Origin of the sequence: Sinorhizobium numidicum (assembly GCF_029892045.1) — a bacterium.
In the GTDB taxonomy this organism is placed as follows: domain Bacteria; phylum Pseudomonadota; class Alphaproteobacteria; order Rhizobiales; family Rhizobiaceae; genus Sinorhizobium; species Sinorhizobium numidicum.
The window spans coordinates 461,371-574,776 of record NZ_CP120369.1; the positions used below are offsets into that span (position 1 = coordinate 461,371).

Sequence of the window (113,406 nt, forward strand, 5' to 3'; positions counted from 1 at the left end):
GCACGTCTTGGCGTGGCTTCTCGCGTGCCCCGGACCGCTAAAGGCTACGGATTTGAACAGCGCCGATAGCAGAGGTCTGTCAGAATTGGCATGATGTTCTTGCGCATGCGTTCGTCCGCCAATGCGTGGGTGGACTGCTGCACCCGACGGAGCCTTCGCCCACGACCGCTGCTTCTTAGTTGGCGCGAGTACTTGCGTCGGAACCCGCTGCCTTGGCGCGCGCGGCAAACAACACCTTCACTTGTAAAGCTTCGGATCTATGGAGAAAGAAATGGCCAATAACTCACATGCGGGCGGTCGTGATATGGTCCCGCCAAGCGGTAGCTTTGATACAGTCGGCTCGATCGCTACAAACGTTGCCGAAGGCTTTACCATGGTGGCCGTCGGCGATCTTATCGTTACGCGAGCACTGACCAAAGGGCAGGATCCTGATTTCGGCGCAGTATTGAAGATCCTCCGTGAAGCTGATGTTACGTTCGGAAATATGGAAACTTCTCTATTCGGCGTCTTGAGGTCAAGCGCTATCGAGCCTTCCACTTTCACCGTTGGTTGACGTCGTTCACGGAGCCTTGCTTCTCTTCGGGATCGGGCATTTGCCCCTCCCATTATGGGGTCAGTAGAATGAAGTTGAACAATCTAAAACGCGTCCTGGTCGGTGAAGCCGATCGGTACGAGTTCGATAGCGGACTCACTTCATCCATCGTCCCGTGAAGGACCTCTTTCCACCGGCGGTGGAATCTAGTCGTCTAAAATGGTCAGGCCTTCGCCGGTCCGGAGTCCTTTGACCACTGGAAGTCTGTACCATTACTCCACATGCGGTGCATGATCACAGCCAGTCGGCGTGCCAAGGCCACAATTGCCTTTTGATGGCCGCGACGTTTGGCAATATTCATCGCCCACGCCTTAAGCCAGGACCATTTTCTGACCACCGTCAGCATGACTTGAGCCGCTTCATAGAGCAGCGTTCGCATCATTATGTCACCACACAGGGAAATTCGGCCGACGCGATTGCTCTCACCAGATTGGTTCATCACTGGGGTCAGCCCTAACGCAGGGCCAACGGCTTTGGAATTTTTAAAGCGTCCAGGTATGTCGATCGTGCTGACAAAGCCCAAAGCGACAACGGGCCCAACGCCCGGAATGGTCATCAAGCGTCGGCAGGTCACATCATTGCGAACGATGGATAACACCTTGCGGTGCAGAACTTCGAAGCTCTCGCGAAGCTGCTGTCTGGCTGAGAGTAACGGTTCGATGATTTCTGCCAAATCGACCATACCCTCAAGAAGTTCTCTTATCCGCGCCACAAAGCCAATGCGTCCGATCAAGCCAACCTTGAGACCGAAATTACGCAGCAGTCCTCGGATATCATTCTCGATGTCCCTGATCTTATTCAATATCAGCTTGCGCGCTGTGAGCAGAGCGCGTCGCTGCTGGCTCGATATCGTCTTGACGTGCACAGGCCGAAACAGGTTAACCCGCATCATTTGCGCAATGCCACGTGCATCGTTGCGATCCGTTGTGTTCACGGTCGCCTTCAGGAAGGCCTTGGTGTGGCGGGTCTCAATGCAAACAACCGGCAAACCGGCATTTGAAAGGCCTTCGAAAAGCCACTGCGATAATGGTCCAGCTTCAAGACCGATACGCACAAGATGCCAGGCAGGATCATTCAGAACTTCGATGAGGTCATCCGGATGGCTGGAGACCTTTAGCTCTCGGCAAATCCCGCCCGCTTCATCGACGATGCACAGTGAAGTCTCTTTCACAGAGACGTCCATTCCGACATAATGCTTCATGCTGCGCTTCCTTTCAGATGCTTGTGGCTGTTGCGATACAGACCACGTTTTATCATCCCTCGAAGCGCAGCACCCCGGCTACAATCCCAAGTCACCCTGAAGATGAGGCGCCAAGCCGAATACCCCATCTAATATCTTCGATATCCGAACGTTTACCGGAAGCCCCCAAGCCGAGTACGGCGGAGCGTACCACGTCAGTTTGCCGGAGCTGGGGCCTGATCTCGAAGCGATGGGGTTCAATCTTCTTAGCTACGCGAACAACCATACGCTGGACTGGGGCGTGGAAGGGATGCGCGAGACCTGCCGAGCGCTCGATCAGAACGGCATCGTGTATGCAGGTGTAGGCGAAAACCTTTCCCAAGCAGGTGCAGCGCGCTTCCTCGAAACTGCTCGGGGCCGCGTGGCCCTGTTATCATTTGCTTCATCGTTCACGCCGCTGTCTCGGGCGTGCGATCCTGCTGGCGAAGCGCCGGGCAGACCAGGTCTCAATGGTCTTCGTCTGGCGCGAAACGTTGTGGTTTCGCCGGAAATGCTCGAAAACTTGCGGCAGATACGCGACGCGTTGCCAGATACGAAACCGGGCGGTCAATCGGCGCCCGACGCCGTGTCAGGAACGACTGAGGTCCAGGATGATCAGCATGCAGGCGGGGTCGTGGTCGCTGGCGTGGCATACAAATCCGGCGACAAGGTTGGTTATAGCTACGAAGCGGACGCCCGCGACGTCGCGGACATCCTTCGAAACGTTCGCCGGGGCAAGCAGTTTGCCGACTTCTGCGTCGTCACAAACCACGGTCACCAGCCGGGAAACTGGAGCCAAGACCCGCCTGACTACGAACAGTCGTTTGCACGTATGGTCATTGACGCCGGGGCTGATGCCTATGTCGTGCATGGACCTCATCAGTTGCGAGGTATCGAGATCTACAAGGGCCGGCCAATATTCTACAGCGTCGGGAACTTCATGATGGATGATCTTCGGACACCCGTAGGGGCTGATATGTTCGCCGCTCACGGTAAGGACCCGAGAAGCCATACGGATGCCGAGGTGACCGTTGCGGAGATGAGAAAGGGATTCACAAATCCGGTTTTCTATGAAAGCGTTATTACCGTCAGCAGATTTGAGCGGAATGAGCTTGCAGAGTTGCGACTCTATCCGATTGAACTTGGTCACACAAAGAGGTTTGCCAACCGGGGCGTTCCTCGGCTGGCCCCCGCGCCACAAGCCAGAGCCATTCTTGCGCGCCTTCAGAAACTCTCTGCGCCCTTTGGGACGGTGATCAGTATTGAAAACGATGTTGGGGTCATCAGTATGCAGACCACGGCGGCGCAGGAGGCGATCCGGACGTCCCGCTTGCCGGCTGAAGTGGAAGGGGATTGACACAGATAGCGTCAGCGGGCGGCAAAGATCAGCTGACGCTATGCTTTCCTCACCTGGCGTGCGAAATCCAGTGACCCTGTAAAGATCGCGCCACCGAGGCATGGACATCACCCCCACTTACATGTCACGCGGATCGAGGCTTTCCACGCCAACGAAATTGTACCGGTCAGAACCGCGAAGAGTGAAAAACACATCATCACGCCCGTTGAAACGGCTGGAGCCGTGCCAATCCCAGGAGGTACCAGTACGTGCCGAAGATAAACGCCGAAAGATTGCTTTCAGATCTCCGACACCTCGCCCAGTTCGGCGCCTACCGAACCGGTGTCCATCGCCCGACCTATTCGAAAGAGGACATGGACAGCCGGCGCTGGCTTGCGCAGCAGTACGAAGCGGTGGGGCTTAAGGCGCATATCGACGGGTCGGAAACGTGTTTGGTATGCCGCGGACAGAGCGGCGATCGCTGTTGATTGGCTCGCATGCAGAATCGCAGAACTATGCCGATTGGCTCGATGGGGCCCTCGGCGTGATCTACGGCCTCGAGATCGCCCGCAGCTTCGCAGAAGCGCCCGATTGCGCCAATCTCCCAATTGCCCCAGTTGCGTGGGCGGACGAAGAAGGGCACTACGTTTCGATGCTCGGAAGCCGATCGTTCTTCGGTGAACTCGACGAGGCGGAGATCGTGGTTTGGACCACGGGTCGCATCACATTAGAACCCGGCGCTCCAAACATAATCCCAGGTAAGGCTGTGATGCTGTTCCAGTTCCAGAGTTCTGAGCTTCCCGTACTCGAAGGCCTTGATGCTTTGCTAGTCTAAGCCTGACGTTGCTTTGGTCGCTTCTCACAATGCAATAATCCCGAGGCTTATTGCTTTAATCGCGGCGACGGTTCTGCTCGACGTATCTAATTTTCGCATTACGTTCTTAATATGGAAGTTAACAGTATTTTCTGAAATTCTCATAATAACACCTATGTCCCAAGAAGATTTACCTCTTGCTACCCACAAAATACACTCTTTCTCTCGTACAGAGAGGTCAGGAACGACTTTAATTAGTTTCGAATTCGTGGCGTCCGCAACTGTCAGATGGAAGTGTATCGCGGCATGTTGTAAATAGGTGATTGTTCTATTTTGGAGTTCATTGTTGCAACGCTGAGCAAAGCTCAGGATTGCGAAGCTGCCATAGGGGCCGCGCAATGGGACAGTAATGCCTGACCTTAGGCCAAACGTTGCAGCCTCGTCGAGGATGCGCCTTTCGTGTGCAGTCGTCCTTGCGTCACTGTACACCTCCCTCCATCGAATGGGGCCGGCCCGCAGCCGACTCTCCCTGAATGTCGGGGCTATCCTGTCATAACCCCGTCTGAGACATTGCTCCTGCCATTCATCAGGATAATTCAGCATCTGCTCTGCGGCGCATCGGATGGGATTCAAAACCTTGCGGTCGGCTGTAAGAGGACCATAGGCTATCCAAATGCAGCCAAAACCGAGCGCAAAATCCGACAAAAGGTCGAACAACTGTTTGGGCTGAGAGATACCATCTGTGCGGTCGAGAAACCGACTGAACTCGACCGCACCCCTGTCCCTGTCCGCATTTGGGAAATGCATCGAAGGTCCCGAGGAAATCTGATCGGAAGCTCCGATGGCAGGACTATTGCGCGCCATATTGTCACTGTGCACCACGCCGCTGCCCGTGAGACACTGCAGCTCTGGGCGCATTCGGCGGTCGGTATCGCCGCAGCCCCCACCGCACGATGCGGAGCTGACATCTTGTTTTACTCGTGCGTCCCATTGAGTGATGCATATCATCGGCCGCTCCAGTCACGTAGCCAATGTGGATCCTTCAAGAGGCGTGCCAACTTTGCAGAAAGGAGCCTAAACAAGATCTTCCTATTGCCTATCAGTTACTTAATGAGGGTGCAGCTGCGAATCAGGCAGGTGCCGCTATGTCGTGCGCTCGACAAAGCTGACAATAGTGTCGTGCTGCGGGGTTCGGAGGCTATGACTGCCCGGGGACATTCCTGGGTGCGGCAATACGCGGTCTCATCCTGATCGTCGCGCTATACTATGCCAATACGCACCGCCAAATCCCGCGTCGATGAAGCGGTTCCGCAACCAAAGCGGGAGCCGCAGCCTGTTTGCCTCGTCCCACATGGTCATTCGCTTCGGCCAAACTTACCAATCGATTAGTTTGACGAGCTTATCCAGCGAGGACGGTTTATCGCGTTCAACGACAAAGCCGAACTTTTCCTGACCAATGCGCCGACGTCGAGGCTGCGACATCACCTCACGAGGCCCGGCTTCCGGCGGCGAAATCGCCAGCGGCACGAAGACCGCTAAGAACGCCACTCCGGTATTCCCGACGCCAGGTCGTCAGCGCAGAGATCAAGCTACAACCAACCTGTCACGCACTCACCCTTGCGGTCCGCACCCGCTCATTGCCGAGGGGCGGAAACGCTCGAACGCTGGAATCTCCTTTTCATAAGCCCCTCCTTAAAACCTACGCTGCGACAGGTGCCTCGAAGTGGGTGCCGTCTTTCCACATGCGTCCCATGAGAACGGCAAGCTTCCGCGCCACCGCAACGCGGGCGCGCTTGGGCCCGACCTTCCGCATCAACTTCAGGCCACAGTCGCGCAAGGCGAAGCGCTTCTTAACCGTCGTCAGCAGCACATTGGCGGCCTCGCAGAGATAGTGCCGGGCCATCGCATCGCCCTGTTTGGAGATGCCCATGCCGACATCGGTGTCGGCCGATTGATAGCGTTTCTCGGTCAGCCCGAGGTAGGCGCCAATGTCGCTCTTGATCCGACGGCCTTTCAGCGCGTCCGCCGCGCGGCGCGCGTCCATGCAAATCATCGGATAGCCCATCGCCGCAAGCGAGCGGAATAAATGCGGCGTAAACGGGCCGCTCTCCAACCCGACCCGCGTGAGCTCGCGCGCAAAGCGCTTCAACGCGGTGTCGATCAACTCCGGATGGGTGTCGATCACCCCGCGCCACACGACCTTGTCCGCCGCGTCGACTCCGCACACTGCCGTCCGCTTCACCGACATCCAACCCTGCAAACATCGCCACCGCTGCTCTCCATTCGTTCCCTACGAATCACCAGCGAAAGGGCCACCCTTCCGCCGGGGAGCAGCAACCTCATGTACGGAATGTATTATTCCGGATTTCCCCGCGCATTGTTTCCGCGGATGAGCAGCGAACTATAGGCCGAGCGCTGTTTAATCGTTCTCGACACAAACGGTTTGGCAGTTCCAGGATACATTCGTTCGTGGATCTGGCGCGCCAGGGAAATGGCGCGCTCATAATCACCGTCCAAGTGGACACGCAACTCTGAAGAATCAAGCTCGGTCACCACGGTTTTTGATCCAAAGGAGAGCGAGCGAGTGCCCGTCTGCGCGACAAGCCGCATCGCAAAATCGACGTCGCTTATAATGCATATGCCAGCCCAGTCGTTCTCCTCCAGACAGATCGTGCTGATGTCGCATCGATCAAGAAGCGCGTGGAGGTTATCGCGCTCTGCGAGGCTGGCGCACGATAACACCGTTGCGTCGCGAGCCACTGTCACGGAATGGGCGTTCCCATGGCCTGTTACAAGCGTGCCTGTGACGGCTCCGTCGCTGGTGAGCGATTTGCAGACAATGGTGACTGCGTGCCTTTCGGCGTAATCCACCGCCCCTGTGGTGCAGTACCTTGGCGCCGTGTCGTGACATCTGTGCGATTGTCCCATAGGCAATCTCCGGAATCAGTTGTGCCCCTGGAATAAGATAAGGATCTGCCGTGTAGACGCCCGGAACATCCGAGTATATTTCGCAAGCGGGCTCTCCCAACATGGAAGCGATTACGATAGCTGTCAGATCAGAGCTGTTTCTGCCGAGCATCGTTAACCTGGCGGACTGATCAATTGCCTGGCCGCCCGCGGCAATGACAACGTCATGCTCCTGCAATGCTGCAGCAATTGGCTTGGGATCCACGCCTTCTACTGACGCTCGACCGAAGTCTGAATTCGTACGTATTCCAAGGGAATAGCCATTCAAAGACATTACGGGAATCCCTAGCCGGCTAACGGCAGCCTCCAACAGGCACGCACTGAGCATCTCCCCGGTTGCAAGTGCCGCATCGAGGCTCGATGGTAATGCTTGTTCGTTGACGTCGAGCATGACCGCTTTCAGGTTGTCGGTCGTTCCCGACATCGCGCTGACCACGGCAACGATTTTGTTTTCGCCTGCCGCCAGTCGCGCGGCTATGTGCCGAGCAACTCGACCGTAGTCGTCAGGATGCAGAAAACTGGAGCCTCCAAATTTCAGAACGGTCGCGGTCATGTTCCACCAATCACGTTGTTGGCAATTGCAAGCTGTGCGATGAGAAGTGCGTTAAGCGCGGCCCCGACCTGAAGATTGTCTGCGACCACCCAGATCCAGAGTCCGCGCGGGTTCTCGGGATTGACTCTTACCCGCCCTACGTGAACATCCGCAGGATCTTCCAGAAAGCGCGGCGTTGGATATCCTTCGTGAATTCCGTCTGCAAAGAGCCGAACACCTGGCTCTTTCACGAGGAGCTCATGAACCTGTTCGAGGCGAACCGGTTCTTCGAACTCGATGTATATCGCCTCGGAATGGCCGTTGACCACGGGAACTCGAACGCAAGTGGAAGTTAACTGGAGATGAGGCATGCCCAAGATTTTTCGAGACTCTTGAATCAGCTTGCGCTCCTCAAGGGTCACGCCCTCCGGAGCGGTCTCGCCAACCTGCGGTATTACGTTGAACGCAAGGGGGACAGGGAAACGTTCCGCGCTTGGTCCCGCGCCTCCATCCAGTGCGGTTCTGGTTCCGCTCAATAACTCATCAATCCCTATAAGGCCGCCCCCCGAGGCGGCCTGATACGTGGTCAAGATAATCTGATGAACATCAAATGCAGTTACCAGCGGCCTCAGTGCTCGGACCAGCTGAATCGTCGAGCAATTTGGGTTTGCCACGATGCCCGACCGTGGGCGAACCGCGAGTGCACTCGGATTAACTTGCGGTAGGACGAGTGGCACATCTGGGTCCATTCGAAAGGCGTTCGAGTTGTCAATCACCAGCGCGCCTTGGGCTGCGAACAGAGGTCCCCATTTGGCGCTTACTGCGCCGCCCGCGGAAAAGAATGCGATGTCGGTTTTGATATCGTCGGTCTCGCCGAGTGACTCCACGAAGCAGATTTCATCCCGAAACGTCGATTGGCGACCGATGGAATTGCTGGACGCGAGCAGCCGCAACCGATTGACCGGAATGTGGCTTGCTCCCAACAACTTGATTAGTACAGTTCCGACGGCCCCGGTGGCTCCAATGATAGAAATGTCTAGGGGTCTCATGAGATTCCTCATTCCGGACTCGTGGTAAAAACGTTCCGTCGGGGGAGCTGGTGCAAGAGCAAAGGTAACGCCGCCGCGTCCTCAAGCACGTACTCCACGCCGAGCGCAAGCAATTCCTCTCTCGTTTTGGCTGCCTGAGCTCGGGTGACGCCAAGATTCCCGCCCACTATGATGGGACAAGAAATTAAAAGATTGCTCTTCGCATCTCTTATTGCTTTCAAATCCTCATAGGCATGGCCATTTAAGCTTCCTATAACTAGTGCGTCGGCGTACGGATGTGACTGGAAGGCAGCCACGAACTCATCGACGGGTGTGCATGCGCCGAGGTTGATTACATTGAATCCGGAGAGTCTAAGCTCATATTCGATGAGCTTATTCGCAACCACATGACAATCACTCTCGGCGACGCCAAGAATAATGACCCGATCTCCAGAGAACTGTTCGGTAGCAGGTCGCGGCTTAGCGGACATCTTCACTGCTTCCTCCCGTTAAAATCGCATAAGGCTCCCTACCCGGGTATTTCCGACGATGGCCACCCACAACTATTCGAGAATGGAAATCTCAGAAACTACCAGGATCGGTAGCTGGCAGTATTGGGTGCGCTTGCCATGCCTCACGCGGAACAACATCCAGCATACCATGCGGCATGTTGGAAGTGTCTGTCACGCATGAGCCGCCGCGGCCTCTAAACTTCTGATTTCCTTGCTGGCAGGGCACTGTCGTGGGCCTACGGGGAAGCGTCACCTACCGGATGGGGAAGTATCGGTGCTGACCCGGAAACGGTAGAACTCATATTGTTTCGGTCTCTGACCAGGAGGTATTGGCATGACGTGATGATGCTGGAGGTCTCCAAGTACATCTGTGCAGCAGACGTGCTGGGGGATTACGAGCATCTTCGTGAGCTGAGGTCCGATCGGTTGCGAGCGACTGGGATCTGCCGGCGGCCATCAGAGTTCCCGGCGATCTGCGCGATAATGACGACATGTGAGGAATATCAGAATGCACGTGTTGGCCCAAACGGAGCTGGCCGCATCTTTGACCATCGGCGCCGACTTTGAATTCGACAATGAACTTACGTTTTTCTGATATCCATATGAGTCCAACGTTTGAGTATATGAGGCAGGCTCACGATCTATCGAATCGCTCAATTCTGCAAATGGAGCTTTTGGGCCAAATGGCGTCTCAGCTGCCTGATCTCCTCGTCTAGGCTTGCCACCTCCTCCAAAAGCTTTCTCGAGACGAAGAGGATTGCCCACTTTGATCGCCATTTGCGATCGCAGTGCTCTCCGAAACAATATCGGTTCCGGTTCTCTTCACGCGTCTTGGCCCCGTCGTCCACGATGTTCCCGGTTTTTTTACTTTTCCGGTTTATCGGCACCGAAGCATGCGCATCAGCGTCGGATCGAGTAACCTCATGATGAGCCTGCGCCGTGGCTCGCGTGCTTCGGGACTAGCGTTGCTTCGCCGGCTTGTTCGCCACGCTTCCTGCGACCCTTCGACATTCTTGCAGAAGTCGCAACTTCTTTAGCTGCGTTGCCCCGGCGGCTGCCTTCTGGCGCCCTGGTGCGTGACGCAGCCATCTCTGTCGACTCGGTAAAGGGGTCTGTACCGGTCTCGTTAGGCGTCATTTATCTCCCTCTGTAGACAGCGTTCTTTTTCGGCTGAGTAAGCGCTATGGCTAGCTGCATTGCGAAGCGCGGTTGCCGTCCAACAGCTTGTTTCACAACTGCCTTGGGGCCGTAACGTCAACCTCATCGAGGCACTGAGGAGTCCTGGAGCGCCGCTCTGGATGCCCCCACAGCAGCAACGCCTCCGCCGCCTCACCGCGTTAGCCTTGAGAGCAACAGCTTGTCGTCAGGTTTGGCAAAGCATAAGCAACGGTCGGGGACGTCTATTATACTTAGCGCTTTAAGATGGCACTTGCGCAGCAGGCATCTGAAAGGTTGAGATTCATGCCCATTCCCGCCCGCTCGGCCGTGTGGGCGAATTGAACTTAGGTATGGGTTTGAGAGGTCCGCCAAGGAATCGAGCCTGGTTCATCCATTGTCCAATAAATCTGAGGTCGGCAATGTCTACGAAGATGGGTCAGGATAAGCCCTGCGCAGCCATTATCAACCCAAAGACAGCTACAGTTGATTTGATGCTGGCACGGGCAGCAAACGAAACCATCCAGCTGCAGGGTGTTGGGCACATCTTGCGCCGCAAGTTCACGATCTGCATATCAGCGGGTCTCGCAGGCTGCCACGGACACGGTCATCGACACGGCCGAGTTATGGAAGGTGGAGGATTACGGCACTCTTGTATCGTTCGACGCTGTCTCAGAGCCATCCGGAAGCGACAAGCGTGTCGCGGTTGCGACAATACAGTGCGGCTTCACCTACACGGCCTCCCAACGCCCACAACAACCCCTTGAATTCAAATGTATCTGACTGGCACAGGTCTTGCCTAGAAGAGGGACGAAGCGGTTAGTTTTCAAACCGGTCCGGATACGCTTATCGAGGCTTTCGAAGGGGCAAACCATGCGCGGTACATTTCTGAACAGCTTGATGATGGCGATGGCCTTGGCTACGGTGACCACATGACGGCGTCCGCCCAGCCCAAGATGACCACCGTCGCCAAGGCGATCGATTCCAACCCCGACAAGACTCCCAAGGATGCCGCCGACCCTCGCGCTTATCTGAACGAGATCGAAAGCGATAAGGCGATGACCTGGGGCGAGGCGTCTAACCTATCGTCCGTCAATAAGCTTTCGAAAGATCCGCGCTACAGCGAACACCAGTCGGACATTCTAAAGATCCTAAAGCCACCGATCGGATTGCTTCGCCCGCCTTCGCGCATGGGGCATGATCGACAACTTCTGGCAGGACGGCACGCACGCGCAAACCCTGTGGCGGCGTACGACCTGGGACTCCTACAGGTCCGGCAAGCCGCAATGGTGCACCATTCTCGATGCGCTGTCCAAGGCCGAGGGCAAGACCTGGGTGTTCAAAGGCGGGAACTGCCTGCCGTCCGCCAACAAACTCCGGGGCTGTGTATCTCTCACGCTGTATTCTTGGGGGCATCATGAAGACATTCACCCGGCCACTTGCGCTAATCTCCCACGCTGTAGCCTCAGGCTGCACGACGATGGAAGACGCTCGGCCAGCCATGCAGGGTCTCAAGGGGCAACCTGTGCAGGCTGCCTTCGCCAAGTTAGGCTACCCTGACGAGGAGCAGAACATCGCCGGTAGGAAGATATACGTGTGGCACACCAGCAGCAGCGGGACGTACATGGTCCCCACGACCAACACAGCCACGACCTACGTCAATGGTCAGGCGATCTACAGCACCGTTGAAGGCACCCTCATGCAGTCCTACGAGGATTCCTGCAAACTCAGACTCATCGCGAGCCGGGGCGGCATCATCGAGGAGTGGGACTGGCATGACAACAACGGCTGTGAGCGCTACGCGGCCCAGCTGAAAGGCTGACCACACGCGGTGAAGGGAGCCTTTGCTCCGCGTCCCCACAGAAATGAACAGGCAGCTGGGGAAGAGGATGGCGTTCAGCGGGCGGGGCGGACAGTTCGCTGCTCGGAGCCGCTTTGCTCCGGCCCCCTTATCTGGAGGGAAAGTTATGGCGGTGTTCTTCCAAACCTTGTGAACCAGCTGCTGGCCATTCTTCCCGGCGCCTACTATCGCCAGATTGCGCCCGACCTCAAGCATGTGAAGCTTGCAAGAGGAGTCTTGGAGGCGCATCGCTTCGATGGGTTCATACTCGTGGCGCCCAAATGATAGGCGAAATACGCAGTCCACCACCCATGCTGTACGTGACGAAGCCTATCAGGCCTTGAAGCGATCGAATGCGGTGAGGCGCCTCACCGGCGGATCAGCCTCATCCCAGCGGTAGATTTCCGAGCGGAGATAGTGCAGTTCCTCCTCGAGGGCGTCCTCGGGAAGCTCGATCCACCAGGACTTCGGTCGACCGTCGCTGCCATCCGACCAGCGATAGCCGCGCGCCTTCAGGTGATCCTTCATGTCGAATGGGCTGTTTTCCGCGAAGATGCGAACACGGGATCTTTGGCTCGCTTCATAGAGCTCGGCCAACGGCGATCGCCCGGGTTCTCCCGCGCCGGCGAGAACCTCGAGCAGAGCAGTCATCGACGGCCCGATGGCCCTCATGAAAATAGCCCGCTTGCCCAATCAGGTAGCCGAGCTTGGTGCCTTCGAAGCCCCGTGCCGACCAATCGATTTCCGAAACTGAGCAGGCCCAGGCTTTCCCGGCGAAGACCGGCGAAAAGGATGGCAGAACGGTCGATCGAAACTGGCGTTGTGGGCGATCACCAGATCTGCAGGCTCGATGATTGAGCCTAGCTGATCGACATCGATCATCTGACCGGCCACCATTTCGTCGGAGATGCCGGTGAGACGCGTGATCTCCGGCGGGATTGAAACGCTCGGTTGCTGCAATCCACCATACACGTCGGTGACATCGCCGATGCTGCCGCTGTCATCGAATGTGAGGCGATCGCGCCGATCTCGATGATCTCGTCCTTGCGATGATTAAGGCCGGTCGTCTCGGTATCGAGGATCACGCCCTTCAAGGGAAATCCGGATCGCGCCGCCACGGCTACAGAACGGGGCTCGAGCTTTTTGAGGATGCGGTACCGGCCCGTCTCCTGAAGTTGGCGAACCATGTCTGCTTCGCACAACACATTCGGAGAATGGCGCTTCAACGCCCAGGAACCAGTCACCTTCGCAGGTACTGCCTCGTTCGCAACAAAGAGATCGAACTGCTGCGTCATTCGGCTATTCCGGCTCATTCCGAAGAACGACTCTTTCCTGACTGCATCGCCCCACCAAATTCGCTATAAGGCATCTGCTCGAACAAAACAGGATAAATCATGGAAACCGTGGAAATCAGCAGCCGGAGCGACTTTGTCCTGTGGACGATCCAACGGGCGCAAGAAATCGTGACGGCAGAAGGCGCAGCTTTTGCGATGGCCTCCCGTGACATGAACGAGGAAGCGCTGGCGGCGACCGCCGCTGCGCTCGGCAGGGCGATTAGTGACGCCATGCTCGAAGTTTTCGATGGCCTGATGGATGGACAATCTGACTAGGGCCACAGACTTTCAGAGGCACTCCCCTCGGAATGACCGCTTCCATATAGTCTTTGGTCTACGGGCAAGTCTCCGCGGTTTTTTGGCCCCGGCGCCAGTGATACGACGTCGCTATTCGGCACCAAATCGTTCACGCATCTTCTTGAGCCGAAGGTTCTGTGCACGAAGCTGTTGGGCCAGCAACCTCTTAAGGACGCTTGTTGTGTCTGCGTCCAGGGCGGCAAGCTCGTCGAGCGAGACCGAATGTCGACAGTCCCGGTCTGAGCCTTTCGATCATCGTGCCCAACCTTCGAGTTGAGCGAAATCGTCTGGGCGGGCGCGCTTTCGAGGAGTGCCGGTTGATATCTTCGAGGCTGGATGCCGGTTTGGCTCTCCTGCACTTGCACAACTGCTTCGGCCGGATGAACGGCCTGATGGTGCTTCGCGATTTGACCTCTGCGCCGTTGGCAAATGGCGTCGCTGCTAGTGCAACGTCGAGATCGTCGGCAGTCGGCCTATTCTCATCCGAGGCAGGCGTTCCGGGGCCTACATGTGAACAGATGCGAAGCCGAATCTTCCACTTCGCGGGCCAGAGCCTTGAGATCTGTGTCTCCCCGGATGAGTTCGTCTGGGTTTTGGCTGTCGCCGCCCCGACTTGAATTCAGCAACGAATCTCCGTTGTGGCGTCTTCATGTACTTTCGATCCCAAGCAACCGCAAAAAATGCAACACCGATTGGCGCCGCTGCATTCCTGCTGGCGCACCAATACAGACCTTCCTCACGCGCTTCAACTGCTCGTTAACCTCGCAGTTGGCGCGCCTTTCGGCAAGAGCGGAGAACAGCAAGGGCTTCGTTTGCCGCGACAATGCCAAATGGGAGCAAATATAAGCCTTCTGGCGCAATACGGAGGACGCCGAAGAACGTCGCCCCGCGCATTCCCGGTCCTGTTTAGTCCAGACCGAGCCTCTTGCGCAGTTCGGCATTTTCCGCTCGCAGTTTCTCCGCCAGTAGTTTGCGGAGCCGCTGGTTTTCCTCTTCGAGCTGGACAAGATCTGCCAGCTCATCGCCGGCCGGCAGGGGCTTGGCGCCGTTAGTGTCCTTTTGCTCGACAGGCCTCGCAGCACCTTTCCAATGATAGTAGGTTTGCTCTGATATGCCGGCGCTCTTGATAGCGTCCTTGAGGGTGTTGCCTTCGCTAAGTTGCGTCTCGATCAGCTTCAGCTTCTCGCTCTTTTCTTGCTCGGTATACCCTCTGCGCTTAGCCGCCGGTGTCTTTGATTGAGCTGGTTCGGAAGCCGCCTTCTGCGGCCGCGGCGACCTCCGCTTCTTAGCCGTTGGTACTTTCACTTCTGCGTCCGTCGCTGCAGTTGTCGCAGCAACTGGTCCCGCATTACTCTCGTCAGCCATCAGCAATTCCCTCCTTTAGCCATCGCCTGTTTTCGGCTGAGTGCTCCACAGAGTCAACACAACCATCGGAGTCCTGCTTTACGGATCGTTGATGTCTGGCTTGTGCGTGGAGCCTGGCGATCGACGTGAAAGGGCCAAGCTCTCACCCGAAAATAGGCGCCCTGCTTATCACTATCCCCCACGTCGACGATCGTGGCGACCCGTACTGGTCGGCGCAGGTTCTGCGCGGCGTGAGGAGTATCGCAGTATGATGCCACCCGGCACCACCTTTCGGAAATCACGCCCGCCGTCAAGGCCAATGCGGTCGTCATGCTTCAATGCTGGCCAGCTCTACTTGTCATTTTCGACCGACCCCCGTTTGCGCGCGCAATATAAATGCCGGGTACGAAATTCCCTTAAAAGTAATACTTGAAAATAGACTCGACCGGAACGTCGTTCTCTGGTTCTATCCTGGCGTAGAAGGTCGAGTTCCTCGCCGCGCGATCAAGCCATGTCCTCGCTTATCTGCTCGGCAACGGCCCCGGTCAATTCCGGCAGTTCAATCAATTCGAAGACGGTCATTCATCAGATCCTTTCGGCAAAGTTGCCACGTCTGTCTGACGCAAAAGCTGATCCAGCGTGAGCAGCGGCGAGCGCATCACCTTGGCATAGGCGTAGTGGAAGCAATCGAAATTGCTGAGGCGCCGCTTTCCTATGCCGTGCTGTTCGGCAACAGCGACCGCGTGGGACAGGACGCGTCGGGGCGAACCGGGCTCGCGGAGCCGAATGTTTCGTGCTTCTAGCCATTCGACGACAACCGCCTCAGCCGCTTTGTAGGCGCAATTCAACTGATCCGGGCGTGACAGGACGATTATGGCTTCCCAGGCAGCAAGTGTCGATGTGGACGGCGATGCCGCATCGAGCAGCGCCGCTTCATAGGCGTCGGCCGTGTCCTCCCCCGCCATCATCGAGACGATCGCACATGCATCGACGAACATTATTCGTCGCCACCCGTGAGATCATGGTCGAGCTCGTGATAGGCCTCCGGTGGAACCGGCTTTCGACCTGGCTGAAAAGACAGGCCGTGCTTAGCCAGGATCTTTTGCGCCGTTTCTCTCGGGCTTTCCTTGTTCATCCGGTTGCGTATGGTTTCCCGTAGGGCGACAATTACAGCATCGGTGATGCTTGTGCGGTCAATGCGCGCAAGCTCCCGAGCGAGAGTATCGGCCTCCGGATTGCGGATGTTCAGCGTCATGTGTAGCTCCAAGCGTGTAGCACACGTTACATCACTGTGTAGCTGGGAGCAAGCCGCAGTCGAGCGGGAAGGCGCCTTCGGTCGATCAGGCTGGCTCATACTTCACCGGCGGCTTGTTCATCCTGGTCTTCAAGGAGCTTGGCCGCGTGCGGAATGAGAGCAAGCCACTCCTGCCGGCGCGGGGTGATTGACATTAGAGACGACGGAGACAACAGGAGCTGACTTCCCTAGGCCGCCAGCGTGTCGCGCATGATCCTCGGTCGCCAGCGTCAAAAGGGCCGCCCGATCTCCGAGCTCGCCTGCGTCCGCTTCCAATTCCTCCTCTCGCCTGACACCGGCCTAATTAGTCGCCGCTGGTTTAAAGGTCAGGGGCACGTCAACCGGTTTGCGCCCGCCACAAGCGAGCGTAAGCGCCATCAGCTACAATCAGGTCAGCATGTCTTCCCTGCGCAACCACCCGCCCCTTGTCCATGACCACGATCTTGTCGGCCAAGCGAACGGTGCTGAGTCGATGTGAGATGACGACGATGGTCTTACCGGCCCGACGCAAATCCTCAACCACCCGCAGGACAGTGGCCTCGGCGATCGAGTCGAGAGAGGAGGTCGCCTCGTCAAGTATCAGGATCTCCGGATCCCGGTACAGAGCCCGAGCCAACCCAAGCCGCTGCTTCTCGCCGCCGGAAAGGCGTACGCCGTTCTCGCCCAGATACGCCTGGAAGCCACCCGGCCAGCGCTCGATCAACTCCCGTAGCCCTATTTGATCGCAGATTTGCAGGACCTTCTCGGTGTCCGGCTCGAACTCGCCAAGCGCAATGTTCTCGATCACCGAGCCCGAAAACACATCGATCGATTGCGGTACCGCAGCGATAACCTTGCGCAGCGATACGGCCGAGAGGTCCTGCAAGGCACAGGAACCGATCCGGATGCGTCCACCCTTTAGCGGATAGACATTCTGCAGCAGCGCGGCAAGGGTACTCTTGCCCGAACCGCTTTCCCCCACCACGGCCGTGATCTCGCCGCGGCGGAAGGTGACGCTGAGATCCTGGAACAGATCCGGCTGCGCGCCATGGCGGAACGTGACGTTCTCCAGGCGGATATCGCCAGCGGCGGACTTGCTGCCATCAATGGCGCCGCCGCTTGCCGGCTCCAGGTCGAAAATCTCGAACAGGCGATCCGCCGCGATAAATGCATCCTGAACGACCCGGTTGCTTTGGATCAGACTGGCAACTGGCCGGGTGACATAGCCGAGCAACGTATAGCATGATAGTAATTGACCGGGCGTGACGGTCTGATCGAGGGCAAGCGTCGTTCCGAACCACATCAGTACGATGGTGAAGAGGGTCGAGAGGAAAGTCGAGGCATTGTCTCCGAAGATCGAGATAAGGCCGGAGCTATAGACGGAATGCAGCATCTTGATGAAGCGGGTCTCCATCCTGAACTTGGCGAAGTTCTCTATGCCGGAGGTCTTGATCGTGGAGACGGCTCCGAGTGATTCCACTAGTTGCGCCTCCAGATCGGCGGCATTCTCCATAATGGCGCGCTGGCGCTTCCTGTTCAGCCGGTTAAGGCTCCAGTAGACTAAGAGGTATAATGGGAGACACAGCGCCACGACCAAGGCGATTTTCCACGAGTAGATGAACATCACCCCGAACGAGAACAGTATCGTTAGCACGTCGACGAACATGTTGATCAAGACGTCGTTCAGGAAGCTCCTGATTTTCACCGCGTCGTTCATGCGGGAGATGATTTCGCCCAGTCGCATGCTGTCGAAGAACTGCTGAGGCAGACTTAGAATGTGATTGTAGTAGCCGAGGACCAAATAGACATCGATCTTCTGCCCCGTTTGCAGGACGAGCCGGTGCCTGAGGAGATTGATCAGGACCTGCGTCACCAGGATCAGCAGCATGGCGACGCTCATTAGGTTGAGCAGGTTGTGGTTGCCCGCTGTGATCACATGATCGACGATCTTCTGGACGTAAATGGCCGTCGAGAGGCCGAGGATCGTCGTCACCACCGCCCCGACGAGAGCCTGCGCCATCACCGCCCGGTGTGGTGCAAGCAAACGGGCGAAGCGCGCGTGGGGTGAGGTGGTCTCGTCACTGCGCTTGAAGGTGTCTGCGGGAACCAGGAGCACCAGGACGCCAGTCCATTGCGTCTTGAATTCCTCATGCGATAGCTTGCGGATTTCGCCGTAGGCTGGATCCATGACAATGATCCACCTCGCGTCGATTGACTGGATTACGAGGAAGTGGTGCAGGACTTCGTTGACGACTACGTGCGCGATAGCGGGCTTGGGGATCTTGTAGAGGCTGTCGAACCCGCCCTTCACCCCCTTGGCGATGAAGCCCAGCTTCTGGGCCGCTTCCGTGAGGCCCATCACGGTGGTGCCGGAGCGGTCGGTCGAGGCACACTGGCGGATGCGCGATAGTGGCAGCTTGTAGCCATAGAAGGCTGCGACAGAAGCAAGGCTGGCGGCCCCGCAATCGGTGACGTCCCGTTGTTTGAACTTGATGACCTTACTCGACATGGCGGCTCGTTGGCTGTTTTGAAATGGAGGATTAGCGGCTCGCCAGGAGCGGATTGAGCCAATCGTCGACGTCATCGTAGAGGAGTTGCAGGAGAGTGCGGTCGGCCACGAGGAAGCGAGCCCGCACGGTCATACCTTTCTTCAGCTGACCGATGGCGCCGTTCTTGGCCGTGAGATAGCTGCGGGAGAGCGCGCAGCGGATCTTAAAAACCGGTTTCCCGTCGTTGAGGGTGAAGTCCTGCGCCACGTTGAGCACTGTCGCGTCAATGACACCCCATTGATTGTAATTGAAGGCAGCCACTTGGAGCCGCACCGACTGGCCCGGCCGCACGAAGCCGATGTCGTTCGGAGAGACGTAGATTTCCGCGACCAATTCGCCGTCCGGCGAGATCGAAGCGACGGTCTGCCCGGCCTGAACGTAGCTGCCGGGGGTGAGGCCGGAGAATTGCTCAAGAGCGCCCGACACCGGGGCTCGAATGCGGGTCAGATCCCGTTCATTCTCAAGCTGATGCAAGGTGGCCGTGAGTTCCTTGAGGCGTAAGTTAGTGTCGAACAGCTGCTGATTCCATTCGGCGGATTTGCGCCGCACAAGGATCTCCCCCTGAACCTCAACGCTCTGGAGGGCGAAAGCCTTTTCGTCGACGGTCTTTGCGGGCGCTGCAGCAACGGAGACCAGTCGCTTGGCGCGCTCAAGTTCCGCCGCGGCGTTACTGGCGGCATACTGGTTTTCGCGCACCCGGTTGAGAAAATGCGCCCGCTCCGCGGCGGCGGACTCAGTCAGGAACCGGATCGGGTTCATGGCCCGTGTGCCGGAGGAGATCAGGCTTTCGAGGTCACGGGCAAGATCGCTCTTCGCGCGAATGTCGGCTGTAAGCGCCCTGAGCTTTTCCTCAACAACCTGATCGTCAAGGGAGAGAATCTCCTGCCCCTGGGCAACCAGTTCGTTCTCACCGGCAAGGATACGGGAGATGCGTCCGGAGACGGGCGCGATTAGGGGCGTTTTCTCGATGGTGGGGCGAATGGTGCCGGCACTTTGGACAGAGACCGTTACGGTGATGAGTGGCAGCGACACCAATGTCGCTGCCACAGCAAGTACAACGATCTTATAGATGACCAAAGAGCGTCCTGATCGTCGGGAGAGGATGCTCTCCGCGGTGCAGCCGACAACTTCAGCAGAAAGGGGAACTGCTGATCTGTCGTCACCATGGCGCATAGCTAGCTTGCGCACCTAACCCTGTTGGATTTTACTGCGTATTACCCCTTCCCCAATAGTTGCAGCTGCAAGGCCTATCAGCCCAATAACTCCGAAAGCTATTGCGCCAAAAAGGCCCCATCCACCTGCAATTGCAGCTGCTTCTTCAGGCGTTAAGTCGGTCACACCATAGGCTGACATGTCGGTGTTCATTGTTGTCTCCTTTTTTAGCGCTCACATGAGAAGATCAGTCGGAGATGCTCGTCGGCAGCTCCGGCTGCCGCGCAAGGAGAGACACTCAAGAGTCGTGCCAACTGCGCAAAAAGGGCCTCAGAAAACTTTTCTGCAATATTATTCAGTGGCTTCACTGACCGGCAGCGGCAGGCCGGCCGAACAACACCGTGTCGCGGAATCGACAAACCGGACACTTCGTGCCGCGATGTTTGGCATCTGGACGTGGTAATGGTTTCGGTTCGCGGCCGAAAGCATCGGCTGTGGCGGGGCGTCCATACAATCCGGAGATGCAGACGGCTATTTAGCTTGTGCTTGTAGCGCTCACTCACCAGTGGCGACGTCCGGAGGAACTCTTTGATGAGTGCGTTGCAATTCGGTGGCCGCCACTACGAGGGATTGTCGCTGAGGTTGGTCGAGCCGGTCCACACCTCGGAGAACGTTCCCGCTCGCCGGAGGACGAAGAACTTATTGTGCGCGAATTGCCTGGACGGGTGCGAGCGTTGGTGATACCCGCGAACCCCGAGCCTTTCAGCGCATCGTGGTTGCCCTCGCGCTAGCTGTCACCGTCGTAAAGGACTTTGATCCTGGCGCCACGATCATGCTGCCCTGATAGCCACGTGAAATTCGCTTGTTTTCCAATTCAAAATTGGCACCATAGAGCTCATCTCCTTGACCTGGCTGACTCAGGAAGGTCTCGACCCCTCAACCAAACCGCGCGACAGCCAATCGTAGGCCGCCTGACCACCTCATTTAGCGGGAGGTTTTGGAGGTGCCGGGCATATTTCTGCGAAGCGATCGCGCCGGGGTTAAAGATGCCCTGATCGGCCTTTGGCGCAGACGTGGTGCACGGCACGAGCATCCAAAGATACTGCACGGGAACGGCGAACTATGCCGCCTTCATGCGTTCCCGCAGCGCGCCCCCTCTAGAACTATAATCATTGGATCGACCTAGACCGAGCAATAAAGTCGGCGAGCTGTTGCCGTGGTCCATGGCCCAGTCGGTCATCAAGCCCTGACCGGACGCTTACCCCAAAAAAGGCAGCTCGTTTCTGGTAGACTAGTAAGGAGTGATGAACCCTGTCCGGCCGTCTCCTCTCTTCAATTCAAATTGCGGCAAAGCCAGTGAGCCACGGAAGCAATTACAGCCTGCCGACCGAGAGACATTCCGCGACTGGCGCTAGCCTTACCGCTAGGGGATAGTCACCTGCCTAGCTCCCGCTATTTGACAAGCAGGCTCGTGTCAAACTCGCTCGTCAACGCCAATGCAACAGACAACGGTGAAAGAGTCATAACCTCTGTGTAGGCAAACTAGATGAGGGGGTGGAACTCTTTGCCGGTAGATACCCAGAGGTCTCAGGCGGATCTTCCATGCGGGCAGCCTCCTGTAACAGGATCTCCCGCATCCAGAGACTTGCTGGATCACTGTTGCAAAGGGCGGGCCACTGGACAGCCATGGCGAATGCTGGAAGTGGCAGCGCAAGTTCGACGATCCGCAGGGGTATCGTGCGTTCGAAATGCCTGACCAGTCTTAACGGCATGGTGGCTATGCGGTCGGTGCCCGATAGCAACGGCGGGATCATGCTAAAGCCCTGCACGACGACCTCGACACGTCTCTCGAGTCCATGCTCGAGCAATAACCATTCCTCGAGGGAGTGCTTCCGCGTGGTCCCATACTTGGCTGCGACATGCCCCATCGACATGTAACTCTCGAAGGAAAGCTGCGCTGTCAGCTGGTTGTTCGTTGGGCAGCCGACGCAGACGAATGTCTCGTCGAATAGTTTCGCTTTGGGGTGCGCGCTCGACATGAACAATTCAGGAAAGATTAGAAAATCGACTTCACCGCGCCTGAGGAGTTCATCGGGCTGATCGGCGCGAGGCAGCAACTCGAAGCTAACGCCGGGAGCTTCCCATGCGACACGCTCCACCACCTTTTCGAAGAACACAAGCGTCATGAAATCGGAAAGGCTGATCCTGAAACGGCGATCTGATTGAGCTGGGTTGAACGAGTCCCAGGAAATGACGGAGAGCTGAACGTGCAGCAGGGCGTCACGGACGGCGGGTGCGAGTGCTTCCGCGCGCGGAGTCGGCACAAGTTCGCGGCCCTGCATTGTAAAGAGCTCGTCCCGGAAATAGGTGCGTAGACGGGCGATTGCCGCGCTCATGGCCGGTTGACTAAGGTTGATGCTACGTGCCGCAGCCGTGAGCTTGCGCTCGGTCATCAGCGCGTCGAGCGCAACGAGTAGATTGAGATCAAGGCCCTTAAAGCGCATGGCGTCGTACATCCATATGGTCGATGCTCGCCGCCGAAACAATCAATTTTGTCGTGGAGAACATGTTCAGACACTGGTTCTGCTGACCGACAAGGCAATAGGCGCAGGCATTGCAGGGGCGGCTCGGTGAGACTGCGACGCGATCGCCGGGCGAAAGACGCGACACCCCTTCGCCCAGTGCCCTGACCGTGCCGGCGACCTCGTGCCCGAGCACCATAGGCTCGCGGACGCGGATCGCGCCGAAGCCGCCGTGATTGTAATAGTGCAGGTCCGACCCACAAATGCCTCCGGCCTCAATCGCGATCGCAACCTGGCCTGGTCCGAGCGCATCCGCTTCCCTGTCCTCGACCCGCAGGTCCTTGGCGGCGTGAATAACGACGGCTTTCATGGGAACCTCACACGACAGGAGTGATGAGCGGCTGACCGGCGAAATGCGCAGCGAGATTGTCGCGCACGAGCTGACCCATCGCCTGCCGGGTCTCAACGGTTCCCGACGCGTGATGCGGCTGCAGCACGACGTTGTCGAGGGCGAGAAAGCGGCGATCGATATTGGGTTCGCTCGCAAACACATCGAGAGCCGCGGCCTTGATGGTCCGGCGTTCCAGCGCGTCGATCAAAGCGCTCTCGTCGACGGTCGATCCGCGCGAGATGTTGACGAGGATGCCGTTTGCGCCGAGCGCTGCAAGCACCGGTGCATCGACGATCCCCCTGGTGCTCTCCCCGCCCGCAAGCGTGACGATCAGAAACTCTGAGCGGCGCGCGAGCTCGGTCAGGTCGGGCACGAAACTATAGTGCAAGTCCGCCCGCCGGTTTATGTCGAAGTAGCTGATCTCGCAGTCGAACCCCGCCAGCCGTTTGGCGACCGCCGATCCGATGCGGCCCATGCCGACGATCCCGACTTTTTTGCCGCACACACGGGTCACAAGGCCCATATTGCCCGTCGCCCAATGGCCATCGCGGACATAGGCATCGCCCTTAGGGATCTGGCGCGCGGCCGCGAGAAGCAGGGCGACGCCGAAATCGGCGACATCGGCCGTCAACACGTCCGGCGTGTTGGTTACACGGATGCCGTTCGCCTTGGCATGGGCGAGATCGATCGCATCCGTGCCGACACCATAGCAGGAGACGATTTCGAGTTTCGGGAGCGAGCGCATCAGCTCGGCGGAAGCCCCGAGTTCGCCGCGGGTGGCGATTGCCCGGATGTTCGGCGCGTGCTGCGCGAGGAACGCTTCACGGTTTGCCGCCGAATAGATCTTGTGGACCTGGTAACGCTCTTCGAGTTCGGCAAGGTCCCAGTCCGGATACGGTCCCATCAGCAGGATGTCCGGTTTCGTCATCATTTTCCTCCCGTGGTTTCTTCGGTGGTCGAGCGACCCCAGCGGATCGCCAGGTTGTTCATCGCCAGCGCGACGATGCGCTCCGGCGACTGGTCGATTTCGATCGTCACGACGTCCGCCTCGCCCGAAGGCAATTCGAGCGTGGCGAGCTGGCTGTCGAGCAGCGACAACGGCATATAATCGCCGCTCCGCTCCCCCATGCGCGCAGCGAGCGCCGCGCGGCTACCTTGCAGGAAGACAAAGGTGATCGGCCGTCCGGCGACGGCGCGCAGCCGATCGCGGTACGAACGCTTCAATGCGGAGCACGACACCACGACCGTGCGCTCGCGCGCCAGGAGCGCACCGATGTCATCGACCCAGGGCCCGCGGTCTGCGTCGTCCAGCGGAATGCCGCTTCGCATCTTGGCGACATTGGCCGGCGAATGCAGACCGTCTCCCTCGACGAAGGCTGCGCCCAGATAATCCGCAAGCCGTTTCCCAACCGTCGATTTGCCGCAACCCGAGACGCCCATGACGACGACCGGGCTGCAGTCGGCGTCAGAGGCTTGTGGTGATGCCGCCGTCGACATAGAGCGTTTGTCCGTTGACAAAGGAAGAAGCACGGCTCGCCAGGAAGACCGCCGCGCCGACCAGTTCCTCGACCTCGCCCCAGCGGGCCGCGGGCGTCCGCTTCTCGAGCCAGGACGAGAAGTCGTGGCTGTCGACCAGCGCCTGATTCAACGGCGTCTTGAAATAGCCCGGTGCGATGGCGTTCACCTGCAGCCCGTGCTTCGCCCAGTCGGTGCACATGCCGCGGGTCAGGTTCCTGACCGCGCCCTTCGTCGCCGTATAGGGGGCGATGCCCGGGCGCGAGAGTTCACTCTGAACCGAGGCGATGTTGATGATCTTACCCGCGCCGCGCGCAATCATATGCCGGGCGACCGCCTGGCCAACATAGAAGACGCTGGAGACGTTGGTCCTCAGCAATTGCTCCCAGCGCTCAGCCGGAAAATCCTCGAGCGGCGTACGAAACTGCATGCCGGCATTGTTGATCAGGATGTCGATCGGCCCGATATCCTGCTCGATCGCGTCGACGCCGCGCTTCACTGCAGCGGGGTCGGTCACGTCGAAATCCGAGACCGCAACGTCATGACCGGCATCTTTGAGAGAGCTCGCAGCCGAGGCCAGCTTCGAACGATCGCGGCCGTTGAGAACGATGGCTGCACCGTGCTCGGCCAGCCCGCGCCCCAGCGCATAGCCGATGCCTTGCGACGAGCCGGTGATGAGAGCCCGCCTGCCCGTGAGGTCAAAAAGTGGAAAAGCCATAACTTCATATTCTCCTGTGCCGTCGCGCCTGACGGCGTATGCAGCGTGCCATCTTCGAGGCGTAGCAGGCCACATGTCAGTCCTCGACGACGAGACCCTTTGCCTTCAGCACCGCTTCCAATTTGCTGACCTCGACGACCGACTTGCCGGCTTTGTATGCGGCGATGTATTCGACCTCGGCATCCTCCCTGGCCTGCGCCAGCTTCGCCACGTCGCGTGCCTCCGACCGCCGCACGACGACCAGGCCATCCGCGTCGCCGACGATGATGTCGCCCGGATGCACGATTTCGTCGCCGATCAGGATTGGCTCGTTGGTGGCGCCGAGCGTCTCCTTGACAGTGCCCTTGATGCAGACGCTCAAGGAAAAGACCGGGAAGCCAAGCTCGCGCAATTGAAGCGTGTCTCGAACGCCCGTGTCGGTTACGAGGCCGCCGATGCCCTTCGCAAGGCAGGCATTGGCGAGGACATCGCCGAAGGATCCGGCCTCCTCATACTCACCGGCGGAAACGACGATGATGTCTCCCGGCTGAGCGTAGTTGATCGCGACCTGGAGCATGATGTTGTCGCGCGGCGCGCATTTGACCGTGAAGGCAGGTCCGCAGAGTTTCATTCGGTAATCGATCGGCTTCAGTCGGGAAGACAGCGCGCCTCTGCGACCCTGCGCTTCGTGAAGGGTCGCCGGCGAAAACTTGGCGATGGCCTCGATCTCGTCCTTGCTCGGACGTTCGAACCGTTGCTTCAGTTTGATCATTTGAAGTCTCCTGGGGCCGCCGACGGCTGCCGGTATGTTTTGATCAACGCTCCGTGCAGCTTCCCGCATGCGGGCGCGCACCATTCCTCGATGACGCGGCCCGAGCTCGGGCCGCATCTTGGGAAAGCGATATTCATCGCCGTTCAGTGATTACGGGATCGGCTCGAATTTCAGTTCCGTGATCGGGACGACCTTGTCCGTGCGGGTCATCTTGTACTCGGTGTTCGGTCCGAGCCATTTGTCCCAGATCTTGTTGATCTCGCCGGACTTGTCGAGCGAGACCAGAATTTCGTTGATCTTCGCGGTCAAAGCTGGCTCGTCCTTCTTCATGCCGATGCCGATCGGCTGGTAGAGCATGGGTTCTTCGATCATGCGCATCTCGGCACCCTTGGTCTTGGACTCGTTGACGATCTTGGTCGTCGTCATCGTGTTGGCGACCAGTCCCCGAGCCTTCCCCTGCTGAACGGCGAGATATGCAGAACCGGTGTCCTGGAACGTCAGCGGCTTGGACTCGTTCTTGCGGATGGCCAGCTCGGACGTCGAGCCCTTCGTCGAGGCAAGCCGGACACCGGCAAAATCGGCCTTCTTCTGGCCGGGATCATCGGCCTTCACGATCAGCATCTCCTTGGCAAGATAATAGGGATGGCTGAACTCGATCTGCTCTGCCCGGCTCAGAGTATAGGCAAGATTGGCCACCGCGATATCGACGCGCCCAAGCTTCACCTCGGGAACGCGTGCTTCGACCGAGAGCGGCTTGATCTCAGCCTTGACACCGAGCTCGCGGGCAATCGCGTTGCAGAGATCGACGTCGAAACCCGCCATCTCGCGCGTTTTCGGATCCGGGGCCGCGAAAGGCGGCACGTCGGCAAAGGTTCCGCAACGGATCACCTTGGCCGCAGTGATGTCCCCAAGCTTGTCTGCCTTTGCCGGACCAGCGATCGCGGTCATCACGAGCGCGACGCCCAGGGTCCATGACTTCAATTTCATTGCTCGTTCTCCTCTGGAGTTAGTTTTTGGTTAATGCCGCAGATCGCTCAGGAAGCGCTGCGCTCGCGTCGTTTGGGGGCGAGAGAAGAATTCTTCGGGCGGGGCGGACTCGACGATCTGCCCCTGATCGATGAACCAGACGCGATCAGCGACATCACGGGCAAATCCCATCTCGTGCGTGACGCACATCATCGTCATGCCGTCGGCCGCCAGTCCTTTCATCACGGCGAGGACTTCGCCGACCATTTCCGGGTCGAGTGCGCTTGTCGGTTCGTCGAACAGCATCACTGGGGGCTCCATCGCCAGTGCCCGGGCGATGGCGACCCGCTGCTGCTGACCGCCCGACAATTGAGCGGGATAGGCATGGGCCTTGTCGGCCAGACCTACCCGTTCCAGAAGTTGTGCGGCCTTGGCGTAGGCAACGTCGCGCAGAACGCCTTTCACCCGGATCGGCGACATCGCGATGTTGTCGATGGCCGACAGGTGAGGAAACAGGTTGAAGCTCTGGAAAACGAACCCGATGCGGCTGCGCAACCGGTTGAGCTCCTTGGCAGGCATCGGCCGATGGATATTGTTGCCGTCGCAGATGATCGAGCCGTTTCCGATTTCCTCAAGGCGGTTGACGGTTCGGATCAATGTCGACTTGCCTGAGCCAGACGGGCCGCAGATCACGACAACTTCGCCACGAGCCACTTCGGCATCGATCCCCTTCAGAACCTCGTAGATACCGTAGTTCTTGCGGACGCCTATCAGTTGAATCATGGGAGAATTCTTCGAGGACACGGTCGTGTTCATGATGGCTGATCCGTGAGGGCTGCGAGTTTGAGGGATTTCGCGGTCGGCAGCGGCGCGGTGCCGGCGCGTTTGCGGGTGATCCGGCGCTCCGTGAGCACGGCCACCTGACTCAACGACCAGCAGATCACGTAATAGACCGCAGCGAGGATAAAGAAGACCTGGAACGGTTGGGTCAGCAGTTGATTGTTGATCTGACTGGCGGCGAAGGTCAGGTCCGGCACGTTGATCACGTAGCCGAGCGTCGTGTCCTTGATCGTCGCAACGAACACCGAAATGATGCTGGGGATCACGTTATAGAGCGCTTGAGGCAGGATGACGAAACGCATGGCACCGAGATAGCTGTGGCCAAGTGCCCGGGCCGCCTCCATCTGGCCGTGACCAAGTGCCACGATCCCCCCGCGCACCACCTCGCTCAGGAATGCTCCCTGATAGACGACGAGCGTCACCAGCATTGTCAGGAAGCTCGGGACATTGGCGCCCGTGACGAGCGGCACGAGGAAATATCCCCAGAGGATCAACATCAGCAGCGGCACGCCGCGTGTGAAGTAGACGAGCGCGGTTACGGGCCAGTTCAGGAACGGCGACTTCGAAAGCCGGGCAAGCGCGAACGCAATGCTCACCGGAAAGGCGAAGGCGATCGCGAGGACCGAAAGCATCAGTGTCGCCGCAAGTCCTCCGATGGGACCATTCGGATACTGCCCGATGAGCAGCAGCAACCAGTAGTCGCGGATGATGGCAATGATGTCGCTGATCATGCTCGTCCGCTCCTGACCGGGTCCGCTTTCCAGGCGATGTACGCGCCACCCGCCATGATCATCAGTGAGAAGACAAGGTAGAGCACGGTCACCAGCAGATAGCTCTCGAACGTGCGGAAGCTTAAGTTTTCGATCTCCTTCACCGCATAGGTGAGCTCGGCGACGCCGATCGCGACTGCGAGGCTGCTGTTCTTGAACAACGAGACGCTGTGATTGATCAGGGCGGGCAGCGCGTTTCTCACCCCTTGCGGCAGCATGACGTAGCGCATGGCCGAAACATATCCGTGGCCGAGCGCGCGGGCCGCTTCCATCTGGCCGGGGCTTACCGCCCGCATGCCGGAGCGGAGGTCTTCGCTGAAATAGGCCGCCTGGCAGAGACCCAGTCCGATCACCGCGAAGATCGCCTCGGCATTATGGTCGTTCAGCCAGAACGTGAGCCCATCCGGCATCAGCGTGAAGATGCCGAAATACCAGAGCATGAGCTGCACCAGAGTCGGAACGTTGCGGTGATAGGAAACATAAGCGGTCACGAACGCATTGCCGACCGGGCCGGGCGCGTAGCGAAGGCCAAGCAGAAGCAGTGCCAGCGTCATTGCGAGAACCCAGGATCCGACCGCTACGATGAACGTCATTTCGATGCCAAGGAGCAGCATCGACACGTATTCGGGATTGCCCAGGATCTCAGAGAGGTCGAAGCTACTCACGGCCTTGGTCCCCGGTCTTCGGAGATTGCGGTTTTGCCGTCTGCAGACCACCCATGACCTGAAGTGTCGGCGTGATCTCCATGTGACCTATGTTGACGGCGACCGGCGCAGCGATCGCGAAGGCTATGGCATCGGCAATGTCTTTTGCTTCGGGGAGCTCATAGCCGTCGATGAAGCGTTCGCGGATCTCCGGGCTGTCGCCATGGACATGCGCGAATATATCGGTTGCCACCCGCCCCGGGCAGATTTCCGTGACACGCACGCGCTTGCCGAAGGCGTCAATGCGCAATTGGTTCGAGAGCATGCGCACGGCGGCTTTCGTCGCGTGATAGGTGGAATTTCCGCCGAAATTGTAGGCGCCCGCGATCGAGGAGATGTTGATGACATGGCCGCGATCGCGTGCAACCATTTCAGGGATGACCATCCTGCAAAGGTGAAGAACCGCGCGAAGATTGACGTCGATGAGGAGATCGATGTCGCCTTCCTCTGCTTCCAGGAACTTCTTGGGGCGGTCGACGCCGGCGTTGTTGACGAGAATATCGAACTGGACGCGACTTGTGAGATCCGCGAGGGCTGCCCGGTCGGTGACGTCAATCGCATGCGCCACACAACCGGTGCGCTCCGCGAGCTTGCGCAACGGCTCCGCACTGCGCGCGATCGCGTGCACTTCGAGCCCTTCGGCGCAAAAGCGCTCGACGACTGCGGCCCCGATTCCGGAGGAAGCACCGGTGACCAGCGCGGTTCTGTAATCGGAAAATGGCATCAGCGATCCCCTTTGTTTTGGGAACAGTAGCTGACCTTTCAAGCGGGCGATAATTCCGATTATCTTTGGAGGGATAAGCCTATCTTATGAAGGCAACGACTGCCCTTTATGAAAGTGATTTAACTCGGCTAATCTGTACTGCCGCCGCTCGAAAACAAGCTTGCTGCGACCTGAACCTCCTGTTTCTCGCCCAAGTTTGGCTTGGGAAAGAAGGCGTTACAAGCTAACAGCCAGGCTGTAGTATTCGGATTGGTTGCAGCAACAGTGAGCGCAATTTCATCAATGGATATCAGGCGTTTCAAATCGTTTGTCGTGATCGTCGATACGGGCAGCATTACGAGAGCGGCGGACATCCTCCACATCGCACAGCCTGCGCTCAGCCAACAGCTCGCGGCCCTGGAGGAGCACTTCGGAACGAAGCTCCTCACAAGAAGCCAGCAGGGCGTGGTCATGACGGACGCGGGCGCCCAAGTCTATCGGCACGCGCAGATCATCCTGCGGCAGATGGAGCAAGCTCATGCCGATGTCGTGGCTGCGGGAAAACACCTTGCCGGCCGTGTTTCCGTCGGACTGACGCCATTCAGCAGCGCCGCGACCCTGTCCTTCGAGCTCCTGGCAGAAACAAGACGACGCTTCCCGGGCATCGTTCTTCACCTTACGGAGGGCGTAGGGCAGACCTACAGCCAGATGCTGATGAACAATCGACTGGAAATCGCATTGATCCATGGCGCCGGCCCGATGAAAGGTCTGCGCTTCGATCCGCTTCTCAGGGAGGATTTCTACCTCGTCGCGCACGAGAAGTTCGGTATCAAGGCCGGCGATACACCTGTTCCGATTTCGGCGCTCGAACCGCTGCCTTTTTTGATGCCGCCGGCCTACAACTTCGTGCGACGCGCGGTGGAAGCCGCTTTCGCGAGAAGCCGGGCGGATTTGACGGTGATCGGCGAGGTAGAGGTTATCCGGACGCTGACGCGAGCCGTGGGGAGTGGTCTCGGTGCGACGATCATGCCGAAGGCCGTGGCGGATCGTATTGTCTCGGAGGGGGCGGGCCCGACCATCTGCCGGAGCATCTCACCGAAAATCGAAGAGACACTCTCCCTGTGCGTATCGGAATACGCACCGCTGTCGGAGCCCGCCATAGCTGTGCAGGCGTTGCTGCACGAACTGACGGAGCGGCTGAAGCAGTAAGCGCCGGAACCGCTCAAGCTCCCGCATCTTACCTAAGATCACTGCAGAACTGCGCGATCCGATCGCAGCCGTCCGCAAGTTTCTCCATGCTGGTCGCGTAGGAAATGCGGAAGAACGGGCTCATGCCGTAGGCCGCGCCCTGCACAGTTGCCACGTGCTGCTCGTCGATGAGCGCCAGAACGAAGTCCGTGTCCGTTTCGATCTTGCGCCCCGACTTGCTCGTCTTGCCGATGAGCCTCGCAATGCTCGGGAAGAGATAGAAAGCGCCTTCCGGCTTGTGGCAGGTCAAGCCGTCGATGCCGGCGAGCCTGTCGAGCACGAAGTCTCGCCGCTTTCGATAGATCGCCGCGCGCTCCTTCAACAGATCCTGAGGCCCATCGAGCACGGCTACCGCCGCCGCTTGGGTGATCGTCGACGTGCCGCCGTTGTTTTGGCCGTTGACGTTGCTTATCCCGGAAATGAGCGCCTTCGGCCCGCCGCAGAATCCCAGCCGCCAGCCCGTCATCGCGTACGCTTTGGAGGCACCATTGACCGTGAGGACTCGGTCGAAGAGCCGCGGTTCCACCTCGGCGATCGTGCAGAACTCGAAATCGTCGTAGACGAGATGCTCGTACATGTCGTCGGTCATGATCCACACGTCGGGATGGCGCAGCATGACCTCGGCGATCGCCGCCATCTCCTTACGCGAGCAGGCTGCGCCGGTCGGGTTGTTGGGGAAATTGAGGAACAGCCACTTCGTCCGCGGAGTGATGGCCGCTTCGAGGTCTTCGGCGCTGAGCTTGAAACCGTTCTCGTGGCTGCACGTGACGGGAACCGGCACGCCGCCGGCGAAGCGAACGATATCGGCGTAGCTGATCCACGAAGGAGACGGTATGGCCACCTCGTCCCCCGGATTGCAGGTCGCAAGGACCGCGTTGAAGATCACCTGCTTGCCGCCGCCGGAGACGAGGATCTGGCTGGACTCGTAATCGAGATTGTTGTCCCGCTTGAATTTGCGCGCGATGGCCGCCTTGAGGGCCGGCGTGCCATCGAGCGGCGGATATTTGGTGTCGCCTGCCAGGGCCGCGGCATGGGCTGCCTCGATCGCATGGGGTGGCGTCGGGAAATCCGGCTCTCCCGAGGAGAGCGACACCACATCGATGCCTCGCGACGCGAGATCGCGGGCGCGCTGCGTCATTGCTGCAGACGCGGATACGGAGACGTTCTTGAGGCGATCGGCGAGAGTCGGCATGGTTTCCTGTCTTTCACGTGTGTTGCAGATCTCAAATCTTTGCGCCCTCGGCGCTATGCGAGGACTTCCCGCGCAGGCGCAATCGTCGCTCCGGCCGCCTCGATCTCGCTGCGGACGATCCGGGCCAATTCGAGCGAGCTCGGGGTGTCGCTATGGACGAGGATCGAGCGCGCGCGAACCTCGATCGTCTGGTTGTCGGTCGTCGTCACCGTTCCACTTTCGAGGAATTGCCGGACCCGAGCACGGACCGTCGCCTCCTCCTTGAGGACGGAGTTCGGCAATTTGCGCGAAACAAGCTGCCCGGCAGCATCATAGGCCCGGTCCACCAGAAAGAGCGTGAGCGTCCTCAAGCCGGCGCGTGTGGCGGCCCGCTCTATTTCGCTGTTGGGCATCGAGAAGACGATGAGTTCCGGATCCACCGATCTGATGGTCTGCATGATCAGGTCGGCAAGCGCCGGATCGCGGTTGATCATGTTGCCCATCGCTGCGTGAAACCCTATGTGGGCGACGGGTACTCCTTCCCCCTTGGCGATCGCGGTCAAGGCGCCCAATTGGTAAAGGACCTGCTGGCGCATCTCGTCCGCCTCGACGGGCATCTCCCGACGCCCGAAACCGAGCCGGTCGGGAAAGCCGGGGTGGGCACCGATGCCGACGCCGCGGGCCTTCGCCAGCCTCACCATCCGCGCCATCGTGTCCGGGTCGCCGGCGTGAAAGCCGCAGGCGATGTTCGCCGACGATACGACGTCCATGAGTGCCTCATCGTCGCAGAGCCGGTAGGGTCCGAAACCCTCCCCCATGTCCGAATTGAGATCGATTTTCATTGCTGCCTCTTCTGTCTTGGCTTTCTCAGCGCGCGAGAGCTATCGGCGCGACATCGCCGCCAGGGCCTGGCTGAGCATGGGCACCGTGCGACGAATATCGTCGAGGTAGGCCTGTACCGCCCGTTCCGCGGCGAGCGCCTCGGCGACGCTCGACTGGACGAACCGGATGCCACTGCCGATCCGCGCCTGGCCCAGCCGCCACAGGTCGACGTCGATAACGCCCGCTATCTTGGGATAGCCCCCGGCGGTGTTGGCATCGCTCATCTGAATGATCGGCTCACCCGACGGCGGCATCTGCACAACCCCGGGAACAACCCCGTGCGAACGCAGCTCAACGGGAGAAGCAAGCCTGATTGGCTCGCCCGAGAGCCGGTAGCCGGTACGGTCGCTTTGCGAGGAGATCTTCCAGGTCTGCGTCCAGAAGCGTTCAGCCTCGGCAGCGAAGAGCGCGTATTCTCCGGCAGGAATGGCTCGCACAAGAAGCGTGTCGTCCTCTGGAGCCGGAAAGTGTTCGGCAAGTGCGGCCTCCGGCGGCACGGCCCCGAAGCCGCCCGGCGGTACAGCACATGCACGCGCACTGCCAATCGCCAGTCGGTCATTCGCCGCTAGGAAACGGCCCTCGAGCCCGCCGAACCCGCCGCGAAGAGACGTGCTACGCGATCCCAAAACCGGCTCGACGTCGATTCCGCCGGCAAGGCTCAGATAAGTGCGCGCGGAACGACGTGGCGTCTCGAGTTCAAGCACCTGTCCGCTCGAAACCGGTATCGCCCACCAGGGTGGGAGCCGCCGTCCGTCCAAGCGCGCATCGCCGTCCGCGCCGGTGATCGCGATTGTCATGTCCCTGTCGAATCGCAGGCGAAACGGAAAGGTCTGAACTTCGAGAGCGGCCTCCCCTTCATCGTTGCCGACGAGCAGATTGCCCACCACCAGGGCAAGCCGGTCCATCGCGCCGCTTGAGGTCACACCGGCGTTGCGGAATCCGAAACGGCCGAGGTCCTGCACCGTGTTCAGGGGCCCGGTCTGAAGAACTTCGATCACAGTTCGATCCTCTCGGGAAGGAAGCGGACCCGATCGCCGGGAGCGAGCAGCGCTGGCGGCGTCTTCGCTGGGTCGAACATTTGCATTTCGGCGAAGCCGATCGAATTCCATCCGTTCGGTCCCGTCAGCACCGACACACCCGTCTGCATGCCGCCTATCGTCACCGTTCCCTTGAGCATCCTGAGGGACGGCACGGTCTTGCGCGGCATATAGATACGTGGATCAAGCCCGTGCAGATATCCAAAGCCGGGCGCGCTTCCGAGAGCGACAACCGTGTAGTTGCCCTGCCAGTGCAGCCGCACGACCTCTCGATCGCCCAGTCCCGAATAATCGCAAACGGCCGCGAGGTCGGTTGCATGCTCGCCGCCGTAGGTGACTGGGATTTCGACCGTCTTTCCGGTCAGGTCGATGCTGCGCGGGCAATCCCATTCGTGCTTCAGACGAGCCTGCAATTGCTCCGGTTCCTCAGGCGTCTGCTTGAGGATCACGAGCAGGTTCGTGACGCCGGGAACGATTTCCCGAACCTCGGGCCACGGTTCGACCGCGTGCGCCAAGGCCCAGATGCGCCTCTGTGTCGGGAGGTCGAACGCCCCCGGCGCCTCTATGAGGTAGGCGCCCGTACCGATCGTGGAGATCTTCGGCTCGTCGGCGGTGACCGTCGAGATGGTTGCGGGCGTCGAGAGAGCTTTGCCTTGCATGAAACTCATTGTGCGGGCTCAATCAGAAAAACGGTGTCACCATATCCGACGAGGTCGCCGGACTCGACTATGCAGGCGTCCAGTGTCCCCGCCCCTTCGGCGCAGATCGGCATGATGAGCGGCCCTACCCTGACGAAGCCGACGATTTGCTCTGGAAAGACGGAAGCACCTATGGTCGATTCTGCGGCATTGCGTGCCGGATGCATGGGGAGGAAGTGCCCTGCGATCGGTGCTTTGGCGGGCCTCACAGTGGCAGGCTCCGTCGGGACCGACGCAGCCGGACCCACGCCGGCGTCCGGCGAAGTGGCGTCCTCGCCGGCCACGATCCGTACGAGCCGGCCGTCTCCCGCCTCGATCTCGATCGAACCGACGCCGGCCTGTTCGAGCCAGAACGCGATCTTCTCCAGGGTCGCCGGATCCAGAATCTGCTCGGCGAGCGATCCGCTCTTTCGCTTACGAGCCTTCGTCATTTCTTTCGCTCGCCCAACCACTTCTCAAGATAATGGATATCGGCCTCGCCGGCGCAAAACGCAGGGTCCTCGAACAGCTCCTGGTGGAGCCGAAGGTTGGTCGAGATCCCGTCGATTCTGGTGTCCGCCAATGCGACCTGCATGCGGCGAATGGCCTGATTTCGCGTCGGCGCGTGAACGATCAGTTTGGCGATCAGAGAGTCGTAGTGCGGCGATACCTTGTAGCCTGCCGTCACATGGGTATCGACGCGGACTCCAGGCCCCCCGGGAAGCTCAGCGGCAGTGATCCGGCCGGGTGAGGCGGCGAAGGTGAACGGATCTTCAGCATTGATCCGGCATTCGAAGGAATGGCCATGCGCCCGCACATCGGCTTGTGAAATCGTCAATGGCAGCCCCTGCGCAACGCGAAGCTGCTCGCGCACGATATCAACGCCCGAGGTCATCTCCGTTACCGGGTGCTCGACCTGAAGGCGCGTGTTCATCTCGATGAAGTAGAACTCGCCGTCCTCATAGAGAAACTCGAAGGTTCCAGCCCCCCGATAACCGATCTGGCGGCACGCATTGGCGCAGCGTTCTCCCACTGCAGCGACGGTATTCGCGGGGATGCCGGGCGCAGGTGCCTCCTCGACCACTTTCTGGTGGCGTCGCTGCATCGAGCAGTCGCGGTGGCCGAGCCACACGGCATTGCCGTGCTCGTCGCAAAGCACCTGAATTTCGATGTGGCGTGGATGCTCGAGGAATTTCTCCATATAGAGTTCCGGCCTCCCGAACGCTCTTCGCGCCTCCTCGCGGGTGACGGACACGGCATCACGCAGCGTCGAGGGACTGTTGACGACGCGCATGCCCCGGCCGCCGCCGCCGCCGGCCGCCTTGACAATCACTGGATATCCTATGCGTTCGGCGATGCTTTCGATCGATGGGAAATCATCGGGAAGCGCCTCGTCCGGCCCTGGTACGCACGGGACGCGCGCTTCGATCATGGCGCGCTTTGCGGCGATCTTGTCGCCCATCGTGCGGATCGCCGAGGCGGGTGGTCCGATGAAGATAAGACCCGCGGCCTCGACGGCCTCCGCGAAGCCCGCGTTCTCAGAAAGAAACCCATATCCGGGGTGAATTGCCCCGGCGCCAGTTGCCCGTGCGGCAAGCAGGACCGCGGCCTGATTGAGGTAGCTTTGACCCGGAGCGGCAGGTCCGATGCAAGCGAACTCATCGGCCGTCATCCGATAGGGCGCGTCGCGGTCGGCGTCGGAGCAGATCATCACGGTATGCAAGCCAAGCTCCCGGCATGCCCGCTGAACGCGCAGAGCGACCTCGCCGCGATTGGCGATCAGCACCTTCTCGAAGCGGCGTGCGCTCTCATGCTCGCTTCCCATCTTAGCGGACGACATCAGCCGATCTCCATCAACGGCTGTCCCGCTTCCACTTCCTCGCCGTCGCTCACGAAAATGCGCGTGATCGGCCCGGACTTGTGCGCGGAAACGGTGTTGAACACCTTCATCGCCTCGACGATGCAGAGGCTCTGCCCTACCTCGACGGCATCTCCGACCTCGACGAAAGCGGGCGCGCCGGGATTCGGCGACCGATGCAGCACGCCAAATGCAGGCGCTTTTACCGTTTGGCCGCCGGTCGCGTCGCGCTCCGCCTCATCGACCACATCGGCTGGGGTTGGCTCGGCAATCCGCTGACTGCCCTGTGTCGAAGTTCGACCCGATGGGAGGCGCCTGGACGTAGCATTCGATATCCGAACGGTAACGCCATCCTCGCTCACCACGAGCTCGGAAACGTGCGAACGGCCGACGAATTCGATAAGTGTTCTGATTGTTTCCAGATCCATCACGTTTCACCCACTCATCGCTTCCGGGTCATCTTCCAGATGACAAGTCAGATCGGCGACCGACTGGCCCGAACAATCGGATGAAGCGATTGGAATAGTTACACGGCGGCTCTGTCGATGGGGGCAAACGAAGTTTCTATGACCGGGGTCCCTTGTGCGACTTTTGAGCACCGTACTCGGTTCTCCAGTTCCCTTCGATACATTATGCGATCTTCTGTAACGGGCTTTGCGTCAATCCCTTGTGCGCTTAATCCCTCGCCGAGGGCTTGCTTCTGTCCGCAGTCGGCGCTTTGCCGCTGCTCTATGGGGTCTGCTGAGGACCGGTTGGCCAAGCTTTAGAGGCGCAGTCACCGCGGGCTGCTGATCGCATAGCGGCCTAACCCATCCATCGTCCCGGCGAAGGGACCTTGCTGCGGAGGGCGGATGGCGGTGCCCGTCCGAAAGCCTGTCTTGTCGTCTCCTCCGATCAAGCCGCCAGGGCTGGCGCTCCCTTATGCGCAATGAAGTTGGTTGTCTGATCGCGGCTCACGAGTCAATCGCGTTTGAGTATGCGCGATGAGCTCCGAATGCCAGCGCGGCACGGATTCGGCAACGTCATATGGCGCATTCATGTTCTTAGTCGTCGCCCAGCGCTCCATTTTGACGTGAGAGCAATCGTATGTCGGGAACAGGGTTGTCTTCGCGGTCGGTACAAGCCCGCCGCATGATGGTCTTCGCAGGCAAGGTCTTCCTATGTTCTGCGCGCAGTCTCTGGGAGCTGCCGCCAACTTCACGGAATGGCCAGACCTACGTCCACGACAGGGACGCCTTGTCGCGCCAGAAAGGTGATGCGCGGAGAGTAATCGGCTGTCAGACCTTCATTAATGCGTTGGTGCCGGCTGAAGGATTGAAGGTTTCTCCCGTCTTGAGCATGGTATGCATGATAACCGCGAGTTTGCGGGCGACGGCCACAGCCGCCCGCTTAAAGCCAAGCCGCTCGCGCAGCTTAAGTCCCCAATTCTTGAGACTGCTCTCAGTTCTGGCACTGGTTCTCGTCAGCAGCGCTGTCGCCGCTTCGTAAAGCAGCCCGCGCAGCCGGTTGTCGCCTCTGCGTGAGATATGGCCGTCATAATCGACTTCGCCCGACTGATAGCGGCGGGTGGTCAGCCCGAGCCAGGCGCCAACCGAGCGCGAAGTTCGGAAGTTTTCCGGATCCTCGATGGCGGCGACGTAAGAGACCGCCGTAATGGCGCCGATACCTGGAACTGTCATCAACAACTTCGTAGCCGGGCTCTGCCGCGCCGCTGCAATGAGCTGACGGTCAAGAATGGCCGCACGCTTGCGAATATTGTGCCACGCATCAAGCAAGGGCAAAATGATCTGTGCCAGAGAAGTTTGCCTCTCCAGGAGCTCTCGAACATGGGTATCAAAAACCCGACCTGTGCCTTTGGGTACGATAAGGCCGAAGGTCTTCATGACACCGCGGATCTGATTGCCGAGTTGGGTTGAGAGATTCAGGAGCTGATTGCGGGCCGCCACCAACGCGCGGGTCAGCATAGCGTCAAACGACTTGACCCGAACCGCTTTGTAGAAGCCGGCTTCTGCGAGCTGCGCCAGACCATCGGCATCATTGGCATCGGTCTTGTTGAGTGTCTCGTTCAATACCTTTTGCGCGTGCCGCGCTTCAATGCAGATCGCCGGAGCCCCTTCGGCCGTCAGGGCATGATAGAACCACGTCGACAGCGGCCCCGTTTCGAAGACGACGCGCCTGGCGTGCGGCGCGTGCTTGCGGATAAGCTCGGCCAGAAGCGTTGGGTCCGAAGGGCACTTTCCCCGCCAGATCCGCTTGCCGTCCTCCCGAACCGAGATTGCTGTGTCTTTCAATGAAACATCAAGCCCAATATACTGGTCCATGGTTGCTCTCCATCTGATGTTGGGCCCGGTTTCCCATCGTGAGCCCGTTTCACCATCTTATCGGGAGCAACCACCCCCGGTAGCATCTGCTTGGGGCGGTCGCGCCGCGATTACCCCATGTTCTGTCCCTGAGCAGGCAATGCAACACCACCGCCAGCTTACGGGCCAGCGCCACGCGCGCCTTTCTGGGACCGGCACGTCTTGCGACCGCCAACGCCCAGCCCTTCAGATCGGAACCTTTGACCGGTCGCGTCAGGATGACGTTGGCCGCCTCGTAGAGCGCGGTGCGCACGCTGCCGTCGCCGATCTTCGAGATGCGACCGCTCTGATCGGTCTCGCCCGATTGATATTTCTTCGGCGTCAATCCGAAGTGCGGCCCCACCGCGCGTGAGGAGCGAAATCGCTCCGGCGCGTCGACGGCCGCCACAAACGTCAGCGCCACCAGGACGCCAACGCCTGGCGTCGTCATCAGCCGCTGTGCGTTATCATCCTGGCGGGCGATGGCACGCAGCTTGCGCTCAAAACCTGCAAATTCATGCACAAGCGCGTCGCGCACCTTCAGCAGTGCCGTCGCGATCGCTTCCAGGGTCGAATGGCCTGCAATCAGCGCGCGGATGCGCGCCCCACGTAAGTGCGCCGCGTCGTCGCCCCTACCTTGAGGCCGAAGCCGCGCAGGATGCCCCGGAGGCTCATCTCCGCATCCACCACGCACACACTTGCGTATTCCAGTGATACGTCGATGCCGGCATACTCTTTCATGGTCGTCTCTCCGTGCTGCTATGGAGCAGGCCACTCCTGACTCCGCGACACCATCATTGTGAGGGACGACCACCGGCCCTTCAAACCTGCCGGGCCGGGTTCCGCCCGTTACACCATCTTCTTGGCCCAGAACGTGAACATCCTCGTAACAAGCTATGGAAGGGCTCGTGAAGAACGGCTCTCTTCGACCCAATGCAGAGTCTCAAGGCAGAGTCATGGCGGCCGCTCTGCGCCCTCCTTTCGGTCGTTCAATCGCCCCATTGAGGTTTCAAAAGCGGCCTTTCGTTTGACCAGCCATAGGGCATGCCGTCTAACGTTTTTTCCAATCGCGCCGCGCAGCATGCGCCCACGACGGATCAAGCGCGGCCCGCATTTGGCTACCATTACTGAACCGCAAGTTACGCAAACACCTGAGGCGCCAGGAATGCCTTCACGGCGTTTGTTTTCGACGTTGGCGTACGGTACGACAAAAAACCATTTACAGTGGCGCATGCTTTAGCGAATGCGCGAGCGCCTGCGCGCGAACCGCTGCCGCCCTATGTCGGCAGGCCAAGTAACACTTCATCCTCATCAAAAAGACCTGACTGGATTACATGGGCCTTTATCGCTCCCGGATCGGTCGAATATGCCACGAGAGCTAGGCTAGATTTCGCACGGCTGCAGGTGACGTAAAACAATCGTCGGGTGCGATCTACTGAGGAATCCTTGCCCTCTTGCGCGCTCTTCAAATCGCTGGCGCTCAGTTCCTTGGCTCCCAGCAGTTTGTCGTAACCAAAAAGGAAACCGCGGGCGTCGCCATCGTCCATGAGAACCATAACACGATCGAATTCGAGGCCCTTGACCCCTTGATGTGTATCGAAGGAGGCCTCGTGCGCGACGTACGATGCGTACGGCGCAATCATCGTGAACGGGCAATCCAGAAGAGCTACTAGTGCGGCGACATTCTCACCAACCGGATCAGCCTCTTCGTCTGTGGAAACTGTTGGTTCGGCGCTTACCGCTGCCAGGGCGGCTTTGAGGCCGTCGGGCACTATGAAGAGATTGGTGCTCATGACATTTGCCAGAACGGCGCCACAGGTCGGTTCACCATTCGCCCAGAGCGACATCAGACTATCGATTGCCGTTTGCGCTGTGCGCAGTTGATCCAGCGGCTTTTCGGAGCCTCTCAGTATGTCCTTGCTCAACAGAGGCGACGCTTCGCGTATAAGCTTGGTCGCTAAAAACTTGTCGCCCCGCTGGGTGGCGGTGACCAGCGGAAGAACGCTGTGAGTAAAAAACCGAGTAGGCGCGAAACTGCCGTCGAGAAACGCCGTCCGGAATGTCTCGATAGGCGCAATCGCCTCGAATAGCTGCTCAAACCCCATCCGCTTCGCAGCCATGTGGTGCTCAAGCGTGAGAATCTTACATTGGTCTCGATCACTCCAGCCGGTGTCGCCGGTGAGCTCAGCCATATATGCTCGAACACGGTCCTCTATCGTGGGCTTATCGGGCGTGTCGATGGGGAATAAGAAAAGCCGCGCCCATCCTTCACTCGCATCGTCGCGAGGCACCTGAATTTGCTCGTCTGCACCTGAGCGAATCTTATTGATGAGACGTACGATACGCCCTGGGCTCCGGTGGTTCAGTGCTTTTTGAGGCGTTTTCCAACCCGGCGGCAAAGCATCTTCGATGTGCTCTTTGCCGTCGAGGTAGATGCGCTGCATCGTGTCACCGATGAGTCCCAAAGCGAAGCGATTGGCGTGCGCCTGTTGAACTGCAAGAAGGGCGTCGATCAGAACCTTGTTCGTGTCCTGACTTTCGTCGATCAGAAGGAAAGGATATTTTTCGACGAACATTCGCTGCATCAGCGACTTCTCAAGCAGGAAGGTCGAAAATATTTTGATGACTTCACTGTGATTGAGAGCGTTGCGCTCGCGGTTATCGCTGTTGGGATTGTACGTGAAAGTCTTGATTTCATCGAGACGCCCAAGGCGGCGCTGCTTTGATTCAATCGACGCCAGCCGCGCTGCGGACGCTTTCGTGCCGGCGCGGCCTTTGGCCTCCTCTGCCGTCAAATTTGCGATTTCTGCTTTCAGGTTAGCGCGCAGCCATTCCCTTATGTCGGCGTTGAACCCTTGAACTTGTGACCATGCAAAACTATGGATGGTTTTGACGACGAACAGCGGATCGTATTCTAGGCGACGTGTGATTTCGTCGCAGGCCGCGTTAGTATAGGTGATGACCGCGACATGCCTTGCCCGAAGGCGAAGCGTGTCCCGGTATTTTGCGGCAATGTGTTTGAGTGCATTGACGAGCGACCGGGTTTTACCGGAGCCAGCCCCGGCGAACAGGAAAAAGCTCGTAGGCTTTTCCAAGTCGAGGTACGAAGCGATCTCGGCCTCGACGCCATCGTCGAGCGTTACATTTGATACTATTGGATCTGTCTCGACGTTCACGCTGCAACCTCAACGGGAGCGTCGTCATCAACCTCTACTGGACCGAGCGTGACCAGCCCTAGCTCTGTCTGTTTGTGGTCGAGTTGCTCTGCCAGCCATAGCAAGCCCTCACGAATATATTTGGGCGGTTTCAAATCGGCGGGATTGTCGATCTCGAGAAGGTCGAGGGCAAACTCGGCTTTGCTACCGCCCTTCAATGCATCTTTCATTGCCACGCTCAGCTCCGCGAAATTTGCGCTCTCGGCGATAGCGGATCGGAATTTCGCGATTAGGCCGGTGCCGGGAAGCGCAGCGAACAGCTCTATGTTGGCAAAGACAATGGCGTCTTCCAGTGTGTATGCTAAGGCCTCGGTTGTAGTGCCCTTAAATTCGATCTCGATCGGACATTGATAGGCCACGCGAAGCGTGAATTTCTCTGCGTCATAGTCCTTGGCCTTTTCAGCCTCAGGCTTGTCCAGCAGCGTGTCCAATTCCTCGACTTCGGGCCACCAGGTCTTGAGCGTGTGGTTACGCGTCGTGTAGTTTGCCCCACGTATTGGCACCGCACTGGAGCCAGACGCGTCCTGAGAGTCGATGTCGGTGATGACCAACGTTGTCAGTCCGATCTTTTCAATTAAACTACGCAGCTTGTGGGCATGGCTTCCTCCGATTTCGAGCCAGGTGATGTAGCTTTCAGCGAGCTTATCAAACTCAGCATGGGAGTTCACAAAGTGCGGGACGAGTATGCGCTCAGCCGGTCCTTCGATTAGTACGGCGGCGTCGGCGAAAAACAGATCGCAGTGTGTCACCTTCAGATAGCGGGTAACGAAGCGTTTGGTTTCCTGCTCACCTCCAAAGGCTTCACCAACATTCACAACGCACGATGTGGGAATAGCATTCTCAATGGCAGGCAGGCGTCGGAAGTAGCGAAGGGAGTCAAAGTGACACTCGTGAGCGATGTGACTAGAATGGGTGCTCACGACCATCTGCGTAACGAAGTTGGAGCCGGCCCCTAATTGATCGTGATTGCGTAAGATTTTGTAGGCCTGCCGAATAAAGACCTGCTGCACTTGCGTGTGCAGATGTACTTCCGGCTCTTCAATCAGAACGAGATGTAGCGGCGGGATTATCTGCTCATCAGAAACTTTACTTTGCGCCTTTCCAACCCTCATCCAACTGTCACGAAACGCCATCAGACGGAACACCATAGATATGAGGTTTTGGTATCCAAGCCCGTTGGAATCTTCCGGCAGATACAGTTTTATGGCAGTCCCACCCGCCTGCATCGGTACGATAAACCGCACCGCGGCGTCGTGGTTGAGGCCTTCGACCGGCCGCAGGCGCGTTGAGATGTGGAGTTTGGGATCTGTGACGCCAGGATAGCCAAGGGTGTGCATTTCCTTGAGTGGGCTTTCAAAGCCGTCGCTGAGGCGAAGATTGAATGCTTCCTGGGCTTCCTCGATCGCCTTGAGTGCAAGCAGGTCTTTCGCATCCGGGCTCTCATATGGATCGAGATGGCTTTTGTAATATTGCCGAAGTTGGGCCGAGAGTTTGCGGGATGTCGATGCCGATCCGAGCGCTTCCCCTTCTTCCAGCTTACTTTCGCCGGCATGGCCAAACCCACGCTGCGCGCTGATTTCGTCAATTCGGATCAAACCCTTGAATGGATCGCCCTCGATAGGATCACTTCCATTCAACGCCTGAGGTTGAGCCCGTCCGTGCTCCGGATCGACGCATGCGGTTGGGTCCAACACGTAAGTCTGGAGCGTAAAGTAGCGCGTGACGCGGCGTTGCAGAAACTCGACCAGCGTCTGCGGCCAGATTGCGACTTGAAATAGTGCCGGATCCTGACCCCTTGCTCCGGCGAGCGCGGCGCCCGCGGCTTGCAAATCGCGCGCGTCGGCGCGAGCGGTCAGATAGTCCTTCTGGAGTTGTTCTCGATCCTTTGGTTCGTACCTGACGCGAACCCCGAGGCGACCTCCCGCCCAATCCAGCGTTGGCAAGATTTCCTGCACGTAATGCACCTCGTTCTCTTCGACGTGCATCCAAACGTCCAAGAACGGAAGAAACGCATCCCATTCCGGTTCTGGCAACGGCTGCTGGGCGACGTGTGCTGCCTCCCAGGCGGCACCCATCGTGTCGATGCCGGGCCAATGGGACAGCGTAAAATCGTTGAAGCAAAAGCTAGTGCGTTCCCGATCGACGAGGAAATACCTCAAGGCGGTAATCGCCGAGGTCTTTCCGCTGTTATTTGCGCCAACGAAAACGGTCTTGTCAGCAGATAGGCCAATTCTGGTCGAGATCAGCTTTCTAAAATTCGCAATTTCAACAAACTCTATGCGCATGGCCCCTCCGGGGCTGACTATATCGCAATCAATGCGGCCTGCAATCTGGGGTATGTTTAGGGTGGAAGTTTCTAACGTCCCTGCATGCTACGAAACAAGGCCTTTTGGAAGTGTTGTTCCGAAGATCATTGAGCCGTCCCACAGGTTGGCGCCGTTTTCCCCGTCCTCGTTGATGGCACGAGGTCCGATTCTTTGATCATTTGGCAAAAAACAGTCAGTCCGGAAACGGCCCCAGACAGGACAATCATTGTCTGGCGCTGAGCGTCGGCAGGTGGCGCTTCCCGCTGGTTCAGATCGACGGCAGCAACGTGAACTTTTCCACCCTACTGCGACGGGGAACGGCAAGATCTGCCCAGAGCAGTCCTTCTCGGAGAGCACCCGGAATTTCTGGTGCTGACCGCATTACAGACCTAGCACGCCAGCATGCTAAAGTCCGGGCCGCGCCAGGCGGGTGCTGGCGACCGGCGTCGAGCAGCGCCTGGCGTCTGGCGACCGGCCGAAGGGCGACCGCTCGCGAGGCGACTCGAGGCGTTCCAGCAACGCGTATCCGACTTTCCAGCGCCCGAAGCCACTAGCGATGTTGATGTGCCCGGCCGCGCCGAGGTGCATCAGCTCACTGCCCCAGCAGCGGGCCGTAAGACGCAATCTTTCCACCGACATATATGGATCGTTGAGACTTCCGACGACGCGGCTCGGAACCGGTAGCCGTGACCGCGGCATGCGACCGAAGTTAATTACGCCTGGATGCAGCTTCTCGGCCGTGGCGAGGTCACATGGCGCGACCAGAAGCGCCCGGCGAACACGGGATGCGAGGCGGTGGTTCGCAAGGTTTGCTGCGAGCCGCAGCCGAGACTGTGAGCGACCAGCTTGACATCGCCTGGGGAGGCTTCGATCGCGCTTACGAGGCGCTCCAGCCAGCTATGAAGGTCGGGACATGGCCAGTTGTCCTGCTCGACGACTCGGCTGTCCGACCGGTCGCGCGCCCAATGACGCTGCCAATGTCCTTCGGGCGATCCATTAAGCCCCGGAAGAATGAGGGTCTCGGTGTCCCGAACCAACGATTTCATGCGCGATCTCCTTCGGGCGGGTAGCGTTTTTCGAGGCCGGAGAGCTGCACGAGGTCGATGAGGTCGAGCGCGCGACGGCGGATCTCTGCGGCGGGCGGCCGACGGTTGGCGGGTCGTACCTTAAGCCCGAAGGAGACATTGTCGAGCACCGTCATGTGACGGAATAGGGCGTAGTGCTGGAACACGAAACCGATGTTTCGTTCCTGTACGCTCTTTTTCGATGTATCCTGATCGCCGAAGAACATCATGCCCTCGGTCGGGCTCTCAAGCCCGGCAATGAGCCGAAGCAAGGTCGTCTTTCCCGAGCCGGAGGGGCCTAGAAGGGCGATCAGTTCACCGGACCGGATGTCGAGCGAAACGTCTTCGAGCGCCGGGAAGCGGCCGAATTCCTTGCGTATGTTCTGGACGCGGACTTCCATGGAGGTCTGGCCTTTCAATGCCTGCGGCTGGCAGCGATCTCGTCGCTGTAGCGAAGTTCAAGAGCCCTCCTTGCAGGGCAGGAGGACCAGCGCCAGACGCGCGAGGACTGCCGCGGAGGTCGATGTCGTGGTGGTGCCCGGACAGGTGGGGGCGCTCTATCTCGCCGAACCAACCGACGAGCAGATCGCACGGCTGGTGGCGACGATCAGCGAGCATCCCTGGTGTGGACCGGTCTTCACACGAGCCGGAAACGAGATCGACGGGATGGCGCCCGGCAGTCTCGGCAATCATCTGGTCTTCGCCGATCACGCGCGTGCGCCGGATGTCTCGTTTTCCTTCCGGGCAGACGATGGGGTCGACCCCTTCGGCCTCATCGGGGGCACATTCTATGACAATGACCGCCGCACGGGCCTTGGGGTCCATGGTGGCCTGCATCCGAAGGAACTCGCGGCCCTCGGCATTGTCGCAGGCTCGGCTTTTCCGGCGGCGGGTTCGGTCTCGACGGCCCCCTCAGGCATTTGCGATTTCGCGCCCACCATTTTGCACCTTCTTGAGATCGGCAGACCGAACACGATGAACGGCCGCGTTCTCCATGAGTTGCTTTGGGATCCGGACAGAGCGAACGCGGCGATCCGGCATGAAAGCTTCGAGGCCAAGCTCGGCCGTTTCCGTCAGGTCCTTCGGCGTGTTCAGGTCGGAGATGCCACCTATGTTGAGAGTGGAACGGCGGAGGGCTGAGGGCTGTATCACTGCCTTCCACTGTCAAAGCGCCGGCAGCCTTTCGGACGTTCAACATACCGCTCCTGTGCTACGGCCTGCTGATGGTCAGAGCGAGGCAACTGGTTGCCGGGCAAGCAGTTGCGATTTGCACCGACGCCTGTAAGTCTTTGATTCGATCGAGACGCTGTCTTCCGTCTTCCGTTCTGATTTCGCCGCTGCTAACCGACTTACACGAGTTTCCTATGCGTGTTGGTTGCGAGGGCATGATCGCACCGAGTCTCGCACTTTACAGGCTAAATTTATCGCCATCTGAGGCGTAAGCATATTTATGGAGCGAGGAACGACAATCGCCGGGATCGACGGCATCGGCACTATCGAAGGTCCCATCATCGGTACGCTCATCTTCTTCCCTCTGCGCGAAACCATGGCCGATCTCGGTTGTCCTATCTTTTCATGCTTGGCGCTCTCGCCATCGTCATCATGCTCAAGGCGCCGAAATGCCTATGGGTCCTGACCAACGAACGAACCAGCTCCCTCTTGTGCCGATACGCCGACACGTTGTCTTCGAGCCGAACGCGCCGACAAAAGCGGAAGGTGAAAGGCACCATAGACGGGGGGGCATACTGTCCGCCGAAATACATCCTGTGCTTTCCTTTGTTTCCGGCGGCTTCCCAGTTGGGGATTGGCAACTTACATCGGGAATGAGAGGCGAAAGCGGATCATCCCCTCCTCTGGGCATGAGACATCCGCAGCGCCCGCATGCAGTCGCATGATGGCATCGACGATCGCCAATCCCAGTCCGTGCGAAGACGAGCTGCCGCTGCGCGCCGCGTCTGCCCGGTAAAAGCGGTCGAACAACCGGTCCAACTGTTCCGGCGAAAGGCTCACTCCCTCGTTCTCGACCTCGACGATCGCATTTTCACCAACACAGGCCGACCGCAGCCGGACCGTTGTACCTTCCCGACCATGACGAATGGCATTGACGACAAGATTGCCCACGGCCCGACGAAAAAGGTCAGCACTGACATTTGCAGCGCCCGCAGCCTCAATACTGAAACGCATATCGCGCTCAAGTGCCAGACCTTCGAAATAATCGGCAATCTTGTGAAGTTCACGATCCATGTCGACCGTGTCCTTATCGACTACCTGTCGTCCCTCGTCCGCCCTTGCAAGGAACAGCATATTCTCGCTCAAGCGGTTGAGATGCTCAAACTCCTCGAGGTTCGATTCCAGCACGGATTTATATTCATCTACAGACCTTGGCTGGGCAAGCGTGACCTGGGTCTGGCCGATCAAAACACCAAGAGGCGTGCGGATTTCATGCGCGAGATCAGCCGAAAACTGGGACAGACGCTGGTAACCATCGGTAAGACGGTCCAGCATCGCGTTGAAGGCACCGGCCAACGCACGCAGCTCCGTTGGAGCGTGGATGACATCCAGCCGCACATGCAGTTGCCCGGGATGAACCTCGGCAGCTTTGGTGGCCATATCCCGAACCGGCAGCAAGCCACGCCGCAAAAGCGCATAGGCGATCGCGGCGGCAACGATGACACCAGCAATGGTCGCCATCAGGAAACGGTCGCGAAATGTCGCCAGCATGGCCCGTTCGTCGGTCATCGGGTGACCGGCCAGAACCTCGATCGGCTGGTTGGTCTCCATTGCCTTGGCCTGGACTGAGGACCAGTAGACCTCGATACCGTCGCTGGTGACTGTTCTGGTAATGGATGACGCAGCGGCGGTGGACGGCGGGGGAAGAGGGATCCCGTCTGGATTGACCTCGATCACGACCTCACCCGAGGGATGGCGGAATGCAAGGACGTCGCGCTCGGCGCCCAGCATCTTGGCAATAAGCAACGGCCGCTGCTTCAGTTCGTCGATAGGATACATCTCGCTGACAAGCCGAGCGTAATAGCTGGCCCGGCCAGAGACGATCGTCTCGATGCGCTGTTCCTGTGAGGAGCGCACCGAGTGATAGAAATAGATGCCAAGCGCACCCGTCAGAACGCAAAGGACGAGGACCTGGGAGGCCATAAGCCGCAAGATGAGCGAGGATGACCTTTGACTGTTGCGGATCATGCGTCGAGGCTCAGGCTGTATCCGACACTTCGGATCGTGGAAATCAGTTTTCGTCCGAAAGGCGCATCAACCTTGGCTCTTAGCCGCTTGACTGCGACGTCCACGACATTCGTATCGCTGTCGAAATTCATGTCCCAGACTTCAGAAGCGATCTGCGTGCGTGACAAGACCTCGCCCTGCCGCTTCATCAGCAGATGGAGAAGCATGAATTCCTTGTTAGTGAGCGCAATCTCGACCCCGTCTCTCGTCACTTTGCGCCGCAGCACATCCAGCCGCAGGTCCGCTATCTCAAAGACATCGCTTTCGCGCGTGAGGCCCCGACGCAGGATCGTACGGACGCGCAGTTCCAGTTCGACGAAGGAGAAGGGCTTCACCAGATAATCATCGGCTCCGAGCCGTAAGCCACGAATGCGATCGTTCACATCGTCACGCGCAGACAGGAAGATGACGGGCAGATCGTGCTGTTCGCGAATGCGGCGGATGATCTCCCAGCCGTCGATGGCCGGAAGCATGACGTCGAGAATGATCAAGTCATAGGTCTGCTGCATCGCCAGATGCACGCCGTCGGTGCCGGTACGCGCCAGATCCACGGCATAGCCGCTCTCCCTCAGCCCCTTGCGGAGATAGTCACCGGTTTTGGGATCATCCTCGATGATCAGGATTGCCATGTTTTTCCCGCCCCATGCCCCGTCTGTCTCAAGTCATTGTGTTCTAGCAATTCACCCGGGGCAATTCAGTGAATGATGAATGACGAAATTGTCATTCTGGCGTCACCGCAGAGAGCGGGCCGCCAGTCTAGTTTTACCTCATCTCTTTCACCTTTTAGTGAGGCTTTAAAACAATGCACCAATCCATGAAATCGACGTTCCGCTCGGCAGCGCAGGCACTTACACTGCTCACCTTCCTGGCCGGCGCTGCCAGTGCGGCCGATCCGGTACGCGTTCGCGGCGCCATCACCGAAGTGACCGAGGATGCGATCCACATCAAGGCGCGAGACGGCAAGGACATTGCCGTAAAGCTTTCGGGCGGAACCATGGTCATATCGGTCGCCCTCACCGATCTGAGCGCGATCAAGCCTGACAGCTACATCGGCACGGCTGCCGCCCCTCAGCCGGATGGAACGCTGAAGGCTCTCGAGGTGCACATCTTTCCCGCCTCCATGCGTGGCGTCGGCGAGGGCTCCAGGCCATGGGACGGCGCCAAGGACAGTTCCATGACCAATGGCGCGGTCGGCAGCATTCTCGGCACGGACGGCCGCACGCTGACGGTCAAGTATAAGAACGGCGAGAAGAAGGTCTTCGTGCCTGCCGATGTTCCGATCGTCAGCCTCGAGCCGGGCGACCGTTCGCTCTTGGCAACCGGCGCGAAGCTTGTTCTGCTCGCCACGAAGGCCGAGGACGGCTCGCTGACGGCGATGTCCATCAGCGTCGGCGCTAGCGGCATAGCGCCACCGATGTGAGGCGCAGGATGCGACAAGAACGGAAGGAATTGCGGTCGGCAGGCCATCCAATTGTGGTTCGCCTCACGCACTGGATCAACGTCTTTGCGATGGTGTGTATGGTGATGAGCGGAATGGGCATTTACAATGCCCATCCCATCCTGCCCTTCCGCTTCCCGGAGGAAATGACGCTTGGCGGCTGGCTTGGCGGATCCACCGTCTGGCATTTCGCAGTGATGTGGCTCTTTGTCGGCAACGGCCTTGTCTATCTCGCCTTCGGCACGGCAAGCAATTATTTGCGTAAACGCATGCTGACATTACGTCTGGGCGATCTCCTACGCGATCTTCGACTGGCACTGGCCTTCAGGCTCCGGCATGAAGCCTACAGCTACAACGCTATCCAGAAGGCCATGTACCTTGGGGTGCTTCTTCTCGGCGTGTTGATGGTTGTGTCTGGCATGGTCCTCTGGAAGCCCATCCAGTTTGGCTTGTTGACGGCGCTTTTCGGCGGATTCGACTTCGCCCGTATCGTGCATTTTGCAGGTATGGCGGCTCTGTTGGGCTTTTTCGTCGTCCACATCGTCATGGTTGCCCTTGTTCCGAGAACACTGCTGTCCATGGGTTTTGGAGCGGGACATTTGAAGAGAAGGAAGGAAAAGAGTGATGGCGGAGCAGCCTGAGCTGGAAAGAGTGCCACCCGCCACTCTGTTGGGGAGCAAACGACAAAAGAGCGGAGTTGCGCTCGGTGACCATCGTCCTCAACTGGAGAATATCAGCCGACGCCTGTTCTTTCGCCAGGGCCTATCTTTGGGTGCAGTGACCATGCTGTCAGGTTGCAATCTCCAGGACGACACAGCTATCGACAAGGTGCTTTGGGTGATGTCCCGTTGGAACGACCGGGTGCAGGCGCTCCTGTTCGACGGCAATCGGCTCGCGCCAACCTACCGGCCAGAAGACATCACGGACCCGTTTCCATTCAATGCCTTCTATCCCGAAGACAGCGCGCCAGAAGTTGACCTCCTGGATTACAGGCTGCAAGTCTCCGGCCTCGTCGACAACAAGGCATCCTGGAGCCTTGATGATCTGCGCCGCATGCCGCAGGTCTCCCAGATCACGCAGCATATCTGTATCGAGGGCTGGAGCGCGATCGGTGAGTGGAGGGGCGTTCCCCTGAGCGTCTTCCTCCAGCATGTTGGCGCGGACATGACAGCCAAATATGTCGGCTTCAAATGCGCGGATCGCTACTATTCCAGCATCGATATGCCGACAGCACTGCATCCGCAAACCATCCTGGCGCTCGATTTCGGGAAGGATCCCTTGCCGCTGAAATATGGCTCGCCCATGAAGCTCAGGGTGCCGACCAAGCTCGGCTTCAAGAACCCCAAGCATATCCTGGAGGTGTTCGTCGCCAATGACTATCCGGGCGGCTACTGGGAAGACCAGGGCTACAACTGGTTCAGCGGACTGTGAACAGCTCCGCGCCAGCCCCCGGGTGCCCTAAACTTCCACGATCGACTGATAGGCTATTGACCCGCGGCGGGTGTACCCTCAGCGATCATGCGAAGATCGTGTGACCGTCCAAGTTCTCCCAAAAACGCAGGCATTCCATAGATGGGGCACTCGGCTGCCGCGGGTCACCGTCGACGACAGTCACACTTACTGATCTCGAATTGATTATTGAACCTCGATCTTAAGAGCAGCAGTGCTGATCTCAAGCTCCTTAACCAATGTCGAAATGAGTTTGGCCGCGGGCATGGCGCGCGCAAGCGGAGCACCCTGGCCCGCCCATTGTGCTCCAAATCCGTGCTCGTTCCTTGCTTTTGCAGCGGCGTGCAGCGCCTTTCCAGCATCGTAGGCGATCGAATAATCAGGCGGTAGCAGGTCAAACGTTTCCTGCAGCGCCGTGAAGCGGTTTGCGAGTGCGCGTGCCGGCCTTCCGGAGATCAGCCGCGTCAGTCGTGTGTGATAGGCGCCCGGCCCGGTCAGCGCCTTTCGATATGCCTCGTCAGCACTCGACTCGGGACACGCGACAAACGCCGTACCGAGCTGGGCTGCGATTGCACCAAGCCCGAGCGCCGCCGCAATTCCTGCTCCGTCCATGATGCCGCCGGCGGCGATCACGGGGAGCGTGCCTTCCCGAACCAGGAGCCTCACAAGTGCGAAAGTGCCCAAGCCGTCATCGGGCAACGACGGATCGAAAACGCCGCGATGACCGCCGGCCTCAATGCCTTGCGCAACTATCGCATCAATACCGGCCTGTTCGACCATTCGTGCCTCTTCGGGACTGGTGGCGGTCGCAAGCAGTGTCGTGCCGTTCGCTTTAAAGGCCCGAATAGCCTCATCCGGTGGCAGTCCGAAATGGAAGCTGATGACGGGCGGCCTCGTTTCAAGCAACATCGACAGCATCTCGGCATCGTCGGCGAAGCTCTTGTAGATCGTGCGCAGAGCCTTCGGAGGCTCTGCGCCGAACTCTGCGAACAGCGGTCCCAGCCACTCGAGCCACGCCGCCTCGCGCACCGGATCGGTGGTCGGCGTGCCATGCACGAATAAATTGACATTGAAGGGCCGATCGGTCCGCGAGCGCAATTCCTCGATCATCGCTCTTGCGCCTGCCGCATCGGTTGCTCCAACGCCGATCGAGCCGAGCCCTCCAGCGTTCGAAACCTCCGCCGCCAAGGCGGGAGTCGAAACACCCGCCATTGGGGCCTGAATGATCGGGACCGTGATTCCTAGCTTGTCCGACACCGTCTTCTCCTCAAGCCGCCAACACTTCGTCTGTTGGACCAAAAACTTCATAATGGATGCGATCAGTGGGAACGCCCGCTTGCGCCAACCCCGAAACAAAGAAGCGCATGAATGGACGAGGACCGCAGATGTAAAAGTCAGCTTCCTTGAAAGGCGTGTTTGCGAGTAGCCATTCGAAGGAAATGTAGCCGCTATGAACTTCCGCCTCATCCCTCGATTGATCATGCTTGCAACAAAGCCGCCAGATCTACGGTCAGGCTCCCCGGATGATCGCGCCTGCCCGTTTTGCGACGCTGTTCTTAGGCCTGCTGCAGTTGTCTTACTGGCTCGGGCCTTGTCGGCTGAGGCCGTGAATGCACCTCAGAGGCCACCGCCATGAAAGTCTGAAGTGCCGCAGAAAGATACTCGTCGCTCCGCGTCACGAAAACAGTCGGCGCCGACCGCAGATTGTCGGGAAGCTGGTGTGTGATGACCCGTCCGTCGGCTGCCGCGGCCTGAACAACCCCCCGAGGTAACATGGCCACCCCTACCCCGGCGGCGACGCAGCCGATGATCCCGTCCATTGTTCCAAGTTCCATCCAGCGGACATTTGTTACCCCACACGCCGCCAGGAACGTGTCCATGCGGCGGCGATAGGAACAGCCCGATCGAAAGGCGAGGACCTTTAGGGCCGGCGATGCGGCCAATGCCTTCAGATCCGTAAGCTCGTGAACCCGCGGCGAAGAGATGACAACGAGCTCCTCTTCGATAATCGAAAGGCTCTGCAGTTCGGGATGAGCGATGGGGCCGGAGACGAACGCGCCGTCCAGTTTGCGAGCGACGACCTCGCTGACCAGCTGTTCCGTCGGTGAAGCCTCCACCAGGACGTCGACCTCTGGATATTCTTCAGCATAGCGGATCAGGATTGGCGGAAGGCGAAGCGCTGCAGTGGTCTCCATCGAGCCGATCCTGAGTAGACCGCTCGGCGTACCGTGGTCCGTGACGACACGCTTGGCTTCGTCTAGAAGCTCTCCGACGCGCTCGGCATAAGGAACGAGCTGAATGCCGGTGGCTGTCAGTGTAACACCTCGCCTGGAGCGATGGAAAAGCGGCGCGCCGATTTCTTCTTCAAGCGATTTTATTCGTGCGGTGACGTTGGATTGGACGGTGTGCAGCACACCGGCCGCCCCTCCAATGCTGTTTGCTCTCACCACCGCCTGGAAAAACTTGAGATCGACGCTGTTCATCAGCCATCTCCTTTTCTGATGGAAAACATCTGATCTAATCGTTTGTCATTCGTCAAGCGTCACAATAGCGTCAAAGAAAAATAACGGGACATTCCGCTAACTGGGAGAAGTACGATGACGATACGAACGCGTCTGACAGAGTTTTTTAATATTGAGCACCCGATCATCCTGGCACCGATGACCCCAGCAGCGGGGGGCGCGCTTGCGTCGGCCGTCGCCGATGCCGGCGGTTTGGGTCTTTTGGGTGGCGGATATGCTGATCGCCCGTGGTACGAGGCGGAGTCATCGCTGATCACCAATGAACGCGTTGGCTGCGGGTTCATCACCTGGGCGGTTGAGCCCGACCTTGATCTGTTTGATCGTGCGCTCGCAGAGCGTCCGTCGGCGATGATGCTGTCCTTTTCAGATCCGGCCAAGCTCGCGGCACGGGTCAAGCAGGCGGGTGTCCCGCTGATTTGCATGATCCACACGCTCGAACATGCCCGGCGTGCAATCGACGTTGGCGCCGACGTGCTTATCGTTCAGGGGACCGAGGCCGGTGGCCATGGCCTGGTCGCGCGCTCGACCATGCCCTTCGTCCCCGCTGTCGTCGATCTGGTGGCAAAGATTTCGCCGTCCGTCATTGTCGTGGCCGCTGGCGGCATTGCCGACGGCAGGGGCTTGGCCGCTTCGCTGATGCTCGGAGCGGACGGGGTCCTGATGGGAACCAGGTTCTGGGCTACGCGCGAGTCGCTCATCCATCAGGCAGCCAAGGACAAGGTTGTCGCTGCCTCTGGCGACGAGACGATCCGGACTTCCGTATACGATATCGTCCGTCAGAAGGCCTGGCCCGCTGGCTATACCGGCCGGCTGCTCAAAAACGGCTTCATCGACAAGTGGCACGGCCGCGAAGACGAGCTGCGTACGCTGCATTCCGAAGAATTGACGAAGGTCGAGGCGGCATGGGCCTCTGGCGACTATGACACGGCCAACGTGACTGTCGGTGAGGCGGTGGGCCTCATCAACGATCTGCCGTCGGCGAAGGACATCGTCCGCCGAACGGTGCGCGAGGCAAGCGAAAGACTTGGCGTCTACGCATTCGATCAGCGCATCGCAAGCTGATTTACCACGGCCCGGCCGACTGCTTTCAAAACATAAAAGGGGACTGCAGCATGCAACAGCTACAGGGAAGGGACGATTCCGTCCGCAAACCAGGCATCTGGACCGTCGTTCTCGCATCAAGCGCCGGCACGGTCATCGAATGGTATGACTTCTATCTCTACGGAAGTCTGGCAATCTTTTTCTCAACGCTCTTCTACCCTGCCAATGAACCGACGGCAGCCGTTCTGATCAGCGTCGCAACCTTTGCCACAGGCTTCGTCGTGCGCCCATTGGGAGCCCTGCTGTTCGGCAGTATCGGCGATCGCGTCGGACGCAAGAGCACCTTTTTGATGACGCTTGTACTGATGGGAGTTGCGACCGCGCTCGTCGGCATCTTGCCGACCTTTGAGACCGCGGGGTATTTCGCGCCGATCGCGCTCGTAGTCCTTCGGCTGATCCAGGGACTGGCGATCGGCGGTGAATATGGTGGCGCCGCCGTTTACGTTGCAGAACATGCACCGGCGAACCGGCGCGGTTTCTTCACGAGCTTTATCCAGACAACGGCAACCGTCGGCTTTTTCCTGGCGATTGTCGTGGTACTGACGTGCCGGCTGTCGCTTGGCGAAGAGCTCTTCAAGCAATGGGGCTGGAGAATTCCCTTCCTGCTATCGTCGGTTTTGATTGTGCTGTCGCTTTATTTGCGCCTCAAGCTTAGCGAATCCCCGGTGTTCGAGGAGCTTCGCAAAGGTGGAAAGACTGCGAAGAGCCCGATCCGCGAGAGTTTCGCCACCGGTCAAGGTGCACGCTATGCAGCCTTCGCGCTTTTCGGGGCGACCGCCGGCCTGGGTTGCGTGTGGTATACAGGGCAGTTCTACGCCCTCTATTTCCTGCAGAGCGTCCTGAAGCTGGACTTCCTGACAGCGAACCTTTGCCTTGCGGCTGCTTTGGTGATCGGAACGCCGCTCATCGTTTTCTTCGGCGCCTTGTCCGACCGGATCGGCCGCCGCAAGTTGATCGTCACCGGCTTCCTTCTGGCGGCCGCGTTCTATATTCCGATCTATCAGGGCATCGCCGCCGCCGTCGCAGCCCAGAATTTTGTTCTGGTCACAGCGCTGATCGTCGCCCAACTCGTCTTCGTCGGGCTGGTCTACGGGCCGATGGCAGCTTTCCTCGTCGAGCTCTTCCCGGCGAAATTGCGCTACACCTCGCTCTCGCTGCCCTATCACCTCGGCACAGGCGTGTTTGGCGGCTTTGTTCCCCTCATCAGCCTGTCGCTGGTTGCCTACACTGGCAACATCTATGCGGGCCTCGCCTATCCCATTGCGATCGCGATCATGAGCGCGGCCGTAAATGTGCTCTGCTTCCCTCGCGCCTTGGCTCAGGAGCCCGAGCCTGCCGCAACCGGCCTGCCGGTGAAGGCAAACTGAACGTTCACGGGGGACGCCGCGTGCGCGTTCCCCGCCCCTCTTTCCTGTTTCCGAGGACGGCCATGCCGCTGATAAAAATCAACCTTCTGAAGGGCCGATCGCCCGAAGAGCACGACAAGATCCTCGACTGCATCCATGAGGCGGTGGTCCGAGCCTTCCATGTACCGCCAGCAGATCGCTATCAGATCCTGATCGAACACGAGAAATCGCATGTGCGCGCGGAGGATACCGGGCTTGGTCTTTCTCGCAGTGACAGACTGATCATCATCGAGGTGATCTCGCGGGCGCGGTCCGCTGACGACAAACAGGCCTTCTATCGTCTTGTTGCCGCTGGTCTTTCGGATGCCTGTGCAATCGACCCTGCGGATGTTGTGGTCAGTATCGTGGAAAATGGTGACTCGGATTGGTCCTTCGGCCTTGGTCGAGCTCAATTCATGACCGGCGAGCTTCGCTTAAATCACCCATCCGCGGCAGTGAAAAGACATCAACGCCTGGGCCAGTCCGGTACGGCCACCCCATCAAATTTGACCGGCCGAGCGTAATTCAAACAACAAAGAAAGAGCAGCTATGAAACAGCTACACAAAACCGTCGCCGCGTCACTGGGGGATGCTGATGACGACTTTCCTAGTTTCGGCGGATGCCAAGGAAACCATCGTCAAGCTTCAAGTCGAAGGCCAGAGTATCGTAGGTACGATGGTGACGCCGGATGATGTCGCCAATCCGCCCGTCGTCCTGATGCTTCACGGTTTCACCGGCAGCCGCAATGAATGGAGCTCGGAGGCGGTTAAGGAAGGCCTGTTTGGGCGTGCTGCGCCGGTGCTCGCAAAGAACGGTATCGCTTCGCTTCGGATCGATTTTCGCGGCAGCGGTGAGAGTGACGGCAAGTTTGAAGACATGACCGTCGAAACCGAGGTAACGGACGCACAAGCGGCGCTCGACTTCCTGTCGACGAATGAAAGTGTCGACGGCAAGCGGATTTCGCTGATGGGAATGAGCCTGGGCGGTGCGGTCACAACCGCGGTCGCCGGCCGGACGAAAACGCCTTTAAAGTCTGTCGTGCTCTGGAACCCCGGCATCAATCTTCCGGCCGCGTTCATCTCCATATTTGGCGAGAAGCAGATGGCGGAAGCTGTGACAGCGGGCGATAAAGTCTATCCGGCCACGCGCGTCGGCGATGGCAAGGAAATTCCCTTGAAAGGCCGCTTCTTCGAGAGCCTATACGCAGTGCAGACTGCCGGCGAAATCTCGCGCTACAAGGGGCCGCTGTTCCTGGCGGTCGGCACGCGCGACAGCATCGTCTTTCCCCAACCGGTTCTCGCCAAGTCGCTGCTATCTTATCACGACGGTCCGGAGGAACTGTGGGCTGAACCCGTTGATCATGGTTTCGGCGTTGAACAGAGTGCCAAGACCGTGGACAAGTTGATCTCAGCGACGGTCGCCTTCCTAAGGTCCAACGGCGAATAATCTGCGCGTCGAACGGCGCCCGCTCGCCGCCAATTCCGCCGGAATTGGCGGCATCTTTGCGACAGCGGTAACGCTTCATCGCCTGTCCGATCGCATCTGTTGGTCTTCATTCCGATGTAAGCACCTGACTGCTACCACTTTCGCATAGGAGCCTTCCCGAGAGTCAATGCCGGGCAATTTGCCCGGCCAGCCTGAACGGACTTGCGACAGCCGCGCCTGCCGCATCGAAGACGAACACGCCAACATTTCCGCTGGTTCGCGCACGCGCTTCCGCCTTGACAAGCTCGCCACCAAACCGGGCAAGCGCGGCATAGCGATCGTGACCAAGACCGTCGGATGAACTGAGGGACGATATGTCGATGACGCTGACATGTGCGGCCGCTATTTCACTCCGAACCAGGGGATCATCGATATCAAGGCGGCCGATGCGTGGGCGTTCGCCGCCAAGGAAACTGGACACCGCCAGAGCTCGGTCGGCTTTTGACACGAGCAATGTGATCGGGTTTTGCAGCAGGCCAATGTCACGCAACTGGGACCTGAACACGTCGACGTCAATGTCCGGCGCAGCGAGAATAATCTGCAACTTGCCGACGACATCGTCACGCCCTTGCAGCTTCAGCTGCCTTGCCGCCTCCATGGACAAGAAGCCGCCCATGCTATGCCCGAACAGGACGACGCGCTTGATCTTCGGATTTTCGGCCAGCGCCTTCAAGACGCTTTCGAACTCGCTTCTGGTATAGAGCGCTGCGTCTCGGTCAGTGACATACCCGGTCACGCTTGCCGCAGATGGCCAGGAAAACAGAATCGGCGGACTAAGGGTGTCGGCGTCGGCTGCCATCTGCGCAGCCCTGAACAGCGCCTCCTGATACCTGGTGTTATAGCCGTGGACGAAGACCGCCACGGTCCCGTCGAAGTTTGCCGAACGGGTCGCATCGTCTATCCAGGCTTTGCGCGTCAGTTGATCGCGTCCGGTCACGACGAACTGGCGGCGCGGATCCGGCGTTCTCGAGGGATAGATGATGGCGCTTCCCGTACGATCGCCGGGAATAGAAAAGGCGTATCGCTCGTAGGTCAGGTCGCCGGCCCATTGGCTTCCAAAACCGCCGTCTTCCTTTACCTTGTTGCGGTTGGTGACAGAAAGCAGGGTGACCTTCTCGCTTTCGACCTGCCTGATCGCCGTGGGTTGAAGCACCTCGGCTGGTGGCCGAGAAGCGCATCCGGTCAGGCAGATCATGACGGCAACAACGGCAAGGCTAAGCCGTGACCTGCACGAGTAGATCGAGAGGAAGAAGTGCATCGACGCGCCTTAAATCTGGAGAAAGAAGGGCGCTCGCAAGCGCCCTTCCTGGATCAAGCTTGTGCAGCTTCCGGGGAGATATTCGGTTCTTCGCGCGGTATCCGGAACCAGGCCACATAAAGCGCCGGAAGGAAGAGAAGCGTCAGCACCGTTCCGACGACGATCCCGCCCATCATGGCATAAGCCATTGGTCCCCAGAAGACTTCCCGGGAGATGGGGATAAGGGCGAGCGTCGCGGCCGCGGCGGTCAGCAAGATCGGGCGCATGCGGTGTTCCGTCGCCTCGACCACCGCTCGCCACGGCGGCACGCCCTCGCTGCGCAGATGCTCGATCTGGACCACGAGGATGACCGAATTGCGGATCAGGATGCCGATCAGTGCGAGCACGCCGAGGATCGCGACGAAGCCCATCGGAGCGTTGCTGAGAAGAAGTGCCGCCACGACGCCGATAAGAGCAAGGGGAGCGACTGCGAAGACTAGGAACAGGCGGCTGAAGCTCTGGAGCTGGACCATCAGGATCGTCGCCATGGCGAACAGCATGAGCGGGGCGACTGCGGCGATCGGCCCTTGCGCATCGGCGCTCGATTCCACCGAGCCCCCGACCTCGACCTTGTATCCCGCAGGAAGAGTTTTCGTGAACTTTTCGACCTCTGGCTTGAGCTGTTCCACGATAGTGGCGGGCTGTATAGACCCGGTGACCGCGGCCTCGACTGTGACGGTGGGGATGCGATCCCTTTTCGCGATCATGGGCTGTTCGAGCTCGTAGCGGAACTTGGCGACTGCCGAAAGCGGGACGGACTTGCCGTTCGATCCCGGAAGTTGGAGGTTTCTGAGCGTGTCGATCGAGCCTCGCTCAGTGTCTTGCGCCCTACCGATCACATCGATGAGGTAGATGCTGTCGCGAATTTGCGTTGCCGAGGACCCCGCGACGACGCTGTTGAGCACGTTGGCGATATCCTCTGAGGTGACGCCAAGCTGGCGAGCCTTGTCCTGGAGCACATCCACCTTCACGACGCGCGAGGGCTCGTTCCAGTCATAGGTCATGTTGGCGATGAGAGGATGCCGATTGACGATGGACCCCAGGCGATGCGACAGCTCACGTACTGTCTGGATGTCCGGACCGCTGACGCGGTACTGAACGGGCTTGCCCACCGGCGGGCCGATATCCAGGAGTTTCACGAAAGCGTCGGTACCGGGAAAGGTCTTCGCGACATGGACCTGCAAGTCTGCGCGCAGCCTGTCCCGAGCTTCCAGGTCCTTGGCGACGATGACGATCTGCCCGAACCAGACAGCCGGGGTCTGGACGTCATAAGACAGAATGAACCGCGGCGCGCCTTCCCCGACATGCGTGGTCCAGTGGTCGATGTCGGGGTTGCCGACGAGTTTCTCCTGTTCGAACTGCGTCATCTGGCGGTTCGTTTCCGCTATCGTGGTGTTTTGGGGCATGCTCCAGTCGACGATCAATTCGACGCGGTCGGATGCTGGGAAGAACTGCTGCTGCACAAGGCCAAGACCGGCGAGCGAGAGGCCGAAAACAGCAATGGTGGCGGTGATCGTAACCCAGCGCCAGCGCATGGCAACTCGCAAGAGCCAGGCAAATCCCCGCGCAGTACGTCCCTTTCGCTCATGGTGGGACTTCATTGTCTTGGGCAGGATCACCACGCCCAGCAACGGCGTGAAGAGGACGGCCACAACCCAGGACACCACGAGCGAAACCGCAATGACGACGAACAGGGTGAAGGTGAATTCGCCCGCCGCGCTGTTGTTAAGGCCGATCGGAATAAACCCGGCGACAGTGACAAGCGTGCCTGTCAGCATCGGAAAGGCAGTCGACGTGTAGACATAGGTGGCCGCTTTTCGCAGATCGTCGCCCGACTCCAGGCGCGCCACCATCATCTCAACGGCGATCATGGCGTCGTCGACGAGGAGCCCCAATGCGATGATCAAGGCTCCGAGCGAAATGCGCTGCAGCGAGATGCCCGTATATTCCATAACGACGAACGTGATCGCCAGGACAAGCGGGATCGAGATCGCGACCACCAGCCCAGCGCGCAACCCAAGGCTAATGAAGCTGATCGCCAAAACGATAGCGATTGCCTCAAACAGAGCTTTCGTAAAACCGGACACGGCTTCTTCCACGACGGCCGGCTGGTCGGAAACCCGCTCCACGCTCACGCCGATCGGGAGATCGGCCACGACGCGCTTCATTTCCTCGTCCAGAGCGTGGCCAAAGTTCGTTAGATTGGCACCCGCCGTCATGCCAATTGCCAGGCCTATTGCGGGTTGTCCGTTGAAGCGGAAGAGCGAGAACGGCGGATCGACATACCCTCGCTTGATCGTCGCGACGTCGGTTAGCGGGAAAAAGCGATCGTTCACTCTGAGATTGATGGCCCTCAAGCTCTCTTCGTTCGTAAACTGGCCACCGACGCGCAACGCGATCCGCTCCGGTCCTGCATCCACGAAGCCGGACTGCGCCACCGCGTTCTGAGCTTGAAGCGTTTCGATAACGGATTGGCGGTCGATGCCGAGCGCCGCGATCTTGCGGGTCGAAAATTCAAGATAGACGGCTTCATCCTGAGCCCCGATGATGTCGATCTTGCCGGCATTCGGAACCGTCAGAAGCTTCGCCCTGGCGTCTTCCACCAGATCGCGAAGTTGGCGCTGCGTCAGGCCGTCGGATCTGAAGGCATAGATGTTGCCGTAAACGTCGCCGAAGGTGTCATTGAAGAACGGACCGACGACGCCGCTGGGAAATTCGCCCTTGATGTCGTTGATCATGTTGCGGACGCGAAGCCAATTGCCCGTCACGTCCCTTGCTTTGGTGGTCGCAAGCAATTCAACGTAGACCGTGGTCTGGCCGGCAACCGTCTCGCTCCGCGTGACGTCGAGCGCGTCGAGCTCCTCCAGTTTCTTCTCGATCCTGTCCGTCACCTGACGGGTCATTTCTTCCGCGGACGCACCCGGCCACTGCGCGTTGATAATCATCGTCTTGATGGTAAAGGCAGGGTCTTCTTCACGGCCGAGGTTGAAATAGGAAAACGTGCCTGCAAGGATGAAGACAATCATAAAATACCAGACGAGCGAACGATGCTCGAGCGCCCAGTCTGAGAGGTTGAACGGTTTCAATTGATGGTCTCCTGATCGATGCGAACGGTCTGGCCGTTTACGAGCGTGTTGACGCCAGCGGTGACGATCCTCTCACCGGGTTTGATCCCGTCGGTCACGGTGACAAGCCCACCTTCGACGGCTTGTTCAGCAAGCGTGACCGGGCCGGAGGTGACCTCCCCGGTCGCGTCGTTGACGATCCAGACGAATGCCTGCGATCCCTCTGTCCGGATCGCTGAGGATGGCAGCCGGATTAAAGTCTTCACCTCACCCAGGGAACTGGCCGTTATGACCGAGCCGAGCCTGAGTGCCTCAGGCGGATCGATCAGCGTCAACCGTGTGCGTCGCGTGCGCGTCGCGTCGTCCGCCTCGGGCGTGATCTCGCGGACCACGCCCCTGGCGTGAATGCGGGGATCAAGTTGCAAGGCGACGTCGAAGGATGCGCCTGGCTTCAACTGGTCGCCGGCGGCTTCGGGCACGTCGACCACCGCGTCGCGCTCTTCCGGTCGCGCGACCGTAGCAACACTCTGCCCCGGCGAGACGACTTGGCCCACCTCGGCGGCGGTCGCGGTGACCACACCGTCGAATTCGGCGAGCAGGCGCGAATAGCTCAGCTGTTCGTTCGCCTTGTCCAGATTCGCCTGCGCCTTGGCGACCGCCGCTTCTGCGGTTTTGCGCTCCTGCTCCGCAGTTTCAAAGGTAGCCCTGGCGCCGGTCTGTCTCTCGAGCAGAGTTCTCTGCCGGTCTTCTGTGATGCGGGCGTTGGCAAGTTGCGCCTGGCTGTTGGCAAGATCGGACTGCGCGCTTTTGACAGCCAGCTCAAGCGCCACCGGATCGATCGCCGCCAAGACGGCGCCCTTCTTGACGAGGTCACCCACCTGAACGTTGCGGGCGATGACACGGCCCAGAATGCGGAAGCTGAACTGGGTCTCGATGCGGGCCTGGACAGTGCCCGGCAGAGTGAATGCCGCCTGCGGGACCGGTTCGGCTAACTGAGATAGGACCGGGCGAGGAGCCAGCGATGCTGCATCCTCTTCCTTCTGGCAAGCCGACAGCAGCGCGGCCGCTGCCAAAAGCGCCATCAGGCGGCAATCGATTTTCATCTGGCGGCTCCTTCATAAGACACGAGGTCGCCCTCGCTGAGAAATTTGGTGCCGTTCGAAACGACAATGTCACCGGCAGACAGGCCGGATTCGACGGAGAAGCGTCCACTGGCATAGGCTGTGACCTCCACGGGATGGAGGGAAACGGCGCTCGTCTTCGGATCGACGAGCCAGACGGCCGTCCGCCCCGCATGGGAGGCCATGGCCGACCAGGGCAACTCGATGACGGTCTCAGGCTTGTACCGCGCGGTGGCTATCACGGCGCTCCCCAGGGGAACGTCAGGCGCATTTTCGAGAGCGAGCTTCACCCGGATCGTCCCAGTCGTGGTGTCGATGGCTGGCGATACTTCGCGGACCTTTGCCCGAAACTTGTCTTCGCCCGACAGGAGTCTGACCTCGGCGACGTCCTCAAGTGCGCGTCCGAGAAGAGCGGACTCATTGGCATTGATCACGGCGTCTCGGGGACCGTCATGGGCGAGCGTGAAAATAAGTTGGGCGGCCTGCGCCACCTGACCTACTTCGGCGTTCCTCGCAGTAATGATTCCGTTGGCATCCGCCTTGAGGTCCGTCTGGCCAAGCGTATCGCGGGCCGTATCCAACTGGGCCTGTGCGGACTGAACCGTGGCCTGTGTCGTTAAAAGAGCTTCGCGCGCGTTATCGAGGGCGGCCCTTGTGGTGACGCCTGTGGTGAAAAGGCTCTGCTGCCTGTCGAATGCCTGCCGCGCCTGCGTCTGCTGCGCCTCCGCAGATTGGAGATTGGCAAGTGCCACCTGGAGGTCAGCCGTCTGCTCTTTCGTATCGAGGCGTGCGAGAACCTGCCCAGCCTCGACGTGATCGCCGACATCGACCAGCCGTGCGATAATGCGACCGCTGACGCGGAATGAAAGATCGGACTGAACCCTGGCGCTGATCTCGCCAGTCGTCGAAGTGGTTTCCGACACCGGTACGGCTTGAACAGCAACCGTCTCCACATGTCGCGCGTTTTTCTGTCGAGCGTCTTCTTGAGGAGCGCAGGCCATGAGGCATGCGATGGAAAGCCCTAGAAAAATACCTGTTGTTGAATGTGCCATAAGCCGCCTCTCAAGTCGCTTTTAAAGCCGATTATAATTGACTAACTAGAAAGTCAATGAAATTATGGTGACATGTTGAGGCCGCAGGATCTTTTAGTTAGGAATGTGAACATGAAAAAGCTGACGCGTGCTGAACAGAAGGCTCTCCGACCTGCCCAGATTCTCGATGCTGCCTTTGAGGAATTTATCGAACAAGGCTACACGGCGGCGCGCGTAGAAGATATCGCCGCGCGCATAGGAGTGACAAAGGGCACGGTCTATGTCTACTTTCCCACGAAGGAAGTTCTGTTTTCTGCCATGGCACGGCATATTGCAGTACCGTTCGAGGACGTTCTAGCCGACGCCAAGAAACTGAACGGAAGTTGCGCGGAGCGGCTGAGGTCGCTGATCCTGCTTTTCTACGAACGGGTGATGGAGGACCGCAGAACCCGGGAATTGCTGCGCTTCGCTATCTCTGAGGGTGTGCGTTTCCCCCAACTCATTGATGACCACTATGCAGAGCTCATAGAGCCGATCCTCGTCACGGGGCAGGCGCTCATCGATGAAGGTGTCCGTCAGGGTGAGTTTCGGGACGGGCCTGCGGCGCTTGCACGTGTCATACTTGCGCCTGCGTTGGCGTTGATTGTCGAAGCGCTGATCCACGACGGTCGTCGCGATCTTGAAACGCCGAGATATATCGAGGCCCATCTTGATCTGGCCTTACATGGTCTTGCTGCCGCTAGCAGTTGATCGCGCGAAACGGGTGCTTGCTTGATCTGAAAATCGGCCGCTCTACCGGAAAACGTTTCTTCTCGAAGTCACAGAAACAGCGGACGCGTCACGTAGCCGCCAATGAAAACTGTGTGACGATCAAAAACTTCCCGTTGTCGCTCCCGCTCCCGGCTGGAGGGCCAAAGACATATCTGGCTCGCCCATCAGTCGGGGATAAGAACAGGCGTGCGACGGGATAGATTCCGATGTCTTGGTTTCGAGCGATATCTGCGAAACGCGCCTCTTGCCCGGAGCAAATCGTGTTGAACCACACGACGACGTGAAGTCCCGCGGTCGTGCCGACGATGTCGATGTCGCCGGCAAAATCGCGGGTCATTGACGCAAGAAATACGGCGCGTCTTTCTGCGTTAAGTCTCCGCATTCTGCGGACGTGCCGCTCGTAACCACCAGTCTCGATCAGCGCGGCGAGAGCCTCTTGCTCGAACGTGGATGTGTGCCGGTCGGCAATCCGCTTGCAATCGATGAAGGCATCGACAAGAGGACAAGAGGATGCGGGAGCACGACGTATCCGAGCCTGAGCGTCGGCGGCAGGGTCTTTGAGACCGTTCCGACATAGATGACGCGGCCTTGCGCAGACAGATAGCGAGGCGGAATGGGGTCAACGTTGTACCGATACTCGCTGTCGTAGTCATCCTCGATGACATAAGCATTTGCCGACGCGGCCCACTCCATCAATGCTTGGCGATGCGCAGCAGGCAACACCCCTCCCAGGGGAAACTGGTGGCTGGGCGTCACATATGCCACCACGATGTCGCCAGCCTCGGGAAGCTTCGTGGTGTCTATGCCATGAGCGCCACAGGGTACGGCAACGATGTTTGCTCCGACGGCGAGCATCACGTTCTTGGCCATGGCATAGCACGGGTCTTCGACCACGACGCGGTCGCCGGGATTGACAAGGACCCGAACACAGAGATCCAGTGCCTGCTGCGATCCGTTTACAACGATGATCTGGCAGAGATCGCAGCTGATGCCCCTTGACCGCCAGACGTAGCCCTGCAATGCAAGGATCGGCTTCCTGCTGGATCATCGTATCCCAATCTGTCGCGATGCCTGAGGAAGGCGGTGTTTAGCGCCTTTCGCTTGCGTCTTTTGCGAACCGGCCCGTAAGCCTGCGGATTTATCCAGGCCGATTGGTCGTTGCGGCCGAGGGCCGTATGCTTTGCGAACACGCGGGTTATTGAACGTAGCCACCCTCAAGGTGCCGCGGACGATCTACGACTGGCGGCATTATCTTGCCGTAAACGCCAGCCCGGTGCTTTACGCAATGGCGCGCCGTTTGTGGAATTGCCGCCTGCCTTCAGGCAGTTGCAAGACCAGATGCTTCGCCGCCCCGGCGGTGATCGTGAGATGGTCGACATCCTTGGCGGCGCCCTCTCGGAGGGCTCTTCTGTTAGTTGATCGCTGCGATCCACTCGCCGGATGCCGATTTGGCGAACTTCCCCCCGTCCGCGGCGCGCAAATCCCTGGTTCTTCGACATTCCCAACGACAAGGGCGTCAAAGAGCGCTTCTGGTTCAATCTACGCACCTAGCCTTGCCTAAGAGGAAGAATCCATGCACCAGAACGCCATAATCGCGATCGCAGCCACCCTCGGTATAGCGGCTGGCGCCGGCGGCACCTACATCGCAACCTCCGAGCCGAAAGTTGAAGCTCAGGCCATCTCGAAAGCAGAACTGGTGGCGCTATCTCCGCTGATCCATCTCTTTGCCCTAACCTCCTAGACCTCCCCCAGCATGGTCTTGAACAGAGGCAAAGGGACTGACGTCTCGGGTCGGTTGTATTGGTCCGATCGTTTCGGCGGGTTGCTGGGGAACTACGTCCGGAACGTGGAAGGCCTCACAATGATCCAAAACGGAAATCTCAAACGTCGTGTACGCGCTCGCGCGGCAAAGACCGGCGAATCTTACACCGCAGCTCTTCACCACATCCGCCAGCCATCGGCCAAGCTTGCCATCCACTCAATACGGCTTGCTGTGGCGCAAACCTCTCTATTTAAAGATCCTCGCGACAAGTTTGCGCTTCGAGCGAGTGGGACGGAGCTGCGCGCCCTGATGATGGACGCTCATAGAGCAGGCGCTCGCGTAATCCATTTCCCTGAAGGCGCGACATGCTCGCCCAACAAGCGGCTTATGTCAGAGAGCGGCCCCAAGGAGATCGGCCCCTCAGACTGGGGACGGTACGACTGGGCGACTTTGCGTTCAGAATTGGCGGCCACCAGCGAGCTGGCGAAGAAATTGAAGCTATGGACGGTGCTTGGGTCCGTCCATCAGCTCACACCTCCTCATCGGCCGCATAATAGCCTCTACGTCATATCTGATTGCGGAACACTGGTGACCCGCTACGATGAGCGCATGCTATCGAATACCAAAATTTCCTTTATGTATTCGCCTGAAAAATTGCCGGTGACATTCGAAGTGTATGGCGTGCGGTTCGGCTGCGCACTCGGGATGGAATCACACTATCCAGAGTTATTCACGGAGTATGAGCGGCTTGAGGCAGATTGCGTTCTGTTCTCGACTACAGGCGAAATCCCTTCCGCCGCCCCAGCTTTCGCCGCGGAGGTGTTGGGCCACGCTGCCACCAATATGTATTGGGTCAGCTACGCAGCTCACGCGCCGCAAAGCGTAGCTATTCCTGCTGGGATAGCATCGCCAGATGGCCGCTGGGCAGCCCAATGCGCGGCAGATGGCTCAACTTCGATCTCCGTCACCGATGTTACCATTGACCGGGAGCATCCGGCGCGGCCCTGGCGGCGAAGCGCTCGCGCCTAACTCTACGCTCCTCATCAGGTGGACGGCGACGTGAGAAGCGACAGCCGCGACCAATTCTGATTAGAAATACGGTCAGGGCAGCCCCCTGGCCGCGACTTGATCCCTTCGGGCCGGCTGCCGACTTGGCCGGATCGCGCCCCTTATTGGTCATATAGGCCGCAGGTGCCTTTTCTCGAAAGCAGACGTCGAATAGGCTTTGACCTTGCCACCCAGCAATAGGCAGCGATCGTCGGCGGCTGCTGATACTCATCGCCGAGCGCCGCGACAGACGACGCGAACCTTCCGATGACGAGGTTCGCCGCGCAGCCGCACTATACCGTGAGTACTACGCCCCGAGGCCTTCCGCGTCGTCAGCGATTACGTGCTCGGCGCATCCTTCGCGCCGGACGGCAGACACCGGGCACTTCTCAAGAAGGCATCTGCGGAGCTGCACAGAACAATGAACTAGATTCATCGCTCATGCGCACCAACTATCGCGTCAACTCCATAAAGTTCCATCTTAAGCATGCTATCTATTAGATCTAGGATCTTAGCCCGCAATGGAGGGTCACCTTCGGATACCGCGTATTCCTTTTTTATTATATCTTGCAGTTGATGCAAATCCATTGATCTCCGACCTGCCGCGTTGCCATTTTTGCCGATGTCATCCATGAGAATCTTAGTGGCAGCGACCACAATATCGTCAACCTTGCATTCAGCCTGCTCAAGTGCATGGAAGAACCCATACGAGCCCCCTTCGAAGGCGGGTGAACGAATGAAGTCATGCGCAAGTTCACGATATCGGTCGAACTGGTCAGGCTTCACGTTTCTGAAAACATCGCCTGCTTGGCTCCTTACCTGCTTGTCGTCGTCATTGAAGCTGCGCCGCAAAATTGTTTCGGCTCGGTATCTGAATTCGGCATCCTCGATGGCGTGAGACGCGACGTCGGCCATCAGGCGGCGATATACCACGCCGTCCTTGGCAAGCGCATCTGCCAAAGAACAGAACACTTCAGCTTGAAAGCTCTGCCAGAATACAAGCCATGCGGCGATCGCCCGGGTGTTAGGATCGCCGTGAACGATCATGCGATACAGCAGCCGGTGTCCCGCCTCTGGTACAAAGCGCAGGATGTACGGCAGCAACCTGACACCATGATGTGTGACTAGTGGAGCCAACCAATCGCTCTCATCCGGGCTGCCCGCAAAAGCAGATCTTCGTCGAATGACTCTCTCAATGGCGTAGGCGATCCGAACGGAGGCCGCCTTTGCAAACGTCGGAAACCGCCGGGATAGGAAAGCAGCTTTCACCCACGCCGCCTGGAAGTGGGCAGGTTGGTTGAAGATTTCGGGGTGCCCCGAGATGCGCTCCAGCAGCCTCGCACAGCGCGCTTTATCCGAATTGTAGAGCGGCAGGGCGGCACGAACCAGGCAGCAGCGAACACTGACCAAAGGCTCAACGGCGGCGCGCCTTTCGGCAATCGACCAAGCCGGTTCGACAACTTCGGGTACGCGCCACAGAATGTTTCCCAACGCTTCTGCCGCCGCCCCACGAGCGCCATTCACGCCACGAACATGCAGATGCCCTTGACTAATCAGGTCTTCGACTGTTGTGACCTCTCTTTCGGTATTTGACCTGTCGACGGCATCGGTCTCGTTGGCGTCTCCGTTTTCTACATACCAGACAAGGATCTCAAAAATCAGTGGATCAGCAGCTACTTCCGGGTTCTTCTCGATCAGACGAGCAATTTCGCTCCCATACGCCCGTTCTTCCCTTTCATGAACCGTTACAATTGCGCGCTTCAAGGCTTCAAGGCTCGCTCCCTCGGACTCCGCTAACCCCCAAAGCAGGTGGCTTATGTATGCGTGATTAGCGCCGGGGGGTATCTTTTCCAGGAAAGCTGAGAATCTTTGCGGTTGTTCCTTGGCTTGGTGTTGGAGTTCGCCGGCAAGTTGCCTCGCGCCCCCTTCCACAAATGTGCGGCCTCGGCGGCGGTGGTCGTCGTTATCGTATTTCAGTATTGCTGAAAGCCAATGTTCGTCGGTCATTCTTGCAGCTTTGTCGCGCTTTAGTGGCGATTGAACCCAGTGAGCTTCAAGATGATCGGGCTCCGGCAGCTTGTCCGTGCGAAACTTCCTTCGAAGTTGAGCAAGAGTCTTCCTCGTCAATGGCGACAGAGCTTCGTCTCCGATGCTATCGAGAATGCACCAAACCTCATGACCCGACCGGTTAAGGTGGTATGTAGCTCCCGATCGGGTTCGCCACGGCTCTTCCTCCCCGTCAGCTTTGATGCGCTGCAGCAGCTTTGATGCGAAATCAAGCTCAGGCTTGTGACCGGCTATCAAGTTATCGAATTTTGCAATTCCGTCTGCCTGCAGGTGCGGCAGCGCGGCTCGCGCCGCAGATGCAAATGACTTCCAATCGGCCCCGTTCCAACCGGCGTCAAAAATATGCCTGCAACCGAGAAGTTCGACAAACAGATCTTTTAGGGCACTTCCATTGACGGCGATCGTCTCAAGCCAGATATGAGCGCAGACTTCGTGCTTGCCGGGATCGATCCTTTTTAGTATCTCGCGCGCCTTATCGGGAGACCCCAACGCAACCTTTGCCAAAGCATCACGAAACATGCTCAGGAAGGCATCTGCACCGAAATGGTTCCCAGAAGCAAAACGCATCATAAATGAGTAATCGTTGATGCCGTTCGAATTCTTCAACACGATCGAATCTACAGATCGAATGAACGTCTCGATCGTTCCGTCAATGAAGACTTCCGGCGCCTTCTTCGCCAACTCTCCAAGTGAATGTGCATCAAGGTCTCGGAACTCATCTCTTTCAAATGGATGCAGCCCCGGGTGAGCCTCGAACCAAGCTTCAAAATACGCCTTCAACACCTTTTCGGCGCCGTGAGGATTCTCGCCCGCCCACGTATGAAGCAACAAGTCTCGATTGTTTTGACCTCGGCCTTCGAACATTTCGGGAGGATTCGAACGTGTAACGCGAGCACAGAGGTCAACCAGGGTATCGTCCGGCTTCTGCCGCTTAACAAAGCCGAACCAATTGAGTAATCGCTTTGCTCGTTCGGGATCGCCTGCCCACCATTTGTCGAGGAGACCCGCGACTTCCACTGGTCGCTCAGATGCAATATTAGACATCCACCAAAGGACGGTGTCGGCCCGCTCCGTGTTCGCGCCGAGGAGCTGTTTCGGCACCCATCCGTCTGCTTGTAACCTGTCAAACCAACCAGGTGATGCGAAGAAAGCATATCTGACCAACGCTGGAATTGGTCCGCTCTTCGTATCAACCAAGACGACGATATCGCGTTCTTCCGGTGTAGGATCGATCAGCGATCCTAGCCACTGTGCTGCGGCGACCTGAATGTGATAACGGATTTTCGGATTTCCTACCACGGAGCGCAGTTCACGGAGATACCGGGCATCATCCACCTGCCGCAGATTTTCTAGTATCTGGCGGACTTGTGTCCGCCGAAAGAGATGTTGCTCGGTTTGAAGCAGTAGCGCTTCCAAGGATATGTTCCTGCCCGCAAATGTAAGGGCATAGACGTAGTCAAAAAAGCTCTCGTGAAAGAAATTGACGTTACCGCGGGACCGAACGAGCAGCCCTTCGGAAGGTAAAACGTGTAGGGCTCCGCCAAAGCTAGACAACATCGTATCCGGCGCGTCTAATCGTTGCCGTTCACTCATCCACTCTGCTAGGCGTGACAGGGGCTCCAGAACGTCCCATGATATGGTTCGATCTGTTCCAAGGGCCTTGCGTTTCTTTTCCAGCAGAAGACGAAACAACTCGTTGCGTGAGCTGAATGTGGGAGCGGAGGGATCGTATGTTTCGAAGAAAAGCGCCAAATTTAGGGGCAGCCGCAAGAGTTCGATCTGGTTGGGAGAAAACTGAGCAACAGCCACTGATTTCGACAATAAGAGTGGCTTTACTGAATTTTCCCAATCCAATAGTTGAACATCAATATGCTCGACGCCATGAGCTTCTTTAAGAGCCTTCAGTCGATCATCATTTTCGAGGTCAAAAGTACGGCACGAAATAACAATAACAACACTTCCAAAATTCCTTACATCGTCGACAAGCTTGAGTACTGCTTGCTTGATTGCGCCGTTTCGTCCAGATATCTCACTAATTGCATCAACTTGATCTACGATGAGTACAGATTTCTGCCCAATCGAGACGCCCCTCAGTGTCGCAACCGGGCTCTCCTCGCGACCAGTGATTGCCTTGCCAAAGGCCTGCGGGCTCTTGCAATCCAAATAGTGGTCGACGCGAAACGCCAGATGAGTCGTCGAAGCTAATGACAACTTTGCAATGAGCTCGCGAATGACACCGGACTTGCCTGCGCCGGCAACACCCGTGAGCAAGATAACCGGAGGGCCGTTTGGATCGGCGATTCTGTCTGCGAGTTGTTGGGCTTCTGGTCGAACGAGAGCCTCACGCCCTGCGCCAAAGGGAATGTATGTGTCAAGATATGCAGCAGTCTCGGCCTGCAACCTTTGTGCAAGCGTCGTGTCGAGGGCGTAGTCCTTAAGCTTTAGCTTTCCCTCCTTTTGGATCTCTGCTCTCGCACTCTCGGTCGTGATTTCTCGATTTATCCGCTGAATTAAGAACTCTTGAAGAATCTCAAATCCAGTTTGTAGTTTATTGTCAAAATAGAAATCACAGTACGTGTCGATAATGCTTTCTATAGTGCGTTGGCTCTCTACTCGAAAGTGGCAACGATTTAACCAACCGAAAGCGGTTTCATCATCAACACCCCATGAAAGTTTGAGTTCATCTAAATTTGCGCTGGCACCCTTGCCCAAAGATTTGACGAATTCATCTTCATCCTTGGCAATTTCTGCCTTTCCAACAAGATCGGCAATATCTCTCGCCGGATGTTGTGAGACGAAGACACATAGATCGTCACTTGTCGAGGAAAACCGATGTTTGAACGCTTCGAGAATGCCTTCTCTCTTCAGTGCAGCGAGAGTCCAGTTTCCATTTGGACTGGATATTTTCGTTTGATGCCATTCGGTGATGCCATTACGAACTAATGAAAACTCAAATCCCTTGAAGGAGGGATCAATCCCCTCAAAGGTTAAGGCGGAAGACTTGCCGCCAATGACATCCAGCAACTGCAGAACGAGCCATTTGGCTTCATATCGATTGCCTAATTTGTCCGCAATCCCTCCAGAAAACATGCCAGCCCCGACTCAACAGTTTGAATGTCAATACATTGACCTGCGGCCTATGGTTCTGCAAGACGAACCAGATGGAGGGCACAGCCATAGGCTGTCGAACCTGGCCCGATTGGGACTCGTATTGGCGTGGTGGCGGCCGTGGATATCGAACCCGCACGGGCGAAGGCCGAGGCATTTTAGGTCTGATGCTCCGAAAGCTGCCGGTCCGCTCCGGCCCCCCGACACTCCTCGCTTTCGCGCGTTCTGCGGACGGCCAATGGTGGCCGAAGGAGAACTCAAATGGGTGTCGCACAATATGATCCTGCTGCATTGGGGCGCCCGGCATGGAACGCTGGCAGGAAGGTGGGTGTAAAAAAGCCTCTCAAGCAGAGGCAAATTTGGGCAATTCGTTTCTTCCTTGATAGAGAGGGGCGCATGCGAGACCGAGCGCTTTTCGAGCTCGCGATCGACAGCAAGCTACGAGGCTGTGAACTTGTTAAAGTTAAGATCGGAACCCTCGTCACGGGCCAGGAGATCCGAACACGCGCTATGGTCACCCAGCAGAAAACCGGACGTCCTGTACAGTTCGAGATCACGGCGGACGTCAGGGCAAGTTTGCTCGCGTGGCTCGAACGAAGAGGCGGCACCATCGATGATTTCGCCTTTCCTAGTAGGGTCGATCATGCTGATCATCTCAGCACTCGCCAATATGCCAGATTGGTGGATGAGTGGGTCACTGCGGTTGGACTGCGCCGCGAAAACTACGGCACGCACTCGCTCCGACGAACGAAGGCAGCGATGATTTACAAAGCGACGGGCAATCTTCGCGCAATCCAGATCCTCCTGGGGCATACCAAGATCGAAAACACGGTTAGGTATCTAGGTGTGGATATCGAGGATGCTCTCGAACTCGCCGAGCATACAGAGATCTAAAGCTTGCAGCTCCGCACCGAGCGATGCCGTTCGCGCATGCGCGAACGGCATCGTCCAAATTCGAGGGAGCGGCTATGCGCCTTCGAAGCTGACGCGGCTAATCGGACGGCGCAAAGCCTAATAGTGGAATATTGATGGGACTTCGGATTTCCCCACACGAACGCAACAGGCAAGCCGGGATCGACCGGCCTGCCGCGAGGTCTACCGCGGCGGCCCGAAGGAAGTGAGCCAGGTCCAGGCACGGCCCAGGGCAGCCAGCATACGCTGCAGGAAGGACAGACGCTTGGGATCGCGCTGCGCGTGACGTGCGATCTGTTCGCGCATCACCGCTTTCGATATGGCCGGATCGAAGGCGCGCAGCCACTCAACCTCGCCGGCCGTAATGACGTAATGCGAATTGCATGGTGCATCGCAGACGGCAATCGACGGGCGCACCGTCGCCATTCCATCTTGTTCAGTGACCTGGTGGCTGTCTGGCACCAGCAGCGAGACGCGATGACCGCAGCCGCAGGCGCACAGCAGGGCTCCGATCTCGAATTCCTCGCTGTGATAGACGACGCCCGGCATCAAAGGCTTGGGCATGCGTTCGACGGCTTCATAGCGAAATCTCATCTAGGTTCCCCCGCCCGGTCCATCTCGAAGGTCACGGTATCGAAGATTGTCGCAGTCGCAGCACTCTCCCGGTCCAGCAGCCCGAAATGCTGCTTGAACCGGATCACGGCCATGTTGGCATTCAGCGCATTGAGTTCAGGAATCTGCGCCTGCTTGCGGTATTCGTCAGCTTTCGCGTTCTCGACCGGCAGACGCACCGTGCCCCGATTGTTGTCGAAGGCTTCACGGTCGGTGCCCGTAATGCGCACGAAACCGCTGAGCCCGACGGTTGAGCGGTTGAGGCCCATGCCGCAATCGACGAATGGAATGTCATTCGCACTCAGCCAGTCCACGATAAGCAGGCGCGCGGGCCCCTCATCGACCGAGACGAAAACGAAATCGAATTCGCGAAGTCGCATGACATTGTCGGCCGTGATGCGTTCGGCGACCGGCACAATGCCTGCATGCCATTGATCATAATGTATGGCCAGGGCCTCGACCTTCAGCTTGCCGATGGCGCCGGGGATAAAGCCCGGCCATCGGAAGATCGTATGGAGGTGGACCTTGTCATCATCGAACAGCGCGATCTGCTCGAGATGGGTACGGGCTACGGAATCGAGAATGAAGGCGCCTGTTCCGCCAAGGCCGACGATCGCAACTTTCTTGCCGCGCAAGAGCGCCGAAAGATCATTAAGATGATAGCGCGCGGACATGGTGTCGGGAAGGCGCAGCGGCGAACCCTGGGCAGCGGCCTTGACGGCGATGGCGCGCAAGGGCGTTGCGTTCGGATAGGCATTGATCGCCGGCGTCGTGATCGTATCGATGTAGGTCCGCACCTTTTCCTCGAACGACTGGTACGGACGCAGCGCGCCTTGCTCATCCATCAGTTTGTACGAAAACGAGCTCGTCGTGATCAGTTCCGGCGTCACGGTTACGGCACCGTCGCCGCCGCCAAGCCGAAGCGCGCGCCCCTGCTGGTCGTGCGGCCTGACGCCCCGCCACCACGCCTGATGATTGGAGGGCGGGCCGATGACCGTTCCGTCCAGATCGAGCGGGCTCACCCAGTCGCCATACTGCAACCCGCCTTGGCCATCGAGATAAGGCAGGCCGTAGATCACGAGATACCCGCTGACAAAGTCGATCAGATATCCTGTCTCATCCAGATCCCTGAGGAAGGGGTTATGATTCGCCAGTTCCGGCAACCCGAAAGCGCATTCCATCTTTCACCTTCACTTTCTGACCGGGTGCGAGCGTGCCGCTCTGGTTTTCGACCGGACCGTGGGAGTATTTGACGAGATATTCGTTTGAGGGCTGGCCGCCCTGCCCGAGATAGAGATCGACCACGCGGGCGTATGTGATCTTGTTGGTATCGATCTCGTGCTCGTCGCCATTGACGAAAATGTCGAAGACCTTCTGACTATAAAAATGCTGATCCCGCGTCAGATGGATCGGCGTCCCATCACGCTGAATGCGCTCATCTTCTCCGTCGCCTGGGACCTCGCGATAGAGCTTTTCGCGCCTCTGGATTTCGGCAAGCGCATAGAGCGCTTCGCCCGTCGTCGGGTTGGGTGACTCGATCGCCACGCGGTTGATATGGATGCGCACGATGTGCGCCGCGGCAATGTCCAGCATGTTTCATGTCCTTTCCCGCCTCTGGCGGTGCTTGCATTTCGCCCTGGCCGGTGGCATTTTGGTGTCCGACCGGACAACAGGGAGGGCCCGAAAAAAGCCCTGGTCTTGTTCATGTAAGATCAGAGCCTGTTGTCTACGCAGACAACAATTAAGCATTAATTAAAATTTGTCAAGGAGGGCGAATGCCGGACACAGCACTGGGCGTATGGTTGAAAGGCCTGAGGGAGGAAAAGAAGCTGAGCCTGAGGGATCTCGGCCAGCGCAGCGAGGTCGATCACGCCTACATTCACAGACTTGAAACGGGCGTGAAGGAAGCCCCATCCGGAGACGTTTTGGACAAGCTCGCACAGGCGCTGTCAGCCTCAAAGCGCGATCGCGACGTTCTGCATCATCTCGCGCGCCAGACAAACGTGGATCCGAATATCCTGGAATTTGTCCGTAAGGACCAGAGCATCAGCGCCGATGAGTTGCAGATGCTGTCTACCGTTGTGAATCGCGGCACGCGCGCGGATTACGCGACCTCGCTAGCGCGTATCAGGCGGATGATGATGGATGACGATGATGGATGAGTTGTCAGTAGTTTCCTCGGCACGGGCGTTTATCAGCAAATGCGGGCCTCTTGCACAGCCGGTCTCGGTCGATACATACGCGGCAGCAATCGACGGCACGATCAAGAAGGAAGCCTTGAACGACGGCGAAGATGGCTGGTCGTTCAAGACGCCCAAGGGTAGGTACAAGATCTGCGTGAACTGTAATCAGAACGACAGGCGCCAGAGATTTACCGTCTGCCACGAGGTCGCCCACGCCGTTTTAGACATCGCCCCCGATCATAGCCAGCCAAGCTGGAGTTTCAGCAAGCGGCCCCAAGGCGAGATTTTTTGCGACATTTTCGCCGCCGAGTTACTCCTGCCTTACAAGCTCTTCAAGCCGCAGGTTGACATGGCGGAAATGGGGATGGCGGCGGTCGGCGCGCTCGCCGATGACTTCGACGCCTCGCTTCTTGCGACCGGCTCGCGTTTTGCAACCTTCTCGAAAAATCTCTGCGCGTTCGTCGTTGCGGAAGGTGGCAAGGTTCGCTACAGCGCCCGCTCGGCGAGTCTACGCCAAGCAAAGGGCTGGATCAGGCCCGGATCGCTCCTGCCCGAGGGTTCCTACAGCGCCCGCGCACGAGCGGGCGAGAAATCGTCACGACCTGAAGAAACTGAGGCCGATGAATGGTTCGAAGACTGGGACCGCGATGGCGGTCTCTTCGAAGACGTCCTGCATGTCGATCAATGGGATCAGACGCTGACGCTACTGTGGTACGAAGAGGAGGATGCCCCGCCCCGGCGTATCGAGCGTAAACAATGGGAGGAAGAGACCCATGGCCTGCGGGAGCTTGACGGCAATCTGCCCTGGCCGGGCCGCAGGAAGCGGCGATAGGTTAGGCCCTGAACTTATTGTCAGGCCGGCGCATCGGTTGGGTCGCTCGCCATAAGCGGCCCTTTTCAGCGTTCGAGAAGGATCATTCCCACACTTTATGCGCTCCAATTCGAGCGGCCGCTATCGTTTTTTCGAGAGAAAAAGCTGCCGGTCTGTTCACGGCCCCAGAGCCGACATTCATCCCTCACCTTGGGACCGATGCCGCCGCACTCAATTAATGCTGTTTCATTAAGGAATTAGCTGGCGGAGTATTGCCAGCCACATGTCGGTGCTGCCATATCGGGTCTCAATCGAGATCCGGACCTTTCGCTATGCAACTGACACGTCTTGAGCTTTATAAACGGGTCTGCGACAGCCCGCTGAGTAAAGTCACCCCCGAGTTCGGTGTCTCCGGCACGGCGCTGGCCGCCATCTGCAAACAATATCAAGTGCCCTACCCCGGATCCGGATACTGGACCCGCAAATCGCTTGGGCTTCCGGCAGAACTGCCAACGCTGCCGGCGATGTCTGACGACATCATCGAGATAACGCCGTGGGTCCCGAAGCCACGACAAAGGAGACCGCCGGAAGAAGGCTCTGTTCGCAACACAAGGGCCGCAACAAGACCTCATCGTCCAGCACGTCATCCGCTGTTGTTCGGGGCGGAGGAACACTTCCGAAAGACGCGCGAGGTGAAAGAGGGCGAGTTCCTCAGGCCCTACAAGAGGATCCTGCCCGATCTGATATCATCAGAATCTGCGTTGCTGCGTGCACTATCGATCGCCAATGACATCTACCTCGCGCTAGACAAACAGGGTTATCGAGTACACTGTCGCTTGGCATTTAATTAGGGTCTTCCTCAATTTGTGTGGTTCACTCGCCGTTAAACATGATGCCGCTATAGGCGGGTATGCGAACGAAAATGAAATGGTCGCCCGGCCCAGGGGCAAAAGTTCTGGGTGTCGCGCTCACAAATGATGATGGTTGGGTCGTTTCCGCTGCCGGACCAGACTTCGGCATTTGCCCTGATTGCGGGCGGCGAAGCCGAAATCGGCATGGCTGGTGCAACCGAAGCCTCCAAGATCTGCCGGTCCAGGGCAAGACCGTAACGGTGAAGCTTCGGTTGAGCCGCTGGCGGTGCGCGCATCAGACATGTGAACGACAAACGTTCACCGACCGACTGCCGACGATTGCGTCCCCTTATGCGCGCCGGACAAGGAGGGTCTCCGCGATTGTCGGTCTGCTCGGTCATAGCGCCGGCGGCCGCCCCGGCGAGCGCTTGATGCGTCGGCTCGGCATGCCGGTCAGCGACGACACGATCCTGCGGCAGCTGAAGCGGGATGCCGCGCTCGCTCATTGCGACGCCACGATCCGGGTCGTTGGCATAGATGATTGGAGCTGGCGGCGATCGTGGCGCTACGGCACGATGATCGTCGACCTGGAGCGCCGTTCGGTCGTCGACATCCTTGGCGACCGGAGCGTTGCGAGTGCCGCGTGATGGCTGGAGCGGCACCCTTCTGTCGAGATCGTAAGCCGAGACCGATGCGGGCTGTACGCACAAGCTGCTCGCGAGGGTGCGCCGCAAGCGCTTCAGGTCGCTGATCGGTTCCATCTCATGCAGAATCTGCGGGTCGCAATCGAGGAGCAGATGAGCCTTTCCGGCCGCGCCACTGGACGAGCATTGCTGCCGGATAAAAGAATCGGGAGCGCGCAAATCGATCTGAGTCGGGATCCGCACGTTGACGCAAGGCACCGCCGCCGGCGTCACGCTCATCGACAATCACGGCAGGTGGTGTTCGATACTGTGCACGCTTTGAATGAGGAAGGTCTGTCCTATTCGGAGATCGCACGTCGCACCGGCTACGGCCGGCGCAGCATCGCGAAATGGCTGACTTTCGAGGCGCCACCCGACCGACAGAAGGCGGCGTTGAAGCGACATCGCCCCTGTACTTCGAGGCGTTTCTCGCCGCGTGCTGGGAAGATGGCAAGCGCTGCGGACGGCATCTGTTCCACGATATCAAACAGCGCGGCTACACGGGCAGTTTCGCGAATCTCGAGCGGCTTCTCGCAAGCTGGCGCCGTCCGAAGAGATCGGCCAAGGACAGCGCTTCGCCGGCTCCGATTATCTCGCATCAATCAGGCCGCGCTGCTGTCCCGATACGCGATCGGGAGACCGGTCATGTGATCTCGCCGGTGGTCGCAGCTGCCCTTTGCATGAAGCCGCGACGCATGCTGACGATCACTCAGGCGAGAAAGGTCGATGCCTTGAAACAGGGCTCGCCTGAGTTCGCTTTGATGCGCAGCCTTGGCATGCGCTTCCGTGGAATCTTTCGCAGCCGCGATCCGGGCAAGCTCGACAGCTGGATTGACGATGCCGTTAGCTCGGGTTTGGTCGTAATTAAGCGGTTCGCACGCGTCCTGCACCGCGATCTTGATGCCGTCTGCAACGCCATCGAACTGTCATGGAGCAACGGCCAGGCGGAAGGCCAAATCAACCGCCTGAAGACAACCAAGCGTGCAATGTATGGCAGAGCTGGCCCGAAGCTGCTCAGGGCACGCATGCTGCCGCTCGACCAAAATCGCCACCACCCAAAGTGAGGAAGAACCCATTTAACTTCTGTGGTTGCCGCCCGTTGCGCAAGTAGTTTTCTGACCTTTTTGACGTGTGATCGAGTGCGGTCTTCTGTCAGGCCTTTATCTACGGCACTTTCAAAAGCCGCTGGCCAGTATGGTGATCTGCGGATCGGGTTCAAATCTGCCAAACGAGCTCTACGCCCTCAGTTAAAGTCTGGTTTTCCCGGTCCAGATCTGTTCGATCATGCGCCCATTCAGGTCATCGACTTCTCACACCTCCTTGCCAGTCCTGGTTATCCGCGGGGTCTCACGCCGGCACAGCCAGAGCCGGGTCTCGATAATCTTCCTGCTTCGTCAGCATGGCCCATATTTTCCGAGCCATTTTGTTCGCCAGCGCGATCGTCACCAGCATGCGCGGCTTCTTCGCGAGCATCCGCGAAAGCCACGATCCTTGCGCTGGCGGTTTGCGACCCGCCCAACTCACGCGGGCCATTGCTCCGATGATCAGGAGCCTGCGGATATCGGCCTGACCAGCCTTCGACACCCGGCCGAGCCTCTCTTTCCCGCCAGAAGAAAACTGTCGTGGAACGAGGCCGAGCCAAGCGGCAAAGTCCCGGCCGCATCGGAAGCTCTGCATCGCTGGCGCGAAAGCTTCGACAGCCAGTGCGATCAGCGGCCCCACACCCGGCATGGTCTGAAGCCGGCGCGCGGTTTCGCTCTGCCGCGACAGGTCAGCGAGCTTCTTCGTCTTCTCCTCGATCCGGGCCGTCTTCTCGCCGATCTGGGCCAGAAGGTCGTGGCACTCCTCCCGCACAAGCTCGGGCAGGTCGATTTCAGTATTCTCGACAATCGCCTCAATGCGCTTGACGTGACCAATCCCCTGCGGAATGACCTGCCCATATTCGTAGAGAACGGCGCGCAGAGCGTTCACCAGTTCCGTTCGCTGGTGCACAATACGCTCCCGCGCGCGAAACAGAACCGCCCGCGCTTGCTGATCAGCGGTCTTCGGCTCGACAAAACGCATTTCAGGCTGGCGGGCCGCGATGGCGATTGCCTCGGCATCGGCCGCGTCGTTCTTCTGCCGCTTCACGAACGGGCGCACATATTGCGGCGCGATCAACTTTACTGCATGGCCCAGCTTGACCAGCTCGCGCGCCCAGTAATGGGCGCTGCCGCAGGCTTCCATAACAACAAGCGCCGATGGCTGCTCTGACATGAACCGCAAGAACTGCCCACGAGACAGTTTCTTGCGATACTTCACATCGCCTGTCATCGATGCCCCATGCAGCTGGAAAACATTCTTTGCCAGATCCACCCCGATGATCATGTCCTTCATCCGCCGTCCTCTCTGTTCTGTGGCCTACACCACGTCACCTTGGCACATTGCGATGCCGTTAGGGGAGGACGGCAACCACCCCATCTGCCAAGCGACACGATAGACGCCATCCGCGACATGCGCGAGCAGACTGGCACCGCAGGAACCGATACGGCACAGGACGTTCTAATCGATCTGCGGATAGCGTCGGCACGCGCTCGCGACCTTTCCGCCGAAGAGGTCAGAGCTGCCTGTCAATGCGCAGAACCTTACAGTTCAGAACCTCCTTCATGGCCGTGTTAACCGCTGTTATTTCGACAGCTATGCCAAGGATTTTGGAGCTGCCGTGCTTCAGAACATGAATTTGTCTGGTGGTGCCGAAATTCCTTCCGGAGCGCCTGCGGACGACATCGATTTTTCAATCCTGCGCAAGATGTGCCGGATAAAGGGTGTGCTGCCCACCAGCCGCGCGTGCGACGTCTCGCTGCTCGAGACCATTACATTCAATCCCGATTTCCAGGAGGTTTTCGCCATGTCCCAGACCGATGGCCCGGCAGAATCCGTCGGCATCAAAGCCAATCGTAAGGAGTGCGACCTTGCGGTCCTGGCTGCCCTCCCAAAAGAACGGGAAGCCGTGGAAGTCGTTTTCGGGAAGGGCAAAACATTACGGATCGAAGACGATCCACACGTTTACAAGGAAATCTACCTCGAGATCGCGGGAAAACGTAAGCGTGTCATCCTGGCGGTGCTTCCGACGATGGGCAACACCCGAGCCGGGGTGTCAGCCGCGAACTTCTTCCGTTCATTCAAAACACGGAAAGTGTTCATGGTCGGTATTGCCGGCGGCACGCCGCTTCCGGGCAATTCTTCGGACCATGTCAGGCTCGGGGACGTCGTCATAGGACAGTCAGTGTTCGAATGGGATTTCATCAAACGCGAGGAAGGCGGTGAAGTCGTGTACCGCGACTCGGATCAGCGGCTATCCCAGGAGGTTTTCCAGTTTGTAGCCAACTTCAAATCGTAGCGGACCAGCTTCGATACGGACTGGCTCGCTCATCGCGAGCAGGCTCTGAAAGACTTCGGTCTCGATCCGGCCAATCCGCCGCCCGACAATCTCTTCAATGCGGATGATATTCCACAACACCACCCGCCTGATCCAAGAAGGGAGCTTGTCCCGTCTATCGTGCACTTCGGCAAGATTGGAACCGGAGACACGCTGCTGAAGGATCCTGTCGCAAGGGACCATCTTCGCCAGCAGTTCGGGGTCATCGCGGTCGAAACTGGAAAGCGTCGGCATCCGTGACGCCGGATGGGCACACGGCACAGAGGTGGGCGTCGTCAGAGGCATTGTCGACTACTGCGACAAACAGAAGGACGACAGATGGCACATGATTGGTGCCCGGTCCGCGGCAGCGATGACCCGCTTTCTTTATGAGAAGGGAACTGACGGGTCTCAACGGCGGCTTTCGTCGTTCTCTGTTCTAGCGAGGCGCGCCAGCCTCGAGTGCCTCGCGTCTGGAGGATCCCGCAACGTCTCAATGCCGAAGGCGCAGAGGAACTGCTTGGTGGTCGCATAGGTGTCCCGGTGCGCCCCGGTTGCAGACTGCGTGGACCAGAGGCGATGCAGCCTTGCGGCCCTTAAGACAAACCGTGCGCAGTCGTTCGATCTCTTGCCTGCGCCTGCTACGTTGCCACCAGCATGAACTGCTCGCTCTGTATCTTCTCACTTTTGAAAAGGATCGCGCGGTCGGTGAGCTCAAAAGTCTGCGCGAAGGGAATGAGCGGATGTCCCTGAAAGCGGCCCTCGATCGAAACGTCAAGGCTCTCTGCCTCGAGCGGGTCGGGAACAAAGAGTATCTCGTACCGCGTCACGGGCTCCGCCGCGAGTTCGGCCGCATTGATGAATCGGTGGCCGGAGGTCACGGGCACGCCGTTCGCAATGTGCTTCCAGCGCAATAGCAGGTAGTCTTCAGGTTTGGGCGAGTGGCCAAGGTCGAACAGCACCTCCGTCCGCTGCATTACCTGGTATGGCTCGAAGAGGAAGTTAACCCCGGTGTCCATGACAAGGGGTGTGAAGGTCCTGACGATACCTTGCAGACCGGTATCTGGCTGGAAGTCAATAATCACCGTGACATTAATCGTGGCCGGGAACGGCCCGAATTCGTTTGATACCCGCCCGCGGACGGTGCCGCCCTGGTGATCGAAGGTGCCACTGCCGCAGTTGCGCGGACCTGCATTCGTCTGGTAGCTGCAGCTCACTTCGTAGCGAGTGACCAGCCATTCCGGCGTACTGCCCAGTGTCGCCGTGACGTCGGCGTAGCGCGGCGGCGGGGCGCACTCCTGCCAGCGAAGGTTAAGGTTGTAGCCGTAGTTAAGGACATGGACCTTGACGAATTTTCCAGTCCTCGTCTTCACTGCGAACGTCGCGCCGGTGACCAGGAAATTCGTGCCCTGGGCGTTCGCGGTCAACGGGATCGAAGAAAAGGGCAACCGGACAAGGTCGGCATATGTGAGGCCGTCGTAGTCGATGATGCCGAGGCTGGCCAGGGCCGCCCCGTTGCGGGGTACGAGCTGGCGATTTATCTCCGTCTGCCGTTGCCACCAAACATCGGCGGTCTCCTGGGTCGCCGCCTCGGCGCCCTGGTCGAAGTCGAAGGAGTACGTGCCACGAAGAGTGCCCGAGCCAGCCGGCGGAGTGCACTCCTGCCAGCGAAGTTTGAGATTGTAGCCGTACCTTAGGACTTGAACCTTGACGAATTTTCCAGTCCTCGTCTTCACTGCGAACGTCGCGCCGGTGACCAGGAAATTCGTGCCCTCGGCGTTCGCGGTCAACGGGATCGAGGAAAATGGCAACCTGACAAGGTCAGCATATGTGAGGCCGTCGTAGTCGATGATGCCGAGGTTGGCCAGGGCCGCCCCGTCGCGGGGTACGAGCTGACGATTTATCTCCGTCTGCTGTTCCCACCAAACATCCGCGGTCGCGAAGGTCGTTGGCTCGATGCCCTGGTCGAAGTCGAAGGAGTATGTGCCACGAAGAGTGCCCGAGCCGGACACTCCGAGGCGCATGGCCATGCTCGCATGACGAGGACGGTCGGCTAAGACCAAATGACGCCCTATAGGTCCACGCATCGCGGTCTGGCCGACTGTCTGAGGTGCCGTCATATCGACGCTCTCATGGGCTGCGCGGCTCAGTTGTTTCGGTTCTTCGTTGCCGGTTGTGACCGGAAAGTCTTGAGTGCCCATCGCGCTACCCTCCCAGGGCCTGCCGTGGCAAACGCGCCTTGCAGATAGCCTTGCGACGCGCCGCAATCCCCGTTCCTCCTTGATTTCCAATAGGAGCTGGTACTTCTGCACCCTCGTCCGGCTCGTTGCCGTGCCGCAGGTCGAGGATCAGACTCGCACGCCCGGTGGCCTCGGCCGGGAACCGGAAAACCGCGACGGTTCCGCCGGCGCCCATGGCTCCTCCGGGTTGCGGGGGGACTACGGTTTCCCCGCTCCGGCCACGCGGCCAGTTCTGCACTTTAATCGCAGGAGCCGGTGACCCCATACACAAGACCATGCTGCTCTCCAAAACTATTGCCAAGGTTGCGCGACTAAGGCGCGTCGGGCAGAAACGAAGACCTGTTTACGGCCGAATAGGTCAAGCCGCTTTGATGTAAATCAATCACGCCCTCGAAACCTCGACAGCGACCGCCAATTCAAACCATGCCGTCCGGCATCATGCGCCTGTGCGATCGCCTTGACCTGCAGCGGATTGGCAATCAGGACACGATCTAAGGCGCGAAACAGCCGCATTCTCATGATTAGCTGCCGCATGATCCACCGACCGATTTCATTGCAGAACTGATCAGGGCGGCAAACGAGGTCGATCGACTGACGCATTACGAGATAAACCGGGCTCTTTGACCGCTCGATAGACGCTGTCCGCGACATGCGCGAGCGGACTGGCACCGCAGAAACCCACGCACGGGACGTTCTAATCGATCTGCGGATAGCGTCGGAGCGCGCACGCGACCTTTCCGCCGAAGAGGTCAGGGATGCTCTCGTCATGCGGCCGACGTCATCAGGATATTTGAGGATCGTATTGGACCGCACCGCGTGAGCCGATCGCTACGCCGGTCCCGACCGCTGGGATAACACTCAGAATGCCGGAGCGTCACAGGCCTTGACGGCGCTCGTTAATGAGAACAAAGTGAGAACATCTACGGAGGTTCTCATGACCCATGCAGACGAAGTGATTGAACGCGCTCACGCGCTGGTGGCTGCCTTGCGCGCAAAAAGAGAGCGCGAGGCCGAGCGCCGCAAAGAGGTGTTTGGTCGCATCGACATCGGCACACCGTTGCCGATGCCCGGTCGCGGCGTTCAGCTGAGTCTAAAATTGCAATGACGATCCCGGAAAAGCGGGCAGACCGTGCCGATCTCGATTGGGAGGTCGAGGCCGCCATCGCCTGGCACGATGAAGATCCGCGTGCAACAATCGCCACACTGCTGCTCGACTGCAACCACCTGCGCGAGCAGCTTGCGCGTGCGGAGCAGTTCATGAGCCGAGGCATTTCGCGCGGGTGGTCACCGCAATTTCAAAGACCAGAAGAAGACTGACCCAGCTAGGGCCGGACTCTCGCTTGAGCTGGGCCGGAGTCTCCAGGCTAGGTGCGGTCACGTCCATCTCAAGGCCGCTTAGGTCCAGGCAGCGAGCAGAATTGTTCAGGAGACTTCTTCGACAACAACAAGGAACTATTGCTGTTTCGTTGCAGTCAGTCTCAGACGTGAGCCTAGCCGTTGAAGTGTAGCCTCCAGGCTGAAGTGAGCATCGTCAGCACTTCGGTCGCGGAAGACGTTCACGTCTCGAAAGCGGGCGAGTTCTGTCGCCACTGCCTCCCGCCGTCCCGATGCCATGGCCGCTGTTTCGGGGACCGCATCAATGCAGCCAAATGTAGAGACCGCTATGCCGGGAGGTCCAAAGTTGCTAGCAGTGCCGGCCGGTGATGAAGTCGCCCCGCCTGAGGCAGGTCGGCGGTTCAGGATAGTTTCTCGGAGACTGCAGGTAGCGGCTTCCGGGGCCACGCCCAACTCGCGCTTCAGCAAGGCCGCACAGGCATCAAACTGGCGCATGGCGAGCGTCCATTGCTTCTGCTCGGCGTAGTGGCGCATCAACGCGCGATGAGCAATCTCATTGAATGGATCGAGAGCTAACAGCCGCTGAGCCAGGTCGTAATCCGGCTCCATCTCGAGGAGACGACCGAGCGCCTGCGCGACAAGCCCGCGCAAACGTTCACGTTCTTCCTCAAGCCATTCGTTGAATGCAGGCGCGCGGATCTCGACACCCGTAAGCAGATCGCCTCTGTAGAGCGCCACGGCCCTCCGCAGCTCGGCCGGCACCTGCGAGCGCGCGAGGCGTTCGAATTCCGAAGCGTCGACGGCCACGTCCTCAGGCTTCAGGCTAACTCTGTCACGATCGGTGCACAACGCCGTGCGGTACTGTCCCAGCGCTTTACGGATGTCCGTCAGGGCGTACCGCAAACTGCCGCGGGCCTGCCGGTCCTCGCAGTCGCCCCACAACAATCCATGGAGCTGAGTCCGGCCATGGGTGCGGCCAGCATCGAGAGCGAGATAGGTAAACAATGCCAGCGCCTTCCGGGTCGCAAACCCGATGGGTCCGGACTCGGTCTGAACGTCAAGCCCACCAAGAACCTCTACACGGAGCGCTGCCATCCTACTTGCGCCTCACTCAGAGAGGTCATTTTTAACACGCTTCTAACGGTGCATGAATTCCCAACCGACGGCGCCCTCACGTGTTGGTGAGATGATGGCCACCTCATTTGAGAGGGAGCGCACCATGACATCCGGCAAATGGCAGGAGACCTTAGCTGAGGAAACTTGGGAGGCGCAGGCACAGGCCACCGTGCGCGACTTGGACATTGGCGAGATCATGGCCCTCTCTCTGCATTGTTCAGAGCTGGACCTTTTGGCGTACACGCGGCCGCGGCTGCGCGCTCACGACCTCGAGCTTGATCCCGCCCAACACCGCATCATGGCAAAGTTCGGATGGCTATGGACCCTCCGGTTTCGCTTCCCTTCTCCCAACAATTCCGGTCACTGAATTCGGGGGCTGCGCGGATGCAACTGACTGCACAATTGGTCGCTCGAATTCATCGGAAGCTTGAGGATCCTGGCCCCGTCCCAGGGCTCGTCTATCACACGGATGCCGACTATGCCGCAGCCGTCGACACAATCTTGGCAGCCCACCCAAGGGGCGCGGACATGTGGCTCTTTGCGTACGGTTCGCTAATCTGGAAACCTGAAGTCGATCATATAGAACATCATATCGGCGTTGCCCGAGGTTGGCATCGGTCTTCTGTCTCCGTCTGACGAGATGGCGCGGCACCACAGAGCAACCCGGCCTGATGATGGCACTCGATCGAGGTGGCCAGTGCAAAGGCGTCGCTTACCGGCTGCAGGGAACCACCGCGGAGGTCCAGCTCAACAAACTCTTTCGACGGGAGATGACAACGAAGCCTCCCAGCAACATGCCCCGATGGATTACCGTCGAAATCGACGGCCAGGCGGTGCGCGCCCTCGGCTTCGTGGCCAACAGGAAGGGACCTGGCTACACGGGCAGGCTTCCGCTCGAAGCGGTCGCAGAATGCCTGTCCAGAGCCTGTGGCCACTGGGGTTCTGGCGCCGAATATCTCTACCACACCGTTGTCCACTTGGAGGAACTCGGCATCCGCGACCGCAATTTGTGGCGACTGCAAAGCTTGGTCGCTGGCCAGATTGATGGCGATGCAACCCAATCGGCATCCTCCTAACAGAGGGGTCGGACGCGAACGGCAGAGAACCACCGATAGTGTTGAAGAAGTCAGGCTTTTAGCCGGGAAGGTAGCTCGCTCAGGACGTCGCAATTGAGATCGACGTGACCTCCTCGCCCTAACTGGCCGGGATTACCGTCCGCCGGCTGCAGATCTTGGCCAATTTCCTCAGGTTCTGGGCGATGGCGGCGAGGTGGAACTCATCGCGGGCACCGCAGGGGCCGCGTAGTCGCAATCTATCGAGCTTCAGAATGCGTTTGAGGTGCGCGAAGAGCATTTCCACCTTCTTTCGCTGATAGCGTGACGTCTGGTACGCGTCGGTTTTGGCAATGTCGCGAGCCATGTCGCGCGCGCCCTCATAGATTGAGCGCGTTACCTTGCGCGCCGGCGTCTTCGGACAACAGCGGGGCTTGAGTGCGCAGGGGTCGCAATCATGCTTGCTCGCCAGATAGCGTAGCGTGTTGTCCTTTCCCACACCGGTCCGCGGTGTCGAGAATCGCCGACGGTAGTGCTGAAGAAGCTTCCCACCTGGGCAGCGGTAGGTATCGCTTGCATGGTCGTAGGCGAAGTCCTCACGCGAGAAGGTGCCGTCCTTGCGCTTGGACTTATCGAACACCGGGATATGCGGCTCGATCCCGCGCTCATGCACCAGCCAGTTCAGCATCTCGGCCGAGCCATAGCCGGTGTCGGCAATCAGCCGTTCCGGCCACAGGCCGAGTTCGTCGTGAGTACGCTCGATCATGGTCTTTGCGGCCGTCACCTCGGCCTGACGCACGGCAGTCGAGGGCTCCACGTCCACGATGATGGCGTGCTCTACATCGATGAGATAGTTGGTGCAGTAGGCGTAGACAGCCGGGCCGCCCCAAGAGGCGGTCCAGCGTGCCGCCGGGTCGACCGGCGAGATGAACTTGGGCTCCACCGGCGTGGCGGCTCCGAAGGCGGCATCATCCAGAGTGGCGAGATACTCTCCCACAGCCCGCTTGGCTTTGGGGTCGAGGTCCTCGGCGGTCTCGATCCCGCGCTGACGATGGGCGTCCGCCACGATCATGCTGGCATCGACGGCAAAGCCCTCGCCGCCGACGAGGCCTTCTCTCATGCAGCGCCGCACGACGCTCTCAAACAGCTCGCGCAGCAGATCGGCATCACGGAAGCGGCCATGGCGCGTCTTGGAGAACGTCGAATGGTCCGGCACATCGCCCTCGAGGCCAAGCCGACAGAACCACCGATAGGCCAGGTTCAGGTGGACTTCCTCGCACAGCCGCCGCTCCGAACGGATGCCGAAGCAGTAGCCGACAATCAGCATGCGGATCAGCAGTTCAGGGTCGATCGAGGGACGGCCGATCGGGCTGTAGTAAGGCGCGAGGTGCTGGCGGACACCGGAAAGGTCAACGAAGCGGTCGATGGCCCTGAGAAGGTGGTCCGCCGGCACGTGCCGCTCCAGACTGAAGCCATAGAACAGCTCCTCCTGCATCACACTTTGCTCGCCCATCATCGACTCAATCTCCTTCCGATAAGAAGACTGAATCAGTGCTTTAGGACTGTTTCAAGCCTGACTTTTTCAACACTATCCACCCTTTGCGGCCGCCGAGGGTGGTTTCGATCGCTCGCCTTGAGATCCCATCAGGAATGGATAGCGGCCTGCACCGTGGCAGAGTGAGGTCGCTAGAAATCTCTCTGGAGGCCAACCATGCCGGTGAAAGCAGATCAACCCCAAGCACATACCGCTACCCCCGTCGATCTTGGCGCAATTTTCGTATCGTTGGAACTGAGCAAATCGACATGGCTCGTGACCGCTCTCTCGCCGGGGAGCGAGAAAATGTCTCGCCATGCTGTAACTGGTGGTGACATCGCCGGCTTGTTCTCGTGTTTCGCCACCCTTCGCCAGAAAGCGCAGCGGCGTGTGGACAAGCTTTATCCACTGGTGGTGATCCAGGAGGCCGGGCTTGATGGCTTCTGGCTGGGGCGAGTGCTTAGCAAGGAAACCTGGATTGAGAGCCATATTGTGGAGGCTGCATCCATTGCCATGCCGCGCCGACATCGCCGCGCAAAGACCGATCGCATAGACGGCGAAACATTAATACGGGCTGTGATGGCCTGGAAACGCGGTGAACCTCGTGCTTGCTCGATGGTCAAACTCCGCACGCCCGAAGAGGAAGACAACCGCCGGCTCGGACGAGAGCGGAAGACCCTGATTGCGGAACGTGTTTTTCACGTCAATCGCATAAAGGGGCTGCTCTTCTCCCAAGGAATACGAGATTACGAGCCTTTGCGTCGCGATCGCCGTCAGCGCCTGGAGGAGCTTCGAACGGGAGATGGCCGGATAGTGTCGAAGCACCTGAGAGCAGAGATCTGCCGTGAGCTCGATCGTCTCGAATTGCTGCTCACACAGATCAAAGCGGTAGAAGCAGAACGCGATGCGTTGATGTCCCGCGAGTCCACCAGCGCACCGGCAAGAGCAGCCACGCTGTTAAGGATCAAGGGAATTGGTCCCGAGTTCGCGACGATACTTTACTCAGAAGGCTTGTTCAGACACTTCGACAATCGGCGGCAAGTCGCGGCCTACGCAGGGCTTGCTCCTTCGCCTTGGCAAAGTGGCAACGTCAATCGTGAGCAGGGTGTCTCGAAGGCGGGGAATCCGCGCTTGCGAGCGACGATGGTTGAGCTCGCCTGGCTATGGCTGCGCCATCAACCGAACTCGGCGCTGACCTTCTGGTTCAAGGAGCGCATTGCACGCAACAGCGGTCGTCTTAAGAGACCGATGATCGTCGCTCTGGCTCGCAAGTTGCTGGCCGCCCTCTGGAAGTACGTGAGCTCCGGCGTCGTAATCGAAGGAGCGGTGATGAAAACCGCCTGATGTGAAAAGCAGCCATTGAACGCAGATTGCTATCCTCAGGGCCTGATCAGTCCTGACGGATCCAGGTGAACGGACCGGGATTCCCATTGGCTTTAACCGCCGACCTTGAGTTTGGCCCCGTTCTCCTGAGCCCGTGCCCGTCGAAAGCGGGATAATGGTGCAGCCGTTGAAAGCGGCGACCGGATGTGATGAGGTGGAACGGCCCGCTCCGACAGCATCTAGTGCTAAAACGTGGTCGTTGTTCGAACGCCACAAAGGGGGGACCGTTCCATGAAGCATGTTAGCACCATCGGGCTCGATTTAGCCAAACTCGTTTTCCAGGTTCACGGCGTCGATATCGAAGGCTCGCCCCTGTTCAATCGGAAACTGCGTCGAGGCGAGGTGCTGCGCTTCTTCGAAAAGCTGCCTCGATGTCTGGTTGGTATGGAGGCATGCGGTGGCGCTCACTATTGGGCGCGTGAGATCGCGAACCTCGGCCATGATGTGCGCCTCATTCCTCCGGCCTACGTCAAACCTTTCGTCAAGCGCGGTAAGACAGACGCGGCCGATGCTGAAGCCATCAGCGAGGCGGTGATCCGTAAAACCATGCGCTTCGTTCCGATCAAGACAGCCGAACAGCAAGCAGACGCAATGGTTCTGAAAACGCGCGCTCTTCTGGTGCAGCAGAGAACGCAGTCGATCAACGCCTTGCGGGCACATCTGGCTGAACTGGGTATCATCGCGGCCAGCGGCCTTTCCAGCGTTGCGGTGCTGATGGCTATCGTGCGGGAAGGTGAAGATACTCGACTGCCCGCAGCGGCACGTTTCGCCTTGACGGCGGTTGCCGATCAGATCGACGCCCTGACTGATCAGATCAACGAGCTCGAACGTGCCATCGTCATGAAGGCGAAGCGCGATGAAGACATGCGCCGCCTGACGACGATCCCCGGCGTCGGCGCTATTATCGCGGCAACCATAAAGGCCCTGGTTCCAGATCCCGGCGGATTCAAATCGGCGCGCCACTTCGCCGCCTGGGTGGGCTTGACACCGAGGCCCCATTCCAGCGGAGGCAAGGAACGATTGGGCGGGATCTCTAAAATGGGTAACCCCGAACTCCGCGTTCTGTTGGTCCTCGGGGCGACAGCCGTTCTGCGGATTGCCCGGAACGATGATCGGGCACAGCCCTGGCTGAAAGCGCTGCTCGCCAGGCGCCCGTTCAAGGTGGCCGCTGTCGCTTTGGCGAACAAGATGACCAGGATCATCTGGGCGCTTCTGAATAGGGGCGGGATTTACAATCGTCCTGAGCCACTCTCGTTCACTACGGCCGCCTGATGAGTATTATGACCCACAAACCAATCTGACCGGCGCAGGCCGGCAGAGGCAAGGTGCAACTACAGACGATGAACCCACGGGACGAAATCCCGGAACGAGCAAAGCCGCCAAACTCACTGCACTTAAAGTGCGTGGATGTGATTTAGCTCCTCGTTTCGCGGATCTCATCGAGGCCAGCGGTCATGTACCGCGCTTCAAGGCCGTACATATGAACGCACCGTCCTCGCGTGTGAAATCGATTGAGAAGCCCCTTGCACCGCGGGCCGTTCCACATATGAGGTTGTACAGGCCCGAGGACGGGCCGGTAATTGCTATGGTCTCAGACCGTGGATGCGACTACCAAGGAGAACTCGATGCCACCTGAATGAACCATTGACAAAAATCCTGATGTGAAGGGAATCGAACTGACCGCCCGCTAATCTTTTTAGAGTCCCACAGCTGCGGAAACGTTCAATGACTATCCGGCTCCTGCATCCACTGCGGGATGTCCCGCCTGGCATGAAGCACACGCCACACGTCGACATGCTCTGTTTGGTCACGATAAAAGACAAGATAGGGATATCGCTTCAGCGACATGCTCCGCAGGTCAGGCAATCCCAACTCGTATGCATACCGCAGCGCTCCTGACTCCGGATGCCTTGCGATCAGATCATAAGCTGCTTGGAGAGCGTCGATAAAGCCCAGAGCGACCTCGGCTCCAGCCTCGCGTGCGTAGTAATCCACGGCTGCCTCGACGTCACTGCGAGCCAGCTCCCGGGGTATAATCGTTTTGATTGTCACTTGCTGTGCCGAGGACGCACTCGATCGCGCAGATCGTTGAAATAGCGCTCGTCGACGGGCTTAGTCTGTTCAGACGATGCGCCGTCAAGCAATAGTCTGCGCAAACTGAGACGGTCCTGATCTCGACGGATCAGTTCGCGGATATATTCGCTGCTCGTCCCATAGCCCCGACCCGCGACCTGCTCATCGACGAAGCTCTTAAGATGGTCCGGTAGAGAAATGTTCATCGTGCCCATGCGAGAGATCATAGCGGCAATGGCAAAAATTGGCAAGAACAGCCAGCAACGATGTAAGGAGGCGATAAACGGAGCGCTGGTTCCCGTTGATGCATTATGCGATCATTCCAACTAGCACAGACGGGACGCTCTCCAGAGGTCGCGCCTAAGGCCCGGGTGAAATGTGCTGAGGTGCTCCTGTCCTTGAGTTCAGGATCGGTCAGACTAGTTTATGGCTGGGGGCCTTGGGGCAGCGCTTCCGGACAAACTCAAAGGGACATGGTGCAAACATGTTGGCGTTTCGCGTTCGCACTCGACGCCGGACCCTAGCCTTAGGCGGCGGGCTTGCACAGGGCGCTGGTGTCCCTTGATTTCCAGAGCCACGGTCGCCGTCTCCACCAACGATAGGCCCTCTGGCGGACGGCCGAGCTCGAATGACACGATCAACTCCGACGGCAGCGCGCCTCCGCAGAGCCCGGCGGCGATGTTGACGGTATCTCCAAGGATCGTGGCGTCCTTTCGCCCGCCAGCTCCGATTTCGGCCTCGACCAGATTGCCCTCGTGTATGCCTATGCCGACCTGTCGAGGGAGCTCGCATTGCCGCAGCCGGGTCAGCGTCTCGTTTGCCGCTCGCCAGGCATTCTCCTTCCGTTCGTCGCCCTCGAACCACGCCACGAGACCATCGCCCAGGAGGCGATCGACGTCGCCGCCGTGAGCGGTGACAGCCTGGAACCCAATATTTGCGACCGCGGAGACCAGCGCTGCCGCTTCGTACGGCGTCGCCGCTTCGGCAAAGCTCGAAAAGTCGCGAATGTCGAGGAACAGCACCGACGCATTGATACGCCGCGGACTGCTCGACCGCGCCTCTGCACGCCGGCTAACATTCTTCGAAACGAATCGCGCCAGCGAGGCATGGGCCTCGTTCAACGCGGCGGTTCGGTGGTCGATTTCGGATTGCGCCTTTGAGACAAACAAGAGGGCCAGGCCGATCGATATGGCAAAGACGGAGCCGACCCCGCCGAGCCAGAGCAACGTGTAGGTGGAAAGCGCGCGTTCCCAGTTTGCAGATGCCTCCGCAGTGACCACGACCAGCGGCGGTTCTTTCGAATTGGCTTGGATCTTGGTTGCCACCAGCCAATGCATCGACGGTCCGTCCTGTTCGCGGAACAGAGAGAAGCCGTGCTTTACGCTCTTGAATTCACCAAGGCTCAAATTTCGACAGCCGCGATCTGCCGTTCCCGCGATAATGGAACCGGACGCATCGAGAATGACGGCACATAGCCAGTTCATCTCCTCGGCTTCCCTTGACAGGGCCGAAGACGCCACCGCCACCTCGCCCTTGGTCGCGCCCAGTTGGCGTGCCAGCCATGCCGCCGGATCGGCACGCTCTGCGGTGGCGACCAAAGCACTGTGCCAGGCTGCTGCCTGCGATTCATAAGCATATTCGGCGCTGCTTGAGAGCGCCTGCGCGAATGCAAACAGCAAGCCGATCAGGGCGGCAGCAAGTGACGGTAGCACGAGCAAGACGAAGCGACGCCGCAACTGGTATGCCGAGCGCTCGCATTTCTGCTTCGTTACCTGCTGGTGAGCCGCAGTTTCCACCGTGGCGCCGCTGACAATCAGACCGGCGCGTTGCGTGCGCCGGCCCAGGTTTCGCTGGGGTTCGTTACAGCTTTCGCGCAGTAGGGTCACGACGCCTTCGCATCCGAAAGCTCGAGCCGCATCTTGCGATCGCGACGCGAGCCGATGAAAACCACCCCCCCAAGAAGAGCGAAGGCGACGAGCGACGTCTCAAGCGTTCCGAGCTCGAGACCGCCATGGGTGTGTTCTTTGACCAGGAAGTCGCCGAAGGTCGCACCGAACGGACGGGTGAAGATGAAGGCCGCCCAGAAGAGGAGGACGGCGTTGATTTTGGTGAAGTAGTGGAGCGCCAGGATCACGGCAATTAGGGCCGAGCATACCAGAGCGCCCTGTACGAAATTCAGGCCGATCGGGTCGATCAAAGCATCGCCGAATGCGGTACCGAGGCTGTTGGAGAAGACCACAGCGATCCAGAAGAACAGCTCGCTGTCCTTGCCCACGATGGGCTCGACGCTCAACGTCCGCTTGCGCCAGTACCAAAGCGTCAGCGTGATGGCCAGACCGGCGACCAGGATCGTCGAGCCGAGCACGTAGCCGAGCCCGAACGTACGGTCCATCATATCCGAGATTTCAGTGCCTGTAGTGGTGGTGGCGACGATCGCGGCCCAGAACAGGGCCGGGTGGAAGGCATTGGACCGGATCTGCGTGAGCAGGACGCCGACAAGCAGCGCGACCGTTCCGAAGAAGCCAACAACATAGCCGAGGCCCAGGGTGTGGGCGATAAAGTCCCCGGCAGTTTCGCCGAGTGTGGTCGCGATGATCTTTGCGATCCAGAAGGATGCAGTGATCGCTGCGATCTTGTTTGGGATGTCTGGTTGAACCATTTTCGTCTCTCGTCCGCTTGAGTGCTTGCGGACACCTGTCCGCGACGACCCAAGTTGCACGGGCACTTTCACTTAGACCTGGCCGTCAACATACGGATATGTAAAACGTGGTTATCACTGGCGCGCAGGCGCTACTTTCTCCGCGTGCGGCTTTGGGCGATGCTTCTACACATCCAGGGGAACCCAACCGCCGTCCTGGCGCTATGCGAGCGCGCGAGGGCCACGCCGACGCTTTCAATGCTGATGCTTTCGAGCCACTTTTCGGCCCCCGGCCACCAGGCGGGAGCCGCGCGGTAACGCAGGCCCGGCCGCTTTCGACGGCTTGCAAGAGCGACAAGCCGCTACTCGAAACGACAACCGTCCGAGACATGGACCGGGCATTCCCGAGAGCGATCGGATGAACCTTCTGCGCCGAAGTTGTGGAGAGGCTGCTATACAGTGCTCTTGCCGACAGGATGCCGTTCGTAAGAACGTCCTTTGAGCATTGAATTGCCGCTGACCCGAACCGCCTTACGAATTTGTAAAAATTCGATCAGGTCTGGGACACAATATTGCGCGATTTATACACCGAAGAGAGTTTACCGGTGGCAGGATAACGGTGGAGTCGGACGGCAATGCGCATTCTCGTCATCGAGGACGACCAAAAGACATCGGAATATATTCTAAGGGGCCTGTCCGAAGCGGGTCATGTCTGCGATGTCATCGAGGACGGTCGTGACGCCCTCTTTCAGGCCAGCCGTGAGCCATACGACGTCATGATCGTCGATAGAATGCTGCCGGGTCTGGACGGACTTTCCCTGGTCAAAGCGGTCCGCGCGGCGAAGGTGAAGACCCCGGTGTTGTTCCTGACAGCGGTCGGCGGGGTCGACGACCGGGTGGAAGGACTTGAGGCGGGCGGAGATGATTACCTGACAAAGCCCTTCGCCTTTTCGGAGCTGCTCGCCCGTGTCAACGCGCTTTGCCGGCGCCCTCCGGTCCAGGATCAGAAAACGCTTCTTCGTTTTGCCGATCTGGAAATGGACATGGTCAAGCGACAGGTCAGCCGCCGGGGGCAGACGATCGATCTGCAGCCGCGGGAATTCACGCTGCTCGAGGTGCTGATGCGGGCAGAAGGGAGGGTGCTGACGCGGACAATGCTTCTGGAACGGGTGTGGGATTTCCACTTCGACCCAAAGACCAGCGTCGTCGAAACACATATCAGCCGTCTAAGAGCGAAGATCGACAAGCCGTTCGACGCTCCGCTGCTCCATACGGTGCGCAATATCGGATATCGCCTCGATGCGCGCCGCTAGACTGTTGCGGAGCACGCCCTTCCGTCTGGCGCTCACGTTCGGCTTCCTCTTCGTCCTGGCATTCCTCGTCACCGGCACCATCGTTTATGCAATGCTCAAGCGGGAATTGGCGGAGGCGCTCGACGCCTCCGTGCGCGAGACCTATTCGGTAGTAGCCTCCACCTACTCATCCGGCGATCTGGAGGATCTGTCAGCGGCGATCAATACCTATGCCAGGCTTAGTCGGTCTGACGATCAGGTGTATCTGTTGCTCGACGACAAGGGCGAGCGGCTGGCCGGCAATCTTGGATCCGTGTCTGTTGACGATGGCCTGTCGAGCGTTAGCGCCTCGAATCTGGGACTAAAGGGCGACGAGCAGTTTCGAATAATGGCCGGCAACGTAGGCAGGTATCGGCTCGTTTTCGGCCACAGTTTCGCGGAAACCGACGAAGTCGAGGAAACCGCACTAGCGAGCTTCGCTTGGGGCGCCGGCGTGATCGTCGCCCTCGCATTCGGCGGCGGGGCCATCCTCGCCAACCGCGCCCAGCATCGGCTGCAGGGTATTGCGCGTGCAATGAGCGAGGTTTCGAACGGCAATCTTTCTCCGCGTATTCCGCTGAGCGGGAACGGCGACGATATCGACGTCGTCTCGAAGCACATGAACGAGGCGCTCGATCGTCTGTCGGCGCTAGTCGAGGGCATGCGCCAGGTCAGCGCTGATATTGCCCATGATCTGAAGACGCCACTGAACCGCTTGCGCATGACGATCGAGCAGGCCATGCAGCAAAGCGAACGGGGCGAAGATGTGCAGGATCGTCTCGTCGAAGCGCGCGCGGAGAGCGACCGGATCAACGCTACATTCGAGGCCTTATTGCGCATATCGCAGATCGAGGCCGGCGCGCGAAAGACGCGATTCCGACCCGTCGACCTGATGGATGTCCTGCAGTCAGTTTCAGAGATCTATCGCAGCGTCGCCGAAGATAACGATCAGGAGTTGGAGTTCATATCCGAAGTGAAGCTTCCCTGTATGATCGTGGGTGACCGTGAGTTGCTCACTCAACTCTTCGTCAATCTCATCGAAAATGCGATCACCCACTGCCCCCCGAAAACACAGATCACGATGAAGCTCGCGGTGGATGGTCGAAGCTTCCGCGTCACCGTTGCGGATGACGGGCCGGGCATTCCGGCGGGGGAACGCGAGCTCGTGTTCCGGCGCCTTTATCGGCTCGACAAAAGCCGCACGACGCCCGGTAGTGGCCTTGGCCTTAGTCTCGTGAAGGCAATTGCCGATCTGCATGCCGCCAGCATAGTGCTCGACGACCGAAAGCCAGGCCTCGATGCAATCCTCCGTTTTCCTGCGCAACAACTGGGGTGAACATGAAGAAATTTTCGAATTTGCTGGCAGGTGCCGCCGGCGCGGCTGCATTACTTTTAGGCGGTTACCTTGGCGTTCTGCAACTTACGGGCAATTTCCACGAGGTGCTGCCCAGCGAGCTTTACCGATCGGCGCAGCCGTCGGCGGCCGACATCGCGAGCTATGCACGGCAATACGCAATCAAGACGATTGTGAATCTGCGCGGCAAAAGCAAGGAAGGCTGGTATCGGCAGGAAGTCGACGCTGCCAATCGAGCCGGCATTGCTCATGTCGATTTCCGGCTGTCGGCCTCCAAGAAGGTTTCACCAGATGAGGTCCGGCAACTAGTTGCGTTGCTGCAGGATGCCCCAAAGCCGATTCTCATTCATTGCCAGGCGGGAGCCGATAGAACGGGACTGGTCTCGATGATCTATCTTCAGCAGATCGCGGGCGTTGACGAAGAGACTGCGGAACGGCAATTATCTGTCCGCTACGGCCACATTGGCATTCCCTACATTTCCGCCGCCTTTGCCATGGATGAGAGCTGGGAGGATTTCGAAAGGATCATCTTTGGATAGGTCTCCTTTATCGAGCCGCTCAACGCAGCGAGGCTCTCGTCTCGATAATCGACGACAGATTTGAAGGTGGCAATCCTAATCGGCAGAAGCTGGCGGTATTGCCCGATCATCAATGCGCGTCAGTCCGTGTGATTTCGGACCCAGCAGATCGGCAGGCGAGCTCCCGCGCCGGCGCGAATTGCGGTCGCGTCGCCACCTTGCGCGCCGAGGCTCCGCGCCAGGATGAGCGAATAGGACAGCATTCATCTCTGTCTCCGGCCTTCCTCCGGAACAGCTGCACACCTACGTCGCACCGATCGGACTCAGTAAGGACGAATGACGGCATTCCACCGTCAGACTGCCCGCGAAGTGATCGGAGACGCAGTGCTCGGCGATCTTTTGGTCCTGTAGCCAAACCGCACCGGGATTCATCGTTCGGCAAAGCACGAACAAACCTTTGCCGAACATTTTGGGGCAGCTCCCATCAACACAATTCGCCGCGAGCAGAACCGAGTGTACGCTAGGGTTCGATCGCTCCCGCAAGCTCATCTACGCCCGGCCCGCGGCTAAATGCACTCGCAATATCCTCGATGACGATGTCCTTCATTGGCTTGTGAATCGATGCTTGCATGGTTGGTCCAGGTCCCTGCATGACGAGAACGACAGTCTCTTTTGGGGGGCAGCCCGGTAGATGACAGGCAAGTTCGTTGACGGAGACGATGGTGTCGTCTTGCAGCATAAGCACCTCGCGCGTCCATTGTTTGATCGCACGCGCGCTGTTGATGACGCCAGCCGTGCCACGCGCGAGAGGATTGACGAAGGTGCCGCTCATGCGGACCTCCGCTGCTTCCTGGACGAGCGCGGCGCTAGCACGTCGAAGACGTCGCGGATCGGCTTGGCGGGCATGTCCTGGCCAATCAGGACGACGCGACTGCGGCGATCACCGTCTGGCCATCTGTCGAGGCGGTGGCACGGATAGAGCCGATGCCGCACGGCATGCGCCACCAGGGGCCGGTTCGGATCATCGGCAAGTGCGAAAATGCCCTTCAATCGGAGCAGGCCCGACTCAATATTGCTCGTTACGATGTGGAGAAAGGTCTCCACGGCTTGGGGTTCGAGCGGCACGTCATGTGTCAGGCTGAACGCTTCGATCTCGTCGCCGTGTCGATTCGGCTCATGGGAATGGTCGGAATGCTGAACAAGCGTCTCCATCGCAAGCCATCCAGGCACATCCTCGGCTTTGCTGGATGTGGAATAGCCGCCTTCGCCGAACAGGGCTTCCAGATCAAGTCCCTTACGACGGTCATGATAGCGAGCAGCCGGATTGAGCCCTGAGAGTTCTGCGGCCCAATCATGAGGCTCATCCGTAAGATCGGTTTTCGTGAGGACGATATGGTCGGCGAAAGCGAGCTGCTTCCAGCCTTCAAGGAAGCAGTCGAGCGTTGATCGGCCCGTCAGAACATCGAAAGCCGTGACGACGCCGGCAAGGAAGAAGTGCCGCGCCACCACGTGGTCCCGCAGTCCCATGGCAGGTGCGCCACCGGGAATGAGGCTGTTGATGATTGGAGCGGGATCGGCGAGTCCGGTGGTCTCGATAATGACCCGCGAAACCGGAGGAATTTCGGCTCGCAGCCGCGTCTCGTGCAGCTCGTACAGGGAGACGCGGACGTCGCTCGTCGCCGTACAGCAGATGCAGCCGGTCGTGGTGCGGAAATAGGTTTCAGAACCGGTGCGGACTAGGTCGTGGTCGATCGCAACCGTCCCGAACTCATTGATGATGACGGCCGTGCCTACCATCCGGGGATCGGCAAGAACCGCGTTCAGCAACGTTGTCTTACCGGAGCCGAGGAAGCCCGTCAGCAATGTCACGGGCACCGGGTCGTAGATTGGCCTCATTTGATCCTCCGGTTTCCCCCGCGCTGGCTTGTGCCGCTTGAACAGTCCGCCAATCATGTCGCGATCGCCTCCAATGGTTCACACGGGTGGTTTGCAGGCTTGCCCGGCCCATGCCGGGCAAGCCGCTGGTCAGCTTCCGAGAATGGCAGCCTTGATGGTGTTCACGTTATAGCGGAACATGTCGATATAGGTGGCTGCCGGACCGTCTTCGCCGGAGAGCGCATCGGAATAGAGCGTTCCGCCGACCTTCAGACCGGTTTCGCCGGCAATCTGCTCGATGAGGCGGGGATTGGTGATGCTCTCGACAAAGATCGCCGAGGCCTTCTCCTCCTTCACCTGATCGACGAGCCTGGCGACGTCGGCGGCGGATGCTTCCGCTTCCGTCGAGATGCTCTCAGGTGCGATGAACTTCAGACCGTAGTCGTGCTCGAAATAGCCGAACGCATCATGCGAGGTGATGATGGTGCGCTTGTCCTGCGGAATGGCGTCGATTGCGGCCTTCACCTCCGCCTCCAGTTCGCCGAGCTTGGCGAGATAGGCTTCCGAGTTGGCCGCGTATGTCGCGCAACCAGCCTTGTCGGCTTGGCAGAAGGCGTCGGCGATGTTCTTCACGTAGATTTTGGCATTGTGGATGGACTGCCAAGCGTGCGGGTCGAACTCGCCATGGTGGTGATGCCCTTCATGGCCATGATCGTGCCCGTTCTCGGCCGTCGCATGCTCCTCGCTTTCGTGCTGAGCACCCTCTTCTTCCGCCGCTTTCAGCGGTTCGATGCCCTTGCTCACTTCGATCACGGGAGCCTTGGTACCGCTCGTCTCGATCAGGCGCGACATGAAGCCTTCGAACTGAAGACCGTTCGTCAGAACAACATCGGCTTGCTCCAGAGCAGCCGCATCGGCCGGGCGTGGCTCGTAGACGTGGGCATCGCCATCGACCGGCACCAGCGTCGCGATTTCAGCCCGATAGCCGCCCACGTTCTTGGCGAAATCGGCGATGATGGAGAAGCTCGCGACGACCTTTAGCTCGGCAGCAGACGCGCTGGCAGCGAGACCGCCAAGCGTAAGAAGGCTGGCATAGGTTGCGAGGCGTAATGTCCTGAACATGAAAATCTCCTTATGATGATCAGGCGGTTTTATGGCGGCGCGACGAGAACGCGCTCGCAAGCACGCCTCTTCGGCCAAAAAGAGCGGACAGGATGTATGCGCCCCCGGCGACCATGATGATGGCCGGTCCGGACGGCATGGATGCGTGATAGGAAAGGATGAGGCCGCCGAGCGATGAAACCACGGCGATAGCGATGGCGATCAGGCACAAGACGCGGACATCGTTTGACCAGAAGCGGGCTGCCACGGCCGGCAGCATCATCAGACCGACTGACAGCAGTGTGCCCAGCGCCTGAAATCCGCCGACGAGATTGAGCACGACCAACACCAGGAACAGGAGGTGGACGGGCCCGCCGATCCGGCTGACCGATCGCAAGAAAAGCGGATCGAGGCACTCGGCGACGAGCCCGCGCCAGCAGGGGCCGAAGGCGAGGAAGGTCACGGCGGCAATACTTGCGATCAAGCCAATCGCCTCGTCGTTCAGGGCGAGTACGGAGCCGAACAGCACATGCATCAGATCGACGCTCGACCCACGCCATGAAACCAGAAGGACACCCGCGGCCAGGGAGATCAGGTAGAAGGCCGCCATCGAGGCATCCTCCTTCTGGACCGTGAAGCGCGACACGAGCCCGGAGCCGAGCGCCACAACCAAGCCAACGACCAGACCACCTATCGTCATTGGCAGGATGTCGAGTCCGAAGAGGAGAAAGCCGAGTGCGGCCCCTGGCAGTATGGCATGCGACATTGCATCGCCGGTCAGGCTCATGCGTCGAAGCATCAGAAACACGCCCACGGGCGCGCAACTGACCGATAGAACCACGGAACCAAGCAGCGCCCGCTGCATGAAGCCGTATTGCAGGAAGGGGCCGAGCAAATTGTCATACATGGGCGGCAACCCTTTGCTTGGGGCCGCCGCCTTGCTTGGGACCACCGTCGTGCTCGTGAACGGGACTGGAACCCGGCCGCTCGTCCTCGCACCAACCGGCCCTGTCGTCCCACGCCTCCTGGAAATTCCGTGCGCGCGACAGGTTCTCCGGGGTCAGAACCTCCGATGTCGGTCCCCAGGCCACCAGCTTGCGAGCGATCAGCAGCGTGCGCGGAAAATGCGCGCGCACAAGCGCATGATCGTGCAGGACGCAAAGCACCGTCCGGCGCTGCGCGGCCCACTCCTGGATCAGACGAACGAGATCTTGGATCGTCCTCCCGTCGACTGCGTTGAAGGGCTCGTCCAGCAGGATCAGATCGGCATCCTGGAGCATCGTCCGCGCAAACAGGGCGCGCTGCATTTGCCCCCCGGACAGACTGTCGAGAGGGCGCTTCTCAAAGCCTGTCAGTCCGACGGCATCAAGGCACGCGGCAAGTTTCGCCCTGTCCTTGCCGGTAATGCGGCCTAGCAATCCCCGGTCCTGCCAGAAGCCAAGCGATACCAGATCGATTACGCGCGCCGGAAAGCTGCGATCCAGTTCCGATTGCTGCGGCAGATAGGCCAGCCGCCGATAACCCGTGGAACAAGTGCCGCTGATCGGCTTCAGGATCCCTGCGATCCCCTTCATCAGCGTCGACTTGCCTGATCCATTGGCGCCGACGATCGCGGTCAGAACCCCGCGCTCGGCAGTGCCGCTCAGGTGGTGAACAGCAGCATGGCCCCTATAGCCGAGCGTCAGATTTTTGAATTCCAGGCAGATGTCGGTCATCGCGTCCTCAGGGATTGACAGCGACTGCATATGTAATGTTATTACGTTCGTCAAATGAATTGTTACGTAATAACGTACCGATGACTCGAACGTGACCCCGACGCCAAGCCCGCTCGGCGGTGTCAGAACCCGTTAATTGAGGAGATCAACCATGCCGAAGCAGAGCGAGCCAACTCCAGTCACCGTGCTTACGGGCTATCTTGGCGCGGGCAAGACCACGCTTCTAAACCGGATCCTCACTGAACCGCGTGGCAAAAAGTTCGCGGTGATCGTCAACGAATTCGGCGAGGTGGGCATCGACAACGATCTGATCGTCGATGCGGACGAAGAAATCTTCGAAATGAACAACGGCTGCATTTGCTGCACGGTGCGCGGCGACCTTATCCGCATCATCGAAGCGCTGATGCGCCGCCGAGACCGGTTTGACGGCATACTCATTGAAACCACCGGCCTCGCGGACCCGGCGCCGGTAGCGCAGACCTTCTTCGTCGATGAAGACGTCCGGTCAAAGACACGCCTCGATTCGATCATCACCGTTGTCGATGCCAGGCATCTCCTCGACGAGATCGACCGGGCGCCTGAGGCGCAAGAACAACTGGCATTCGCCGACACCATCATTCTCAACAAGATCGATCTCGTAACGGAGCAGGCGATAACCTCTGTCGAAGAGCGGATCCGGCGCCTCAATCCGACCGCCAGCATTCTGCGCTCGGAACGCTGCAATTTCGATATTGCCAGCCTGCTCGATCGCAAGGCCTTCGATCTCGATCGCATTCTCGAAGTGGAACCCGACTTCCTCGACGAGGAACATGACCATGAGCACGACGACCATGTGACGAGTTTCTCGCTTGTCCAACGGGAGCCGATAGATCCGAACAAGTTCTTCAATTGGCTCCAGACCGTTACGCGAGCCTTCGGCATGGCCATGCTCCGGATGAAGGGAATCATCTCATTTGCCGGCGACGACGACAGGTACGTCGTCCAGGGCGTGCACATGCTGATGGAAGGCGATCATCAACGTCCCTGGAAGGCCGGTGAAGAGCGCGTGACGCGCCTCGTCTTCATCGGACGCAATCTTCCGAAGGACATCATCAGCGACGGCTTTTCCAAATGCCGCGCGACGCGAGAAGCCGCCGAGTAGCGGCGCGCAAGCCCGCCAATCAGAAATCGTTTCAAACCAAAGGAAGGAACCTATGAGATTGTCTCTCACCCAAAACCGCCTGCTGACGGCAATGGCGGCGACCCTCGTGTTTGCGGCCCAGGGCGCGCTCGCCGAAGACCACGAAACGCAAGCGGCTTGGCGGATCTTCGTCGCCGATCATACGCAGCCGGTCGTTCGGGCCATCGATTTTTCTGACGGCAAGGAACTTGGCCACTACGACTTGAAAGGTTATGCGGCGCTGACCGCAAGCGCCTCCGGACAGACGGTGTTTGCAACGCAATCGGATCATGACGTCGTGCACGTCATCAGGACCGGCATCACATTCTCCGATCACGGCGAACATCGTGACCTGGACGTCACGGACGTGGCTCTTCTTCCGGCAACCTTCGAGGGCAAGCGCCCTGTCCACGTCGTTCCGCACGGCGACCACGCGATCCTGTTTTACGACCGTGATGGCAAAGCCGACATTATCGACGAAGCAGCCCTGCTCGAGGGCAAGGTCGAGGTCCGCACCATCGACGCAACCAAGCCGCATCATGGTGTTGCAGTGACCCTAGGACGCTACGTGCTGGTATCGATACCGAACACAGAGATCGAGACGAAGCCGGATGAACTGCCCCCGCGCGTCGGTCTGCGTGTGATCGACGATCAGGGCGAGCAGGTTGGCGACATTGCCAAATGCACCGACCTTCATGGTGAGGCGACCTCGGCGCGCCTTGTTGCCTTTGGCTGCAAAGAAGGTGTCCTCGTTGCGCGCCCTGGCGGTATCGACGGGCCGAAACTGCAAATGCTGCCCTATCCCGCGGATTTCCCGAAGGCTTCTACGGGAACGCTGTTGGGCGGCAAGGCGATGCAGTTTTTCCTCGGCAACTACGGCGAGGACAAGGTCGTGCTCATCGACCCGGACAATGAGCAACCTTTTCGATTGATCGAGCTTCCTACCCGGCGGGTCGATTTCCTGCTCGATCCTGCGACGCCGCGCAATGCCTACATCCTGACGGAGGACGGCGATCTTCACGTGCTGGACGTGATCAAGGGCGAGATCGCCCGCAAGGGCAAGGTCACCGAGCCCTATAGCAAGGATGGCCATTGGCGCGACCCCCGTCCACGTCTGGCCGTAGCCGATCGTCAGATCGCAATCACCGACCCGCGGCACTCGCTCGTCCGGGTTGTTGATGCCGAGACCCTGAAGGAGATCCGCACGATCGCAGTCGAAGGACAGCCGTTCTCGATCGTTGCTGTGGGTGGTTCCGGCGCATCGCACTGAAGTGATGATGCCGTGGTCCGGAACTGGGCGGCAGTTCCGGACCACTTGAACAACCTGTTCCGGAGAGAAAGATGCCGCAGACCAGCCATGCTGACGCGCTGAAACTGACGAAGAACCAGAGCCTCGTGCTCTCGGTGCTGCAATCGTCCGCGCAACCGCTCAGCGCCTACAGTATCCTCGACCGTCTGCGCGGCCATGGCCTCAAGGCGCCGCTCCAGGTCTATCGAGCGCTCGACAAGCTCCTGGAAGCCGGCCGCGTCCACCGTCTGGAAAGCATGAACGCCTTTGTCGTCTGCTGCCACTCCCGCCGCGGGCAAATCCATCCGCGCATTACGGCTTTCGAGATCTGCGAGGCCTGCGGCAAGGTCAACGAATTCCACGATACGAGGATCGACGACGCATTGACCAGGCATGCGAGAAGCAGCGGCTTCAAGATCAGGACCACGACGATCGAAGTCCACGGCCTCTGCGCCGACTGCCATTAACCCGCAATAGCGATCAGCACACCCCGGATCGGCATTGCCGATCGCGATGAAGGATGTCCTAGTGATGAAGAAAATTCCTGTCACTGTCTTGTCCGGCTTTCTCGGCGCCGGCAAGACAACGCTCCTCAACCATATCCTTGCCAATCGAGACGGCATGCGTGTTGCGCTTATCGTCAACGACATGAGTGAGGTCAATATCGATGCCGCTCTTGTGCGCGACGGCGGCGCCAATCTCTCCCGCACGCAGGAGCAACTCGTCGAGATGACCAACGGCTGCATCTGTTGCACGTTGCGCGACGACCTGCTGAAGGAAGTCCGCGCGCTCGCCGAGCAGGGCCGGTTCGATTACCTGTTGATCGAGTCGACCGGCATTGCCGAACCGCTGCCTGTTGCCGCGACCTTCGACTTCCGCGACGAAGGCGGGCAAAGCCTGTCGGATGTGGCAAGGCTCGACACGATGGTGACGGTTGTCGACGCCGCAAACCTGCTGAAAGACTACAGTTCCGCCGACTTCCTGTCCGATCGCGGCGACACGGCCGGCGACGGAGACAACCGCACCCTCGTCGATCTTCTGGTCGAGCAGATCGAGTTCGCCGACGTCGTGATCCTCAACAAGATCGGCACGGCCACGCCGGAAGAACGCGACGCGGCGCGCAAGATCATCGTTGGCCTTAATCCCGATGCCAAGCTCATCGAAGCCGACTTCGGCATGGTCGACCTGAAGGAGGTTTTGGGCACGGGTCGGTTCAACTTCGCCAAAGCCGAGACGCATCCGCTCTGGTTCAAGGAACTGCACGGCTTTAAGGACCACATCCCTGAAACGGAAGAATACGGCATTCGCTCCTTCGTCTATCGGGCGAAGAAGCCGTTCGATCCCATGCGGTTCCAGGCCTTCATCGACAAGTCGTGGCCGGGTGTCGTGCGCGCCAAAGGGTTCTTTTGGCTGGCAACGCGGCCACACTACGTCGGTGAAATCAGCCAGGCGGGCGCGCTGGTGAGAACCGGTAAGATGGGGCTCTGGTGGTCGTCCGTGCCACGGGAGCAATGGCCGCAGGATCCCGGCTTCCTGAAAATGCTGAAGCCCTATCTCGATCCGGTCTGGGGCGACCGCCGGCAGGAGATCGTCTTCATCGGCGCCGATCCGATGGACGAGGGCAGGATCCGCGCGGAACTCGATGCATGTCTCATCGACAGTCCGGTCTTTGCGCCCGAGCTCTGGCGCAACCTTCCCGATCCGTTCGCGGTCTGGGATCGGCGGGCGGCGTAGCGAGGGCCTGAACTATTGCGGTGACGGGGCGTCCGCAGCGGTCGATGGATGCTTCACTGACTGATGCGGACGATTCTGAAGGCAACGCCGATCTGGCGGTGAGGCCGAACCAGAGCGCGCAACTTTGACTGCCCGGAACTCCGAGTGGCGCCGACGCTCAAGCGGCGCATCAAATTTCTGAATCGATCAGCGATGATCGATTCATAAATGTCGTTGGACGGCTAACCCTTGAGCGGCCAAGCTTGCAGCCATGACGCAGCATTGGTTCCGCCTGTATGTTCAGCGAATCGACACGACCAGGAATATGGCGCGGTTTTATGCAATGTCGATCGAACCGGATCTGTTCGGCGGCTCTGCTCTGGTCCGCCGCTGGGGTCGTATCGGCACTCGCGGCCAAAAGCGTGTTGATCTGTTTAAGGACGAGCGTCAAGCGATCGGACACTTCCTTTTCTTGGCTCGCCAGAAGCGAGCCCGCGGTTACAGGCCACAATCGCGCTCTTGAGTTGAAGTATCAATGCTTATCTCGCCGGTCTCCAGCAGAATGCGCTGCCATTGTCGTTTAGTATACCCGGTGTCGACGGACAATGAGAGGGATGCGAATAGGTAATCACGGCAGAAAGCTGGAGAGACTCTCGAAACCTAAAATGCGGTCAGAACATCAGAAGCGAAGAATAAATGGCTGCAAAAACTGTCGATAAACAGCGACCTTCTCTCAAACCGCCTTCCTTCCGACCCAAATATCGGCAAGCTATGTGGTCGATCCCAATTGGTGACAGACGACGGAGAAGATCATTGACGGAATCGCGTTCGGAGATGAACGAGCGGAGACTTGAGCTCACCAGCCGCATCGTGTCCGCCTATTTGAGCCGCAATGTCGTCCCTGCCGCCGAGCTCCCGCATCTTATCCAGCAAACCTACGGCTCGCTGGGCGGGACATCTCGACCAGTGAAAGCCGAGCCCACCGTAGAGGAGCAACGCCCCGCCGTCCCGGTCAAGAAATCCGTGGCAGAGGACTTCATCATCTGCCTGGAGGACGGTAAGAAATTCAAATCTCTGAAGCGACACCTGATGGCAAAGTACGGTCTCACGCCGGAGCAGTATCGCAAAAAATGGAAGCTTCCAGCCGACTACCCGATGACGGCTCCGAACTATGCCCGACAGCGCTCGGAACTCGCACGCGCGACGGGGCTGGGAAAGAAACCGGTATCAGTGCCCGCTGCAGCCTCCACTCCTTTTCGCAAGAAGATAGGCCTGACGTTCGACTGATGCCGTGACGCGAGTTACCGATCGCAAACGAGCTCGTCGCCAAAGGGGGGAGACCGATGATCGACTGGCGCGACCTGACGGAAGAAGCTGCTATCGAAGCGGCGATGGACGAGCACGGCAAAGACGCTACGGCATCGGTCGCATACTGCGCTCTCGAGGCATACGGTGGCAGGGAGAACCCGGAGTATCGCTTCTGGCTTTTCCTGAAACGCGTGAAGCGCGAGCACATCGGTTGGGCTTGAGGCTAAAGTGCTCGCTTTGATCGGGTTCGCGGCAAGGTTCGGCATGATTGCCGAACGCCGGCAACAGTAAGAAAATGTCACCGATCAACGAGCAGCCTGCGGCATATAGCCGATGAGCCTGACGACCGATTTCAGAGTTGATCAGGGCGGCAAAGGAGGCCGACCAACTGACGCATTACGAGGTAAGCCGGCTTTTTGATCGCTCGATTGACACCATCCCCGACATGCGTGAGCAGACTGTCATCGCAGACTCCCAAGATTGACGGAGGTTCTCATGACCCATGCGGAAGGAGTGATTGAGCGCGCTCCCTCCATCGTGGCGGCTTTGCGCGCGAAAAGAGAGCGCGAGGCAGAGCGCCGCAAGGAGGTATTCGGGCGGATTGACATCCGCAAACCATTGACGATCCTCCATCGTGGCATCCAACTGAGCCTGAAATTGCAATGACCGCCCCAGAAAAACAGGTGCACCGCTCCGACCTCGAATGGGAGGTCGAGGCCGCCCTCGCCTGGCATGATGAATATGCGCGCGCAACGATCGCCACACTGCTGCTTGACTGCAAATATCTGGGCGAGCAACTGGCGCTTCATTGCCGTTTTCCGATTCTGTGCAACGGTTGCACAAACGATCGTTTGCGCAACGCTCAAATGAGCGTAGCATCCCCGGCGCCTGAGAAGCAGTGATTAGGGAGATAACGATGACGAAGGCGATCTTACCAGCCCTGTCGGACCCGGAGAGCACCGCGGACGCAGCGATCGAACTGTTCGGCGACGAGGCAGCGACGGCCGTGGCACATTGCGGTCTTGACGCCTGGACGGACGGGCGAGCAGACGATTTCGCATTCTGGTCGACATTTTCCGTCGTCTAACCGGGGTGCCGTCACCCGGCGCCAGCCACTGAGCCGACAGTCGCGGGGTTTTTAGCTGCCGCCTCAGACCAACCGCACCTAGACGAGGAAAGCAAGGTAGAGAACTCAAACGCAGATTATGCCGACTGCACGGATCTGCAGTGTTATCGGAGATGGCATAACGACCTTGACTTGTTACGCTACATGCAACATATAAAGGGCATAGTTTTCGAGGTGGGAACGGCTTCCCCACGCGCCACCGAGTGTGGTTAGTAGTCGAAAGACCAAGAGATGCGGACTTTAGCACCCGCCGAAAACGAATTCAAAAGCCTCGCGAAAGCGGGGCTTTTTATTTGGCTAGAATGACGAATTTCTTTCGAATCCTGCGCTCGAGCTTATCGCGATTAATTGGATAAGCGGACTTCACGATATACGTGCCGTCCAGGCGGGGTTCGAGGTGCACGGCCACGAGCACAATGGTGTTCCCGTCCACGTGTTCGTAGATCAATTCAAAGCCGAGATTTTTGTGTTCTGGCCCTTGCCCGACGTGGGTAGGCGATCCTACGGCGAGCGAGAGGTACGGGCGGCACATCTCAAACTCATGCGCGTGGCGAGAGATTGCATGTCTTTGCGCAGCGATTGAGAAGATAACGTCTCCGTCACCGACGGCGATGCCGGCTCGCTTCAGTGCATCAATAGGCAGTTTGCCGAGAACCAGCGGTTTCAGCTTATCTCTTTTCGCCATTTCGGATTGCCCCAATATGCAGCTTTAATAGCCGCAGAGAAGCTTAGCGGCAAGGGGTGGGCATGCCCGGCGCGCGCTCACTATCGGGCTTCCAGCGCACCGATTTTAATAGGGAATTTGCCCAGTTGCATCGAGCTGAATAGATCGGAAGCTACCGGCGATTGTAAGAGTTTACAGCCCCGATCTTAGTTGCCTATTCTGCCCGAAATGTATTGGGGGGAGGCATGGCAAACTACACGGTTTCTGTTCTCAACTGTAATAGCATTGACCGCGCTGATGTGGTCATTTCGGAGGGGGCGCTAAACATCAAATATGGACCAAATGGACTTGGGAAAAGCACTATCGCGAAAGCTATCGTCAGTCATATTCGTGCTGATGGCTCGCTCCGGGAGCTAATCCCCTTCAAGAACCGCGGCAAAGCCGATGCCCCTGCCCCGGAGGTTCGGGGCGTAGATCAACTCCAGAAAGTCGTCGTTTTTGACGATAATTATGTGCAGCAGTTCGTCTTCCAGAAAGACGAGGTTGTAAAAAACAGTTTCGAGATTTTCATCAGAACACCGGAATATCTGGCGGAGATGGCGGAGATCGATACGCTGCTCTCGGGTGTCCGGAAAGCGTTTTCCGACAATGCTGAGATCGGGCAGGTCATCACCGACCTGAAAGAGCTACGGGAGGCATTCGGCAAATCCAAGACAGGCGCCATTCCCAAGACGAGTAAGATCCACAAGGCATTCGGATCGGGCAACAAACTGGAAAACGTTCCCGAGGCCCTGCAGCCCTTTTCAACGTTCATTAAGAGCGCGGAACCCGCCAAATGGATCGCGTGGCAGGTGAAAGGCAACGAATTCCTGCAGTTGGGAGACAACTGCCCCTACTGTTCAACGGCGCTCACTGGCACAGGACAGAAGGACACAGCCTTGGCTGTCGAAAAGGAATATGACGCTAACACGGCTGGGCACATCAACACCCTTCGGGGGATCATCGACAGGCTGGGGAAGTATTTCAGCGAGAAATGCCGGGAGAACCTGGAAAAGGTGACGAAGGCAAAGGTTGATCTGCAGGCTGAGGAGCAAAGCTTCCTGACAGGCCTCAAGGCGGACATTGACGCATTGATCAACAAGCTGGAGGGGTTGCGAACTATGTCCTTCTTCTCGCTACGCGATTTCGAAGAAGTAGGCGACCAGCTGACGCCGTTGAAGATCGACCTCATCTTGATTGACAAACTGGACTCCGCGGAGACGCGCAAGACCGTCGACCCGATTAATCAGCAGCTCGATGACTTGATTGGAAAGGTTGGCAGCCTCAAAGGCAAAATCAAGCGGCACAAGGCGAAGATAAAAAAAACGATCGAGGAAAACCAGGCCAGCATCAACGGTTTCCTGAGGTCCGCAGGCTACAAGTACGCCGTGGAGATCGTGGCTGAACCGGAATCCTACAAAATGAAGCTGGTCCACAGGGATCAGGTGGATCACATCGAGACGGCCTCACTTCATCTTAGCTACGGCGAGAAGAACGCGTTTGCGCTGGTGTTGTTTATGTATCAGGTTCTCAGTGAAAAACCGGACTTGGTCGTCTTGGATGACCCGATCTCATCCTTCGACAAGAACAAGAAATTTGCAATTCTCCATGAGCTATTCCGGGGCAAGGCCAGTCTGCGCGGCAGAACAACGCTCATGCTCACCCACGATATCGAGCCCGCGATAGACGTCATAAAAAGCAACAATGCCGTGTTCCAAGGCGCCGCACCATCCGCTTGCTTCTTATCTTCACGGGCTGGGGTAGTGACGGAGGTCCCAATCGAGCGGAACGACATCCAGACCTTCGCTAGAATCTGCAAAGACAATATCGGGGCTCTTAGCGACACCATCATAAAGGCAATCTACCTGCGGCGACACTTCGAGCTGC

At 58.8% G+C, this 113,406-nt stretch carries 104 protein-coding genes and 13 pseudogenes (1 of these 117 only partly in view); 49 read left to right on the top strand and 68 right to left on the bottom strand.

From position 1 onward, the window contains the following. The first annotated feature begins 271 nt into the window (after window positions 1–271). On the top strand, window positions 272–553 hold the full coding sequence (locus PYH37_RS31280) for a hypothetical protein (RefSeq protein WP_342394690.1): 282 nt from the start codon (window positions 272–274) through the stop codon (window positions 551–553). Window positions 554–755: 202 nt separating this feature from the next. On the opposite strand, the gene PYH37_RS31285 is transcribed toward PYH37_RS31280, so the two are convergent. Beyond that, a complete protein-coding gene (locus PYH37_RS31285) occupies window positions 756–1,793 on the bottom strand; it encodes an IS110 family RNA-guided transposase (protein ID WP_280736600.1) in 1,038 nt (345 codons plus the stop codon). Window positions 1,794–1,911: 118 nt separating this feature from the next. Between PYH37_RS31285 and PYH37_RS31290 the strand changes: the two are divergent. The 3 genes and pseudogenes from PYH37_RS31290 to PYH37_RS31300 all read left to right on the top strand — a co-directional run. Next, window positions 1,912–3,168, top strand: a pseudogene (locus tag PYH37_RS31290) (CapA family protein); the annotation flags it as partial. 248 nt (window positions 3,169–3,416) lie between these two features. Next, window positions 3,417–3,635, top strand: a complete 219-nt coding sequence (locus PYH37_RS31295; protein ID WP_280736599.1) for a hypothetical protein — start codon at window positions 3,417–3,419, stop codon at window positions 3,633–3,635. Beyond that, the gene (locus PYH37_RS31300; RefSeq protein WP_280736598.1) at window positions 3,632–3,982 is read left to right on the top strand and encodes a hypothetical protein; all 351 of its coding nucleotides are present in this window, start codon (window positions 3,632–3,634) and stop codon (window positions 3,980–3,982) included. The genes PYH37_RS31295 and PYH37_RS31300 overlap by 4 nt, the downstream gene beginning before the upstream one ends. A gap of 24 nt (window positions 3,983–4,006) precedes the next feature. Here the strand turns inward: PYH37_RS31300 and PYH37_RS31305 are convergent, their stop codons facing one another. The 5 genes and pseudogenes from PYH37_RS31305 to PYH37_RS31325 form a co-directional block, all read right to left on the bottom strand. Continuing rightward, entirely contained in the window at window positions 4,007–4,969 is a 963-nt protein-coding gene (locus PYH37_RS31305; RefSeq protein WP_280736597.1) for a helix-turn-helix transcriptional regulator, read from the bottom strand. A 691-nt stretch (window positions 4,970–5,660) separates the two neighbouring features. Continuing rightward, a complete protein-coding gene (locus PYH37_RS31310; protein ID WP_280736596.1) occupies window positions 5,661–6,209 on the bottom strand; it encodes a transposase in 549 nt (182 codons plus the stop codon). 107 nt (window positions 6,210–6,316) lie between these two features. Beyond that, window positions 6,317–7,481, bottom strand: a pseudogene (locus PYH37_RS31315) (amino acid kinase family protein). Continuing rightward, complete coding sequence (locus tag PYH37_RS31320) at window positions 7,478–8,509, bottom strand: aspartate-semialdehyde dehydrogenase (protein ID WP_280736594.1); 1,032 nt, start codon at window positions 8,507–8,509, stop codon at window positions 7,478–7,480. The pseudogene PYH37_RS31315 and the gene PYH37_RS31320 overlap by 4 nt, the downstream one beginning before the upstream one ends. Before the next feature lie 8 nt (window positions 8,510–8,517). Continuing rightward, complete coding sequence (locus PYH37_RS31325) at window positions 8,518–8,979, bottom strand: cobalamin-dependent protein (RefSeq protein WP_280736626.1); 462 nt, start codon at window positions 8,977–8,979, stop codon at window positions 8,518–8,520. Window positions 8,980–11,572: 2,593 nt separating this feature from the next. On the opposite strand from PYH37_RS31325, the gene PYH37_RS31330 reads away from it, so the two are divergent. Beyond that, window positions 11,573–11,977 carry a hypothetical protein gene (locus PYH37_RS31330; RefSeq protein ID WP_280736593.1) on the top strand — a complete coding sequence of 135 codons (405 nt, stop codon included), beginning with the start codon at window positions 11,573–11,575 and terminating at the stop codon, window positions 11,975–11,977. A 351-nt stretch (window positions 11,978–12,328) separates the two neighbouring features. Here the strand turns inward: PYH37_RS31330 and PYH37_RS31335 are convergent. Continuing rightward, a pseudogene (locus PYH37_RS31335) lies at window positions 12,329–13,290 on the bottom strand (3'-5' exonuclease). A gap of 99 nt (window positions 13,291–13,389) precedes the next feature. Between PYH37_RS31335 and PYH37_RS31340 the strand changes: the two are divergent. Beyond that, a complete protein-coding gene (locus PYH37_RS31340; protein ID WP_280736592.1) occupies window positions 13,390–13,605 on the top strand; it encodes a hypothetical protein in 216 nt (71 codons plus the stop codon). 111 nt (window positions 13,606–13,716) lie between these two features. On the opposite strand, the pseudogene PYH37_RS31345 reads toward PYH37_RS31340, so the two are convergent. The 18 genes and pseudogenes from PYH37_RS31345 to PYH37_RS31435 form a co-directional block, all read right to left on the bottom strand. Then, window positions 13,717–14,277, bottom strand: a pseudogene (locus PYH37_RS31345) (hypothetical protein). Between the two features lie 255 nt (window positions 14,278–14,532). Further along, complete coding sequence (locus tag PYH37_RS31350) at window positions 14,533–14,991, bottom strand: transposase (RefSeq protein ID WP_280736625.1); 459 nt, start codon at window positions 14,989–14,991, stop codon at window positions 14,533–14,535. Window positions 14,992–15,548: 557 nt separating this feature from the next. Continuing rightward, entirely contained in the window at window positions 15,549–15,968 is a 420-nt protein-coding gene (locus PYH37_RS31355; protein WP_280736591.1) for a type II toxin-antitoxin system VapC family toxin, read from the bottom strand. Continuing rightward, on the bottom strand, window positions 15,968–16,225 hold the full coding sequence (locus PYH37_RS31360) for a type II toxin-antitoxin system VapB family antitoxin (protein ID WP_280736589.1): 258 nt from the start codon (window positions 16,223–16,225) through the stop codon (window positions 15,968–15,970). The genes PYH37_RS31355 and PYH37_RS31360 overlap by 1 nt, the downstream gene beginning before the upstream one ends. A 376-nt stretch (window positions 16,226–16,601) precedes the next feature. Further along, window positions 16,602–18,752, bottom strand: a complete 2,151-nt coding sequence (locus tag PYH37_RS31365) for a peptidase domain-containing ABC transporter (RefSeq protein ID WP_280736588.1) — start codon at window positions 18,750–18,752, stop codon at window positions 16,602–16,604. Between the two features lie 31 nt (window positions 18,753–18,783). Continuing rightward, window positions 18,784–19,869: an HlyD family secretion protein gene (locus PYH37_RS31370; RefSeq protein WP_280736587.1), complete on the bottom strand. Its 1,086-nt coding sequence runs from the start codon at window positions 19,867–19,869 to the stop codon at window positions 18,784–18,786. Between the two features lie 111 nt (window positions 19,870–19,980). Then, complete coding sequence (locus PYH37_RS31375) at window positions 19,981–20,157, bottom strand: hypothetical protein (protein WP_280736585.1); 177 nt, start codon at window positions 20,155–20,157, stop codon at window positions 19,981–19,983. 1,307 nt (window positions 20,158–21,464) lie between these two features. After that, window positions 21,465–22,448, bottom strand: a complete 984-nt coding sequence (locus tag PYH37_RS31385) for a LysR family transcriptional regulator (protein ID WP_280736624.1) — start codon at window positions 22,446–22,448, stop codon at window positions 21,465–21,467. Window positions 22,449–22,509: 61 nt separating this feature from the next. Beyond that, a pseudogene (locus PYH37_RS31390) lies at window positions 22,510–22,836 on the bottom strand (alcohol dehydrogenase catalytic domain-containing protein); the annotation flags it as partial. Window positions 22,837–22,843: 7 nt separating this feature from the next. After that, on the bottom strand, window positions 22,844–23,785 hold the full coding sequence (locus PYH37_RS31395; RefSeq protein ID WP_280736623.1) for a 2-hydroxyacid dehydrogenase: 942 nt from the start codon (window positions 23,783–23,785) through the stop codon (window positions 22,844–22,846). Continuing rightward, window positions 23,785–24,354, bottom strand: coding sequence for a gluconokinase (locus PYH37_RS31400; RefSeq protein ID WP_280736584.1), 570 nt, complete (start codon window positions 24,352–24,354; stop codon window positions 23,785–23,787). Before PYH37_RS31400 ends, PYH37_RS31395 begins: the two co-directional genes overlap by 1 nt. Next, window positions 24,323–25,090: an SDR family oxidoreductase gene (locus PYH37_RS31405; RefSeq protein WP_280736583.1), complete on the bottom strand. Its 768-nt coding sequence runs from the start codon at window positions 25,088–25,090 to the stop codon at window positions 24,323–24,325. The genes PYH37_RS31400 and PYH37_RS31405 overlap by 32 nt, the downstream gene beginning before the upstream one ends. Window positions 25,091–25,166: 76 nt before the next feature. Continuing rightward, window positions 25,167–25,841: a 4-carboxy-4-hydroxy-2-oxoadipate aldolase/oxaloacetate decarboxylase gene (locus PYH37_RS31410; protein WP_280736582.1), complete on the bottom strand. Its 675-nt coding sequence runs from the start codon at window positions 25,839–25,841 to the stop codon at window positions 25,167–25,169. A gap of 150 nt (window positions 25,842–25,991) precedes the next feature. Further along, a complete protein-coding gene (locus PYH37_RS31415) occupies window positions 25,992–26,828 on the bottom strand; it encodes an ABC transporter substrate-binding protein (RefSeq protein WP_280736581.1) in 837 nt (278 codons plus the stop codon). Window positions 26,829–26,858: 30 nt separating this feature from the next. Then, entirely contained in the window at window positions 26,859–27,623 is a 765-nt protein-coding gene (locus tag PYH37_RS31420) for an amino acid ABC transporter ATP-binding protein (protein WP_280736580.1), read from the bottom strand. Next, entirely contained in the window at window positions 27,620–28,378 is a 759-nt protein-coding gene (locus PYH37_RS31425) for an amino acid ABC transporter permease (RefSeq protein ID WP_280736579.1), read from the bottom strand. The genes PYH37_RS31420 and PYH37_RS31425 overlap by 4 nt, the downstream gene beginning before the upstream one ends. Continuing rightward, the gene (locus PYH37_RS31430) at window positions 28,375–29,082 is read right to left on the bottom strand and encodes an amino acid ABC transporter permease (RefSeq protein WP_280736578.1); all 708 of its coding nucleotides are present in this window, start codon (window positions 29,080–29,082) and stop codon (window positions 28,375–28,377) included. The genes PYH37_RS31425 and PYH37_RS31430 overlap by 4 nt, the downstream gene beginning before the upstream one ends. Beyond that, window positions 29,075–29,845, bottom strand: coding sequence for an SDR family oxidoreductase (locus PYH37_RS31435; RefSeq protein ID WP_280736577.1), 771 nt, complete (start codon window positions 29,843–29,845; stop codon window positions 29,075–29,077). The genes PYH37_RS31430 and PYH37_RS31435 overlap by 8 nt, the downstream gene beginning before the upstream one ends. Window positions 29,846–30,127: 282 nt before the next feature. Here PYH37_RS31435 and PYH37_RS31440 point away from each other — a divergent pair, with 282 nt between their 5' ends. After that, the gene (locus tag PYH37_RS31440; RefSeq protein ID WP_280736622.1) at window positions 30,128–31,033 is read left to right on the top strand and encodes a LysR substrate-binding domain-containing protein; all 906 of its coding nucleotides are present in this window, start codon (window positions 30,128–30,130) and stop codon (window positions 31,031–31,033) included. A 28-nt stretch (window positions 31,034–31,061) separates the two neighbouring features. Here PYH37_RS31440 and PYH37_RS31445 read toward each other — a convergent pair whose 3' ends face one another. The 13 genes and pseudogenes from PYH37_RS31445 to PYH37_RS31510 all read right to left on the bottom strand — a co-directional run. Further along, window positions 31,062–32,264, bottom strand: coding sequence for a pyridoxal phosphate-dependent aminotransferase (locus PYH37_RS31445; RefSeq protein ID WP_280736576.1), 1,203 nt, complete (start codon window positions 32,262–32,264; stop codon window positions 31,062–31,064). 53 nt (window positions 32,265–32,317) lie between these two features. Then, window positions 32,318–33,085 (bottom strand): 5-oxoprolinase subunit PxpA, encoded by a 768-nt coding sequence (locus tag PYH37_RS31450; RefSeq protein WP_280736575.1) that lies wholly within the window; start codon window positions 33,083–33,085, stop codon window positions 32,318–32,320. 39 nt (window positions 33,086–33,124) lie between these two features. Further along, on the bottom strand, window positions 33,125–34,123 hold the full coding sequence (locus PYH37_RS31455; RefSeq protein ID WP_280736574.1) for a 5-oxoprolinase subunit C family protein: 999 nt from the start codon (window positions 34,121–34,123) through the stop codon (window positions 33,125–33,127). Continuing rightward, entirely contained in the window at window positions 34,120–34,830 is a 711-nt protein-coding gene (gene pxpB, locus PYH37_RS31460; protein ID WP_425336194.1) for a 5-oxoprolinase subunit PxpB, read from the bottom strand. Before pxpB ends, PYH37_RS31455 begins: the two co-directional genes overlap by 4 nt. Then, window positions 34,827–35,291: an acetyl-CoA carboxylase biotin carboxyl carrier protein gene (locus PYH37_RS31465; protein ID WP_280736573.1), complete on the bottom strand. Its 465-nt coding sequence runs from the start codon at window positions 35,289–35,291 to the stop codon at window positions 34,827–34,829. The genes pxpB and PYH37_RS31465 overlap by 4 nt, the downstream gene beginning before the upstream one ends. After that, entirely contained in the window at window positions 35,288–36,679 is a 1,392-nt protein-coding gene (accC, locus tag PYH37_RS31470; protein WP_280736572.1) for an acetyl-CoA carboxylase biotin carboxylase subunit, read from the bottom strand. The genes PYH37_RS31465 and accC overlap by 4 nt, the downstream gene beginning before the upstream one ends. After that, complete coding sequence (locus PYH37_RS31475) at window positions 36,679–37,125, bottom strand: acetyl-CoA carboxylase biotin carboxyl carrier protein (RefSeq protein ID WP_280736570.1); 447 nt, start codon at window positions 37,123–37,125, stop codon at window positions 36,679–36,681. Before PYH37_RS31475 ends, accC begins: the two co-directional genes overlap by 1 nt. A gap of 849 nt (window positions 37,126–37,974) precedes the next feature. Next, complete coding sequence (locus tag PYH37_RS31480; protein ID WP_280736569.1) at window positions 37,975–39,018, bottom strand: IS110 family RNA-guided transposase; 1,044 nt, start codon at window positions 39,016–39,018, stop codon at window positions 37,975–37,977. A gap of 49 nt (window positions 39,019–39,067) precedes the next feature. After that, window positions 39,068–39,720: pseudogene (locus tag PYH37_RS31485) on the bottom strand (transposase); the annotation flags it as partial. A 593-nt stretch (window positions 39,721–40,313) separates the two neighbouring features. Next, on the bottom strand, window positions 40,314–42,212 hold the full coding sequence (locus PYH37_RS31495; RefSeq protein WP_280736567.1) for a UvrD-helicase domain-containing protein: 1,899 nt from the start codon (window positions 42,210–42,212) through the stop codon (window positions 40,314–40,316). Then, complete coding sequence (locus tag PYH37_RS31500) at window positions 42,209–44,536, bottom strand: AAA family ATPase (RefSeq protein WP_280736566.1); 2,328 nt, start codon at window positions 44,534–44,536, stop codon at window positions 42,209–42,211. The genes PYH37_RS31495 and PYH37_RS31500 overlap by 4 nt, the downstream gene beginning before the upstream one ends. 591 nt (window positions 44,537–45,127) lie before the next feature. Next, window positions 45,128–45,603, bottom strand: a pseudogene (locus PYH37_RS32690) (RBBP9/YdeN family alpha/beta hydrolase); the annotation flags it as partial. Between the two features lie 11 nt (window positions 45,604–45,614). Continuing rightward, window positions 45,615–46,022: pseudogene (locus PYH37_RS31510) on the bottom strand (ATP-binding cassette domain-containing protein); the annotation flags it as partial. A gap of 127 nt (window positions 46,023–46,149) precedes the next feature. Between PYH37_RS31510 and PYH37_RS31515 the strand changes: the two are divergent. Next, window positions 46,150–46,761: a hypothetical protein gene (locus PYH37_RS31515; RefSeq protein WP_280736710.1), complete on the top strand. Its 612-nt coding sequence runs from the start codon at window positions 46,150–46,152 to the stop codon at window positions 46,759–46,761. Window positions 46,762–47,433: 672 nt separating this feature from the next. On the opposite strand, the gene PYH37_RS31520 is transcribed toward PYH37_RS31515, so the two are convergent. Together PYH37_RS31520 and PYH37_RS31525 are read right to left on the bottom strand one after the other, a co-directional pair. Further along, window positions 47,434–48,819 (bottom strand): heavy metal sensor histidine kinase, encoded by a 1,386-nt coding sequence (locus tag PYH37_RS31520; protein WP_280736563.1) that lies wholly within the window; start codon window positions 48,817–48,819, stop codon window positions 47,434–47,436. Further along, complete coding sequence (locus tag PYH37_RS31525; protein ID WP_280736562.1) at window positions 48,816–49,487, bottom strand: heavy metal response regulator transcription factor; 672 nt, start codon at window positions 49,485–49,487, stop codon at window positions 48,816–48,818. The genes PYH37_RS31520 and PYH37_RS31525 overlap by 4 nt, the downstream gene beginning before the upstream one ends. Window positions 49,488–49,672: 185 nt before the next feature. On the opposite strand from PYH37_RS31525, the gene PYH37_RS31530 reads away from it, so the two are divergent. From PYH37_RS31530 to PYH37_RS31540, 3 genes are read left to right on the top strand one after another with little or no spacing between them, the layout of a single operon-like run. Continuing rightward, window positions 49,673–50,278: a hypothetical protein gene (locus tag PYH37_RS31530; RefSeq protein ID WP_280736561.1), complete on the top strand. Its 606-nt coding sequence runs from the start codon at window positions 49,673–49,675 to the stop codon at window positions 50,276–50,278. An 8-nt stretch (window positions 50,279–50,286) separates the two neighbouring features. Then, the gene (locus PYH37_RS31535) at window positions 50,287–50,937 is read left to right on the top strand and encodes a cytochrome b/b6 domain-containing protein (protein WP_425336192.1); all 651 of its coding nucleotides are present in this window, start codon (window positions 50,287–50,289) and stop codon (window positions 50,935–50,937) included. Next, window positions 50,921–51,727 carry a molybdopterin-dependent oxidoreductase gene (locus PYH37_RS31540; protein ID WP_280736620.1) on the top strand — a complete coding sequence of 269 codons (807 nt, stop codon included), beginning with the start codon at window positions 50,921–50,923 and terminating at the stop codon, window positions 51,725–51,727. Before PYH37_RS31535 ends, PYH37_RS31540 begins: the two co-directional genes overlap by 17 nt. 204 nt (window positions 51,728–51,931) lie before the next feature. Here the strand turns inward: PYH37_RS31540 and PYH37_RS31545 are convergent, their stop codons facing one another. The 3 genes and pseudogenes from PYH37_RS31545 to PYH37_RS31555 all read right to left on the bottom strand — a co-directional run bounded on the left by PYH37_RS31545 (window position 51,932) and on the right by PYH37_RS31555 (window position 54,228). Then, window positions 51,932–52,957 carry an NAD(P)H-dependent flavin oxidoreductase gene (locus tag PYH37_RS31545; RefSeq protein WP_280736619.1) on the bottom strand — a complete coding sequence of 342 codons (1,026 nt, stop codon included), beginning with the start codon at window positions 52,955–52,957 and terminating at the stop codon, window positions 51,932–51,934. A gap of 55 nt (window positions 52,958–53,012) precedes the next feature. Beyond that, window positions 53,013–53,198: pseudogene (locus tag PYH37_RS31550) on the bottom strand (nitric oxide dioxygenase); the annotation flags it as partial. Between the two features lie 103 nt (window positions 53,199–53,301). Next, window positions 53,302–54,228 (bottom strand): LysR family transcriptional regulator, encoded by a 927-nt coding sequence (locus PYH37_RS31555; protein WP_280736559.1) that lies wholly within the window; start codon window positions 54,226–54,228, stop codon window positions 53,302–53,304. Between the two features lie 114 nt (window positions 54,229–54,342). Here PYH37_RS31555 and PYH37_RS31560 point away from each other — a divergent pair, with 114 nt between their 5' ends. The 4 genes and pseudogenes from PYH37_RS31560 (at window position 54,343) to PYH37_RS31575 (ending at window position 58,200) form a co-directional block, all read left to right on the top strand. Continuing rightward, complete coding sequence (locus PYH37_RS31560; protein ID WP_280736558.1) at window positions 54,343–55,329, top strand: NAD(P)H-dependent flavin oxidoreductase; 987 nt, start codon at window positions 54,343–54,345, stop codon at window positions 55,327–55,329. 50 nt (window positions 55,330–55,379) lie between these two features. Continuing rightward, window positions 55,380–56,735 (top strand): MFS transporter, encoded by a 1,356-nt coding sequence (locus tag PYH37_RS31565; protein ID WP_280736556.1) that lies wholly within the window; start codon window positions 55,380–55,382, stop codon window positions 56,733–56,735. A gap of 62 nt (window positions 56,736–56,797) precedes the next feature. Further along, window positions 56,798–57,187 (top strand): annotated as a pseudogene (locus tag PYH37_RS31570) (tautomerase family protein); the annotation flags it as partial. 161 nt (window positions 57,188–57,348) lie between these two features. Then, complete coding sequence (locus PYH37_RS31575) at window positions 57,349–58,200, top strand: alpha/beta hydrolase family protein (RefSeq protein ID WP_280736555.1); 852 nt, start codon at window positions 57,349–57,351, stop codon at window positions 58,198–58,200. 163 nt (window positions 58,201–58,363) lie between these two features. On the opposite strand, the gene PYH37_RS31580 is transcribed toward PYH37_RS31575, so the two are convergent. From PYH37_RS31580 to PYH37_RS31595, 4 genes are read right to left on the bottom strand one after another with little or no spacing between them, the layout of a single operon-like run. After that, complete coding sequence (locus PYH37_RS31580; protein WP_280736553.1) at window positions 58,364–59,497, bottom strand: alpha/beta hydrolase; 1,134 nt, start codon at window positions 59,495–59,497, stop codon at window positions 58,364–58,366. Window positions 59,498–59,550: 53 nt separating this feature from the next. Beyond that, window positions 59,551–62,622, bottom strand: a complete 3,072-nt coding sequence (locus PYH37_RS31585; protein WP_280736552.1) for an efflux RND transporter permease subunit — start codon at window positions 62,620–62,622, stop codon at window positions 59,551–59,553. Next, a complete protein-coding gene (locus PYH37_RS31590; RefSeq protein WP_280736551.1) occupies window positions 62,619–63,704 on the bottom strand; it encodes an efflux RND transporter periplasmic adaptor subunit in 1,086 nt (361 codons plus the stop codon). Before PYH37_RS31590 ends, PYH37_RS31585 begins: the two co-directional genes overlap by 4 nt. Continuing rightward, the gene (locus tag PYH37_RS31595) at window positions 63,701–64,774 is read right to left on the bottom strand and encodes an efflux RND transporter periplasmic adaptor subunit (protein ID WP_280736550.1); all 1,074 of its coding nucleotides are present in this window, start codon (window positions 64,772–64,774) and stop codon (window positions 63,701–63,703) included. The genes PYH37_RS31590 and PYH37_RS31595 overlap by 4 nt, the downstream gene beginning before the upstream one ends. A gap of 111 nt (window positions 64,775–64,885) precedes the next feature. On the opposite strand from PYH37_RS31595, the gene PYH37_RS31600 reads away from it, so the two are divergent. Then, the gene (locus tag PYH37_RS31600) at window positions 64,886–65,503 is read left to right on the top strand and encodes a TetR/AcrR family transcriptional regulator (RefSeq protein ID WP_280736549.1); all 618 of its coding nucleotides are present in this window, start codon (window positions 64,886–64,888) and stop codon (window positions 65,501–65,503) included. A gap of 438 nt (window positions 65,504–65,941) precedes the next feature. On the opposite strand, the gene PYH37_RS31605 is transcribed toward PYH37_RS31600, so the two are convergent. After that, window positions 65,942–66,544 carry an aminotransferase-like domain-containing protein gene (locus tag PYH37_RS31605; RefSeq protein ID WP_280736547.1) on the bottom strand — a complete coding sequence of 201 codons (603 nt, stop codon included), beginning with the start codon at window positions 66,542–66,544 and terminating at the stop codon, window positions 65,942–65,944. Between the two features lie 83 nt (window positions 66,545–66,627). Here PYH37_RS31605 and PYH37_RS31610 point away from each other — a divergent pair. The 3 genes and pseudogenes from PYH37_RS31610 to PYH37_RS31620 form a co-directional block, all read left to right on the top strand. Next, a pseudogene (locus tag PYH37_RS31610) lies at window positions 66,628–66,907 on the top strand (IS21 family transposase); the annotation flags it as partial. Window positions 66,908–67,097: 190 nt separating this feature from the next. Continuing rightward, the gene (locus tag PYH37_RS31615) at window positions 67,098–67,265 is read left to right on the top strand and encodes a hypothetical protein (protein WP_280736546.1); all 168 of its coding nucleotides are present in this window, start codon (window positions 67,098–67,100) and stop codon (window positions 67,263–67,265) included. Window positions 67,266–67,385: 120 nt separating this feature from the next. After that, window positions 67,386–68,315: a carbon-nitrogen hydrolase family protein gene (locus tag PYH37_RS31620; RefSeq protein WP_280736545.1), complete on the top strand. Its 930-nt coding sequence runs from the start codon at window positions 67,386–67,388 to the stop codon at window positions 68,313–68,315. Window positions 68,316–68,765: 450 nt separating this feature from the next. Here PYH37_RS31620 and PYH37_RS31625 read toward each other — a convergent pair whose 3' ends face one another. Further along, window positions 68,766–73,490, bottom strand: a complete 4,725-nt coding sequence (locus PYH37_RS31625; RefSeq protein WP_280736544.1) for an AAA family ATPase — start codon at window positions 73,488–73,490, stop codon at window positions 68,766–68,768. 279 nt (window positions 73,491–73,769) lie between these two features. Here PYH37_RS31625 and PYH37_RS31630 point away from each other — a divergent pair, with 279 nt between their 5' ends. Beyond that, a complete protein-coding gene (locus tag PYH37_RS31630) occupies window positions 73,770–74,402 on the top strand; it encodes a tyrosine-type recombinase/integrase (protein WP_280736543.1) in 633 nt (210 codons plus the stop codon). Window positions 74,403–74,603: 201 nt separating this feature from the next. Here the strand turns inward: PYH37_RS31630 and PYH37_RS31635 are convergent, their stop codons facing one another. Genes PYH37_RS31635 through PYH37_RS31645 form a run of 3 tightly spaced genes read right to left on the bottom strand, consistent with a single transcriptional unit; the run spans window position 74,604 to window position 76,625 of the window. Continuing rightward, the gene (locus PYH37_RS31635; protein WP_280736542.1) at window positions 74,604–75,014 is read right to left on the bottom strand and encodes a ubiquitination-like system serine protease family protein; all 411 of its coding nucleotides are present in this window, start codon (window positions 75,012–75,014) and stop codon (window positions 74,604–74,606) included. Continuing rightward, complete coding sequence (locus PYH37_RS31640; RefSeq protein WP_280736540.1) at window positions 75,011–76,213, bottom strand: ThiF family adenylyltransferase; 1,203 nt, start codon at window positions 76,211–76,213, stop codon at window positions 75,011–75,013. Before PYH37_RS31640 ends, PYH37_RS31635 begins: the two co-directional genes overlap by 4 nt. Continuing rightward, window positions 76,173–76,625, bottom strand: coding sequence for a multiubiquitin domain-containing protein (locus PYH37_RS31645; RefSeq protein WP_280736539.1), 453 nt, complete (start codon window positions 76,623–76,625; stop codon window positions 76,173–76,175). The genes PYH37_RS31640 and PYH37_RS31645 overlap by 41 nt, the downstream gene beginning before the upstream one ends. Before the next feature lie 182 nt (window positions 76,626–76,807). On the opposite strand from PYH37_RS31645, the gene PYH37_RS31650 reads away from it, so the two are divergent. The 7 genes and pseudogenes from PYH37_RS31650 (at window position 76,808) to PYH37_RS32710 (ending at window position 80,624) form a co-directional block, all read left to right on the top strand. After that, window positions 76,808–77,194, top strand: a complete 387-nt coding sequence (locus PYH37_RS31650) for a helix-turn-helix domain-containing protein (protein WP_100773280.1) — start codon at window positions 76,808–76,810, stop codon at window positions 77,192–77,194. Further along, window positions 77,178–78,047 carry an ImmA/IrrE family metallo-endopeptidase gene (locus PYH37_RS31655; protein WP_280736538.1) on the top strand — a complete coding sequence of 290 codons (870 nt, stop codon included), beginning with the start codon at window positions 77,178–77,180 and terminating at the stop codon, window positions 78,045–78,047. The genes PYH37_RS31650 and PYH37_RS31655 overlap by 17 nt, the downstream gene beginning before the upstream one ends. Before the next feature lie 311 nt (window positions 78,048–78,358). After that, the gene (locus PYH37_RS31660) at window positions 78,359–78,877 is read left to right on the top strand and encodes a hypothetical protein (RefSeq protein ID WP_280736537.1); all 519 of its coding nucleotides are present in this window, start codon (window positions 78,359–78,361) and stop codon (window positions 78,875–78,877) included. 71 nt (window positions 78,878–78,948) lie between these two features. Next, window positions 78,949–79,113 (top strand): annotated as a pseudogene (locus PYH37_RS32695) (ISL3 family transposase); the annotation flags it as partial. A 195-nt stretch (window positions 79,114–79,308) separates the two neighbouring features. Continuing rightward, a complete protein-coding gene (locus PYH37_RS32700; RefSeq protein WP_425336205.1) occupies window positions 79,309–79,524 on the top strand; it encodes a hypothetical protein in 216 nt (71 codons plus the stop codon). A gap of 51 nt (window positions 79,525–79,575) precedes the next feature. Next, on the top strand, window positions 79,576–80,211 hold the full coding sequence (locus PYH37_RS32705; protein ID WP_425336225.1) for a hypothetical protein: 636 nt from the start codon (window positions 79,576–79,578) through the stop codon (window positions 80,209–80,211). 44 nt (window positions 80,212–80,255) lie between these two features. Further along, window positions 80,256–80,624 carry a transposase gene (locus PYH37_RS32710; RefSeq protein ID WP_425336216.1) on the top strand — a complete coding sequence of 123 codons (369 nt, stop codon included), beginning with the start codon at window positions 80,256–80,258 and terminating at the stop codon, window positions 80,622–80,624. A gap of 283 nt (window positions 80,625–80,907) precedes the next feature. On the opposite strand, the gene PYH37_RS31670 is transcribed toward PYH37_RS32710, so the two are convergent. Continuing rightward, a complete protein-coding gene (locus PYH37_RS31670) occupies window positions 80,908–81,936 on the bottom strand; it encodes an IS110 family RNA-guided transposase (RefSeq protein ID WP_280736536.1) in 1,029 nt (342 codons plus the stop codon). A gap of 325 nt (window positions 81,937–82,261) precedes the next feature. Here PYH37_RS31670 and PYH37_RS31675 point away from each other — a divergent pair, with 325 nt between their 5' ends. Next, a complete protein-coding gene (locus tag PYH37_RS31675; RefSeq protein ID WP_280736535.1) occupies window positions 82,262–82,939 on the top strand; it encodes a phosphorylase family protein in 678 nt (225 codons plus the stop codon). Here the strand turns inward: PYH37_RS31675 and PYH37_RS31680 are convergent. Next, window positions 82,895–83,212 (bottom strand): hypothetical protein, encoded by a 318-nt coding sequence (locus tag PYH37_RS31680; protein ID WP_280736534.1) that lies wholly within the window; start codon window positions 83,210–83,212, stop codon window positions 82,895–82,897. The two genes, PYH37_RS31675 and PYH37_RS31680, sit on opposite strands and share 45 nt — an antisense overlap. Window positions 83,213–83,598: 386 nt before the next feature. Beyond that, the gene (locus PYH37_RS31685; protein WP_280736533.1) at window positions 83,599–85,158 is read right to left on the bottom strand and encodes a hypothetical protein; all 1,560 of its coding nucleotides are present in this window, start codon (window positions 85,156–85,158) and stop codon (window positions 83,599–83,601) included. On the opposite strand from PYH37_RS31685, the gene PYH37_RS31690 reads away from it, so the two are divergent. The 3 genes from PYH37_RS31690 to PYH37_RS31705 all read left to right on the top strand — a co-directional run bounded on the left by PYH37_RS31690 (window position 85,151) and on the right by PYH37_RS31705 (window position 86,514). After that, complete coding sequence (locus PYH37_RS31690) at window positions 85,151–85,456, top strand: hypothetical protein (protein WP_280736532.1); 306 nt, start codon at window positions 85,151–85,153, stop codon at window positions 85,454–85,456. The genes PYH37_RS31685 and PYH37_RS31690 overlap by 8 nt on opposite strands. 675 nt (window positions 85,457–86,131) lie before the next feature. Continuing rightward, on the top strand, window positions 86,132–86,302 hold the full coding sequence (locus PYH37_RS31700) for a hypothetical protein (protein ID WP_280736531.1): 171 nt from the start codon (window positions 86,132–86,134) through the stop codon (window positions 86,300–86,302). Continuing rightward, window positions 86,299–86,514, top strand: a complete 216-nt coding sequence (locus tag PYH37_RS31705; protein WP_280736530.1) for a hypothetical protein — start codon at window positions 86,299–86,301, stop codon at window positions 86,512–86,514. Before PYH37_RS31700 ends, PYH37_RS31705 begins: the two co-directional genes overlap by 4 nt. Window positions 86,515–86,649: 135 nt before the next feature. Here PYH37_RS31705 and PYH37_RS31710 read toward each other — a convergent pair whose 3' ends face one another. Further along, a complete protein-coding gene (locus PYH37_RS31710; RefSeq protein WP_280736529.1) occupies window positions 86,650–87,627 on the bottom strand; it encodes a BTAD domain-containing putative transcriptional regulator in 978 nt (325 codons plus the stop codon). A gap of 124 nt (window positions 87,628–87,751) precedes the next feature. Here PYH37_RS31710 and PYH37_RS31715 point away from each other — a divergent pair, with 124 nt between their 5' ends. Together PYH37_RS31715 and PYH37_RS31720 are read left to right on the top strand one after the other, a co-directional pair. After that, window positions 87,752–88,015, top strand: coding sequence for a hypothetical protein (locus PYH37_RS31715; RefSeq protein WP_280736528.1), 264 nt, complete (start codon window positions 87,752–87,754; stop codon window positions 88,013–88,015). A 161-nt stretch (window positions 88,016–88,176) separates the two neighbouring features. Next, window positions 88,177–88,724: pseudogene (locus PYH37_RS31720) on the top strand (gamma-glutamylcyclotransferase). Window positions 88,725–88,842: 118 nt separating this feature from the next. Here PYH37_RS31720 and PYH37_RS31725 read toward each other — a convergent pair. Further along, a complete protein-coding gene (locus PYH37_RS31725; protein WP_280736527.1) occupies window positions 88,843–90,216 on the bottom strand; it encodes a transposase in 1,374 nt (457 codons plus the stop codon). A 195-nt stretch (window positions 90,217–90,411) separates the two neighbouring features. Here PYH37_RS31725 and PYH37_RS31730 point away from each other — a divergent pair, with 195 nt between their 5' ends. Both PYH37_RS31730 and PYH37_RS31735 read left to right on the top strand, forming a co-directional pair. Next, window positions 90,412–91,578 carry an IS110 family RNA-guided transposase gene (locus PYH37_RS31730; RefSeq protein ID WP_280736526.1) on the top strand — a complete coding sequence of 389 codons (1,167 nt, stop codon included), beginning with the start codon at window positions 90,412–90,414 and terminating at the stop codon, window positions 91,576–91,578. Window positions 91,579–91,848: 270 nt separating this feature from the next. Further along, complete coding sequence (locus tag PYH37_RS31735) at window positions 91,849–92,889, top strand: IS110 family RNA-guided transposase (protein ID WP_280736525.1); 1,041 nt, start codon at window positions 91,849–91,851, stop codon at window positions 92,887–92,889. 450 nt (window positions 92,890–93,339) lie between these two features. Here PYH37_RS31735 and PYH37_RS31740 read toward each other — a convergent pair whose 3' ends face one another. From PYH37_RS31740 to PYH37_RS31755, 4 genes are all read right to left on the bottom strand, one after another. Continuing rightward, on the bottom strand, window positions 93,340–93,663 hold the full coding sequence (locus PYH37_RS31740) for a type II toxin-antitoxin system RelE/ParE family toxin (RefSeq protein WP_280736618.1): 324 nt from the start codon (window positions 93,661–93,663) through the stop codon (window positions 93,340–93,342). 2 nt (window positions 93,664–93,665) lie between these two features. Further along, window positions 93,666–93,905, bottom strand: coding sequence for a type II toxin-antitoxin system ParD family antitoxin (locus tag PYH37_RS31745; protein WP_280736524.1), 240 nt, complete (start codon window positions 93,903–93,905; stop codon window positions 93,666–93,668). Window positions 93,906–94,109: 204 nt separating this feature from the next. Then, window positions 94,110–95,576, bottom strand: a complete 1,467-nt coding sequence (locus PYH37_RS31750; protein ID WP_280736523.1) for an adenylate/guanylate cyclase domain-containing protein — start codon at window positions 95,574–95,576, stop codon at window positions 94,110–94,112. After that, on the bottom strand, window positions 95,573–96,349 hold the full coding sequence (locus PYH37_RS31755; RefSeq protein ID WP_280736522.1) for a COG4705 family protein: 777 nt from the start codon (window positions 96,347–96,349) through the stop codon (window positions 95,573–95,575). The genes PYH37_RS31750 and PYH37_RS31755 overlap by 4 nt, the downstream gene beginning before the upstream one ends. A 614-nt stretch (window positions 96,350–96,963) precedes the next feature. Between PYH37_RS31755 and PYH37_RS31760 the strand changes: the two genes are divergently transcribed. From PYH37_RS31760 to PYH37_RS31770, 3 genes are read left to right on the top strand one after another with little or no spacing between them, the layout of a single operon-like run. Continuing rightward, a complete protein-coding gene (locus tag PYH37_RS31760; RefSeq protein WP_280736521.1) occupies window positions 96,964–97,641 on the top strand; it encodes a winged helix-turn-helix domain-containing protein in 678 nt (225 codons plus the stop codon). After that, the gene (locus tag PYH37_RS31765; RefSeq protein ID WP_280736520.1) at window positions 97,628–98,995 is read left to right on the top strand and encodes a sensor histidine kinase; all 1,368 of its coding nucleotides are present in this window, start codon (window positions 97,628–97,630) and stop codon (window positions 98,993–98,995) included. Before PYH37_RS31760 ends, PYH37_RS31765 begins: the two co-directional genes overlap by 14 nt. Before the next feature lie 2 nt (window positions 98,996–98,997). Beyond that, window positions 98,998–99,552 (top strand): dual specificity protein phosphatase family protein, encoded by a 555-nt coding sequence (locus tag PYH37_RS31770; protein ID WP_280736519.1) that lies wholly within the window; start codon window positions 98,998–99,000, stop codon window positions 99,550–99,552. Between the two features lie 119 nt (window positions 99,553–99,671). Here PYH37_RS31770 and PYH37_RS31775 read toward each other — a convergent pair whose 3' ends face one another. The 6 genes from PYH37_RS31775 to aztA all read right to left on the bottom strand — a co-directional run bounded on the left by PYH37_RS31775 (window position 99,672) and on the right by aztA (window position 104,222). Then, window positions 99,672–99,794, bottom strand: a complete 123-nt coding sequence (locus tag PYH37_RS31775; protein ID WP_280736518.1) for a hypothetical protein — start codon at window positions 99,792–99,794, stop codon at window positions 99,672–99,674. Window positions 99,795–100,051: 257 nt separating this feature from the next. Next, a complete protein-coding gene (locus PYH37_RS31780; RefSeq protein WP_280736517.1) occupies window positions 100,052–100,363 on the bottom strand; it encodes a hypothetical protein in 312 nt (103 codons plus the stop codon). Beyond that, window positions 100,360–101,427, bottom strand: coding sequence for a CobW family GTP-binding protein (locus PYH37_RS31785; protein ID WP_280736516.1), 1,068 nt, complete (start codon window positions 101,425–101,427; stop codon window positions 100,360–100,362). Before PYH37_RS31785 ends, PYH37_RS31780 begins: the two co-directional genes overlap by 4 nt. Window positions 101,428–101,556: 129 nt before the next feature. Next, window positions 101,557–102,528, bottom strand: a complete 972-nt coding sequence (gene aztC, locus PYH37_RS31790; protein ID WP_280736515.1) for a zinc ABC transporter substrate-binding protein AztC — start codon at window positions 102,526–102,528, stop codon at window positions 101,557–101,559. 19 nt (window positions 102,529–102,547) lie between these two features. Further along, complete coding sequence (aztB, locus tag PYH37_RS31795; RefSeq protein ID WP_280736514.1) at window positions 102,548–103,414, bottom strand: zinc ABC transporter permease AztB; 867 nt, start codon at window positions 103,412–103,414, stop codon at window positions 102,548–102,550. Continuing rightward, window positions 103,407–104,222: a zinc ABC transporter ATP-binding protein AztA gene (aztA, locus tag PYH37_RS31800; protein ID WP_280736513.1), complete on the bottom strand. Its 816-nt coding sequence runs from the start codon at window positions 104,220–104,222 to the stop codon at window positions 103,407–103,409. Before aztA ends, aztB begins: the two co-directional genes overlap by 8 nt. A 151-nt stretch (window positions 104,223–104,373) precedes the next feature. Here aztA and PYH37_RS31805 point away from each other — a divergent pair, with 151 nt between their 5' ends. The 10 genes from PYH37_RS31805 to PYH37_RS31850 all read left to right on the top strand — a co-directional run bounded on the left by PYH37_RS31805 (window position 104,374) and on the right by PYH37_RS31850 (window position 110,777). Beyond that, window positions 104,374–105,363, top strand: coding sequence for a CobW family GTP-binding protein (locus tag PYH37_RS31805; RefSeq protein WP_280736512.1), 990 nt, complete (start codon window positions 104,374–104,376; stop codon window positions 105,361–105,363). 52 nt (window positions 105,364–105,415) lie between these two features. Next, complete coding sequence (aztD, locus tag PYH37_RS31810) at window positions 105,416–106,651, top strand: zinc metallochaperone AztD (RefSeq protein ID WP_280736511.1); 1,236 nt, start codon at window positions 105,416–105,418, stop codon at window positions 106,649–106,651. A 71-nt stretch (window positions 106,652–106,722) separates the two neighbouring features. Further along, on the top strand, window positions 106,723–107,136 hold the full coding sequence (locus tag PYH37_RS31815; RefSeq protein WP_280736510.1) for a Fur family transcriptional regulator: 414 nt from the start codon (window positions 106,723–106,725) through the stop codon (window positions 107,134–107,136). Between the two features lie 64 nt (window positions 107,137–107,200). Next, on the top strand, window positions 107,201–108,403 hold the full coding sequence (locus PYH37_RS31820; RefSeq protein WP_425336190.1) for a GTP-binding protein: 1,203 nt from the start codon (window positions 107,201–107,203) through the stop codon (window positions 108,401–108,403). Window positions 108,404–108,653: 250 nt separating this feature from the next. Further along, the gene (locus PYH37_RS31825; RefSeq protein WP_280736508.1) at window positions 108,654–108,905 is read left to right on the top strand and encodes a WGR domain-containing protein; all 252 of its coding nucleotides are present in this window, start codon (window positions 108,654–108,656) and stop codon (window positions 108,903–108,905) included. 290 nt (window positions 108,906–109,195) lie between these two features. Beyond that, entirely contained in the window at window positions 109,196–109,669 is a 474-nt protein-coding gene (locus PYH37_RS31830) for a Ros/MucR family transcriptional regulator (protein ID WP_280736617.1), read from the top strand. 56 nt (window positions 109,670–109,725) lie between these two features. After that, window positions 109,726–109,911, top strand: coding sequence for a hypothetical protein (locus PYH37_RS31835; RefSeq protein ID WP_280736507.1), 186 nt, complete (start codon window positions 109,726–109,728; stop codon window positions 109,909–109,911). Between the two features lie 274 nt (window positions 109,912–110,185). Next, window positions 110,186–110,356 (top strand): hypothetical protein, encoded by a 171-nt coding sequence (locus PYH37_RS31840; protein ID WP_280736506.1) that lies wholly within the window; start codon window positions 110,186–110,188, stop codon window positions 110,354–110,356. Continuing rightward, the gene (locus PYH37_RS31845; RefSeq protein WP_280736505.1) at window positions 110,353–110,592 is read left to right on the top strand and encodes a hypothetical protein; all 240 of its coding nucleotides are present in this window, start codon (window positions 110,353–110,355) and stop codon (window positions 110,590–110,592) included. Before PYH37_RS31840 ends, PYH37_RS31845 begins: the two co-directional genes overlap by 4 nt. Window positions 110,593–110,606: 14 nt before the next feature. Then, the gene (locus tag PYH37_RS31850; RefSeq protein ID WP_280736504.1) at window positions 110,607–110,777 is read left to right on the top strand and encodes a hypothetical protein; all 171 of its coding nucleotides are present in this window, start codon (window positions 110,607–110,609) and stop codon (window positions 110,775–110,777) included. 328 nt (window positions 110,778–111,105) lie between these two features. On the opposite strand, the gene PYH37_RS31855 is transcribed toward PYH37_RS31850, so the two are convergent. Beyond that, window positions 111,106–111,501 carry a hypothetical protein gene (locus PYH37_RS31855; protein WP_280736503.1) on the bottom strand — a complete coding sequence of 132 codons (396 nt, stop codon included), beginning with the start codon at window positions 111,499–111,501 and terminating at the stop codon, window positions 111,106–111,108. A 224-nt stretch (window positions 111,502–111,725) separates the two neighbouring features. Between PYH37_RS31855 and PYH37_RS31860 the strand changes: the two genes are divergently transcribed. After that, window positions 111,726–113,406, top strand: the 5' portion of a protein-coding gene (locus PYH37_RS31860; protein WP_280736502.1) for an AAA family ATPase. The gene runs 425 nt beyond the window's last position; 1,681 of the gene's 2,106 nt are visible here — the first part of the coding sequence; the start codon lies at window positions 111,726–111,728; its stop codon lies off the right edge, out of view.

Bases quoted from the DNA above. Each gene is read 5' to 3' on its own strand.
- PYH37_RS31280 (WP_342394690.1), top strand. From the start codon at position 272: ATGGCCAATAACTCACATGCGGGCGGTCGTGATATGGTCCCGCCAAGC.
- PYH37_RS31285 (WP_280736600.1), bottom strand. From the start codon at position 1,793: ATGAAGCATTATGTCGGAATGGACGTCTCTGTGAAAGAGACTTCACTG.
- PYH37_RS31305 (WP_280736597.1), bottom strand. From the start codon at position 4,969: ATGATATGCATCACTCAATGGGACGCACGAGTAAAACAAGATGTCAGC.
- PYH37_RS31310 (WP_280736596.1), bottom strand. From the start codon at position 6,209: ATGTCGGTGAAGCGGACGGCAGTGTGCGGAGTCGACGCGGCGGACAAG.
- PYH37_RS31320 (WP_280736594.1), bottom strand. From the start codon at position 8,509: ATGAGACCCCTAGACATTTCTATCATTGGAGCCACCGGGGCCGTCGGA.
- PYH37_RS31325 (WP_280736626.1), bottom strand. From the start codon at position 8,979: ATGTCCGCTAAGCCGCGACCTGCTACCGAACAGTTCTCTGGAGATCGG.
- PYH37_RS31330 (WP_280736593.1), top strand. From the start codon at position 11,573: ATGAAGACATTCACCCGGCCACTTGCGCTAATCTCCCACGCTGTAGCC.
- PYH37_RS31340 (WP_280736592.1), top strand. From the start codon at position 13,390: ATGGAAACCGTGGAAATCAGCAGCCGGAGCGACTTTGTCCTGTGGACG.
- PYH37_RS31350 (WP_280736625.1), bottom strand. From the start codon at position 14,991: ATGGCTGACGAGAGTAATGCGGGACCAGTTGCTGCGACAACTGCAGCG.
- PYH37_RS31355 (WP_280736591.1), bottom strand. From the start codon at position 15,968: ATGTTCGTCGATGCATGTGCGATCGTCTCGATGATGGCGGGGGAGGAC.
- PYH37_RS31360 (WP_280736589.1), bottom strand. From the start codon at position 16,225: ATGACGCTGAACATCCGCAATCCGGAGGCCGATACTCTCGCTCGGGAG.
- PYH37_RS31365 (WP_280736588.1), bottom strand. From the start codon at position 18,752: ATGTCGAGTAAGGTCATCAAGTTCAAACAACGGGACGTCACCGATTGC.
- PYH37_RS31375 (WP_280736585.1), bottom strand. From the start codon at position 20,157: ATGAACACCGACATGTCAGCCTATGGTGTGACCGACTTAACGCCTGAA.
- PYH37_RS31385 (WP_280736624.1), bottom strand. From the start codon at position 22,448: ATGCGCTTTAAGGGCCTTGATCTCAATCTACTCGTTGCGCTCGACGCG.
- PYH37_RS31395 (WP_280736623.1), bottom strand. From the start codon at position 23,785: ATGACGAAACCGGACATCCTGCTGATGGGACCGTATCCGGACTGGGAC.
- PYH37_RS31400 (WP_280736584.1), bottom strand. From the start codon at position 24,354: ATGTCGACGGCGGCATCACCACAAGCCTCTGACGCCGACTGCAGCCCG.
- PYH37_RS31405 (WP_280736583.1), bottom strand. From the start codon at position 25,090: ATGGCTTTTCCACTTTTTGACCTCACGGGCAGGCGGGCTCTCATCACC.
- PYH37_RS31410 (WP_280736582.1), bottom strand. From the start codon at position 25,841: ATGATCAAACTGAAGCAACGGTTCGAACGTCCGAGCAAGGACGAGATC.
- PYH37_RS31415 (WP_280736581.1), bottom strand. From the start codon at position 26,828: ATGAAATTGAAGTCATGGACCCTGGGCGTCGCGCTCGTGATGACCGCG.
- PYH37_RS31420 (WP_280736580.1), bottom strand. From the start codon at position 27,623: ATGAACACGACCGTGTCCTCGAAGAATTCTCCCATGATTCAACTGATA.
- PYH37_RS31425 (WP_280736579.1), bottom strand. From the start codon at position 28,378: ATGATCAGCGACATCATTGCCATCATCCGCGACTACTGGTTGCTGCTG.
- PYH37_RS31435 (WP_280736577.1), bottom strand. From the start codon at position 29,845: ATGCCATTTTCCGATTACAGAACCGCGCTGGTCACCGGTGCTTCCTCC.
- PYH37_RS31440 (WP_280736622.1), top strand. From the start codon at position 30,128: ATGGATATCAGGCGTTTCAAATCGTTTGTCGTGATCGTCGATACGGGC.
- PYH37_RS31445 (WP_280736576.1), bottom strand. From the start codon at position 32,264: ATGCCGACTCTCGCCGATCGCCTCAAGAACGTCTCCGTATCCGCGTCT.
- PYH37_RS31450 (WP_280736575.1), bottom strand. From the start codon at position 33,085: ATGAAAATCGATCTCAATTCGGACATGGGGGAGGGTTTCGGACCCTAC.
- pxpB (WP_425336194.1), bottom strand. From the start codon at position 34,830: ATGAGTTTCATGCAAGGCAAAGCTCTCTCGACGCCCGCAACCATCTCG.
- PYH37_RS31465 (WP_280736573.1), bottom strand. From the start codon at position 35,291: ATGACGAAGGCTCGTAAGCGAAAGAGCGGATCGCTCGCCGAGCAGATT.
- accC (WP_280736572.1), bottom strand. From the start codon at position 36,679: ATGTCGTCCGCTAAGATGGGAAGCGAGCATGAGAGCGCACGCCGCTTC.
- PYH37_RS31475 (WP_280736570.1), bottom strand. From the start codon at position 37,125: ATGGATCTGGAAACAATCAGAACACTTATCGAATTCGTCGGCCGTTCG.
- PYH37_RS31480 (WP_280736569.1), bottom strand. From the start codon at position 39,018: ATGGACCAGTATATTGGGCTTGATGTTTCATTGAAAGACACAGCAATC.
- PYH37_RS31500 (WP_280736566.1), bottom strand. From the start codon at position 44,536: ATGCGCATAGAGTTTGTTGAAATTGCGAATTTTAGAAAGCTGATCTCG.
- PYH37_RS31520 (WP_280736563.1), bottom strand. From the start codon at position 48,819: ATGATCCGCAACAGTCAAAGGTCATCCTCGCTCATCTTGCGGCTTATG.
- PYH37_RS31525 (WP_280736562.1), bottom strand. From the start codon at position 49,487: ATGGCAATCCTGATCATCGAGGATGATCCCAAAACCGGTGACTATCTC.
- PYH37_RS31530 (WP_280736561.1), top strand. From the start codon at position 49,673: ATGAAATCGACGTTCCGCTCGGCAGCGCAGGCACTTACACTGCTCACC.
- PYH37_RS31535 (WP_425336192.1), top strand. From the start codon at position 50,287: ATGCGACAAGAACGGAAGGAATTGCGGTCGGCAGGCCATCCAATTGTG.
- PYH37_RS31540 (WP_280736620.1), top strand. From the start codon at position 50,921: ATGGCGGAGCAGCCTGAGCTGGAAAGAGTGCCACCCGCCACTCTGTTG.
- PYH37_RS31545 (WP_280736619.1), bottom strand. From the start codon at position 52,957: ATGGCGGGTGTTTCGACTCCCGCCTTGGCGGCGGAGGTTTCGAACGCT.
- PYH37_RS31555 (WP_280736559.1), bottom strand. From the start codon at position 54,228: ATGAACAGCGTCGATCTCAAGTTTTTCCAGGCGGTGGTGAGAGCAAAC.
- PYH37_RS31560 (WP_280736558.1), top strand. From the start codon at position 54,343: ATGACGATACGAACGCGTCTGACAGAGTTTTTTAATATTGAGCACCCG.
- PYH37_RS31565 (WP_280736556.1), top strand. From the start codon at position 55,380: ATGCAACAGCTACAGGGAAGGGACGATTCCGTCCGCAAACCAGGCATC.
- PYH37_RS31575 (WP_280736555.1), top strand. From the start codon at position 57,349: ATGACGACTTTCCTAGTTTCGGCGGATGCCAAGGAAACCATCGTCAAG.
- PYH37_RS31580 (WP_280736553.1), bottom strand. From the start codon at position 59,497: ATGCACTTCTTCCTCTCGATCTACTCGTGCAGGTCACGGCTTAGCCTT.
- PYH37_RS31590 (WP_280736551.1), bottom strand. From the start codon at position 63,704: ATGAAAATCGATTGCCGCCTGATGGCGCTTTTGGCAGCGGCCGCGCTG.
- PYH37_RS31595 (WP_280736550.1), bottom strand. From the start codon at position 64,774: ATGGCACATTCAACAACAGGTATTTTTCTAGGGCTTTCCATCGCATGC.
- PYH37_RS31600 (WP_280736549.1), top strand. From the start codon at position 64,886: ATGAAAAAGCTGACGCGTGCTGAACAGAAGGCTCTCCGACCTGCCCAG.
- PYH37_RS31615 (WP_280736546.1), top strand. From the start codon at position 67,098: ATGCACCAGAACGCCATAATCGCGATCGCAGCCACCCTCGGTATAGCG.
- PYH37_RS31620 (WP_280736545.1), top strand. From the start codon at position 67,386: ATGATCCAAAACGGAAATCTCAAACGTCGTGTACGCGCTCGCGCGGCA.
- PYH37_RS31625 (WP_280736544.1), bottom strand. From the start codon at position 73,490: ATGTTTTCTGGAGGGATTGCGGACAAATTAGGCAATCGATATGAAGCC.
- PYH37_RS31630 (WP_280736543.1), top strand. From the start codon at position 73,770: ATGGGTGTCGCACAATATGATCCTGCTGCATTGGGGCGCCCGGCATGG.
- PYH37_RS31635 (WP_280736542.1), bottom strand. From the start codon at position 75,014: ATGAGATTTCGCTATGAAGCCGTCGAACGCATGCCCAAGCCTTTGATG.
- PYH37_RS31640 (WP_280736540.1), bottom strand. From the start codon at position 76,213: ATGGAATGCGCTTTCGGGTTGCCGGAACTGGCGAATCATAACCCCTTC.
- PYH37_RS31645 (WP_280736539.1), bottom strand. From the start codon at position 76,625: ATGCTGGACATTGCCGCGGCGCACATCGTGCGCATCCATATCAACCGC.
- PYH37_RS31650 (WP_100773280.1), top strand. From the start codon at position 76,808: ATGCCGGACACAGCACTGGGCGTATGGTTGAAAGGCCTGAGGGAGGAA.
- PYH37_RS31655 (WP_280736538.1), top strand. From the start codon at position 77,178: ATGACGATGATGGATGAGTTGTCAGTAGTTTCCTCGGCACGGGCGTTT.
- PYH37_RS31660 (WP_280736537.1), top strand. From the start codon at position 78,359: ATGCAACTGACACGTCTTGAGCTTTATAAACGGGTCTGCGACAGCCCG.
- PYH37_RS32700 (WP_425336205.1), top strand. From the start codon at position 79,309: ATGCGTCGGCTCGGCATGCCGGTCAGCGACGACACGATCCTGCGGCAG.
- PYH37_RS32710 (WP_425336216.1), top strand. From the start codon at position 80,256: ATGCTGACGATCACTCAGGCGAGAAAGGTCGATGCCTTGAAACAGGGC.
- PYH37_RS31670 (WP_280736536.1), bottom strand. From the start codon at position 81,936: ATGAAGGACATGATCATCGGGGTGGATCTGGCAAAGAATGTTTTCCAG.
- PYH37_RS31680 (WP_280736534.1), bottom strand. From the start codon at position 83,212: ATGCCGACGCTTTCCAGTTTCGACCGCGATGACCCCGAACTGCTGGCG.
- PYH37_RS31685 (WP_280736533.1), bottom strand. From the start codon at position 85,158: ATGGGCACTCAAGACTTTCCGGTCACAACCGGCAACGAAGAACCGAAA.
- PYH37_RS31700 (WP_280736531.1), top strand. From the start codon at position 86,132: ATGACCCATGCAGACGAAGTGATTGAACGCGCTCACGCGCTGGTGGCT.
- PYH37_RS31705 (WP_280736530.1), top strand. From the start codon at position 86,299: ATGACGATCCCGGAAAAGCGGGCAGACCGTGCCGATCTCGATTGGGAG.
- PYH37_RS31710 (WP_280736529.1), bottom strand. From the start codon at position 87,627: ATGGCAGCGCTCCGTGTAGAGGTTCTTGGTGGGCTTGACGTTCAGACC.
- PYH37_RS31715 (WP_280736528.1), top strand. From the start codon at position 87,752: ATGACATCCGGCAAATGGCAGGAGACCTTAGCTGAGGAAACTTGGGAG.
- PYH37_RS31725 (WP_280736527.1), bottom strand. From the start codon at position 90,216: ATGATGGGCGAGCAAAGTGTGATGCAGGAGGAGCTGTTCTATGGCTTC.
- PYH37_RS31730 (WP_280736526.1), top strand. From the start codon at position 90,412: ATGCCGGTGAAAGCAGATCAACCCCAAGCACATACCGCTACCCCCGTC.
- PYH37_RS31735 (WP_280736525.1), top strand. From the start codon at position 91,849: ATGAAGCATGTTAGCACCATCGGGCTCGATTTAGCCAAACTCGTTTTC.
- PYH37_RS31745 (WP_280736524.1), bottom strand. From the start codon at position 93,905: ATGGGCACGATGAACATTTCTCTACCGGACCATCTTAAGAGCTTCGTC.
- PYH37_RS31755 (WP_280736522.1), bottom strand. From the start codon at position 96,349: ATGGTTCAACCAGACATCCCAAACAAGATCGCAGCGATCACTGCATCC.
- PYH37_RS31760 (WP_280736521.1), top strand. From the start codon at position 96,964: ATGCGCATTCTCGTCATCGAGGACGACCAAAAGACATCGGAATATATT.
- PYH37_RS31765 (WP_280736520.1), top strand. From the start codon at position 97,628: ATGCGCGCCGCTAGACTGTTGCGGAGCACGCCCTTCCGTCTGGCGCTC.
- PYH37_RS31770 (WP_280736519.1), top strand. From the start codon at position 98,998: ATGAAGAAATTTTCGAATTTGCTGGCAGGTGCCGCCGGCGCGGCTGCA.
- PYH37_RS31775 (WP_280736518.1), bottom strand. From the start codon at position 99,794: ATGCTGTCCTATTCGCTCATCCTGGCGCGGAGCCTCGGCGCGCAAGGT.
- PYH37_RS31780 (WP_280736517.1), bottom strand. From the start codon at position 100,363: ATGAGCGGCACCTTCGTCAATCCTCTCGCGCGTGGCACGGCTGGCGTC.
- PYH37_RS31785 (WP_280736516.1), bottom strand. From the start codon at position 101,427: ATGAGGCCAATCTACGACCCGGTGCCCGTGACATTGCTGACGGGCTTC.
- aztC (WP_280736515.1), bottom strand. From the start codon at position 102,528: ATGTTCAGGACATTACGCCTCGCAACCTATGCCAGCCTTCTTACGCTT.
- aztB (WP_280736514.1), bottom strand. From the start codon at position 103,414: ATGTATGACAATTTGCTCGGCCCCTTCCTGCAATACGGCTTCATGCAG.
- aztA (WP_280736513.1), bottom strand. From the start codon at position 104,222: ATGACCGACATCTGCCTGGAATTCAAAAATCTGACGCTCGGCTATAGG.
- PYH37_RS31805 (WP_280736512.1), top strand. From the start codon at position 104,374: ATGCCGAAGCAGAGCGAGCCAACTCCAGTCACCGTGCTTACGGGCTAT.
- aztD (WP_280736511.1), top strand. From the start codon at position 105,416: ATGAGATTGTCTCTCACCCAAAACCGCCTGCTGACGGCAATGGCGGCG.
- PYH37_RS31815 (WP_280736510.1), top strand. From the start codon at position 106,723: ATGCCGCAGACCAGCCATGCTGACGCGCTGAAACTGACGAAGAACCAG.
- PYH37_RS31820 (WP_425336190.1), top strand. From the start codon at position 107,201: ATGAAGAAAATTCCTGTCACTGTCTTGTCCGGCTTTCTCGGCGCCGGC.
- PYH37_RS31825 (WP_280736508.1), top strand. From the start codon at position 108,654: ATGACGCAGCATTGGTTCCGCCTGTATGTTCAGCGAATCGACACGACC.
- PYH37_RS31835 (WP_280736507.1), top strand. From the start codon at position 109,726: ATGATCGACTGGCGCGACCTGACGGAAGAAGCTGCTATCGAAGCGGCG.
- PYH37_RS31840 (WP_280736506.1), top strand. From the start codon at position 110,186: ATGACCCATGCGGAAGGAGTGATTGAGCGCGCTCCCTCCATCGTGGCG.
- PYH37_RS31845 (WP_280736505.1), top strand. From the start codon at position 110,353: ATGACCGCCCCAGAAAAACAGGTGCACCGCTCCGACCTCGAATGGGAG.
- PYH37_RS31850 (WP_280736504.1), top strand. From the start codon at position 110,607: ATGACGAAGGCGATCTTACCAGCCCTGTCGGACCCGGAGAGCACCGCG.
- PYH37_RS31855 (WP_280736503.1), bottom strand. From the start codon at position 111,501: ATGGCGAAAAGAGATAAGCTGAAACCGCTGGTTCTCGGCAAACTGCCT.